The organism is Bacillus sp. MYb209 (genome assembly GCF_002975175.1).
Lineage (GTDB): Bacteria > Bacillota > Bacilli > Bacillales > Bacillaceae_G > Bacillus_A.
The window spans coordinates 106,230-221,572 of the sequence record NZ_PCNZ01000002.1; the positions used below are offsets into that span (position 1 = coordinate 106,230).

Sequence of the window (115,343 nt, forward strand, 5' to 3'; positions counted from 1 at the left end):
AACATGATGCCGATAATGGATAACAATCAAATGCCAAACATGATGCCGATAATGGATAACAATCAAATGCCGAACATGATGCCGATAATGGATAACAATCAAATGCCGAACATGATGCCAATAATGGATAACAATCAAATGCCGAACATGATGCCAATAATGGATAACAACCAACCACCGAATATGATGCCATATCAAATGCCGTATCAACAGCCAATGATGCCGCCATATCCGCATTATCAGCAACAAAATCCATACAATCAAATGCCGCCACAATATACTTCTATGCCAAATCCAAATATGATGCCAATGGATAATAATATGCCACCACTCGTGCAAGGGGAAGAAGATTGTGGATGCGGAGGAGAGAGTAGGTTATATAGTCCGCAACCGGGTGGACCACAATACGCCAATCCTTTATATTATCAACCGACTCAGCCAGCATATGCACCGCAGCCAGGAACGATGTATTATCAGCCAGATCCACCAAATGTATTTGGAGAACCAGTTTCAGAAGAAGAGGATGAAGAGGAAGTTTAAAAAAGGTGGGGTTATTCCCGCCTTTTTTGTATTCGTGATAGTCAGGAATATGGTGAATTTACATTAAGTGCTAGAAAATTCCTAGTGAAATATTAACAGTGTAAAAAACCTCTCTGTTACTCATCATAAGGGGGAGCTTTTCGAAAGAGAAGTTCATTCTAACAAGGGGGGTTTTTGTATTGAATACGAAAGTAAAAGTTATTGCTGCTTCTTTGTTAGTTACCAGTGCATTAGCTGCATGTGGTACACCAAAAGATAATAATGCGATGGATGGACGTAACTATAATTACGAGCGTACATCTTATAATGATACACACCGATATAATGATAATGTAACGCGTAACGATCGTTCTACAGATTATGTAACATATAGAAACGGTCGTAATGACGCAGGATCCAACTATTATCGTGATGTAAATTATAATGGGCAAATTGCTAATCCGCACCCAACTCGTAATATTACAATGAACAATTCATACATTAACAATGATGGTAAAACTGCGGAGAAAATTACGAATCGTGTAAAACGTATGAATAACGTAGATCGAGTTTCTACAGTTGTATATGGAAACGATGTAGCGATTGCGGTAAAGCCACGTAATTCAGCGACAGATGAAACAGCAATGGCAAACGAAATTCGTCAAGCTGTTGCGAATGAAGTTGGAAATAGAAATGTTTATGTTTCTGTAAGAAATGACATGTTTACTCGTGTGGATGCAATGAGTACACGTCTACGTAACGGCACAGTTACAAACGATTTTAATCGTGACATAACAAATATGTTCCGAGATATTCGTTATGGATTAACTGGTACAGTGCGATAGCAAAACAAAAGAGGAGGGGCTTAGCCCTTCCTCTTTATTCTTCTTCATCTTGTAAACGACGTTTTTTGATGAAATAACTAATGGAATAAGAAACTAAAAAGCATATGAAGAAAACACTACCTGTTAGAAGTGCTTCAAACAGAGGTCTTTCTGGACTGAAAATGATATAAATAATAATCATAATAGTTCCTACAATAAGAGAGCGTAAGACAAGCTTGTAATAAGGAGTTAATTTTATTTCCTTTTTGCCTTCTTCCACATCAATTGAAACGCTTAACTGTAAATAAGCAAGTAAAATACTCGTAAGCATAAATAATAGCCACAATGGAGATTTCGTAATTTGATCAATTCCTTCAGTGAATCCGATATAGCCTAAAATTCCAATTACGCCAATGTATTGAAAAATAAAGACAATACGTATATTTTTTAATGTTTGAAGAATGAGACGTTCATCCTTTATTTTTTTCACAATATCCATCTCCTGTTTATATTTATAGCATTAATTGTAATGTATATATTACACTAATCAATTTATAATTTACATAAATTTCGATTGGATGAAAAGAGGAAGAAAAATATGTTTAGAAACATGTTGCGCTTCTATCTTATTAATGTTATATTAGCAAAGCGATGAGCTAATTTACGTAAGTCGAGAGATATGCTTAAGTGCTAAACACGCGAATGTGGTCGCCTGGTTTCTCGCCGTAAACGCATCAAGACGCCTGCTTTGCAGGCGTCTTTCATTTTATATAAAAGTAAATGATACATGCAGATGAGGATTAACCCTTATCTGCATTTTTTATTTTCCTTAGAAATTTAATGCTATTGTTTATATGGATAAAACCCCCATTTCCGGAAAAGCTACAAATGAAAGTATGATTTTGCCTAGAAGAGGTGAACGGAAATGAAATGGATACTAATTGCATTGCAAGCTTTCGTTATGACGTTTTGCTTAGCTTATGGATCCGATGTGAGGGCAGAAGTAACGGAAAAAGAACCTCAAGTTACAATTTTATTAGAGCGTATGTATGTTGATGGCGAAGTAAGTGAAGAAATATTTACAGAAAAAGTAGCGGATTTAGAAAAGTTTTTACAGCAATATAAAGAGTGGCAACTTGTTGATCGTGATGATGTGCAAATCGTATTACAAAAGAAAGTTGATGATATTTCTCCTTTACTGAAAACGAGCGGTTATTTTGGTGTTTCAGAGGAAGGGATATTGCAAATTTTCAAAGGGGTACCGAAAAGTGATAACGCGATCCATTCCTTCTTTCAAATTGATATGAAAAAGCTTGAAAGTTATGAGCGTGCGAAATTGAAACGTGGTATTCGCATAAAATCAAAAGAAGGTTTTGTAAAGACAATCGAAAAAATGAAGCAGTACGCAGTGCAAAATAAGAAAAAAAGCAGCTCAGGGTGAGCTGCTTTTTTTCTTATTTATTCTTAGCTAAAATTTGTTTTGCGATTTCATCAATTAGCATGTCTTTTCCGATTGGATTGAATGCTTTCGTATTGAAGACTTCGTTTGATACTTCATATACGTGATTGTTTTTTACTGCTTTATTATCTTTCCAAACAGCGCTGTTCTTATAGTCTTCGTACGCTTTATCAGCTTCGCCGCCGAAGTTTACAATGAACATTTGATCAGGCTGGAATGCAACAAGCCCTTCTAGTGATACTTGTGCCATCGTTTGTTTTAAATCTGTACCTTTTGTTGCTGGAAGTTTTAAGTCGTTAAAGATGATGTCACCGTATCCGAAGCTACCGTATACACGGAAGTTTTGTGGTGTAACTGCAACGAACATAAAGTTCTCATCTTTTGTTTTCTCTATAATTTTTTTAGATAAAGAATCTGCTTTTTTATCGTAGTCTGCAATCCATTTGTCTGCTTTCTTTTCTTCGTCAAATAGTTTACCTACTTCTTTAAACTTACCGCGCCAGTCTTCTAGATTTGTTTCTAGAACAACTGTCGGTGCAACTTTTTCTAGTTGATCATAAATTTTCAATTGACGATTGTTTAAAATAATTAAGTCTGGTTTTAAAGCAGTAACAGCCTCTAGGTCAACTTTAGGTGCCCAGTACCAGCCGACTGCTTTTACTCCGTCTAGCTTGTCTGTTAAGTGATTTTGGATTTTATCTTTATATGTGTTTGCTGTGCCAACAGGTTTATGTCCAAGGATTAATAATTCCTCTGTTGATCCAGATAAGTCAACAATTCTCTTTGGATTAACTGGAATTGTTGCTTCCCCTTTAGCGTGTTTTACAACTTTCGTTTTCGGTTGTTCTTTTGTTTTTGATTCTTCTTTTTGAGAAGAACAGCCAACAATAGAAAGAACAACTAGCATGATAGTAAATAAAATAGATAATTTGCGTTTCATCCCGATGTAACCCCTTTAATTAGTATTGATAATCATTATCGACTTCTGTATAGTAATGTTCTTTCTGTCTTTATGTCAATAGAAAAAAACGGAAATTCCAAATAGGGAACGTTTGTTGGGGTAGTCTCGCTTTTCTCTTGTTAAATATGTTAAAATGGAATACATGATTTGAGAGGGAGAGATCGTATTTTGTTTGAATATGTTACAGGTTACGTGGAGTATGTAGGACCGGAATATGTCGTAATTGATCATAATGGAATTGGTTATCAAATTTTCACACCAAATCCGTATGTATTTCAAAGAAGTAAGCAAGAAATTCGTGTCTATACATATCATTATGTGAGAGAAGATATTATGGCACTTTACGGATTTAAAACACGTGAAGAGCGTTCATTATTTACAAAATTGTTAGGTGTATCGGGCATTGGACCGAAAGGCGCTCTTGCAATTTTAGCTTCTGGTCAAACAGGACAGGTTGTTCAAGCGATTGAACATGAAGATGAGAAGTTTTTAGTGAAATTCCCAGGTGTCGGAAAGAAAACGGCACGCCAAATGATTTTAGACTTAAAAGGAAAACTGGCAGATGTCGTACCAGATGCATTTGTTGATCTATTCTCAGATGTCGAAAGTTTTGATCAGAAGAAAGGTTCATCAACTGAGCTTGATGAGGCGCTTGAAGCACTAAGAGCACTTGGTTACGCGGAGAGAGAAGTTTCTCGCGTTGTACCAGAATTATTAAAAGAATCACTTACAACGGATCAGTATATTAAAAAGGCACTTAGTCTGTTACTAAATGGTAAGAGGTGAGTATAATGGACGAACGTCTCCTTTCAGGGGAATCTGGATACGAAGATGCGGATTTAGAGTATTCATTACGGCCACAGACGCTCCGTCAGTATATTGGCCAAGATAAAGCGAAACATAATTTAGAAGTGTTTATTGAAGCGGCGAAAATGCGTGAAGAAACGTTAGATCACGTACTTTTATATGGACCACCTGGACTTGGTAAAACGACGCTTGCGAATATTATTGCCAATGAAATGGGTGTTAACATTCGAACAACGTCAGGTCCCGCAATTGAAAGACCAGGAGATTTAGCGGCTGTATTAACAGCACTTCAGCCTGGGGATGTATTATTTATTGATGAAATTCATCGTTTGCATAGATCTATTGAAGAAGTGTTATACCCAGCGATGGAAGACTTTTGCCTTGATATCGTTATTGGGAAAGGACCGTCAGCTCGCTCTGTACGTCTAGACTTACCTCCATTTACGCTAGTTGGGGCAACGACGCGTGCAGGTGCATTATCAGCACCACTTCGTGACCGTTTTGGTGTACTTTCACGATTAGAGTACTATACAGTAGATCAGCTTTCTGCGATTGTAGAACGTACAGCGGAAGTGTTTGAAGTTGAAATAGATTCGTTAGCTGCATTAGAAATTGCAAGACGTGCCCGTGGTACACCTCGTATTGCGAATCGTCTATTACGACGTGTACGTGACTTCGCGCAAGTTCGCAGTGACGGAACGATTGCGATGGAAATTACACAAATGGCGTTAGAACTATTACAAGTAGATAAATTAGGACTTGATCATATCGATCATAAATTACTGCTTGGTATTATTGAAAAGTTCCGCGGTGGTCCAGTTGGATTAGAAACCGTTTCAGCAACGATTGGAGAAGAATCGCATACGATTGAAGATGTGTATGAGCCGTATTTATTACAAATGGGCTTTTTACAAAGAACGCCAAGAGGCCGGATCGTAACACCGCTCGCATATGAGCATTTCGGAATGGAGATGCCAAAAGTATGACGGAGATGCCAAAGCTGCTTATTACAGCGGGTATTTTACTCATTGTTGTTGGATTAGCTTGGAAGTTCATTGGAAGGCTTCCAGGCGATATTTTTGTGAAAAAAGGAAACGTTACCTTTTATTTTCCTATCATTACCTGTATTGTGTTAAGTATTGCATTATCTTTTATTATGTATATAATAAATCGATTCAAATAAGAAATAGGTGGATACAGTTATGGATATTAATCTGTTTGATTTTCATTTACCAGAAGAGCTCATTGCACAAATTCCGCTTGAAGAGCGTGAAACATCAAGATTGATGATGTTAGACCGTGAAACAGGAGATATTGAGCATAAACATTTTACGGACATTCTTTCTTACTTACATGAGGGGGATTGCTTAGTTTTAAATGAAACGAAAGTTATGCCTGCTCGCTTGCACGGTGTGAAAGAAGATACAGGTGCACACATTGAAGTACTTCTTTTGAAACAAGAAGAAGGCGATAAGTGGGAAACGCTTGTAAAGCCAGCGAAGCGTATAAAAGAGGGAACTGTCATCTCTTTTGGTGAAGGAAAGTTAAAAGCAACTTGCATTGGAACAGCAGATCAAGGTGGGCGTCAACTTGAGTTTTCATATGACGGCATCTTTTATGAAATTTTAGACGAACTTGGAGAAATGCCACTTCCTCCATATATTAAAGAGACGCTAGAAGATCGCGATCGTTATCAAACGGTATATGCGAAGGAAATCGGTTCAGCAGCAGCACCAACGGCTGGACTTCACTTTACAGAAGAGTTACTCGAGAAATTGAAGCAAAAAGGCGTTCAATTAGCATTCATTACACTCCATGTAGGACTTGGAACATTTAGACCAGTTTCTGCAGATACGATTGAAGAGCATCATATGCACGCAGAGTATTACCATATGTCTGAAGAGACTGCTGCCCTATTAAATCGTGTGAAAGAGAATGGCGGACGTATTATTACTGTAGGTACGACATCAACTCGTACGTTAGAAACGATTGCGACAGATCATAGTGGTAAGCTTTGCGCCGCTTCTGGCTGGACAGATATTTTTATGTACCCAGGATATGAGTTTAAAGCAATTGATGGTTTAATTACAAACTTCCATTTGCCGAAATCAACATTAATTATGCTTGTAAGTGCATTTTCAAATAGAGATAATGTACTTCATGCTTATAATGAAGCAGTAAAAGAAAAATATCGTTTCTTTAGCTTTGGTGATGCGATGTTCGTTGCATCTCACGCTAAAATGAGAAACAAATAAAAGGAGTAAATTATGACAGCAATTCGGTATGAATTTATTAAAACTTGTAAACAAACGGGTGCGCGTTTAGGTCGAGTGCATACGCCACACGGTTCATTTGATACACCAACATTTATGCCAGTTGGTACACTTGCAACAGTTAAAACGATGTCACCAGAAGAATTAAAAGCGATGGATTCTGGCATTATTTTAAGCAATACGTATCATTTATGGCTACGTCCAGGCCACGAAATTATTCGTGAAGCAGGTGGCTTGCATAAGTTTATGAACTGGGATCGTGCAATCTTAACGGATTCTGGTGGTTTCCAAGTATTTAGCTTAAGTGACTTCCGCCGTATTGAAGAAGAAGGTGTTCATTTCCGTAACCACTTAAATGGAGATAAATTATTCTTATCACCAGAAAAAGCGATGGAAATTCAAAATGCATTAGGTTCAGATATCATGATGGCATTTGATGAGTGTCCACCGTTCCCTGCTACTTTTGAATACATGAAGAAGTCTGTAGAGCGTACAAGCCGCTGGGCAGAGCGTTGCCTAAAGGCGCATGAACGTCCACAAGACCAAGGTTTATTCGGTATTGTGCAGGGCGGGGAGTTTGAAGAGCTTCGTCGCCAAAGTGCGAAAGATCTTGTTTCAATGGACTTCCCTGGCTATGCTATAGGCGGTCTATCTGTTGGTGAGCCGAAGGATATTATGAATCGTGTTCTTGAGTTTACAACACCACTTCTTCCAGATAATAAACCCCGTTACTTAATGGGAGTAGGTTCTCCTGACTCGTTAATTGATGGTGCAATTCGCGGTGTTGATATGTTTGACTGTGTACTTCCAACTCGTATCGCTCGAAATGGTACATGTATGACAAGTGAAGGTCGTTTAGTTGTGAAAAATGCGAAATTTGCTAGAGACTTCGGTCCGCTTGATCCAAACTGTGATTGTTACACATGTAAAAATTACTCTCGTGCGTATATTCGTCACTTAATGAAATGTGATGAAACGTTCGGAATTCGTTTAACGTCTTATCACAACCTTCATTTTCTGTTAAACTTAATGGAGCAGGTGAGACAAGCTATTCGTGAAGACCGTCTTGGCGATTTCCGCGAAGAGTTCTTTGAACAGTATGGCTTTAATAAACCGAATGCTAAAAACTTCTAATACATAATTTAAAAGGAGGAACACAAGATGAATCCAGGTATGATGAATATCGTTATGATTGTTGCGATGTTTGCGATTTTCTATTTCTTATTAATTCGCCCGCAGCAAAAGCGTCAAAAAGCAGTTGCTCAAATGCAAAATGAAATCAAAAAAGGTGATGCTATCGTAACAATCGGTGGCTTACACGGTACAATCGAATCAGTAGATGAAACTTCAATCGTTGTTAAATCTGGTGGTTCACACTTAACTTTCGATCGCAATGCGATTCGTGAAGTTGTGAAAAACTAATGATGAAGGCCCTGCATGAAATGTGCAGGGCCTTTTTTTACGCATTATCCGAAATAAGTCTCCTTCCTCAAGCGTGTGAAGGACGATAGTCCAACGGTAGGTGGGAGATGAATTTCGGTTTGGCGTAGCCAAAAAATTGGTTTTCCTATTTATTTCGCCTCTGCTATAATCAGCCTTATAAGAGGTAAAGTTTGGTATAACAATGAAAGTAGATAATCATGCAGTGTTCATGTTGTGTTATCACCGCCATAGATAAAGTAGAACCGTTTATGGGAAATGAAGGCGAAAGGTGAGATGAACGGATATGACAAAGCATAATAAGGCGTACAAATTTCATCTGTATCCAACAGAAGAACAAGCAAATTTGATACGTAAAACTTTCGGGTGTGTACGCTTTGTGTATAACAAAATGCTGACTGAACGGAAAGAAGTATACGAAAAGTACAAAGAGAACAAGGAAGAACTGAAGAAACAAAAATTCCCTACTCCTGCAAAATACAAAGTGGAGTATGAATGGTTGAAAGAAGTCGATTCATTAGCGTTGGCAAATGCTCAACTAAACTTGCAAACTGCCTATAAGAATTTTTTTAGTGGGCAAAGTGATTTTCCTACATTCAAAAGTAGAAAAAGTAGAAAATCTTATACAACGAATAGAGTCAACGGGAATATTATGTTATTTCATGGTTATATCAAATTACCGAAACTGAAATTAGTGCGACTAAAGCAACATAGGGAGATTCCGCAAAACCATATCATTAAATCATGCACGATTTCGATGACACCAACCGGTAAGTATTATGTGTCTGTTTTGACTGAATATGAAAAGGAAATCATTCAAAAAGAAGTAGAAAGTGTAGTTGGATTAGACTTTGCAATGGCTGAATTGTACGTGAGTAGCGAAGATGAGAAAGCCGGTTATCCTCGCTTTTATCGTCAGATGTTAGACCGATTAGCAAAGGCGCAACGAGTATTAGCAAAACGTGTGAAAGATTCAGCGCGTTGGAATAAACAACGCATCCGTGTAGCTAAATTGCATGAAAAGGTCGCCAATCAACGTAAAAATTTCCTTCATCACAAGTCTAAAGAATTGGCTACTCATTTTGACGTTGTAGCCATAGAAGACTTACATATGAAAGGAATGTCACGAGCACTTCGCTTTGGTAAAAGTGTTGCGGACAACGGTTGGAGGATGTTCACGACATTTTTAGCATATAAGCTACAAGATCAAGGAAAACAGCTTGTAAAAATAGATAAATGGTTTCCTTCTACAAAGATGTGTAGTTGTTGTGGAAACAAAAAAGAAATGTCACTATCTGAAAGAACATATGAGTGCTCGTGTGGACTAACAATAAGTCGTGATTATAATGCAGCTATCAATATCAAAAAAGAAGCCATACGCTTATTAGCGTTGGCATAAATAGCAACAAACCTTTGGAACAAGGGAGTTAGCTCGGCTGTCTTAAGACAAATTCGTTAGCTATCAAAAGTAACGATGAACCGAGAAGCCCCCACTTCAAGTAAGCTCGTAAGAGATACTAAGTGGCGGGTAGTTCACTTATTTTGTTTTGACATATTTACACCGAAAATACCTCCGAGTGTACTCGCACCCATTAATGCTAATTGGTAGAGTAACTGTGAGTTCGATAAAGTTTGAGAGAAGCCTAAATAGTTAACGAGAAAGACGAGAAGAGTGAATGTGAGTCCTGTAGTGAAACCTACTAACCAACCTTTTCCTTGTGCCTTTTTACCAGCAATAAATCCAGACATAAGCATAGATAGAAGTGCTAGTATAAAAATAGTAATTACTAATGTCCCTTCATTAATATTCGTGAATTTTAATAAAAGAGCCATGATCATACTTGTAATAGATGCGAGGATTAATAGGGTAATAATACCGAAGCCGATTGCGCTCGATAATTTTTTCGTTCCATCCATTATGCATTCCCCCTTTTTAATACAAGCATATTTTCATTTTGTTTAAGTTAGACTAGTTTCTTTTTTGTAGGGGAGCCTATAAGTAAAAAAAGGGGATGTAGAAATGGAATGGGTATCAATAATCGGACGAACAATGCTTTTGTATACAATCATTTTAATTATTTTTCGTCTTATGGGTAAACGTGAAATTGGAGAATTAAGTGTATTAGATTTGGTTGTATTCATTATGCTCGGTGAAATGGCTGTAGTGGCAATTGAAAATACAGATAAATCACTTTGGCATCAATTAGTTCCAATGACTTTTCTTATGTGTATACAAATCGTTTTGTCGGTCATTTCTTTAAAGTTTCAGCGTTTTCGGCATTTAATAGAAGGGGAGCCTGCGATTCTTGTGAATGCAGGTAAAATTGATGAAAAAAAGATGCGGAAGCAGCGATATAACATGGATGATCTATTGATGCAACTACGTGAGCAAGGAATCGGAGATGTGCGTGATGTAGAATACGCTATTTTAGAAGCATCTGGAAAGTTATCTGTCTTTCAAAAACAAAAAAGTAAAAAGAGTAAAAATGATACACCAATTTTTACACTCCCACTAATTATTGATGGAGAAATTCAATACAATCATTTGCAAATGATCGAACATACAGATGAATGGCTCGTTGAGAAACTGAATAACTTAGGTTATAAAGATGTGAAACAGATTTTATATTGTAGTTTTCAAAATGGGCAATTTTTTGTTGATTTGAAAGAAAAGTAGAGGCTTACCATTTTGAATGGCAAGCCAGTTTACTTCAAAAATGAAAGTTTTCGAATGATAGGGAGACGACTTAATTCTTCTTTTCGAATGAGTTTGAAAACGAAGAGGAGAACAATATAAACGATTGTTGTTAAGGTGATTTCCCATAATGTTTGTACGCCAAGTGAATGAGAAAAAACGATATGCTTATGAAGATAAAAACCGAAGGTACCAGCAATCCCGATAGTAATTCCACCGAAAATATAGTCTTTTGCGTAAATGGTAAATGCAATTTTCTTTAAAACAGTGGCGTAGTGAAGGAATGTTACGGTTACTATATTTGCTGCGATGGCGAGGGCAACGCCCATCATTTGGAACTCTGGGCGTGAAGCGAGTGCGAAAATAACGATTAATTTTACGATGGCGCCAATAAAGGTGTTCATCATAGCAGCGCGTGCTAAGTTTAAAGCTTGCAACACAGATGTAAGGGGACTTTGGAAATAATGAAATAAAAAGCAAGGTGCAAGAAGCTGAATGAACGCTGTCGCGTTGTCTGAGCCGTACATGAGAGTTAAAACTGGAGAAGCAAATACATATAATATAACGACTGACCATCCGCCGGTTATTAAGGAAATTCGAAGTGCTTGTTGTAATCGGTGTTCCACTAATTTGTGTTGTCTCTTTGCCATTGCCTCGCTAATTGATGGGACGAGTGCTGTAGAAAGAGCATATGTAATAAAGGCTGGCAGTGATAGAAGCGGGAACGCATATCCGTTTAATATACCGTATTGCTGAGTTGCGACAGAAGCAGCAACTCCGGCGATCGCTAAGCTTTGCATAACGACGATAGGTTCAAAGAAATAAGAAACGGAACCAATTAAACGGCTTCCTGTAGTTGGTAAAGCAATGTCCATAAGGGAATAAAATGTATTTTTGCTCTCCTTGACAGTAGTGAAAAATCCAGAGCGTATAGATAAATGTTTTTCGCGTTGGAATAAAGTAAGTAAAAATAATAAAGATGCAACTTCGCCAAGAACAGCTGATAGCATGGCACCGGCTGCGGCATATTCTACGCCGTAAGGTAAAAATAACCGAATGCATACAGCGATAATTGTAATGCGGACAACTTGTTCTATGACTTGAGCATAAGCGCTCGGCTTCATATTTTGTTTCCCTTGGAAATAACCACGTAAAACGGAAGAAACTGCAATAACAGGGACGACAGGTAAAATAGCCATTAATGGATAGTAAGTTCTTTCATCTGTTAATAATGTTTTTGCTAAAATAGGTGTGAGTAGCATAATCCCAATTGTTAAAATGATACTAATAATGGATGTAACGGCTAGCGAGACAGTTAATATTTTTTTAACTCTTTGTTTATCGTTCACCGCTTCCGCTTCTGCTACAAATTTTGCGATTGCAACAGGCAGGCCAATTTGTGTTAGCGTAATTGCTAAAATGAAGGTGGGGACAGCCATCATATAAAGGCCAACGCCTTCTTCGCCTAAAATACGTGCCATTACAATGCGGTTAATAAATCCAAGGATTTTTGTAATAAAGCCAGCTATCATTAAAATAAATGCACCTTTTAAAAAGCTTTGTCTCGTCATACTCTTCTCCTACCTTCTCAAAATCAATGGAATGATTTACAATAATTTATATGCACGTATGAGACAAGAATGACAAGCATTTAAGAGAGTAAAGTGTGAATGGTACTCTTGAAAGAAGTTATTACTGTCCATTAGAGCGGGATTAAAAGCGACTTTTCGTGCTGAAATAAGAAGGAGATGTTTATATATGTTGGATAAAGAGGCTTTGGTAGAATCATACCGCGGACAGTTACAAGTCGTTTTAGAAAGTAAAGTAGAAGAGTTTCAGTTGTTCGGTTACGACCGAGTGACAGATAATGATATTTGGAAGTTTCTCAAGGCGAAAAAGTGGAAAAAGATAGACAGTGATGTTAGGTTATATGAATTAGTAAATGATGTATTAAGAGTAAGTACTAATGAATATATGAATTATTTAACTGTTGAAGCATATCAAGCGCCACTTTGGTCGTTTGATGAATATGAAAATAAATAACCGACTGTAATTGGTTTGTTCTTCCTTTTGCAGTATAATGATAGGTATTGATAAAGAGGAATTAATTATGTCAGAGATTTTAAGTAAAGGAGGTAGTGAAAGGGAAAATAATAATATGTAATCCGATATAGGGTGTGTTTGTACGAATAAAGCACAGAGCTGAAAGTTTACCTATATGGCTAGTAGTGAGCTAGTAAAAAACACTGGAATTTACAGAAAGGAAGTCTACTAACTAGACAGGCGCATAGGTGTGGAATTTGTCTATTGTAAGTGAATCGATTGATTTATTTAAAGTGTTAGTAGCAGAAAGAGGGTACATATGGCAAAGCGTGGTACAAGAATTGCCGCCTTTTTCCTCATCGTTTTATTAATTGGTGGAGTAATTGGTGCGGCAGGAAAAGACATAGCAAAAGGAATTAGTCTAGGACTAGACCTTCGCGGTGGTTTTGAAATTCTGTATGAAGTAAAACCAGCCAAAAAAGGTGATAAAATCGATCGTGATGCACTTGTAAGTACAGTAGGTGCTCTTGAAAATCGTGTCAATGTTCTTGGTGTAAGTGAGCCGAACATTCAAATCGAAGGAGAAGATCGAATTCGTGTACAGCTTGCTGGTGTACAAGATCAGCAAAAAGCACGCGAAATGTTATCAACACAAGCGAAATTAACATTCCGTGATGTGGATGACAACCTTCTTATGGATGGAGCGGATTTAAAAGGCGGCGGAGCAAAGCAAACATTTGACGAGCAAGGCCGTGCGAGCGTAGGTCTTACACTAAAAAGTGCTGATAAATTCCGTGAAGTAACTGAAAAGATTTCAAAAATGCCACCACCAACGAATTTGATGGTAATTTGGCTTGATTTTGAAGAAGGAAAAGATTCGTATAAAGCAGAAGCTGCAAAACAGAATGCAAAACAGAATCCGAAGTATTTATCAGCAGCAACAGTAAGCCAAGTATTTAACCAAGCTGAAGTATCTATCGTAGGTGGAAACTTTACAGTTGAAAGTGCGAAAGAACTTTCATCTTTATTAAATGCAGGTGCACTTCCTGTTGATTTAAAAGAAATGTATTCAACATCTGTTGGAGCGAAATTTGGTCAACAAGCATTAGAGCAAACGATTTTAGCTAGTGCGATCGGTATTGCTATTATCTTCTTATTCATGCTTGTATTCTACCGTTTACCAGGGATTGTAGCGGTTGTTATGTTAGGTTTATACATTTTCGTTACATTACTTGTCTTTAACTGGATGCATGCAGTTCTTACGTTGCCAGGTATTGCGGCATTAGTGCTCGGGGTTGGTATCGCAGTTGATGCGAATATCATTACGTACGAGAGATTGAAGGAAGAGCTTAAAATTGGTAAGTCGATGATGTCAGCATTCCGTGCTGGTAACCATCGTTCATTATCGACAATTTTAGATGCGAACATTACAACTATTGCAGCAGCGGGTGTTTTATTCGCTTACGGTAATAGCTCTGTAAAAGGATTCGCAACAAGTTTAATTGTAAGTATTTTAGTCGGTTTCATTACGAACGTATTCGGTACTCGTTTCTTACTAGGTTTACTTGTAAAGAGTCGTTACTTCGATAAAAAACCATCTTACTTTGGTGTTAAGGAAAAGGATATTATTCCATTAACAAAAGGTGTAGTACATCCACCAACTAAATTTGATCGTATTAACTTCGTAAATATCGGTCATAAATTTTTCTTATTCTCAATTGCAGTCGTAATTGCTGGGGCAATTATATTACCGATTTTCAAAATGAATCTTGGTATTGACTTTGCAAGTGGTACACGTATTGACTTGCAATCAAAACAAGCACTTACTGTGTCTGACGTTCATAAAGACTTCAACGAACTGAAGATTGATGTGAAAGAAGAAAATATTGTACCGACTGGTAATGATAATAAAGGTTTCGCAGTTCGTACATTAGGTGTTCTATCGAAAGATGAAATTGCGAAAACAAAAACATTCTTCCACGATAAATATGGTACAGATCCAAACGTAAGTACAGTTTCGCCGACAATCGGTAAAGAGATTGCACGAAATGCATTTATCGCAGTATTAATTGCTTCTGCAGTAATCGTTTTATACGTAAGTATTCGTTTCCGTCTTACGTACGCAGTATCTGCAGTAATCGCATTATTACATGATGCATTCGTTATGGTTGTTGTATTTAGTCTTTTCCAGATAGAGGTAGACTTAACGTTTATCGCTGCGGTATTAACGATTATTGGTTACTCTATCAATGACTCAATCGTTACGTTTGATAGAAACCGTGAGTTATACAAACAGAAAAAACGAGTTCGCGACATAAAAGACCTAGAAGAAATCGTAAACGCAAGTATTCGTCAAACAATTGGTCGTTCAATTAATACAGTGTTAACAGTGTTATTCCCAGTAATCGCACTACTTATTTTTGGTAGTGAATCACTGCGTAACTTCTCACTTGCATTATTAATTGGATTAGTTGTAGGTACGTACTCTTCTATTTTCGTTGCTTCTCAAATTTGGTTAATGCTTGAAAACCGCCGTTTGAAAAAGGGCAAAAACAAGAAGAAGGTTGAGAAAGAAGTATCTGAACCGCAAGTATAAAAAATAAAACATATAAAAAGATGATGTCTCTATATGAGGCATCTCTTTTTCGTTTGCGGATACAATAAAGTAGCACCTATTTTAAGGGGGGTAAATGGAAGAAAGTGGTGATGTTATCTTTGTTTTTGTTACAATAAAGTGAAACTTTAATCAGTGGGAGTCTTACTGCTTGTTAAAGCGGGATAAAAAGAGAGGTTAAGAAAAGAAGGGATTTTAATTATGGAAAAAGATGAACGTTTTAAACAGGCCGAGTTTGGTGCTATTGTCGGAATCGTTGGTAATATTATATTAGCGATTGTAAAAGCGGTAATTGGTTATATTGGAAACAGTAAGGCACTTTTAGCGGATGCGGTGCATTCTGGATCAGATGTAATTGGCTCGTTAGCTGTACTTTTTGGATTACGAGCAGCAAAGCAACCGCCTGATGAAGATCATCCGTATGGTCATGGTAAAGCGGAATCGATTTCAGCGATTATTGTTGCGGTATTATTATTTATTGTTGGAATAGAGATAGCGATTTCGTCTATAAAAGCTTTTTCACAAGATTTAGAACCACCAAAAGGAATTACAATTTTTGCAGTTATTCTTTCGATTGTAGTGAAAGAAGGGATGTTTCAGTATAAATATCGATTAGGGAAGAGGATAAATAGTGATGCAATTATTGCAAATGCATATGAACATCGTTCGGATGTGTTTTCTTCAATTGCAGCTTTAATCGGCATTTGTGCAGCTATTATCGGCGGTAAGTTAGGTATAGATTGGCTTGTATATGCCGATCCAATTGCGGGATTATTTGTTTCAATTCTCGTTGCTAAGATGGCGTGGAGTATTGGAGCAGAAGCTATTCATGCAACGCTCGATCATGTTCTGCATGAAGAAGATGCTGTTCCGCTTAGGGAAGCAGTTTTTCAAGTGGAAGGTGTGAAAAAGATAGGCTCTTTATATGCAAGGGAACATGGCCACTATGTTATTGTTGATATTAAAATATCTGTAGATCCATATATCACTGTAGAAGAAGGTCACCGCATTGGAAAACATGTAAAAGAAACACTTATGAAACAAGATAACGTACAAAATGTTTTTGTACATATTAATCCGTATTCTCCAAATTAAACATAACGGATATTTAATTATATAGATGTCGAATCGTAGTTTGCATTATATTGTCACCCCTTAATCTGTCTTGTATAATGGATAGGTTAAGGGGTGATTTCGTGTTACAACCGAAGACGCGTTGGAAAGAAAAAGAATATAATGAGGAACTAGTGAGTGAATTAGCAAATAAATTGCAACTATCACCTCTTGTGACTTCATTATTTCTCGGCAGAGGCTTAAATACAGAAGATAAGATTGTAGACTTTTTAAATACAGCAGATCAAGAATTTCACGATCCATTTTTACTTGAAGGGATGGATCGGACTGTAGAACGTGTGAAAAAAGCTATTGGAAATGGAGAACAAATATTAATATTTGGCGATTATGATGCGGACGGAGTAAGTAGTACGACTGTATTATATCTTGCTCTCCAAGAATTAGGTGCAGAAGTAGAGTTTTATATTCCAAATCGTTTTACTGAAGGCTATGGGCCAAATGAAGAAGCGTTTCGTTGGGCGCACAGTGCAGGATTCTCGCTAATTATTACTGTCGATACTGGTATTGCAGCAGTACATGAAGCGAAGGTAGCGAAGGAACTTGGAATAGATCTTATTATTACAGATCACCATGAGCCACCACCAGAATTACCAGAAGCGCTTGCGATTATTCACCCGAAATTAGAGGGCGGTGTTTATCCGTTTCATTATTTAGCGGGTGTTGGTGTTGCATTTAAAGTTGCACATGCACTTTTGGGCCGTGTACCAGAGCATTTATTGGAAATTGCAGTAATTGGTACGGTAGCCGATTTAGTATCGCTTCACGGTGAAAATAGATTGTTAGTACAGCGTGGACTGAAGCATATGCGAATGACGCGAAATATCGGTTTAAAGGCGTTATTTAAAGTTGCTAACGTTTCGCAAAGTGAAATTACTGAAGAAAGCATCGGATTCTTACTCGCACCTCGTATTAATGCAGTTGGTCGTTTGGAAGATGCAGCACCTGCTGTACACCTTCTATTATCAGAAGATCCAGAGGAAGCGAAAGAGCTAGCTGAAGAAATTGATGAGCTTAACACACTTCGAAAAGATATTGTAAAGCAAATTACAGAAGAAGCTATCGCCGAAGTCGAAAATAAATTTCCGCCTGAAGAAAATAAAGTACTAGTACTTGCAAAAGAAGGTTGGAATCCAGGAGTAATTGGAATTGTCGCTTCTAAATTGGTAGAGCGTTATTATCGTCCAACAATTGTGTTAAGTATTGATCCTGATAAGCAAACAGCAAAAGGGTCTGCACGTAGTATTGCAGGATTTGATTTATTTGCAAACCTTTCAGATTGCCGTGAATTGTTACCGCATTTCGGAGGTCATCCGATGGCGGCGGGAATGACGCTGCACATGAACGATGTGGATGAATTAAGACGCAGGTTAAATGAGCAAGCAGATGTAATTTTAACAGAAGAAGATTTTATTCCGATTACAGCAGTGGATGCATTTTGTAAAGTAGAGGATGTAACACTTGCAGCAATTGCGGAGATGCAAAAGTTAGCGCCGTTTGGTGTTGGAAATCCGAAACCGCGTATTGCGGTGAAAGATGCTGATTTAGAAAGCATTCGTGCAATTGGATCAGACGGATCTCATTTAAAAATGGCTCTTCGGGACGGACAAGCAACGCTAGATACAATTGGATTTGGATTTGGTGCATATGCGAAAGAAATTTCACCAGTTGCAAAAGTTTCTGTAGTAGGAGAAGCATCCATTAATGAATGGAATAACTTTAAGAAGCCGCAGTTAATGGTACAAGATATTGCGGTAGAGGCTTGGCAGTTGTTTGACTGGCGTAGTATGCGAAATGCAGAAGCGAATTTAGCGGAACTTCCGAAAGAAAAAATAACGATGGTGTATTTTTCTGAAGAGGTATTGAATAAATTTTCTTTAGAAGACTACAAAGAACAGCTTGTGCATGCATCAGAGGTAACTCATTTAGATGATCAATACATTGTGCTACTTGATTTGCCGAAAGGAACAGATGAATTAGGTGATGTATTTAAGGCTGGCTTCCCAGCTCGAATTTACACGCTATTTTATCAAGAGAATAATCATTTATTTAGTACGGTTCCAACGAGGGAACACTTTAAATGGTACTATTCTTTCTTGAGTCAAAAAGCACCATTTTCGTTAAGACAATATGGGGAACAACTATGTCGTCATAAAGGATGGTCAAAAGATACAGTAAATTTCATGACACAGGTGTTTTTTGAGTTAGAATTTGTTACAATAAAAGACGGTGTCATTTTTATGGCAGAACAAAAACAAAAGCGTGATTTAATTGAATCGAACACATATCGTGAGAAAATGAACCACTTACAATTAGAGAAAGAATTGGTTTATAGCACATATCAGCAACTATATACATGGTTTGAAACGATTCGTAATCATAAATAAGTAGAACAGTTAGGGTAAAGGATTTGTATTTACAAACCTTTTATATCTGAGGAGGATTCAGAAATATGGATTTCAAGCAACATATCGCAATTGTACCGGATTATCCAAAAGAAGGTATTGTGTTTAAAGACATTACCCCTTTAATGAACGACGGTAAAGCATACAAAGCAGCAACAGATGCAATCGTTGAGTATGCCAAAAAAAGAGATATCGACGTTGTAGTAGGGCCAGAAGCACGTGGCTTTATTATCGGTTGCCCTGTTTCTTATGCATTAGAAGTAGGATTTGCACCAGTTCGTAAATTAGGGAAATTACCACGTGAAGTAATTACAGTTGACTACGGTAAAGAATATGGAACGGATGTTTTAACAATTCATAAAGATGCAATTAAACCAGGTCAACGCGTATTAATTACAGATGATCTATTAGCTACAGGCGGAACAATTGAAGCGACAATTAAGCTAGTTGAAGAACTTGGCGGAGTTGTAGCAGGAATTGCATTCTTAGTAGAGCTTACTTACTTAGATGGTCGTAAAATGCTAGATGGTTACGATGTATTAGTATTAGAAAAATACTAATCACTATATAGGTAAAACTACGGTGATAAAAAGTACCCGTGAATCTCTTGGAGAGGAGCGGGTACTTTTGTATAATTACACAAAAAAACATGGTGAAATGTCAGTAAAATCTTTTCCTTTTCACAATTCACAATCATTGGGTTATAATGATAGAATATAATTTATTCTACTTAATAAAGATAAAGTCAATTTTCAATAAAAGGTGATTCGATGGCAAATGAGCAAGTACTAACAGCTGAACAGGTACTCGAGAAAGCAAGTCAATATTTAGCGGATGAAGATATTGAGCTAGTGGCACGTGCCTATGAATATGCGCGTGATGCACATAGCGAACAATATAGAAAATCGGGTGAACCATATATTATTCACCCAATTCAAGTTGCAGGTATTTTAGTTGATTTACACATGGATCCATCTACAGTATCGGCAGGTTTCTTGCATGATGTAGTGGAAGATACAGAAATTACATTAGAAGATATTGAACGGGAATTTAATAAAGAAATCGCTATGCTTGTTGACGGTGTTACAAAGCTTGGAAAGATTAAATATAAATCTCACGAGCAGCAACAAGCCGAAAACCATCGCAAAATGTTTATCGCAATGGCTCAAGATATTCGAGTTATTTTAATTAAACTAGCTGACCGTCTTCATAATATGCGTACATTGAAACATTTGCCTCAAGAGAAGCAGCGTCGCATTGCAAATGAAACGTTAGAAATCTTTGCACCTTTAGCACATAGACTCGGAATTAGTACTATTAAATGGGAGTTAGAGGATACGTCACTTCGCTATTTAAACCCACAGCAATATTATCGTATTGTGAATTTAATGAAGCGTAAACGTGCAGAGCGTGAAGAATATTTAGATGAAGTAATGACTGGTATTCGTGAGAAATTAAAAGAAGTTGCAATTCAACCTGAGATTTCTGGAAGACCAAAGCATATTTACAGTATTTATCGTAAAATGGCATTGCAAAATAAACAATTTAATGAAATTTATGATCTATTAGCTGTACGTGTCGTGGTAAATAGTATTAAAGATTGTTATGCGGTACTTGGAATTATTCATACGTGCTGGAAGCCAATGCCGGGTCGTTTTAAGGATTATATTGCAATGCCGAAAGCAAACCTATATCAATCTCTTCATACGACTGTAATTGGGCCGAAAGGTGATCCGCTTGAAGTGCAAATTCGCACGAAAGAAATGCACGAAATTGCAGAATTCGGGATTGCGGCACATTGGGCGTATAAAGAAGGTAAAGCGGCTGAAACAACGGGTACATTAGAGAAGAAACTAACATGGTTCCGTCAAATATTAGAATGGCAAAATGAAGCTTCTAATGCAGAAGAGTTTATGGAATCATTAAAAATTGATTTGTTCTCTGATATGGTATTTGTCTTTACACCGAAAGGCGATGTAATGGAATTACCTCTTGGCTCTGTCCCAATTGATTTTGCATATCGTGTCCATTCGGAAATTGGAAACAAAACAATTGGTGCAAAAGTAAACGGGAAAATGGTGACACTTGATTATAAGCTGAAAACTGGTGACATCATTGAAATTTTAACATCGAAACATTCGTATGGCCCAAGTCAAGATTGGGTAAAGCTAGCTCAAACATCTCATGCGAAAAATAAAATACGTCAATTCTTTAAGAAGCAACGTAGAGATGAAAATATTGAAAAAGGCCGTGAACTTGTTGAAAAAGAAGTGCGTGGCTTAGAGTATGAGATGAAAGAAGTATTAGCACTTGATAATTTAAAACGTGTTGCTGAGAAGTTTAACTTTGCAAATGAAGAAGATATGTTTGCAGCAGTTGGATACAACGGAATTACAGCTGCACAAATTGTTACGCGACTAACGGACAAGTTCCGTAAACAACGTGAAGAAGAAGAAATCGTTGAAGTTAAAGAAGTTCGTAAACCGATGAAAATTCGAAAATGGGATTCTGGTGTAAAGGTAAGTGGTGCAGATAATTTGTTAATTCGTTTATCAAAATGCTGTAACCCAGTTCCAGGCGATGATATTGTTGGGTATATTACGAAAGGTCGAGGCGTATCAATTCACCGTTGCGATTGCGTCAATGTGCATACAGAAGAAGCGGTAGAGCGTTTACTAGAAGTAGATTGGGAAGGTAGCCCTGAAAAAGAAATTGAATACAATGTTGATATTGAAATTTCAGGCTATGATCGTCGTGGTTTATTAAATGAAGTATTACAAGCTGTTACAGAAACGAAGACGTATATCTCAGCCGTTTCCGGTAGAAGTGATCGTAATAAGATGGCAACGATTAATATGTCGATCTCTATTCGAAACTTACAGCACTTGAAAAAAGTAGTAGAGCGCATTAAACGTGTTCCAGAAATTTATGCCGTACGACGCATGATGCATTAATAGGGAGTGTAGAAAAGATGAGAGTTGTTTTACAACGATCAAAGGAAGCGTCTGTCACAGTAGATGGTGAGATTGTAGGACAAATTCCATTCGGTTTAACATTACTAGTTGGCATTACGCATGAAGATACAGAAAAAGATGCAACGTATATTGCAGAAAAAATTGCAAACCTACGTATTTTTGAAGATGAGAGCGGAAAGATGAACCATTCAGTACTTGATGTAGAAGGACAAGTTCTATCAATTTCGCAATTTACATTATACGGAGATTGCCGTAAAGGAAGACGTCCAAACTTTATGGATGCTGCGAAACCTGATTACGCAGAGCGTTTATATGATTTCTTTAATGAAGAAGTTCGTAAACAAGGACTACATGTGGAGACAGGACAGTTCGGAGCAATGATGGACGTTTCTTTAATCAATGATGGTCCGGTGACCTTAATTGTAGAAAGTAAATAGTGTTGCCCAAGAAGAGAGGATTATATGATCCTCTCTTTTTTATACATTGTTTTATGTTTTGTTCATTTAACATAGGATGATTGTAAAGGGGAATAAAAGGTGTAGTATGCTTCAAGAATTCAATATAGCTTTACGTTTCATGTTAGAGTTATGTGTTCTTGGGGTTGTTGGGTACTGGGGATTTCGGATAGGAACAATAACGGCTATAAAAATTACACTTGCGATTATTCTTCCGATTATTGTTGCTGTCATATGGGCATTATTTGAAGGACCACACGCAGAGTGGGAAGTACAAGGCACCTTACATATATTGTTAGAAATTATCGTTTTTGGATTGGGCGTTGTGTCATTTGAAGCATCCTATGCTTGCGAGTGGATTGGCTATTGTTATTATTGTTAATAGCATTCTTATGTTTATTTGGAATCAATAGCTGTTTCGGATATGTATAACTACCCCATCAATATGGAACAATAAAAAGTAAAACATCCATATTGAATGTGAGGGATATACGTATGCGTATGAATGAAAAAGGACATTCTGTTACAAATGGTGCAAATCAACTGTTTAACGTAAATTTACATGATTTTATTTCAAAAGAACAAAACAATACTTCAATGGAGCTTGCTTCGGAGTTTGGGATTTCACTTCAAGATGTAAAGCGACTAAAGAAGCAAATTGAGCGCTCTTAGAGCACTTGACAATCCTACTCAACAAACGTATAGTAATTTTATATTTACATATGAATATAACCGTTGATAGAGGAGAGTAAATGAGATACACATGGAAAGAGAAGAAATGTCCTAGGCTGAAAACATTTCTACATGATGACTGATTGAATGACACTCTGTAGGTTTCAACTTGAAAGGCGTATACGCTTAGTAGAGATGAACGCAAATTTAAGCGTTATTAAAAAAGTGGAAGCATACGTGCTTCAATTAGGGTGGCACCACGGGTATAATACTCTCGTCCCTACTGTTCAAACAGTAGCGGCGGGAGTTTTTTTATTTTTATTAAGATTAAAACAATTTGAGGAGGAACTGAATATGTCTATTCAAATCCCACGCGGAACGCAAGATATTCTTCCAGGTAATGTAGAGTTATGGCAGTATATCGAAGGGCAAGCGCGCGAAATTTGCCGTCGTTACAATTATAAAGAAATTCGCACACCAATTTTTGAACATACAGAGCTATTTTTACGTGGTGTTGGTGATACGACAGATATCGTACAAAAAGAAATGTATTCATTCCAAGACCGTGGAGAGCGTAGTTTAACATTACGTCCAGAAGGTACTGCACCTGTTGTACGTTCTTACGTTGAAAACAAAATGTTCGGTGATGCAACACAACCAACGAAATTATACTATATCGGTCAAATGTTCCGTTACGAAAGACCACAAGCAGGTCGCTATCGTCAATTCGTACAATTCGGTATTGAAGCAATTGGTAGTAACGATCCAGCAATTGATGCAGAAGTAATTGCACTTGCTGTAGAGTTTTATCGCGGCATGGGCTTAAAAAATATTAAAGTTGTATTAAATAGCTTAGGTGATGCAGCGAGTCGTCAAGCACACCGTGATGCGTTAATTGCTCACTTTGAGCCGCGCATCGGAGAGTTCTGTGCTGATTGCCAATCTCGTTTAGAAAAGAACCCTCTTCGTATTTTAGACTGTAAGAAGGACCGTAATCATGAATTAATGAGCACAGCACCATCTATTACAGAATACTTAAACGAAGATTCAGCAGTATACTACGACAAAGTACAAGAACTACTAACGATGATGGATGTTCCATTTGAAAAAGATCCGAATTTAGTACGTGGTTTAGACTACTACCAACACACTGTTTTTGAAATTATGAGTGAGGCAGAAGGTTTCGGTGCTATCACAACATTAAGTGGCGGTGGCCGTTATAACGGACTTGTACAAGAAATCGGTGGACCGGAAATGCCAGGTATTGGTTTTGCGATGAGTATTGAGCGTTTAATTATGGCGCTGAAGGCTGAAAATATTGAGTTACCAATTGAACATAGTATTGATTGTTACGTTGTAGCACTTGGTGAAAAAGCGAAAGACCGTGCTGCAAAAGTTGCGTTCGATCTTCGTAAAGCTGGATTATCAGTTGAAAAAGATTATTTAGATCGCAAAATGAAAGCACAATTTAAATCAGCAGATCGTTTAAATGCGAAATACGTAGCTGTATTAGGGGAAGATGAGCTAGATAAAGGCATCATTAACTTGAAAGATATGGAAACAGGCGGACAAGAAGAAGTAGCGTTAGATGTATTTGCTTCATATGTAGCAGAGAAATTAATATAGGGGGAACTTAAAGTGGCTGAAAGAACACATGCATGTGGGAAAGTAACAGTAGAAGCGGTTGGACAAACAGTTCAATTAAAAGGTTGGGTACAAAAACGCCGTGATTTAGGTGGATTAATCTTTATCGACTTACGTGACCGTACAGGTATCGTACAAGTTGTATTTAACCCAGAAACATCAAAAGAAGCGTTAGAAGTAGCAGAAATGATTCGTAGCGAATATGTATTACACGTAGAAGGTACAGTTGTTGAACGTGGTGAAGGCGCAATTAATGACAATATGGCAACTGGTCGTATTGAAGTACAAGCAACGAAAGTAAACGTATTAAATGCAGCGAAAACAACGCCAATCATTATTGCTGATGATACAGATGCATCAGAAGATGTGCGTTTAAAATATCGTTACTTAGACTTACGTCGTCCTGTAATGTTCAACACATTCAAAATGCGTCATGACGTAACGAAAACAATTCGTAACTTCTTAGATACAGAAGAGTTCTTAGAAGTTGAAACACCAATTTTAACGAAGAGCACACCAGAAGGAGCTCGCGACTATTTAGTACCAAGTCGTGTGCATGATGGTGAATTTTATGCATTACCTCAATCTCCGCAGCTATTTAAACAGCTTCTTATGGTCGGTGGATTTGAGCGTTACTATCAAGTAGCACGTTGTTTCCGTGACGAAGATTTACGTGCGGACCGTCAACCGGAATTCACGCAAATCGATATCGAGGCATCATTCTTAACACAAGATGAAATTTTAGAAATGATGGAGCGCATGATGACGAAAGTCATGAAGGATGCAAAAGGTGTAGAAGTTAGTGTACCATTCCCTCGTATGAAATATGCTGATGCAATGGCTCGCTTTGGTTCTGATAAGCCAGATACACGCTTTGAAATGGAACTAAAAGACCTATCTGAATTTGCAGTAGGTTGTGGATTTAAAGTATTTACAAGTGCTGTAGAAAACGGCGGACAAGTAAAAGCGATTAACGCAAAAGGTGCAGCGAGCAAATATTCTCGTAAAGACATCGACGCATTAACTGAATTCGCAAAAGTATACGGTGCAAAAGGTCTAGCTTGGCTTAAAGTTGAAGAAGACGGCTTAAAAGGACCGATTGCGAAATTCTTCGGGGAAGAAGATGCAAACGTGTTAATGAGTACATTAGAAGCGGATGCTGGTGACTTATTACTATTCGTAGCAGATAAGAAGAGCGTTGTTGCAGATAGCTTAGGTGCACTTCGTTTACGTCTAGGTAAAGAACTTGAGCTAATTGACGAAAGTAAATTTAATTTCCTATGGGTAACTGATTGGCCACTTCTTGAGTACGATGAAGATGCAGATCGTTACTTCGCAGCTCACCATCCGTTCACAATGCCATTCCGTGAAGATGTTGAACTATTAGAAACAGCACCAGAAAAAGCACGTGCACAAGCATATGACCTTGTATTAAACGGTTATGAGCTTGGTGGTGGATCACTTCGTATTTACGAGCGTGACGTACAAGAAAAAATGTTCAAAGCACTTGGATTCTCACAAGAAGAAGCACAAGAACAATTCGGATTCTTATTAGAAGCATTCGAATACGGTACACCACCACACGGCGGAATCGCATTAGGTTTAGACCGTCTTGTTATGTTACTTGCAGGTCGTACGAACCTTCGTGATACAATTGCATTCCCGAAAACAGCAAGCGCAAGCTGCTTATTAACAGAAGCGCCAAGCCCAGTTGCAGAAGCTCAGCTTGAAGAGCTAAGCTTAAAATTGAGCTTGAAAGAAGAGAAGTAAGAATAGAGTCTAGATGGTTATACTAACCCCATCTAGACTTTTTTTTGAAAGGTTGTTTAAAAAGTCCGGTTTAGATAACCTTCGCATTTCATCGTTACGTATGCTAGTCCGGTGCTCGAGTAGTACGCCTACACTGTGCTCCTCCTAGCATAAGTGCCTCGATCTGCTCGGTCCTCTGAATCCTCCTTTTTAAACGTATATTGAAGAGGAAGTTAAAAAAGTCTGGTTCAGCTAGTGGTCTTATGTTTTATTTTTTCTCTTTGAATATGTATTTTTAGGAATTCTATAACTTTTTCTATACAAATAGTCGGAAAAACGCTAGAATACATGGTAGACCATTTTTGTAATAGGAGTGTAGAGCTGAATGTTACATCAATTTTCACGTAATGAATTAGCCTTTGGAAAAGAAGGCCTTGAAATATTAAAAAATAGTACAGTCGGTATTTTAGGGATTGGCGGAGTAGGGTCATTTTCGGCAGAAGCGTTAGCACGTTCTGGCGTAGGACGTCTTGTATTAGTTGACAAAGATGTTGTAGATATTACAAACGTAAACCGTCAAATTCACGCGTTAGTATCTACTGTAGGACGTTCAAAAGTAGAATTAATGAAAGAGCGTATTGCAGACATTAATCCAGAGTGTGAAGTAATTGGACTAGAGATGTTTTATACAGATGAAACATATGAAGAGTTCTTTAAACACGGTTTAGATTTCGTAGTGGATGCATCCGATACGATTACGTTCAAAATTCATTTAATTAAACAATGTTTACGTCGTAAAATCAAAATTATCTCATGTATGGGTGCGGCAAATAAAATGGACCCAACTCGTTTCCGTATTGCGGACATTTCTAAAACACATACAGATCCAATTGCGAAAGTAATTCGTACGAAGCTTCGTAAAGATGGTATTAAAAAAGGTGTAAAAGTTGTCTTCTCTGACGAAAACCCAATCGTAATTCGTGAGGAAGTACGTAAAGAAATCGTACCAGACGAAAATGCAAAAATTCGTAAAGCGAAATTACCACCTTCTTCAAATGCGTTCGTACCATCTGTGGCGGGCTTAATTATGGCGAGTCACGTTGTACGTGAACGTATTAAAAACGTAGAAGTGAAGCGTGTAGGGCAAGAATAAAAGGGAAGCATATATCGTTTAGGATATATGCTTTTTGTATGTTTTAAAGAAATATGGATATTTGTAATACTACTAGTTCGAACGTAAGTAAAGCTAGTAAGTAATGATCGTATTTGTCTGATTTATAGGCAGACGTCTTTTTTAAACTGTGAATGGTGAAAAGACCTAACGTTAGGACGAGAACACCGAGTGTTATTTTGAAGACTATTAATGAAATAGCAACCGTCTCCCTTCAAACGTATATGTTTATAGTAATATTTAAGTAAAAAATATCCAATTCATTTCAGGAGTTTCCTCCTATTAACGTGAGTGTTATTATTGTGAATTTTTGTCGGTAAAGCGATATTTCTTGTCGAATCGTTGATATATTTCGAATTGCGATAGATATATTCGAAAAATCGTCGATATAATTTCATTTATCTATGCATTGTTCGCCGAATTAAAAAACAGGGATGTCACTTAGGCGAACAAGTGACATCCCTGTTTTTTAATTTTCTGCAGAATATATAATATCTAAATTTCCATTTTGATCGGTTTTGAAAATCGGAGCAATTTGCTCTTCTTGTTCTTCGACCGAAACAAGTTTTCGAGCACGATCCATAATTCTAACAAGCATTGCATAATCTTCTTCGATTGCTTGTTGTTTTTTTGTGAGAACAGCTAATTTTGCTTCAAGTTCATTATTCGTTTTTTTCAGGGAAGTGAGCTGATCTTGTAATACGTCATTTTCAGTTTGTAACTTTGCGAGTGAAGGGTTATTGTGCTCCAAGTTTTGCAAAAATGAGATGACATTTTGCATTGTAAGATCTTGTTTATTTGGGGCAATATCTTCTGAAAACTCGGCATCGATTACGAGTTGCCGAGTTTGTGCGAACTGCTCTTTTTCTATTTTAGCTTCCGAACGCTTTAATTCTTTACGCTGTTTTTTTGCAATTTGTACCGCATCTTCATAATATGGTCTTACTTCAGCATTCCATCTAAAGCCACAAGCTGCTGAAGTTCGGTTTAATGTATCACCAACTTCATCGAATGCTTTTATTTGTGTACTTCCTCTGCGAATATGTCGTAAAACAGTTTCTGCTAAAAGGAGATCGTCTTCTTTTGTCCATGCATCTTGACGTGTTTTCATAAGCGAAGCCTCCGTAATGGTGACGTTTTCGCTTATATTACCCTTTATTCTTCGTTTTATGCGAACTTTGTAATCTTTCATAAACAGTAGAAAGTGCTTGTTCAAATTTTCCTGTCGTTTTCGGTTTATAATATTGCTTGTTTTTAATTTTATCAGGTAAGTATTGTTGTTGTACCCACCCGTTTGGATGATCGTGTGGATATAAGTATCCGATGCCTCTTCCTAACGATTCGGCTCCTTTATAGTGACTATCTTTTAAATGACTTGGAATATCGCCTGTTTGACCATTACGTAAATCGTGTAGTGCGGCATCGAGTGCTTTATAGGCCGAATTTGATTTCGGTGATAGACAAAGTTCAATAACAGCATTTGCAAGTGGTATGCGTGCCTCTGGGAAGCCGACTCGTTCAGCTGATTCAATTGCTGCAAGTGTACGTTGTCCAGCTTGTGGGCTAGCAAGTCCGATATCTTCATATGCCATAATAAGCAGACGTCTACCGATGCTTTGTAAGTCACCTGCTTCAATAAGACGTGCTAAATAATGAAGTGCGGCGTTCACATCACTTCCACGTACTGATTTTTGAAAAGCAGATAAAACGTCATAGTGAGCATCGCCACCTTTGTCGTGAACGAAACTCTTTTTCTGTAAACATTCTTCAGCAATTTCAAGTGTAATTTCCGCGGCTTTGTCGTCAGTTGTAAAGCTAGATAAAACAGCTAGTTCAAGTGCATTATAAGCTGAGCGCATATCACCGCCTGATGCATTTGCAAAGTGATGTAATGCTTCAGCCGTAACAGTTACATCATATTCCCCAAGCCCTTTTTCTTTATCTTCAAGCGCTCGTTTTAAGCCAATTAAAATATCATCTTCTGTTAATGCGTGTAATTCGAAGATTTGACAACGACTTCGAATAGCAGAATTAATAGCATGGAATGGATTGCTTGTCGTTGCACCAATTAAAGTAAGAAGTCCGCTTTCTAAATGGGGTAATAGAAAGTCTTGCTTCGCTTTATCTAGCCTATGAACTTCATCCAAAATTAAAACGAGGTGTCGATGCATCTTCGCTTCTTGTACGACAACTTCCATATCTTTTTTATTATGAGTAACAGCGTTTAAGAGGCGAAACGGGGTTCCAGTACTTCCTGCAATTGCGCTAGCGATTGATGTTTTTCCTGTGCCTGGAGGACCATACAAAATCATTGATTGAAAATGATTTGCTTGGACCATTCGCCATAAAATCTTGCCTTCACCAACTAAATGCTGTTGTCCGATAATTTCTTGAATATTTGTAGGGCGCATTCGATGTGCGAGTGGTTGTTTCATTTGACCCTCTCCCTTAATGTATAATCTCATTCTATCGTATCATTTTTTTTGATGAAATTTGAAATAGGATGCTGTTTTGTGGGAAAAATGAATATGAATATTTTCATTTTTCTTTCAATTGTAATAATTTCCGAGTTTTTCAATGTGATTTTATGTTATCATTTTGATACACAAGTTGAAATTTCTTATAATACTATATTATGCTATAATTTCATAGGATTTTAAATTGTGTTCTTTTATAAATAAGATATAACCAATAGAAGTGAAAATTTGAAATGAGGTGCAAATAGATGAAGATTTCAACGAAAGGCCGCTACGGCTTAACAATTATGATCGACCTTGCAAAAAAATTTGGTGAAGGCCCAATTTCATTAAAATCAATTGCGCAGGCACATGACCTATCTGAGCATTATTTAGAGCAATTAATTTCACCACTTCGTAACGCTCGTCTTGTAAAGAGTACGCGTGGTGCATATGGCGGATATGTATTATCTGATCAGCCAGTCAACATTACAGCTGGAGATGTAATCCGTGTACTAGAGGGTCCAATTAGTGTTGTAGAAATGATAGAAGAAGAAGAACCAGCACAACGCCAATTATGGATGCGTGTTCGTGATGCGGTGCAAGAAGTATTAGATAGTACAACTTTAGAAGATTTAGTACGTTATGAGGAAGAAAATCACGGGGGCTATATGTTTTACATTTAATTCCTTGTGAAACGATTTGGAAAGAAGGAGATTTAATGGAACGCATTTACTTAGATCATGCTGCGACATCTCCGACTCACCCAGAAGTGGTCGAAAAGATGATTCCATATATGACAGAAACATTTGGAAACCCGTCTAGTATTCACTTTTATGGGCGTCAAACGCGCCATGCGGTAGATGAGGCGAGACGTGTGTGTGCACGTAGCATTCACGCGAGTCCAAATGAAATTATATTCACGAGCGGTGGTACAGAAGCTGATAATTTAGCACTTATAGGTGTAGCGCGCGCGAATCGTCATAAAGGTAACCACATTATTACAACGCAAATTGAACATCATGCGATTTTGCATACGTGTGAATTGTTAGCGCGTGAAGGATTTGAAGTGACGTATTTACCTGTTGATGAAACAGGGCGTGTTCAAGTTTCTCACATACAAAAGGCACTAAGGGAAGAGACGATTCTTGTATCTATTATGTTCGGGAATAATGAAGTAGGGACAATGCAACCAATTGCGGAAATAGGAAATTTGCTAAAAGCGCATCAAACTTATTTCCACACAGATGCTGTACAAGCCTACGGTTTATTATCGATTGATGTGAAAGAATTTGGAATTGATTTATTATCAATTTCAGCTCACAAAATTAACGGACCAAAAGGTGTCGGGTTCCTATATGCTGGTGCAAATGTGAAGTTTGAACCGTTATTAATAGGCGGAGAGCAAGAAAGAAAACGTCGTGCTGGTACTGAAAATGTACCTAGTATTGCCGGACTTCAGCAAGCAATCTTGCTAGCGGAACAAACTCGTGAGCAAAAAAATGCCCAATATGAAGAGTTTAAAGATATAATGGTATCTGTCTTCAAAAATGAAGACATTACTTTCGAGGTAAACGGAAACTTGGAATATCGCTTACCCCATGTGTTGAATATAAGTTTTACAGGAATGAATATTGAACCGTTTCTTGTAAACTTAGACTTAGCTGGTATTGCAGTATCAAGTGGTTCTGCTTGTACAGCTGGTTCGATTGATCCATCACATGTATTAGTGGCGATGTTCGGAAAAGACTCCGATCAAATACGTTCATCCGTACGCTTTAGTTTTGGACTTGGAAATACGAAAGAGCAAATTGAAAAAGCGGCGTACGAAACAGTGAAAATCGTGAAGCGATTAACACAAAATTAGCATGGGAGGTGACATGATGAACAAACTACCTCACGAAACACGCGTTGTCATCGGGATGTCCGGTGGCGTCGATTCATCTGTAGCAGCTCTTTTATTAAAAGAGCAGGGTTATGATGTAATCGGAATTTTTATGAAAAACTGGGATGATACAGATGAGAATGGTGTCTGCACAGCAACAGAAGATTATAATGATGTAATTGAAGTGTGTAACCAAATCGGCATTCCGTATTATGCAGTAAACTTTGAAAAACAATACTGGGATAAAGTATTTACGTACTTTTTAGATGAGTACCGAGCTGGTCGTACACCAAACCCAGATGTAATGTGTAACAAAGAAATTAAATTTAAAGCATTTTTAGAGCATGCAATTGCACTTGGTGCTGATTATGTAGCAACAGGTCATTATGCACGCGTTGCTTATATGGACGGCGAATATAAAATGCTTCGCGGCGTTGATGACAATAAAGATCAAACATATTTCTTAAATCAATTAAGCCAAGAGCAATTATCAAAAACAATGTTCCCATTAGGTGAATTAAAGAAACCACAAATTCGCGAGATGGCGACAGAAGCTGGTTTAGCGACAGCGGCGAAGAAAGATAGTACTGGTATTTGCTTCATCGGTGAGCGTAACTTTAAAGATTTCTTAAGTAACTATTTACCAGCGCAACCAGGTGTGATGCAAACATTATCTGGTGAAGTGAAAGGGAAACATGATGGTTTAATGTACTATACAATTGGACAACGTCATGGTCTTGGTATTGGTGGTAATGGTGATCCATGGTTTGCTGTTGGAAAAAACTTGAAAGAAAACATTTTATATGTTGACCAAGGATTCCATAACGAACTTCTATATGGTGATGAAGTTATTGCTACGAATGTAGGCTGGGTAAGTAATAAAGCGAAGGAAAAAGAATTTACGTGTACAGCGAAATTCCGTTATCGTCAAGCAGACAATAAAGTAACGGTTCAAATCGTTGATGGAAATACAGTTCGTATTCTTTGTGATGAGCCAATTCGTGCGATTACGCCAGGCCAAGCAGTTGTTTTCTATGATGGAGATGAGTGCTTAGGCGGCGCTACAATTGATGAAGTATATCATAGTGGTAAGAAATTAGATTATTTAGGATAACACGAGAAGCCTCTGCCGATTAGCGGTTAGAGGTTTCTTTTACATAAAGAAAATTTTCGTTCGCTTGGAAAATACATTCTTTGTTATAATTTGTTGTAGAGGTGAAGGATATGTCAAACAAACTTGAAACAGGTATTAAATATATGCAAGAAGGAAACTGGGAAGAAGCAGCTAAAAATTTCACAGAAGCAATCGAAGAAAATCCGAAAGAAGCGCTTGGATACATTAACTTTGCGAATTTATTAGATGTATTAGGTGATAGTGAGCGAGCAATTTTATTTTATAAACGTGCAGTAGAATTAGATGATAAATCTGCGGCTGCTTATTATGGTTTAGGAAACGTATATTACGGTCAAGAGCAATTTGCAGAGGCGAAGGCTGTATTTGAACAAGCGATGCAAGCGGGATTACAATCAGCTGACGTAACATTTATGTTAGGTATCACACATGTGCAACTTGGAAATGATCGTCTTGCACTTCCATTTTTACAAAGAGCGACGGAATTAGATGAAGACGATGTAGAAGCTGTTTTCCAATGCGGACTTTGCTTCGCACGACTAGAACATATTCAAGAGGCAAAACCTTATTTTGAAAAGGTATTAGAAATGGATGAAGAGCATGCAGATGCGTATTATAATTTAGGTGTTGCGTACGTATTCGAGGAAAATAACGAGAAAGCTCTTACTTTATTTAAGAAAGCGACTGAAATAAGTCCAGACCACTTTTTAGCTGGTAATGGTGTTCGTTTATTAGAGCAAGAAGCTGAATAAAGTGAAATTATAGTTTAATGCGCAGTTACCCCTCATCTAAAGAGTATGAAAGAGGTGGGGGATGTACTGCTCATTAAAGTGAAAAGAACTCGGAAAGGAGAGGAAATATGGGAAATCAACATGCAATGGATTTGTTTGAGGAAGAAAAAAAATTTATAAAAGCGCAAGTTCTTCATACCATTTTCCACAACGAAGAAAACCTCTATTCCGTTGTCAGTATGAAAGTCATTGAAACGAATGAAACATACGACGAAAAAAAAGTAATGATAAACGGCCATTTTCCCCGTATGCATGAAGATGAAGTGTTTACATTAACAGGTCATTTTAAAGACCACCCAAAGTATGGGAAACAATATTTAGTGGAAACGTTTAAAAAAGAATTACCACAAACAAAAGCAGGTATGGTGCAATATTTAGCGAGCGATTTATTTAAAGGGATTGGAAAGCGTACAGCCGAAAAAATCGTTGATCATCTCGGTGAGCATGCGATTTCTAAAATTATGGATGATCCCGATGCGTTAAATGGTGTTGTAAACAAGCAAAAAGCGCAGGAAATATATGAGACGATTATTGAGCATCAAGGGCTAGAGAAAGTGATGAGTTTTTTAAATGGCTACGGTTTTGGAACAAAACTTTCTATTAAAATTTATCAGCAATATAAAGAGATGACATTAGAAGTGATTCGTAATAATCCATATAAGCTTATTGAAGAAGTGGACGGAATTGGATTTGGAAGAGCAGATGATATAGGGCGTGCAATAGGAATAACGGGCAATCACGACGACCGTGTACGTGCGGGATGTTTTTATACATTAGAGAACGTTTCATTACAATTGGGTCACGTGTATATGGAAAAAGGACAACTTGTGAGAGAAACAATGTCACTTTTAAATAATCAAGAAGGCAGAGTGACTGAGGAAGATATTGTAGGCTGCGTTGAAATGATGCAAGGTGAAGGGAAAGTCATTATAGAAGAAGAGCGAGTGTATTTAGCTTCTTTATTCTATTCTGAGAAAGGCGTTGTAAAGTCAATTCGTCGTCTTATGAATCAAGAAGAAACTCCTTCATTCCCTGAAGCGGAAGTGTTAAAGACATTAGGGGAAATTGAAGAACAGTTGAAAGTGCAGTATGCGCCGCTTCAGCAAGAAGCAGTTCGAACTGCACTTCATAAGCCGATGATGTTATTAACAGGTGGACCAGGAACGGGGAAAACAACAGTTATTAAAGGGATTGTTGAAATGTATGCATCACTTCACGGAGTATCATTAAATCCAAATGAATATAGTGATGATAATCCATTTCCGATTTTATTAACGGCTCCAACTGGAAGAGCAGCGAAGCGAATGAGTGAATCGACGGGGCTTCCGGCGTGCACAATTCATCGTCTGCTCGGTTGGACGCCAGAAGGGTCTTTTCAGCGTAATGAAACCGATCCAGTACAAGGAAAGTTACTCATTATTGATGAGTTTTCAATGGTTGACATTTGGCTTGCAAATCAGCTATTCAAGTCACTTCCGACAAATATTCAAGTTATCGTTGTAGGTGATGAAGATCAGTTGCCATCTGTAGGACCTGGACAAGTGTTAAAAGACTTATTGAATGCAGGCGCGGTTCCAACGGTCAAGCTTACAGAAATTTATCGTCAAGCGGAAGGGTCATCTGTTATTCAACTTGCCCATGCGATAAAAGATGGTGCGCTTCCGCCAGATTTAGCCGAAAATAAAAAGGATCGTTCCTTTATTTCTTGTACAGGAGCTCAAATTGTTGAAGTTGTAAAAAAAGTATGTGAAAATGCCAAGACAAAAGGATTTAGTGCAAGAGATGTACAAGTATTAGCGCCGATGTACCGTGGGCCTGCCGGTATTAATGTGCTGAATGAAGCATTGCAAGAAGTGTTTAATCCGAAAAAAGAAAAGAGTAAAGAAATTGCTTACGGTGATGTTGTATACCGCAGAGGTGATAAAGTACTGCAACTCGTTAATCAGCCAGAGAGCCAAGTGTTTAATGGTGATATCGGAGAAATCGTTTCGGTGTTTTATGCGAAAGAAAACGTTGAGCAACAAGATATGATTATCGTTTCATTTGATGGGATTGAAGTAACGTATACAAAGCCAGATTTAAATCAAATTACACATGCATATTGCTGTTCGATTCATAAATCACAAGGTAGTGAATTTTCGATTGTTATTATGCCGATTGTAAAGAGCTACTACCGTATGTTACGTCGTAATTTAATTTACACGGGTATTACAAGGAGTAAGAAATTCCTTATTATTTGCGGGGAGGAAGCAGCTTTTCAATCCGGTGTAAATCGCCTTGATGATGCAATGCGTCAAACGACTTTAGCTGGTCGATTGCAAGAATCACAAGGAGAAGTGCAGATGGTGACGGTTAATGGTGAAGAAATGGACGTGGAAAACATTTCACCGTATGATTTCATGTAACAAGGTGAAATTATATAGTGAAACTTTCAAACGTATAACGTTGAAAGGCTCTAGCGATGTATAAATGAATGCAGTTTGGACATAATGGCGAATAGAATCTGGGAGACTGTAAGGAGATGAAAGCCATATGTTCAGTTGTCCAAATTGCAAAGGGAAAGACATCGGAAAAATAGGTGTCAACCAATTTTATTGCTGGAATTGTTATATCGAATTATCGGTTTCAAAGGGGAAAATCCATACACATCAAGTAGAGGAAGATGGTTCATTAAGCTCTCTTGATGATTTATTTGATGATAATGAAAGAACGATCGGATAACGAAAAGGGGGATTTACTTTGAATCTACGCAATTCATTAATCGCATTAGGTGTTGGAGCTGCAGCATATCAATATGCTCGCAAACAAGATGTATTCTCAAAACGCAATGTGAAAAAAGCACGTAAGATGATTAAGTCTTATTTATAAGGCGGAAAAAACTCCCTTCATGGTAAGGGAGTTTTTTTATGCGCTTGTATGCAAATATAAAAGTCCGATTTCAGAGAAGAGATAAGATAAACCGTAACATCCAACGCCAAGCATTCCATAATGCCATAAGTGCTTCGCTCTTTCTTTTCGTGAGGAACGAATAAAGAAGCCTTTCCAAATACCAAACCCGATACAAAGCCATTCAAGAAGCATAAAAAGTGCGGATAATGCAAGCATAAATAAGACCATTATGAGCCCTCCAGATTATATTTTGACATTTTGTATTTTCAGGGGTGGTTGTCCTTATTATGTTAAATATATGTACGTCTTTAAAAAACAGTATGGTCTGTATAAAAAGATTTTAAAACTTTTGCACATAACCTAACCTATTTATTTTCAAAATAAAGGTGGAGGAGGTTTTTCGTGTGAAGAATCTTAAAATCATTTGGATATATCGTTTAGGGTTATTGTTACTCGTTTTTCTTTGTTTGCTTGTCTTTTTAAAAATTAAGCCACTATGGGCACCGATTATTTTTGTATTTAAAGTGGCGATCACACCGTTTCTTATTGCTTGTTTTATTGCTTATTTATTGCACCCTTTAATTGAAAAAATTCATAAGGAAGGAATGCCACGCACACTTGCTATTTTGCTCATTTATATTCTTTTCTTTGGCGGAATTGGCTATGGAATTTATAAAGGAACGCCAGTTGTTATTAAACAGTTACAAGAAATTAATGAACAATTTCCGCAGTTTACAAAAATGTACGATTCTTGGATGGATGGAGTTACAGAACAAACAGCGAATTTCCCATCATTTATTCATGAAAAGGTAAAGCAAATTTTCGTTGGTGTAGAAATGAAGATACAAACGCTTTTAAATAAAGTTATGAGCACAGCCCGTGGTGTACTGGATTCATTGCTCATTATTTTCTTAATTCCGTTCATTGTATTTTACATATTAAAAGATTACGGTGAGTTTTATCATGTTTTTTGGAAACTAGTTCCGAGTAAGTGGCGTAGTACGGGTCAAATGCTTGCGAAAGAAATTGATAAGTCACTCGGAAGTTATATTCGAGGACAGTTATTTGTTTGCTTAGTATTAGGGGGGGTATCTGTTCTTTCTTTTTGGTTTATCGGTATGAAATATCCGTTATTACTCGGCATTATTATTGGGGTAACGGATATAATCCCGTACTTTGGTCCTATTTTAGGGGCGATTCCGACGTTGATGATTGCGGCAACGGTATCAACGAGTTTACTCATTAAGGCGGGGATTACGATTGTTATTTTACAATTTTTGGAAAGTAACATTTTATCGCCTTACATCGTTGGTAAGTCGCTTCGTATGCATCCCGTTATTATTATGCTTGCATTACTAGTTGGAGGAGAGATAGCCGGGATTGTAGGATTGCTAATATCGGTTCCAATTTTAGCAGTTATTCGTACAGTGGTCGTTCATGTGAGGCCTCTTTGGAAAAGAGAAGATATTTAATGTGAAAGCCCTCTATCTATAGAGATAGAGGGCTAATAATATGGTTATTTAGAGAGTTGTTCTTTTATTTGCTGAACAATCCCGCTCACATCATTTGTTTGAATATGTTTTATTCTTTTCCATTCAGTATCATACATAAATACAATTTGATTACTGAAAAGACGCTTCTGTTCTTTTAGATTAGAAATTTTTGCGAAAGAGTACTCTTCAAATATTAGATTCTTGCTAACATCTGGTCCATAAAAGAAGAGCCTTTTGTTTGTTAAGATTAACAGTCCTGGTCTTGAGACGGGATGATAAAGTGAAACTTTAATCAGTGGGGAGGGCCATCCCCCACTGATTATTAGTTGAACCAATCGGGCTTTTACGAGCAGTTGATCTCCCACCTAACTTCCTCGTATTGACTGGATTTTGAGGTGGGAGTCTTACTGCTCGTTAATGCGGGATATATAAATATATCTAATGAACATGCTGCGTAAAACAATATAGTTTCGTCAGCCGTTAATATGTTTTTAGTTTTATTTAATAAGGTTGTCATTGTAATCGCTCCTTTATTATTAATAATTTAATTATGATAAAAAATGTAATATTCAGAAATTTTTATAAAGTGTTTTTTATGAGGAGATTCCTATTTAGTAATAAACGCATAATATATTGAAAGGCTGTTAAGAATGAATAGTAGAATAACTATGATTAATAAGTAATTGATACAATATAAATGATTATCTACATTGACAAACTTAAGAGAATTCTATTATATTTAGTCATATAATACATTAAATCAATGACGGAACAAGTATGTTACAGTCCATTTATAGAGAGAAGCTTCCACCTGGCTGAAAGAAGCTTTAAATGAAGGGTAACAGAAAGCTAATCCTGAGAGCAGCTAATCACTGCCGTCTTGCCACGTTACGGCACCATGAGGTGATGAATTGATTGTTATAATAATCAATTCATAATTAGGGTGGTATCGCGAGTTAACTCTCGTCCCTTTTATTAGGGGCGGGAGTTTTTTATATTTAAGGAGGAAAATACAATGAAACAACTAACAGGCGCACAAATTCGTCAAATGTTTTTAGACTTTTTCCAAGAAAAAGGACATGCAGTAGAACCAAGTGCATCACTAGTTCCTCATGAGGATCCATCTCTTCTATGGATTAATAGTGGTGTAGCGACATTAAAGAAATATTTTGATGGTCGTGTAATCCCACAAAATCCACGTATTACAAATGCACAAAAATCAATTCGTACAAACGATATTGAAAACGTTGGGAAAACGGCTCGTCACCATACATTCTTTGAAATGTTAGGGAACTTCTCAATCGGTGATTACTTCAAAGAAGAAGCAATTACTTGGGCTTGGGAATTTCTAACGAGCGACAAATGGATCGGATTCGATAAAGAATTACTGTCTGTTACAATTCATCCGGAAGATGAAGAAGCATTCGCAATTTGGAATGAGAAAATGGGTGTTCCAAAAGAACGCATCATCCGTTTAGAAGAAAACTTCTGGGATATCGGTGAAGGACCAAGTGGACCGAATACAGAAATTTTCTATGACCGCGGTGAAGCTTACGGTAATGACTTTAGTGACCCAGAATTATATCCGGGCGGAGAAAACGAGCGTTACTTAGAAGTATGGAACCTTGTATTCTCTCAATTTAACCATAATCCAGACGGTTCATATACGCCGCTTCCTAAGAAAAACATCGATACAGGGATGGGTCTAGAGCGTATGACATCTATCGTTCAAGATGTACCTACGAACTTTGACACAGACCTATTCATGCCGATGATTGGCGTGACAGAATCAATTTCTGGTGAAAAGTATCGTAACGGTGACTTAGAAAAAGATATGGCATTTAAAGTAATTGCTGACCACATTCGTACAGTAACATTTGCGGTTGGTGATGGAGCACTTCCTTCTAACGAAGGCCGTGGTTATGTGTTACGTCGTTTATTACGCCGTGCTGTTCGTTATTCTAAGAAATTAAACATCAACCGTCCATTCATGTTTGAATTAGTACCGGTTGTTGGAGAAGTAATGAAAGACTTCTATCCAGAAGTACTTGAAAAGAAAGATTTCATCGCAAAAGTTGTGAAGAATGAAGAAGAGCGTTTCCATGAAACACTTCATGATGGTGAATCAATTTTAGCTGAAGTAATTGCAAAAGCGAAAGAAGAAAAAACAACTGTTATTTCTGGCGTAGATGCGTTCCGTCTATACGACACGTACGGTTTCCCAATTGAATTAACAGAAGAATATGCGGAAGAAGCTGGTATGACAGTTGATCAAGCGGGCTTTGAGAATGAAATGGAGAAACAACGTGAGCGTGCACGTGCTGCTCGTCAAGACGTTGATTCTATGCAAGTTCAAGGCGGTGTACTTGGTGAAGTTAAAGTAGCGAGCGAATTCGTTGGTTACGGTACAGTTGCAACAGAAAGTAACGTTGTTGCACTTGTAAAAAATGGTGAGTACACAGATAGCTTACAAGCAGGTGAAGAAGGACAATTAATGCTTGATGTAACGCCATTCTACGCTGAGAGCGGTGGGCAAATTGCAGACCGTGGTTATCTTCTTGCTGACGGCGTGAAAGTTGTTGTAAAAGACGTACAAAAAGCACCAAATGGTCAAAACTTACACAAAGTTGTTGTTGAAGAAGGTACGTTAACGAAAGAAGCGGCTGTAAAAGCTCTTATCGATACGAAAAACCGTAGTAGTGTTGTGAAAAACCATACAGCAACTCACTTACTGCACCAAGCATTAAAAGATGTACTTGGAACGCATGTTAACCAAGCGGGTTCTCTTGTAACATCTGAACGTTTACGTTTTGACTTCTCTCACTTCGGTCAAGTACAAGCTGACGAATTAGAAAAAATTGAGCGTATCGTAAACGAAAAAATTTGGGAAAGTATTGATGTTGCGATTTCTCAAAAAGCAATCGAAGAAGCGAAAGAAATGGGCGCAATGGCATTATTCGGTGAAAAATACGGTGATGTTGTACGCGTTGTACAAGTAGGCGATTACAGCTTAGAGCTTTGCGGTGGTTGTCACGTTGATAACACAGCTTCTATCGGTATTTTCAAAATCGTTGCTGAGTCTGGTATCGGTGCAGGAACTCGTCGTATTGAGGCGGTAACTGGTAAGTCTGCATACGAATTAATGAACGATCAAGTAGGTTTATTAAAAGAAGCAGCAGGAAAAATGAAAACAAATCCGAAAGATATTTTAACAAGAGTTGATGGTTTATTTGCTGAAGTAAAACAACTTCAAAAAGAAAACGAATCTCTTGCTGCGAAATTAAGCAATATCGAAGCTGGAAACTTAACTGATTCAGTAATGACAGTTGATGGCGTGAACGTATTAGCGGCGAAAGTAAATGTTGCAGATATGAACAACTTACGTACAATGATGGATGACCTTAAAAATAAATTAGAGTCTGCAGTTGTTGTATTAGCGTCTGTAAATGACGATAAGGTAAACATTTTAGCGGGCGTAACGAAAGATTTAATTAGTCAAGGTTACCATGCAGGTAAACTTGTGAAAGAAGTAGCTTCTCGTTGTGGAGGCGGCGGTGGTGGCCGTCCTGACATGGCTCAAGCAGGTGGTAAAAACCCAGCGCAAGTAGAGGAAGCTTTAGCATTTGTACAAGAGTACGTTAAATCTGTTTCAAAATAAAGAGATAGTAGTGTACAATGGTAGGGAGAGGAGAAGTTCTTCTCCTTATACTTACTACTTACAAGTGAGGTGCTTGAAATGGACGGTTTTGATAAGACAATGAAGTTTAGCATTCAAGATGAAAAACAGAGTGTCCATGTAAATGATGTACTTTTAACTGTGTATGATGCACTTCAAGAAAAAGGCTATAATCCGATTAACCAAATTGTCGGTTATTTATTAAGTGGAGACCCAGCATACATACCTCGCCATAAAGATGCACGAAGCGTCATTCGTAAGCTTGAACGTGATGAGTTAATCGAAGAGCTTGTGAAGTCTTACTTGAAACATCATCGTGAGGAGTAGTTTATGCGGATATTAGGTTTAGATGTTGGTACAAAAACAGTCGGTGCTGCAATGAGCGATGAAATGGGCTGGACAGCACAAGGGCTGGAAACAATCAGGATTAACGAAGAACGAGGCCACTTTGGTTTTGACCGTATTTCTGAGTTAGTAAAACAGTACAATGTGGACAAAATAGTAGTAGGTTTACCTAAAAATATGAATGGTACAATTGGCCCGCGTGGTGAAGCGTGCCAGCAATTTGCAGAAAACCTGCGAAATCTGTTACAATTAGAAGTTGTAATGTGGGACGAGCGTTTGTCGACAATGGCGGCGGAACGTCTGCTCATTTCAGCTGATGTAAGCCGTAAGAAGCGAAAGCAGGTAATCGATAAGATGGCTGCAGTCGTGATCTTACAAGGATTTTTAGATAGTAAATAAGAGGTGACCAAAATGGAAGAAAATCAAATTACAATTGTAGACGAAAAAGGAAACGAACATTTATGTGAAATTATTTTCACTTTTGATGCTGAAAAATTCGGCAAAAAATCTTACGTAGTCTTCTCTCCAATCGGTGAAGTAGACGAAGATGGAGACCAAATCTTCGATGCAATGGCATACGAGCAAAGTGAAGAAGAGGGCGGAACATTACTTTCAATTGAATCTGAAGAAGAGTGGGAAATGGTACAAGAAATGTTTAACACTCTTGCTGATGAGCAAGAAGAAGAATAGTAATGGATAAAAAGGCGAACTGTGTACACAGTTCGCCTTTTTTGTATTCATATGCAAAATGACAGATTTTTTGTCGAAACTACTTAATTGTTTATAGTATAATAAGACGGGTTGTATGAAAAAAGGCTTTAAATGAGTAGCTGTCACCAATTATTTAGAAATGATTGGTTTTGCTTTATGTTTGTAGGGCATTGTATAGAGGAAGTGTATATGGTCTACAATTGAATAAGGAGGAAGAATTTTGGTAGAGAATCAAGTGAAGAAGAAGCGTAGACGCATTTTTTTAATTTCGATTATCGCACTGCTTTTAGTTTGTGGATCAGTCTATGCGTATATTTCATCTGCATTAGGGCCAGTTGATAGTGGAAATAAAAAAGAGATTGAGGTAGAGATTCCAAAGGGGTCATCTACAAGTAAAATCGGTGAGATTTTAGAAGAAAAAGGTGCTGTGAAAAGCGGTACAGTTTTTAGTTTTTATACGAAATTTAAGTCAAAAAGCTTACAAGCAGGTACATATTTATTAAATCCTTCGATGAGTGCTAACGATGTCATTGAACAAATGTCATCTGGCAACGTACATCTTCCGGCTCTTTATAAAGTGACGATTAAAGAAGGGGCGCAAGTAACTGAAATTGCTGAAGTGATTGCGGCAGAATTAAAGTGGAATAAAGATGATGTTGTGCGTCAATTAAACGATAAAGCATTTATTCAAAAAATGCAGCAAAAGTATCCGAAGCTATTAACGGATAAAATTTTTGATAGCAACATTAAATATCCACTAGAAGGATACTTATATCCAGCAACGTATTCTTTCTATAAAAAGGATACAAAATTAGAAGAAATTGTAATCCCGATGCTTGAGAAAACAAATGCAATTATTGTTCAAAATGAGGCGAAAATGAAAGCGAAGAACTGGGATGTTCATCAACTTCTCACGTTGTCTTCACTTATTGAAGAAGAGGCCACTGGCTTTACTGATCGCCAGAAAATTTCTAGTGTTTTCTATAATCGTTTAGCGAAAGGTATGCCGCTTCAAACGGATCCGACGGTATTATACGCGCTTGGAAAACATAAACAACGTGTATTATACGAAGACTTGAAAGTAAACTCACCGTACAATACGTATGTTGTGAAAGGGTTGCCGGTTGGACCAATTGCAAACTCTGGTAAACATTCAGTGGAAGCAGCGTTAGATCCTGCGCAAACAGATTATTATTATTTCTTAGCTGCACCAAGTGGTGAAGTGTATTATGCGAAAACATTAGAAGAACATAATGCATTAAAGCAAAAATACATTACGAAAAAACAGTGAAATGGGGAGGGATAGCGAAAAAGGTCGCACATCCCTCTTTTTTGTGGTAAAATATATCGGGTTAAAAACTGGCAGAAGAATCGTTTTTAATATCAAAACGGGACGTACAAGCTAAGGGTGAAACTGGCTTGTATTTTTATTGCATTCTATGTGTGAAAAGACAAAGGTTGACGCGTCATAGAGGCACTTCTCCATGTAAATAAGGAGGACCAATTATGGAGGATGCAGTTAACGAGTACTTATTATCATTTATTGATCCAAAAGATAAATTAATTCTTGAAATGGAAGAGTATGCAACTGAAAACTATGTGCCGATTATGGATCGACTTGGAATGGAATTTATGCTGCAATTTTTACGTTTAATTGGACCGGAAAGTATTTTAGAACTTGGAACAGCAATCGGTTATTCTAGTATTCGTATGATGCAAGCTATTCCGAACTCTCGTATTGTGACAGTAGAGCGCAATCGTGAACGATATGAAAAGGCACTTGAATATATAGAATGTTCCTCGGTAACAGACCGTATTTCTGTTATTTACGGTGATGCTTTAGAAACGGGCGAACAAGTGAAAGAACATGGAACATTTGATGTTATTTTTATTGATGCAGCGAAAGGGCAGTATCGTCGCTTTTTTGACTTATACGAACCGTTATTAAATCCTGGTGGGGTTATTATTTCAGATAACGTTATGTACCATGGTCTTGTGACGACAAAAGAGAAAATTGAAAATAGACGTACGCGTGGTTTGATTCGTCGTATTAAGACGTACAATGAATGGCTTATGAACCATGAAGGATATGATACAACGATTTTCCCAATTGGCGATGGAGTGGCTGTAAGTAAAAAGAGAGGGTGACAAAAGTATGAAGAAACCTGAATTGTTAGTAACGCCTAGAGCGGTGGCGGATATTGAATCTCTTGTGAAAGCAGGGGCAGATGCAGTAATGGTTGGTGAACAAAAGTTTGGTTTACGTTTGGCAGGAGAGTTTTCACGTGAAGATGTGAAACGAGCTGTAAACATTGCACATGAAAATGGTGTGAAAGTATACGTTGCAATGAATGCGATGTTCCACAATGATAAAGTGGAAGAATTAACGGACTACGTTGCCTTTTTAAATGAGGTAAATGTAGATGCGATTGTTTTCGGAGATCCAGCGGTATTAATGGCTGTTCGTGAAGTTGCACCAAATATGCAACTGCACTGGAATACAGAAACGACAGCAACAAACTGGTTTACTTGTAACTATTGGGGGCAAAGAGGAGCGAAACGCGCTGTATTAGCTCGTGAGCTTAGCTTAGATGAAATTGCTGAATTAAAAGAAAATGCTGAAGTGGAACTTGAAGTACAAGTTCACGGTATGACTTGTATGTTCCAATCGAAGCGTTCACTAGTAGGAAACTACTTTGAGTATCAAGGGCGTAATCTCGACATCGAAAAGAAAAAGTATGAAGAGAATATGTTCTTATACGACCCAGAACGTAATAACAAATATCCAATTTATGAAGATGAAAATGGTACTCACATTATGAGTCCGAATGATATTTGTTTCATCGATGAGTTAGAGGAACTAATCGATGCTGAAGTCGATAGCTTAAAAATTGATGGTGTCCTAAAAAGTTCTGAATACATTATTGAGGTAACGAAGAAATATCGTAAGGCGATTGATTTATGTGTAGAAGATCGTGATGCGTATTATGACGTGAAAGATGATTTATTTAAAGAGATAGAAGAAATACAACCGGTAAATCGTCCGTTAGATACAGGATTCTTCTTTAAAGAAACGGTTTACTAAACGAGGAGGGTGTAGGAAATGACTGTACAAGAAATTTCACGAGTGATCGATGGCAAACGCGTTATTGTGAAAAAACCTGAACTGTTAATCCCTGCGGGTAACTTAGAAAAATTAAAAGTAGCTATCCATTATGGGGCAGATGCTGTATATTTAGGTGGACAAGAATTTGGTCTTCGTTCTAATGCAGGTAACTTTACGCTGGAAGACATGGCAGAAGGCGTTGAATTTGCAAAGAAATATGGAGCAAAAATATACGTAACAACAAATATTTTTGCGCATAATGAAAATATGGATGGGCTAGAGGAATATTTAAAAGGGATTGAAAAAGCCGGCGTAACGGGAATTATCGTTGCCGATCCGCTTATTATTGAGACATGTAAACGTGTAGCGCCTTCTGTTGAGGTGCATTTAAGTACACAACAATCACTATCCAACTGGAAAGCAGCACAGTATTGGAAAGAAGAAGGTTTACATCGTCTTGTATTAGCTCGTGAAGCAAGCTATGAAGAAATGAAAGAAATTAAAGAAAAAGTTGATATTGAAATTGAAGCATTCGTCCATGGTGCAATGTGTATCGCCTATTCAGGGAGATGTACATTAAGTAACCATATGACAGCGCGTGACTCTAACCGTGGTGGTTGTTGTCAATCTTGCCGCTGGGATTATGATTTAGTTCAAACGGTATCACAACATAAAGATGCAAAAGAGCTTCCTCTATTCCAAGAAGAAGATGCTCACTTTGCGATGAGCCCAAAAGATTTAAATTTAATCTTATCAATTCCGAAAATGATTGAAATTGGAATTGACAGCTTAAAAGTTGAAGGACGTATGAAATCTATCCATTACGTAGCGACTGTAGCAACTGTATATCGTAAAGTAATTGATGCGTATTGTGCGGATCCGGATAACTTTGAGTTTAAACAAGAATGGTTAGATGAGCTTGATAAATGTGCAAATCGTGATACAGCTCCTGCATTCTTTGAAGGGGTTCCAGGACATCAAGAGCAAATGTTTGGAAATCATAGTAAGAAAACAACGTATGATTTTGCTGGTTTAGTGTTAGATTATAATGAAGAAACGGGCATCGTAACGCTTGAGCAACGTAATCACTTCAAACCGGGACATGAAGTGGAGTTCTTTGGACCAGAAATAGAAAACTTTACGCAGACGGTGGAGAAAATTTGGGATGAGGATGGAAACGAATTAGATGCAGCGAGACATCCGTTGCAAATCGTGAAATTCAAAGTGGATCAACCAGTGTATGTGAATAATATGATGCGCAAAAACATACTTCAATAAGAAAGAGTGGTAGTCGAATGGGGACGAATAAGCCTGTTGTAATTGGAATCGCTGGTGGTTCAGGATCAGGAAAAACAAGTGTAACGAAAGCGATTTTTGACCATTTTAAAGGTCATTCCATTTTAATCTTGGAGCAAGATTATTATTACAAAGATCAAAGCCATTTACCAATGGAAGAACGTTTAAAAACGAATTATGATCATCCGTTAGCGTTTGATAATGATTTGTTAATTGACCATTTGCAGCAGTTGCTTGCATATGAGCAAGTGGAAAAGCCTATATATGACTATACATTGCATACGCGTTCAGAAAAAATTATTCCAGTTGAGCCGAAAGATGTAATTATTTTAGAAGGAATTCTTATTTTAGAAGACCCACGTCTTTGTGAGCTAATGGATATTAAGTTATTCGTTGATACAGATGCAGACCTTCGTATTTTACGCCGCATGCAGCGCGATATTGAAGAGCGCGGTCGTACAATGGATTCAGTTATTGACCAATACGTAAACGTTGTACGACCAATGCATAATCAATTTATTGAGCCTTCTAAGAAATTCGCGGATATTATTATCCCTGAAGGTGGACAAAATCATGTTGCAATTGATATTATGGTTACAAAAATTGCAACAATTCTTGAACAAAAAGTAAATTTGTAATAGCATAGTAAAAGATATACGATAGGAAGGGATTTTTTCCCTTCTTATCGAATACAATGAAACATGAAACCTCACCTACCAATAGGTGAGGGCATATTTATATCAACTTTCCATACATACCTTCTTTATATAAGGAAGAATTGGAGAATAAGGGGTTGTATGTGACAACTCCACTAGTGCACGTGTGCTAGAAACCTCCGCTATATATAAGCGGAGGAGTTTTCATATGGAACTCCTCTTTTTTTTCGGAGGATTGGTATATAAAAGGAGTGGAAAACATGGCAACAGAAAAAACATACCCTATGACGCAAGAGGGTAAGCAAAAACTAGAGAACGAAGTTGAACAATTAAAAACAGTAAGACGTAAAGAAGTTGTAGAGCGTATTAAGATCGCACGTAGCTTCGGAGATCTTTCTGAGAACTCTGAGTATGATGCAGCGAAAGATGAGCAAGCATTCGTAGAAGGACGTATTACACAACTTGAAAATATGATCCGTAATGCGGTTATCATTGAAGACAATGGTGAAGAGTCTACAGTTGTAACATTAGGTAAAACAGTAACATTTAAAGAGTTACCAGGTGGAGACGAAGAAGCGTACATAATCGTAGGTAGCGCAGAAGCTGATCCATTTGAAGGAAGAATTTCTAACGATTCTCCAATCGCAAAAAGCTTATTAGGTAAGCAAATTGGTGAGAAGGTAGCAATCCAAACACCAGGTGGAGAAATGCAAGTAGAGATTATCTCCGTAAAATAACGTAAAAATCACTCGTGTAAAAACGAGTGATTTTTTATTTGTATAAAAGGTGAAACACCTCGTCTAAACTACAATAGACGAGGTGTTTTTTTATGAAAATGAAACGGAGAATTATAATTGTTTTAATTTGTTTTATGGCTGTGATTTTTTTATTACTTTGTCGTTTAATCCAAATACAGATTATAGATACGGAATCATTTACTGATCGAAATATCAATTTGATTGAAAAAAGTGTTACGCAACGAACACAATCACTTACAGTAGATAATGGAAGAGGGCATTTTACAGATCGAAATGGTAAGGAAATTGGTGAAGAGAAATATCCAGTCTTAATTGTTTTTCCATTTTTACAAATAAAAAATGACATGTTAGAGAAAATTGCGCATATCATTGGTGTGTCGAGACAAGAGATAAGACTGCAAATGAAAAATAAGAATGAAGCATTTATATTACGAAGGGGGAATATCCCATTTCAATTAACGCTCGAGCAGATGAAGAAGGTAAATCAATTAGATATTTTAGGTATTGTAGCAGCAGAAGTTCGACTGAAGCAAATGGGAGAGGCAAATCATTTAATTGGTGATGTGGGAGAGAATGAACAGGAATTTCAAAAGCGTTATGGAGAAATGAAAAAAACTTCGAAACAAACGCCAATTGGTATTTCTGGATTGCAACAATCATTTGATGAATTTTTACTGACTGATGGAGAAGCGAAAGTACTATATCAAGTGGATCGACAAGGAGAACCGATTTTTGGGAAACAGGCGAAATACACTTCACCAGGAAATCCATTTTATCCAGTTACTATTCAAACAACAATACATAAAACGTTGCAACGACGAGCAGAGAAGATTATAGATGAAAACGGAATAAAAAAAGGTGGGTTAGTATTACTAGACATAAAGAATAGTGAAGTTTTAGCAATGGTAAGTAGGCCTTCTTTACAGATGAATGATAGGAGGATATATAAAGCTACACTTGAAAATCAAATGTTAACTCCTCATTTTCCGGGGTCTGTTTTTAAAACAGTAGTTGCAGCAGCAGAAATTGATGAGAATTTGGTGCGGTTTAATCGTACATTTAACTGTAATACGGATTTATACGGTGAAAATCTTCCACAAGTTATGATGGGGTCATTAAACTTTAAGGAAAGCTTTGCTAGAAGCTGTAATCGAACGTTTGCCGTATTAGGTGATGAACTAATGCAAAAGGATAGGGAAGTATTAGAAACGTATTTAGAGGCCTTAGGAGCAAGTAAGAAGGTAGGGTGGAAAGGTTCGGTATTTCATACACCGGAATTTGAGCAATTGCCAGAAGAAAAGAGTGCTATTATTTGGGGGAGCGAAGAAAATAAAGATAGTAGAAAAGCGATTGCTCAAACGATGGTCGGACAAAAAGATGTACGTGTGTCACCTCTAGCTATAGCGAATATGATGGCGACAATTGCTAGAGGTGGAGAGAAGATGGAAGTGAAAGCTGTGAAAAAAATAGTGTATAAAAATGGAACCGACTTTTTTACATTTGAAAATCATAAATTAAATGGGAAACAGCTTTCTTATGAAACGATGAAAAAATTACAACAGTTGTTAAGAGGTGTTGTAACGATGGAGAAAGGAACGGGAACCGCATTCCGTTCGTTGCCACTAACTGTCGCTGGAAAATCTGGGACGGCACAAACAGGAAAAGGAGAGAAGGTGAATCGCTGGTTTGCAGGTTATTTTCCATATGAAAACCCAAGATATGCTTTAGTTGTAGTTGATATAGAAACAGATAACGTAAATGTAGTTACACCAGCTTTTGCAGAAATGGTAGAAGCAATTCATCAATTAGAAATTGAAAAGTAATCTTGCAATTATTTATGAAATGTTTTCATTTCGTGAAAATATTATTGTAAATGTTCAACCTTTCTAGATTTAATGTTACAATAGCAAGTATGAAAAACTGCATGGAGGTTTGAAGAATGGCAGGAGGATCTAGATTTCAACAGAAACAACAAAAACGTCGTCAAAACGGTGTTTTAAATATTGCGATTGCTATTGTATTAGTAGCAGTAGCTATTGTAGCATATCAATTGTTTGTTCCTGACACAAAAGAGCAAGCGTCTTCTAGTGATAATAAAAAAGTAGCTCAGCAAACAACAAAAGAAAATAAAGCTGAGAAAGCTAAAGGTAAAGAAGAGACGAAGAAGAACGAACAAGAGAAGGCAGAGGCTAAGAAGAAGGAAGAAGAAGAGAAGCAAAAGGCTGAAGAAGAAAAGAAAAAGGCTGAAGAAGAAGCAAAAGCAAAAGCTAATGAGAAAGTATCAGCTGAAAAAACACAGCCAAAGGCAACAGATGCTTATACGAAACCTTCTTGGAAGCCAGTAGGTACAGAACAAGGTGCATCACCTGCGATGACGTTTAAAAAAGGTTCAGCAGATTGGAATGAAATGAATCAAGCGATTTCCACTGCAATTGACGTTCCAGTAGAGCAATTAGTTATTCATAGAATCGGAAATAACGGTAAGAATAAAGCGTACGGTAATGTCCAAGATAAGCAATCAGGTAAACAATATTATGTAAATATTGATTGGGTAGACAATGAGGGCTGGAAACCAGTACTTGTTCAAACTCTAAACTAAAAAAGAGAGGCTCTTAAGAGCCTCTCTTTTTTAGTTAGCGTAATTTCTTTAATTTAAAATGAACAACCGCACTATAATAAGGTCTTTTGCTTTCAGGATCCATAACCATTTGATGTGAGATGTGATGTACTTCGAGCATAAGTGCTTTATTATTATCAATTTGCTCGCTAATTTTTTTTTCTAAAGAAGCTAAGTCCGCCGCTTCAAAAAACTCTACTTTATCTTCTAACATTTCAAAGGTAAATGACACGAAGACGACCCCTCTCCTATGTAATTACCTATAGTGTAACAAAGAAAAGAAGGAAATACTACGTACATTTCAATTGACATTTTTAGAAAGAGGGAATATCATACTGATAAAACCGATAAGAAAAAGGGGAATTTTTATGGGTACAGAATTTAATGGTCTATTTGATGAGTGGGCTCATACGTACGACTCATTTGTACAAGGCGAAGATATACAATATAAAGAAGTTTTCGCCCATTATGAGGACATTTTAGAGGATGTAGTTAACAAATCATTTGGTAACGTATTAGAATTTGGTGTAGGTACTGGCAATTTAACAAATAAATTATTACTTGCTGGTCGCACAGTTTACGGTATAGAACCGTCACGCGAAATGCGTACTATTGCAGAAGAGAAATTACCAAAAGAGTTTTCAATTACAGAGGGTGATTTTCTTTCATTTGAAGTCCCAAATTCAATCGATACTATTGTGAGCACTTACGCATTTCATCATTTAACAGATGAAGAAAAAGACGTAGCAATTGCGAAGTATAGTCAATTGCTAAACAAAGGTGGTAAAATAGTGTTTGCTGATACGATATTTGCAGATCAAGATGCATATGATAAAACTGTCGAAGTAGCAAGACAAAGAGGTTTTCATCAGTTAGCAAACGATTTGCAAACAGAATACTATACACGTATTCCTATCATGCAATCTATTTTTGAAAACAATGGCTTCTATGTAACGTTTACGAGATTAAATCATTTCGTTTGGGTAATGGAGGCAACTAAGCAATAGAAAGAGGGATTAGATTGAGAATTGCTGTAATTGGAGCAATGGAAGAAGAAGTACGTATTTTACGTGACAAACTAGAACAAGCAGAAACAGAAACTGTTGCAGGTTCTGAATTTACGAAAGGGCTATTGGCAGGACATGAAGTAATCTTGCTAAAGTCTGGTATTGGTAAAGTAAATGCAGCGATGTCAACGACAATTTTATTAGAAAGATATAAACCTGAAAAAGTAATCAACACTGGTTCAGCTGGTGGATTCCACCATTCTTTAAATGTTGGAGATGTGGTTATTTCAACAGAAGTTCGTCACCATGACGTAGATGTAACAGCATTTAACTACGAATATGGTCAAGTGCCAGGAATGCCACCTGGATTTAAAGCTGATGAGGCATTAGTTGCATTAGCTGAGAAATGTATGCAGGCGGAAGAAAATATTCAAGTTGTAAAAGGTATGATTGCAACAGGTGATTCATTTATGAGTGATCCGAACCGTGTTGCAGCAATTCGTGATAAATTTGAAGATCTTTATGCAGTAGAAATGGAAGCAGCAGCTGTTGCGCAAGTATGCCACCAATATGAAGTTCCATTTGTTATTATTCGTGCACTTTCTGATATTGCTGGTAAAGAATCAAATGTTTCATTTGATCAATTTTTAGATCAAGCAGCTCTTCATTCTACAAACTTTATCGTAAAAGTACTAGAAGAGTTAAAGTAATGTAACAAAAAGGCAACTGTCTCATATAAAGAAAATACATACAGTTGCCTTTTCTTTATTGGCAAATAAGGGGGAGAACACGATGAATGTATATCGTGGAGTTCATGAGTTGATTGGCCATACACCAATCGTAGAAATTACTCGTTTTTCACTTCCGAAAGGAGTCCGTTTATTTGCAAAGCTTGAATTTTACAACCCAGGCGGAAGCGTTAAGGATCGTTTAGGAAGAGAATTAATCGAAGATGCGTTAGAAAAAGGGCTTGTTGCAGAGGGCGGAACAATCATTGAACCGACGGCTGGAAATACCGGCATTGGACTGGCACTTGCAGCGTTAGAACATGATTTACGCGTCATTGTTTGTGTACCAGAGAAATTTAGTATCGAAAAACAAGAATTAATGAAAGCACTAGGTGCCAAGGTCGTGCATACACCGACTGAGCAAGGAATGACCGGCGCAATTGCAAAGGCAAAAGAATTAGTAAAGGAAATACCAAATTCATACTCTCCAAGTCAGTTTGCTAATGAAGCAAACCCTCGTGCTTATTTCAAAACACTAGGTCCTGAACTTTGGGACGCACTGAATGGAGAGATTAACATATTTGTTGCGGGTGCAGGAACTGGCGGGACGTTTATGGGAACTGCGTCTTATTTAAAAGAAAAAAATATTGATATTAAAACGGTTATTGTAGAACCAGAAGGATCCATTTTAAATGGCGGCAAAGCTGGTTCACATGAAACAGAAGGTATTGGTCTTGAATTCATTCCACCATTTTTAAAAACATCTTATTTTGATGAAATTCATACGATTTCTGATCGAAATGCATTTTTACGTGTAAAAGAATTGGCGCAAAAGGAAGGTCTTCTCGTTGGAAGCTCTTCAGGAGCGGCATTCCATGCAAGCTTGCTTGAGGCTGAGAAAGCAAAACCAGACACAAATATTGTAACGATTTTTCCAGATAGTAGTGAGCGTTATTTAAGTAAAGATATATACAAAGGATGGGAATAAAAAATGAGAGCAAAGACAAAGTTAATTCATGGTATTCGCATAGGAGAACCTTCAACTGGATCTGTAAACGTGCCGATATATCAAACGAGTACGTACAAACAAGAAGCAGTTGGTAAGCACCAAGGATATGAATATTCTAGAACTGGTAATCCAACTCGTTCAGCTTTAGAAGAAATGATTGCAGTGTTAGAAAATGGTCATGCAGGATTTGCATTTGGTTCAGGGATGGCAGCTATTACAGCAACTATTATGCTATTCTCAAAAGGAGATCACGTCATTTTAACAGATGATGTTTACGGTGGAACGTATCGTATTATCACGAAAGTATTAAATCGTTTCGGTATTGAGCATACTTTTGTAGACACAACAAACTTGGAGGAAGTTGTAGAAGCAATTCGTCCAAATACGAAAGCGATTTATGTGGAAACACCAACGAATCCATTACTGAAAATTACTGATATTAAGAAAATATCCACTCTTGCTAAAGAAAACGATTTATTAACAATTATTGATAACACATTCATGACGCCATATTGGCAGTCGCCAATTTCCTTAGGAGCAGACATTGTACTTCATAGTGCAACGAAATATTTAGGTGGGCATAGTGATGTAGTTGCAGGCCTAGTAGTTGTAAATAGTCTGCAACTAGCAGAAGACCTTCATTTCGTACAAAACTCAACAGGAGGTATTCTTGGACCACAAGATAGCTTCTTACTACTTCGCGGTTTAAAAACATTAGGAATTCGTATGGAAGAGCATGAAATAAATTCACGCGCAATTGCTGAGTTTTTAAATAACCATCCGAAAGTAAATAAAGTATATTATCCAGGTCTTGAATCACATCAAAATCACGAATTAGCAACAGAACAGGCGAATGGATTTGGTGCAATCATCTCATTCGATGTAGATAGTGAGGAAACATTAAATAGAGTACTTGAGAAGTTACAATACTTCACACTTGCTGAAAGCTTAGGAGCAGTAGAAAGTTTAATTTCTATTCCATCACAAATGACACATGCGTCTATTCCGGCTGATCGCCGTAAAGAATTAGGGATTACAGATACACTAATTCGTATTTCTGTCGGTATTGAAGATGGTGAAGATTTGATTGAAGATTTAGCACAAGCGTTAGCATAATGAGAAAGTACTGCTTATAGAGCAGTGCTTTTTAAAAGGTTTTTTGTGAAAAGTTTCACAAAATGGACATACACAAATAAAATGATTTCATGTATAGTGAAGTCATGAAATATTACTCACGAACAATCTTGTGAAAAGTTTCACAAACAATGAGATTCATGTAGGAAGGCAACTCTATTTTTTTACGCTAATCGGGACTTATTATGACCTATAGGGACTTATAAGGGCCATGATAACAGAATAGGAGGAAATTTACATGGTAGTCAAAGAGAAAGCTGTAAATGAAATGCAAGAGGTAAAAGAGATGATTGATACGTTAGTGAAGAACGGTCAAAAAGCTTTACAAGCATTAGAAGGTTTTACACAAGAGCAAATTGACAACATTGTTCATGAAATGGCGCTTGCAGGTGTTGATCAACATATGCCGCTTGCGAAGTTGGCTGTTGAAGAAACGGGTCGTGGTGTATATGAAGACAAATGTATTAAAAATATTTTTGCTACTGAATATATTTGGCATAGTATAAAGAAAGACAAAACGGTAGGAATTATTCATGAAGATCCTCATGAAGAAATAATAGAAATTGCGGAACCGGTTGGTGTAGTAGCTGGAGTAACGCCAGTAACGAATCCAACGTCGACAACGATGTTTAAAGCATTAATCGCGATAAAAACGAGAAATCCAATTATTTTCGCTTTCCATCCTTCTGCACAAAAATGTTCTATTGCAGCAGCGAAAACAGTATACGATGCTGCATTGAAGGCTGGTGCACCAAAGCACTGCATTCAATGGATTGACAGACCTTCTGTCGAAGCAACGAAACAATTAATGAATCATGAAGGTGTTGCGCTCGTTCTAGCAACTGGAGGAGCTGGTATGGTGAAATCAGCGTATTCTACTGGCAAACCAGCGTTAGGTGTAGGGCCAGGTAATGTACCATGTTACATAGAGAAATCGGCACATGTAAAACGTGCTGTTAATGATTTAATTTTATCGAAAACATTTGATAACGGTATGATTTGTGCATCTGAACAAGCTATCATTGTAGATAAGGAAATCTATGATGATGTTAAAACAGAAATGATAGCAAATAATTGTTACTTTGTAACAGAAGAAGAGAGAAAAGAGTTAGAAAAGCTTGTTATTAATGAAAACACATGTGCAGTAAATAGTGATATTGTTGGGAAATCAGCACAGTATATTGCCGAATTAGTAGGGATCACTGTACCTGAAGATACAAAAATGCTTGTAGCTGAAATTAAAGGGATCGGAGCAGCGTATCCACTATCTCGTGAAAAACTGAGTCCAGTATTAGCTTGTGTAAAAGCAAATTCATTAGAAGAAGGATTTACATATTGCGAAGAAATGTTGAATCTTGGTGGTTTAGGACATTCAGCAGTCATCCATTCTACAAATAAAGAAGTGCAAAAACAATTTGGTTTGCGTATGAAAGCTTGCCGTCTCATTGTAAATGCCCCTTCATCACAAGGTGGAATAGGTGATATATACAATGGGTTTATTCCATCACTTACACTTGGATGTGGTTCCTATGGGAAAAATTCAGTTTCCCAAAACGTAACAGCTACTCATTTATTAAATATAAAAAGGCTGGCAAATAGAAAAAAGAGTATGCAGTGGTTCAAATTACCACCAAAAATTTATTTTGAAAAACATGCTACAGCATATTTAGCAAACATGCCTAATATTTCACGCGCATTTATTGTAACGGATCCAGGAATGGTTGAGCATGGATATGTAGATACGGTCACGCACTATTTACGTAAACATGCAAGTGACGTGAAAGTCGAGGTTTTCTTCGAGGTTGAGCCAGATCCATCAGATGAAACTGTTTTTAAAGGTGCGGACATGATGAAAAGCTTTAAGCCAGATGTAATTATCGCACTTGGTGGTGGTTCAGCTATGGATGCAGCAAAAGGGATGTGGCTTTTCTATGAGCACCCAGAAACAACATTCTATGGAATTAAACAGAAATTTTTAGATATAAGAAAACGTACATGTAAGTATCCGAAATTGGGAAATAAAGCACAATTTGTTGCAATCCCAACAACATCAGGGACTGGATCAGAAGTGACGCCATTTGCAGTTATTACAGATAAGAAAAATAATATAAAATATCCGCTTGCTGATTATGAATTAACACCAGATGTAGCAATTGTTGATCCACAATTTGTCATGACAGTACCACCTCATGTAACAGCAGATACTGGCATGGACGTATTAACACATGCAATTGAAGCGTATGTGTCCGTTATGGCAAATGACTATACAGATGGTTTAGCATTAAAAGCAATTGATCTCGTATTTAAATATTTACCGAGAGCATATAAAGATGGAAATGATGAAGAAGCACGAGAAAAAATGCATAACGCTTCTGCAATCGCAGGGATGGCATTTGCTAATTCTTTCCTTGGTATTAATCATAGTTTAGCACATAAAATTGGACCGGAATTCCATATTCCACACGGACGTGCAAATGCAATCCTTATGCCGCATGTAGTCCGCTATAATGCTATTAAGCCAAGGAAACATGCATTGTTCCCAAAATATGAGCACTTTGTGGCAGATGAACGTTACGCACATATTGCGAGAATGCTCGGGCTTCCAGCAAGCTCAACAGCAGAAGGTGTGGAATCACTTATCCAATCAATTATTGCGCTTGGGAAAAAATTGAATATTAATATGAGTATCGCAGGACAAGGAGTCGCTAAAGAACAATTTGAAGCGGTTGTTGGAATATTAGCAGAAAGAGCGTTTGAAGATCAGTGTACAACAGCTAATCCAAAATTGCCGCTCATTTCAGAGCTACAAGAAGTCTATATGGAAGCGTATAAAGGCGTATAATAGATAAAAAAGAGCCGCATTTAAGCGGCTCTTTTTTACTTTGGAAAACATCTCCCAGTTTGGTTCTATTTACTTGTCTTTAAGCTTAATAGAATGTGATAAAGTGAGGAGGGGAGTGATAAAGAGATGAAAGAATTACAAGAAAAAATAGCAGATTATACTCGTTTCGGACAAGTACTTTTGTCTATAAGTACATTTTTAATGATCGGTTTATTAATTCCAAGTGGAGTCAAAAATATGGTGCAGTCTTTTGTTATGATGGGGAGTATTATTGTATTTTTAGTTCTTGCTTTTTTCTTCTTTAAGCGTGTTAGAACGATGCGTGACCAATTAGAGGAGAGCGAATATGAAGAAAATTGTTAAATAGGGCGCTACGAAAAGAAGAAATCTTTTTGTAGCGTTTTTTTATTTTTGTAGAAAATGTATGCGGTTTATATTGACAATGATAATCCTTATCAATTAAAGTAGAATAGTAGTCAATGATTATCATTATCAATTAGGGGTGAAAGAATGAAAAAATCCATTACGCTGTTCACAGCGATCTTATCTATTTTTTTCTTATTAATAGGTTGCAGTGCAAAGGAAAACGAAAAAGCATCTGCAACAAAAACAGACAAAGGAACAGACAAAATCGAAATTACCGATCTCTCAGACAGAAAGGTAAAATTCAATAAAATTCCTGAAAGTTTTGCGACGTTAAGTATGGGCGATATGAATATTATCCATGCTTTAGGAGGGAAAATTGTCGGTCGTCCAGATGCAAAAATCTCCCTTCCAGAAGATTTGCAAAAAACGCAAGTAATTGGAAATGCACATCAGCCAAACTTTGAACAAATTGCTAGTTTAAAGCCAGATGTACTTGTTGCTAATAATGGGTTCCAAAAAAATATTCCAACGGTTGAAGGGCAAGGTACAAAAGTTATAATTTCTTCAGCTAACTCTGTAAAAGACATTCAAAAGAGTATTGAAATGTATGGAACAGTAATGAAGAAAGACGATAAAGCAAAAGAGCTTAATCAAAAAATTAATGATCAAATGAAGAAATATGAGAAAAAGAGCGATATTAAAGCGTTGCTAGTTTATGGAGCACCAGGCACTTATTTAGCAGCATTACCAACATCTCTATCAGGGGATATTTTAGAAAAGACGGGCGGGAAAAATATCGCAGCTAGTTTTCCAGAAATGAAAGAGTATCCGCAATATGCACAGCTAAGTGTAGAACGTATTATTGAAGCAAATCCAGATGTGATTTATTTAATTACACATGGAGATCCCAATAGCGTGAAAAAAGCATTTGAAGGCGAAATGATGAAAAATGAAGCATGGAAAAATTTAGATGCAGTAAAACAAAATCGTGTTGTTATTTTACCACCAGATTTATTTGGATCAAATCCTGGAACAAAAGTGACAGAAGCGATGGACTTTATGTATAAAAGTATACAAGATGTAAGGAAATGATAGGTATGGAGAGTAGTGAAATAGTAAGAGAAAAGGAACATCCTTTTGCGAAGAAAAGATGGATAATAGCAGTTACTTTAGTCGTATTAACATTTCTAGGTCTTTTTTACGGTCTTTTTGCAGGGAGCTTATCTTTTTCTTTACGAGACATTATAGAGGGTATACAAGATGAAGGTTCGACAGTTCATCGAATTGTGTGGGATCTTCGCATACCGAGAGTGCTCGTTGGGTTTATAGTAGGAACGTGTTTAGCTACATCTGGAGCATTACTGCAAGGGGTTATGAGAAATCCTCTTGCAGACCCTGGAATTATTGGAGTTTCATCAGGAGCAGGCCTTGTAGCAATAATAATCATGATTTTATTTCCACAGCATATGGCATTTTTACCGCTAGGAGCTTTTTTAGGAGCTTTTATTACAGCAATGGTCATTTATGCTTTATCATGGCAAAAGGGGGCACCCGCTTCAAGAATCGTCCTCGTTGGTGTTTCGATAAATGCTTTAATCGGTGCAGCGACTTCAGCATTAATGTTATTACATAGCGACAAAGTGCAATCTGTTTTACCATGGTTAGCTGGTGGTATTGGCGGTGTGAGTTGGGCACATTTAAATATGATTATTTACTATGCGATATTCGCTATTATATTAGCTTTCTTCGGTATTAAACATATTCGAGTATTAATGCTTGGGGATGAAATGGCCAAATTATTAGGGTATAACGTGGAAAGAAGTCGGTTTTATTTAATAGTAGTAAGTACAATGTTAGCTGGAATAGCAGTTAGCGTTTCTGGTCTTATTGGATTTGTCGGTCTTGTTGTACCACATATGCTACGTTTATTAGTCGGAAATGATTATAGATATTTGCTGCCATTATCATGCCTTGGCGGAGGAATATTACTTGTTTTTGCAGATGCGATAGCTAGAAGTTGGTTTGATCCAATCGAATTACCAGTTGGTATTTTATTGTCCTTCTTAGGTGGTCCGTTCTTCTTATATTTAATTCATAGAGGAGGAAAACAACGTGCTTTCCGTTAAAGAAGTTTCTTACGCTCATTCAGAAAGATTTCAAATGAAAAATATGAATATACATATTAAAGCTGGAGAAATCGTTAGTTTAATTGGCCCAAATGGATCGGGGAAATCTACTTTACTTCGCTTAATGGCAAGGCTACTTAATCCAAGTGTAGGAGAAATCGTTTTAGATGGGAAAAATATTTATACGATGAAGAGTGCTGATGTAGCAAAGCAATTAGCAATGTTACCACAAATGCATGATCATCAATTAGATTTAACAGTGAAAGAACTAATAGAGTTTGGAAGAGGGCCCCATAAATCATGGAGCAGTCGCTTAAATAAAGAAGATGAAGAAATTGTTGACTGGGCATTATCTGTTACAAAGCTTGAAGGGTATGAATATCGTCTTTTACAATCCTTATCAGGAGGAGAAAGGCAACGTGCTTGGATTGCAATGACGCTTGCACAACGCACAAATGTCTTACTATTAGATGAACCAACAACCTTTTTAGATATCGTTCATCAGTTAGAAGTAATGGAACTTGTTAAACGATTAAACGAAGAGTTTGGTATGACGATTGTAATGGTTTTACATGATATTAACCAAGCGGCTCAATATAGCAATCGTTTACTCGTATTAAAACAAGGGGAAATACATTATGATGGCGTACCAGAAGAAGTATTATGTCATCAAATGTTTCAGCGTGTATTTGGAATTGAAGTTGATATATTCCAAGGGAGTGACAAGCCATTTTTTACACCGAAACGAATTTGTGAAAAGGGAGAAGAGCGATGCAAACAGAGGAACGTATTACCGCTGAATTAGTAAGAGAATTTGTTATGGCAGCTCACGGAGATTTAGAAATAGTACAGGAGCTTTTGGCCGAATCACCTAGCTTACTTCATGCTTCTTATAATTGGGGCGGCTCAGATTGGGAAAGTGCCTTAGGAGCAGCGGCACATGTAGGTCGTAAAGATATTGCTCTTTATTTACTAGAAAAGGGAGCTCGGATGGATATTTTTGCAGCGGCTATGCTTGGGGAACTTGAAGTCGTACAAGCTATTTTAGTAGTACAACCAGAAGCATTATTTGCACCTGGCCCGCATGGCATCTCGCTACTTCAACATGCCCGCATGGGTGGAGAAAAAGCTCAGCGTGTATTTGAATACTTAACAGTGCTTTCTTAATGACCGCAAAAGTTCTTATGTGCGGTAAACTTTCCACTCAAAAGATTGGAAGGTTTACCGCCCGTTAGAACGGGATAAGTATCTAGTATATATGAAAATCCTACACCCCCTCAATTGTAGTTTTCTTAATACTAGTTATGATATGGATGCAGTAGACACTCTTTTGTCTACTGCTTTTTTTTGATATAATACACCTTTATAAGATTGAATTTTCTTTCTTTTTGAAACCTTTCTTGATATGAATTATTCAACACTTACGAAGTTTGAAATATATAGTTATGTAATGAGGTTCAAAATGATGGGAGTGAATAAAAGGATGTTCCATACAGATCGCTTACAATTTCGCAAATATACAATGGATGATTTACCATTTTATGCTTCTTTATGGGGGGATGAGAAGGTAATGCGCTATATTGGAAATGGAACGTTAAAAACATATATGCAATGTAAAAAAAGTTTGGAGGAGAGGGTACTTCCAAATTATAAAAATGGTCTCGGTTTATTTGTAATGATTGAAAGGGAAACAGGGATACGAATTGGTCATGCAGGGCTTGTCAAGCAGAAGGTAGATGGAAAGGAGGAAATTGAGATTGGCTATTGGCTACTTCCTAAGTATTGGGGGAAAGGGTATGCGAAAGAGGCTGCGGCAGCATTTCGAGACTATGGTTTTCAAGCATTACAGATGAATAAATTAATTTCACTTATTAATCCGAACCACCCAGCTTCAATATTTGTTGCTAGAAAAACAGGGCTTAGTTATGAGAAAACAACCTCATTTCATGAGATGGATGTTCTCGTTTATTCCATTAAGCGGGTTGGATGAAAAAGGTGAATTACATTTTTGGGAGAATGGTATATAAAAAATAAAGGAGGGATTACATGTATATTTATCATAATGGACTAATTATTCGTGAAGGAACGAACGGTGTACCAGCATATGCGATTAAGACATTATTTGAAGATGCTGGCTGGAGTAATGATAATATCCCTTCTTGGCAAATTGAAAAGTTTACGATTGCATTTGAAAATTCAACATGGGCTTTCACAATTTGGGATGAAGAAGAAATGGTCGCGATGGTTAGAGTGATTTCTGATCAAATCATGGTTGCTAACATAGTAAATTTAGTTGTGAAGTGTGAGTATAGGGGAAAAGGGTTAGGTAAGAAACTTGTAGCACTTTGTTTACAAAAGCTTCCGCATGGCGATTGGTTTGCGCATACATCCGCTAACAATTTTGATTTTTATAGAAGTTGTGGTTTTGAAGTAAGAGAGTTATCAAGAAATGGAACATGTGCGTATTATGGGTATCAAGTGGCAAAAAAGGATGGGCATCGATAAAATTATAAGGTAGTGAAGAAAAAGGATCGCTAGTTTAATAATATAAACTGAACTGAGACTTATTTTGTGATAAAATAAAAGAAAATTCAGTTTATTAAACGGGGGATAAAAATGAATGTAAAAGTTGGGGATGTATTTAAATACGAAAGAAGGTTTACCGAGGAAGAAGTTTTTGAATTTGCAAATATTACAGGCGATAAAGGTAGACATCATATGGAATATGATGAGAATGGACGATTAATGGTTCATGGTCTATTGACTGCTAGCATTGGTACGAAAGTAGGAGAAGAGTTACATTACATAGCGAGGGAATTAGTAAGTGAGTTCATTAGACCAGTTTTTACAGGTGATACGATTACTTGTGAATTAACATTAACAAATATTGAGCAAATGGAAGGATATAAAAAAGTTTCAATTGAGTCAGTTTATCGCAATCAACATGAAAAGACCGTACTAGTTGGGACAAGTTATGGAATTATAAGGGAATAAAAAAGAAGCCTGTTACGAAACAGGCTTCTTTTTTATCAATTAGTAAACTCGTTTTCGATTTTCCGCATGACTAGAGATAAGTAATAGCGCAGATTCCTCACCTATATTACGAACAATATGAGGAACGCATGCATTCCAGGAGAAAGAATCACCTTCTTCTACAATTGCAATATCTTCACCATGTTGAACTTCTAGTTTTCCGCGTAATACAAGATGACACTCTTCGCCTTCATGAGCATTTGGCGAGTTTTCTTTCGGGAATCCGGCAGAAATTTCTACGAGATTTAGGCGAAGGCCACCTTGCTCCGCAACATGCTCAATTCTTTGTTCATCTTTTCCATACACACTGTATTTACGCTCTTCTTTTTTTACAATTTTCAAACGATCTTTTTGTTCTAACAATAAATATGGAAGGGGAACATTTAAAAAATTAGCGATCATTTCTAAAGTTGAGATAGATGGTGATGTTTTATTGTTTTCAACCTGACTCATAAAGCCTTTAGAAAGACCTGTTCCTTCACAAATTTGGGCAATCGTAATTCCTCTACGTTGACGAATTTCACGAATCGCAGAACCGATATTCATAAAATCATGCTCCTTTTTGTAAACAACTATTTGTATCATAGCAAAAAAAATATATTTTTTCTCATGAAAAATGAATTGACGAATAAAAATAATTAGTGTATGTTTTGTAATGTGAATAAAAGTTTTGTATAACAAAACTGCAAAGGAGAGAAAGAAATGAATCAACATATTGGTAACTTAATTATTCGTATCGTGTTAGGGGTAACGTTCTTTATGCACGGTTTAACAAAATTCCAATCGGGAATTGACAATATTGCAGGGTGGTTCACAAGCATTGGTTTACCAGGAGGACTTGCATACGGTGTAGCAACAGTGGAATTAGTTGGTGGTCTATTGTTAATTCTAGGTTTAGGTGTAAGATATATTGGATTATTATTTGCACTTGTTATGGTTGGAGCAATTGTAAAAGTGAAATGGTCAGCTGGTTTATTAGGAGATGGAAAAAATCCTGGCTTCGAATTAGAACTTGCATTGTTAGCGATGGGTGCGTACTTATTTGTTGCGAAAGCTGATGGTTTTGTAGATAATTTCTTAAAAGAGAAAATGTCAAAGAAGAACTAATTTAAATGGGGGTATAACAAGATGAGCTTTCAACTTCATCCCGAAACAACACTTGGTGTTGTTCATTTATACGTATCAAATATAAAGAAATCACTAGAGTTTTATACAGAAGTATTAAGTATGAAAGTGCTAAAAGAAGAGGAAACAGTCGTTACATTTGGGAATGAAAATGAAGAACCACTCCTTATCATTGAAGAAAAGAAAGAAGCTTTACCAAAGCAAAGAGGGAGAACAGGGTTATATCATTACGCAATTTTATTACCAAACAGACAGGACTTAGCGAACATTCTTCGTCATCTTGTAGAGATGGTATATCCACTGCACGGCGGAGCCGACCATTACTTTAGTGAAGCTCTTTATTTAGCTGATCCAGATGGAAACGGGATTGAAATTTATCATGATCGCCAAAAAGAAGTTTGGCGTGATGAGAATGGAGAGCTACCATTTGTTAGTAACCCATTAGCTGGTGAAGAATTATTGCAGCAAGGAAGTACATGGAACGGCTTCCCAGTTGGTACTGTGATGGGGCATATTCATTTCCATGCAGCTGACTTAGAAGAAGCGAAACGCTTCTATGTCGATGGTTTAGGTTTTGATGTAACGATCCCAGCTCGTAATGGAGCGTTGTTCGTATCAGCTGGTGGTTATCATCACCATATCGGTTTAAATACATGGCAAGGTGAAGGGATACCACCGCAAATGCCAAATTCCGTTGGCTTAAAATATTTCACAATTATACTAGCAGATGAAAAACAAAAAGAGCAAGTGTGTGAAAGCTTAAAATATATTGGCGTAGTTGCTACGTATAAAGATGGAATATTACAGGCCAAGGATCCGTTTGGACATTGTATACATTTTAAAGTAAAAGGAGAAGCCTAATTAAAGGCTTCTCTTTTTTTACTTTCTTATAATAGCTTTTTCATTTTGTAAAAATAGTTCATCAAATTGTTTTGCAAGATCAAAGTCTAGTTTTGTTAAGCCTTTTGCATTCCATGATGACAAAGTAATAATGACTGCTTTATACTGGATAAGGATAAATGGGTGGTGATTATGATCTTCTGATAGTTTGGCGGCTTCAGAGACAAATTCGACTCCTTTTAAGTAGTCGGAAAACATATATTTTCTTTCAATCCATTTTTCATCTTTCACTACCCATTTATCTAACTTCGCTAATTCCTCATGTACTTCTTCGTCAGTTAATCGTAGCATCATTTTTCACATCCTTTATTGGAAGTAATGCAAGCCCGTTAGTAATAAGGCGTGTTACAGCTTCGTCAGTTGTGAAAGTAGAAAGTTGCTTTAATAAAACTGTTGATGTTTCGTGTCCTTTGTTATGCTCTAAAAGCAATTCTAAAATTTCAAGACGAAGCAACCATTCTTTCGGATAAAATGTATTTAATACTTCTTGAATTGCTATTAATTGATCGACATGTGCGTCGTGTAAAATACCTTCACCTCGAATATCTCGAACTGTTTGATACATATGTTCAAGTTCATTCAGTACAAGTGGAGCAGGAATTTCTTGTACTTCTTCATCCAATGGGAAAAATGCTGCTGCATCTGCGGCACCTGGGAATACGGAAGTAATTGCTGAACCAACAGCCATATCAAATGCGCCCCATGAAGCATCAAATAATAAACGGTCTTTATAAGTAACTGTACAATCTATAAAGGAGATAAGAGCAATTTTCTTATCGCTTTTTACGATATCTGTTACTGTTCCTTTTACATGAATCCCACTTGCAAAAGTAAACTCTGCACTATTTCCAATTATAATGCCTAATGACTGTAACTTTTCTTCTGTACAATCTTCTAATGCGATATTACCATCTAGTAATCCGACCGGTGTACCAAATCCATCTTTGTGTACAGATGTAGAGTGATTCACCAATTGTTTATGATTAATTGCTAATGCAGTTGGTGTATTTGTTCTCATGTAAATGACTTCACCAGTATCATTTTTAATTGTCTCTGTAAATGTACCGGTAATTTGTAATCCGCTACTTAGCTCAGTTGTAGCATGGTTTTCGGAGCGAATTGCTTTTTCTAATCCTTCTGTGCCACCTGTTTTGAATGCCATCGTTTCAGAGAACTTCTCAAGTGCCTCAGTCAACTCTTCAAATGATTCACAAACAAAGAGCTGTGGCTGCATTTTTGTCACGTCATAAGTTGTCCCTGTGCAAGCTTCAATTGAGAATGGAACTTTTTCTACAGCATCTGTTAAGCAATGCTTGCTTTCACCAACAGAAGAAAGGAGACCAGCACCGTAGATTTTTGGATCGTCTATATTTCCAATCAATCCGTATTCCACTGTCCACCAGAAAAGACGTGAAATTTGTTCTGCTTCTGATAAACCAGAAACTAAGTTTTGTTTTTCGATTACAGTATTTTCAGCAACTGCAACTTCTTCAGGTGTAGAAGTCGGGCTTTCTTTTACAATCGTTAATGTACGAACAGCTTCAAAAGCCTCATGTTCTTCTTTTGTTGAGAAAGCTTTCGCTCCAATTTGTCCAAAGCGCTTCACATATTTTGCATATGTAGAATCAAGTAAAATCGGTGCGTGTCCTGCTGCTTCATGAACGATATCAGGAGCAGGTGTATACTCGATATTTTCTACTTTACGAATATCTGTTGCGATTGGTAGTAATCCGTGCCCCTGAAAATCGAAGAATGCTACGCCGGGAATAAGTCCGTCAATCGTTACAGCTCCCCAGCCGCTTGGTGCTAAGCAGTCATTCATTTCTTCTACTTTTGGAATTGCATCTATATTAATACCAGATGATTGTAGTCCGTTAACATAGGATGGATGAGCAACATCTTTTAAAAAGCTATGGTTTTGTCTCATAATATAACGCCAAACAGCGTGATTCACCGGCGTGTATTGATCATAATGCTGTGTGGATACGAATGGTTTTAAATGTGATGGAATTTCTGTTTTCTTTGTCATTTAGACATCCTCCTTTTTCTCTATAAAAATGAATACCGGTTCGTATAGATTGCACCACCTCCTTTTATAATTGTAAGCGCTTATAAAATTTTATCATAAGATTCGGAATTATTTAACATTTGTTTCTGTGAGAAATAGAAAAAGCCCCTATCGGAAAATCCGATAGGGGCGAAAAAATCGCGGTACCACCCTATTTGTAAGCGGAAAATATACTTACATCTCAATTAATGATAACGGAAAAACTCCGTCTTTTCCTTCATGCGTACAAGCACTACGAAAAAGAAGCTCCAGAATTGTAATTCGTACTTATATATGTGCTAATTTCCACCGACCACTAGCTCTCTGTAACAGGGATATAATATACTACTGCGATTCTTTCAACGCGTATATATGAAATTGTATAAAAGGGAAGGACGCAAAAAAGCCCCTATCGGAAAATCCGATAGGGACGATAAAAATCGCGGTACCACCCTAATTGTAAACAGAAAAATTGTTTACCACTCACTTTAAGATAACGGAAAACTCCGTCTTTCTCTTCATGCATTATGTGCACTACGGGAAAGAAGCTCCAGAATTGTAATTCACGCTTGTATGTGTACTGATTCGCACCAACCATCAGTTCTCTGAAACAGGGATATAAGTCGCTACTAGTATTCCTTCAAAGCCGATATATAATTCGTTCAACTAAACTATGTTTTGTATTATAAAACTATATTTAAAAGCTTGTCAACAATAATTTTATTATTTCACTTCTAAATCAACGTTTAAATCAGATTTATTTCCAGCTGCATCAGTTGCTACAATGTGAATTGTATTCTTTCCTTGTTGTAATTGACTACGATCGAAATAAATGTCATAGTTTTTCTCCCATGGGTTCAGGAATGCGTTCTCCCATACGCCATTTCCATTAATTTCATACTGTATCGTTACTGGATGTCCTGGAGCAACCCATCCGGATTCTGTCATCCAATCTAAAAGTATATCATCTACTTTACCTCTAATTACGAGGTTTTCTTGATCAACTTCGTGTGTTAATTTCGGTGCAGTGCGGTCGACAAACACAGCTCCTGTTTGTTTCGTCTCTCCTCCAGAATTAGAAGCAACAGCTTCGATTTGGTATAAGCCATCAGGTAGAGGGGATCCATCAGTTTTTGTACCATTCCATTTGAAAGATTTATAACCAGGTGTTTCGTTTTTACCTTGATACACCATACCTTGATATGTCACTCGGTCTTTCGTAATTAAATTAGCATGAAACGTTACATCTTCAACTGGTGTAACTAAATAGTAATTGATCAGGTTGTCATCTAGTATCCTGTCATTATTTGGACTGAAAGTAGAATTAACGATTTCAAGGCCGTCAATACGTTTGTATTCTTTCGGATCAATGCTAAATGTAAATGGAATACGCATTTCTTCAGTCTTCCCTTGCTCTTTTACATATAGATTTCCTGTATATACACCTTGTGGTAAGGAGCTATCTACAGTAATAGTAAAAGGCTTTTCGATGTTACTATTCGGTTTAATGCTAATAGAAGAAGGGAAAGAAGTCTGGACTTTTGTTTTTGTATCTAGTAATTCAATGCGAGTTGAAAAGTTTTTCTTTTTGTTAGAAAGATTTTGTAGCGTAATATTTTGTGTTAGTTTTACTTTGCCGCTATTCGGTTTAATAAGGCCAAAACTTACATTGTTTGGTTTCACTAGTGCGTCTGCTTGGGCTGCTTTTGGAATGTTAATTAAACCAGATCCTTGTGCCATGACAGGATATGTATTTTCATTGACATCCTTTAATGTTTTTGCAGTATTGGCAAGAGATGCTTTTAATTGTTCTGTCGTCCAATCAGGATGCATTTGACGCAATAGAGCAATCGCTCCTGTTACTTGCGGCGCAGCTATACTTGTCCCATTATGAGATTCATAGCCACCTCTTGGTACTGTACTAGTAATTTGTACTCCAGGTGCAACAATATCAGGCTTTATTAGCCAACTGCCTTGTGATGGTCCTCTTGAACTAAAGTTACCAATAAGTTCGTTTTGCTTTGGTTGTCCAATTTTTATATTTTTCTTTCGTTTTATAATTAAAGTTTTTAACTCTTCGCCATTTGTATTTGATAACTGCATTACTGGAACAGCTAGATTTTCACGTGCAAAATATTCTGGCATAATATTAATTTCTTTTTCGTTAGAAATTAATAACACACCGAGAGCGCCGGCTTGTTTCGCTTGCTCTGCTTTTACTAACGTGCTTGAAGTTCCTTGTAAGACAAGGGCGAACTTACCTTTCACATCTTGTTTAGCATAATCACTCGGATTACCGTAGCCAACATATACAAGCTGAGCATCGTTGCCTACTTGGAAATCGGATTTTGATAACGGTAACCCTTGATAAGATTTATTAGAACCAGCTACTTGGAATGTTGGAAATGGAATAGAAACTGTAGATGCTCCAACAGAGATGACACTACTTGCATTACCAGGAGCATCAACAGACCAAGGTTTTGGCCCGTCATTTCCATTTGAAACGACTGCAGTAACACCAAGTTTCGCTGCACGCTCTAACGTCATTGTTACAGGTTGATCAGGTACATTCAAATCTTGACCGAGAGATAGATTTAAAACATCGGCACCATCTTGAATAGCGCGCTCAATACCTTGAAGAATATCTTCGGTCGTACCAGTACCATCGTCATTCATAACACGATAGGCTAGAATAGAAGCGTTTGGAGCAACGCCTTTAACTTTTCCATTACCAGCAATAATTCCAGCTACATGGGTACCATGTACGTTACCGTCCATTGGATCGTTATCTTCATCGACTGTGTCATATCCACCAATATAATTTGCTTTTAAGTCAGGGTGCGTATAGTCTACACCTGAATCGATAATAGCTACTTTCATCCCTTTTCCATCAAGAGGTTTGCCAGAGGGATCTTTTAAATTCCATGCTTCAGGTGCACCAATTGTCGGTCCGCCGATATTTGGTGCTTCTTCGTTAGTAGCGCTTTTTGATGTTTCATGTAATTTATATGTTAAGTTCGGATAAATTGCTTTTACTTCAGGTAAAGCAGCTAAAGCAGCAATTTGATCTCCTGGGATAGAAATAGAGAATCCAGAAAATAACGTACTATACGTTTCTTTTATCGTTGCCTTCGGTGCTTTTTCTTTAATTTTCTTTGTTGTATCCTCTTGCGCCTTTTTTAGTTGAGCATGGTATGATTGCACATTGCTATTTTTTAGGTCCGGAGCATGCTGCAATTCTACAATGACTGAAATTTCTTTTGATGTTTTTGTTTCAACATTTTGCGCGATTTTGTTTTCTCCCCATTGTTCAATATTCGCTTTTAACTGTGGACTAAATTGCTTCTCTTTTTGCAGTGACTCAGCATGGGCGCTTAAAGCTCCAAAACTCGAAAAGACGAGCGCCATACTTAATAGTGTAGATGTAGTTTTCTTCATTGAAACTCCCTCTAATAAAAAGTGCCAATTTTCTGAAAATAAATATTACATTTTCGTCGTTAATTATAGGAACGAATGTATAGTTTTCACATATTGTAGGTGGAAAGTGAGGAATGCTATGAGAGAAATGGAGGGGTGTTATGAAAAGGCTCATAGTAAGTGGTAACGTATTGTTGTTCATGTTTTTATGTTCAGTTACTATTACTAGCGCAGAAAATAATGGAGTGAAAGTTGCTTTTATTCGTAATCATAATCTATGGATTAAAGTCGGTGAGAAAGAAAAACAAATTACAAAAGGAGAGTACATAACAGGGCCGAAATGGTCACATAATGGAGAATGGCTTGCATATGCAAAAGGAAAGAAGCGGAATCATTTGGAACTGTATCGGCTGAAAGATGGAAAGAAAGTTACACCATCTCAATCAGAAGCATCGAATTATCAATGGTCACCAACAGAGAATATAATTGCCTTTGTATTTGCACGGACATTAAATATATTTGATGCTGAAAAAAAGAAAGCAGATTTTGAAAATGTAGCCAATGGTGTAGGTGATTATGCATGGTATCCTGATGGTAAGAAGTTTCTTGTATCATCAGAAGCGTACTTGCTTCCAACAGGATGGACAGGTGCTCAGTTATATGAAATACAAAAGGATGCAAATATGAATCCTCATAAGATGAAACATTTATATGCACTACCGAATGAGCATGATGACTTTTTAGCATTAGTTGGAAGTGGATTTAAGTGGTCACCAAATCAAAAATGGATTTCGTTTTTGGCAGTACCAACAGCTTCTTTGTCAGCGGATAGTAATACACTTTGCTTAATTCGATCAGATGGCAGTCGTTTTGAAAATGTAGATCAAATGTTATTAAACACACAATGGTTCAAATGGGCGCCATCAAAAAATATATTAGCCTATATTGAAGGAAGCGGGAGAGTTGCTTTAGAGAATAAGCATTTAAAAATAAAAGAATTGCCGGCTCTCCAGCAAAATACATTTACTCCAAAAGGCTATGTTGATTGGGATTTCACATGGAAGAACGATAATATAATTATCGTTTCAGGGGCAAAGGAAGCAGAGCTATCGGTCCCTCTAGAAAAAAGACCACTACCATCTTTATATGAAGTAAATAGTATAAACGATGAACAACATCAAATTACAAAGCCATCAAATAGCCAAGGCGATTATAGCCCTATTTTTATTAAGAAGAGCAACCAATTAATGTGGCTCCGTTCAAATCGTAAGAAAGCTGATGTATGGCTTGCTCATAACGATGGAAAACATGAAAAGAAGTGGATTGAAAATATAGATGTACCAGAGTGGTATTATGAGAAATGGAATTGGGAAGATGTCGTTTCGGTTAAAGACGAGTAAAAAACCCTGCCTAAAATATAATTTTTAGGCAAGGTTTTTAATGTTATTTATGTGTTTTATTTGGCTTTTTTTTCGCAGGGTTTCCGTTCCCTTGGCGCTTTCTATTTTGTTCATCTTTTGCTTGTTTTTCATGTAATGTATCTAAAAAGTCATTTGAGTTACTCATTTTTATATCTCTCCTTTTTTCATTGCGTCCTAGTTACTATAACCATTTAGGAGGATAATCATGAGATAAAAGTTAAGCGCTTAGTTTTCTTCGGTAGTATAAGTAAAATAGTCCATACGTAATGAATAACATAAGTAAAACTTGTAACTCTACATTTTCTTTTAAAATAGTTGCGACAGGATCTGGTAAGTAAGGTGATGTATCGCTCGTTCCTAAACCTAACCATTTGTTTAAGAGGTTAATGATACAAAATATAAAAACACCAGACCAGCTTGCAATAATTGCTTTTTGCTTAATTTTTGTTTCACGCTCATCATCTGTAATCCAAGGATTAGCAGTTTTATCACTATTAAAAAAGCCATTTATGTATCCCCATATGATCATTCCGATAAAGAAGATAATCCATTTCATATTTGTAATCCTCCTCTTCTTGTAAAAAAATTTTACATATATAATTGTAATGTTTTCCAAATGTTGATGGCAAATACTTTTTACATCTTGCTTTTTAAAATAGCAGGAGTAAAGAAAAAAATAGGGAGGAAATATGTGAGACTATTTCCTAGTGAGAGGAAGAGGAGAATGAAACTTGTCTTTGTTCGGCATGGTGAAGGTGAGCATACGAAAGATTTACCATTAAGTTTACAAGCGGTGAATCCGCCATTGACGGGCGTGGGAAAGAAGCAGGCTAAATTGCTTCAGTGCGATGTACCATTACAAGAAAAGGATATATTAATCGCTAGTCCTACACTTCGAACTTTACAAACTGCGACAATATGGAGTGCGGAAGTTACTTGTCAAAAAATTGTTCACCCATATATATCCCCGCGTATTTTTCCTTATCGGGAATCCGCCAAAACATTACCGTGCGATCAATTGTTAGATCGAAAGATAATAGAAAATTTATTTCCACATTTTTCATTAGAAGAAAGTAGAAATGAATTGTTATGGAATGAGGGGATCAATATCATCTCAGAGAAGGAATTTCAGCAAATAGTAGATGAATTTCTGCATTGGTGCTATCAGTTAAAAGCAGAAAAAATTTGTATCGTTTCACATGATGGAACAATTACAGCGTATAGGCAATATTTACAGAAAGTCGCTTTAACTAGAGCTCATTTTTTGAAAGAAACGGGTATATATGAAATGGACTTATAGGAGGGGGAATTTGTAATGGAAGAGTTAGGAGAAGATGTGTACGACTTAAATGAGCCGAGAGGATACTTTGGTGTAGCGGAAATTAAGTAATATGCAAAATTGCATATTACACATATTGTAAATGGTTGGTGTAAGTTTGGGGAGTTGAAACTAGTAGAATCGATTTTACATAATGATGTAAAATCGCATGTTAGATCGATAGATTATGTAGATGGAAATGTAGCACTTATGTTTACAATACGCTTATTTTACAGGCTTATTAACCATGACAAAACGTTAGAAGAAGCTGTTCGAGAATCGAGATTAATCGATGAGGAGACATGTACATTTCGAGTATATAAACAATATGAAACGCATTTATTTTATATTCGAATGAATGCGTTTCATATTTAACTCACAGTTTTTTTACATTTTCTTCAATGAAAATGATTATCAGCTGTGGTATGATATGTTCAAGTTTTTACAGGTAATAAAAGTTACTATATATACGTTAGTATTTAATGTTTTTTACGCATGTCACAAATTATTCATAATTAAAATTTTAAAAGTAAGTAACTAATGTTATTATATTATCTGTAACTGAATTAATTACAACTTTAGGAGGAAGATATGATTATTCAATTTTTAAGAGAAAACAAAGCAGTTTCTTTTGTATTAGCGATAATTCGAGTGTATCTTGGTTACACATGGGTAATGGCTGGAATCGGTAAACTACAAGGAAAAGGCTTCGATGCAACTGGTTATTTACAAGGTGCAATTGAAAAATCTAAAGGAGCACAACCAGCTGTTCAATCTTGGTGGGCATCATTCTTACAAGATTTTGCAATTCCAAACGTTGATCTATTTAATACACTTGTGACGTGGGGAGAAATTTTAGTCGGAATTGGTTTAATTGTGGGCTGTTTAACAAAAACAGCGGTCTTTTTCGGTCTTGTAATGAACTTTTCCTATATGTTTAGTGGGTCAATTGGTGTAAACCCTGAAATGGTTATCTTAGCCATGTTCGTTCTTGTTTCTGGTATGAATGCTGGAAAACTTGGAATTGATGGCTTCGTTATACCGAAAGTATTAGGATCAAAAACTCAAAAACGCCAAAAGCAAGCTGCTTAATATATGAAAACGGGTATCTCAAAATGAGATACCCGTTTATTTTTCAGCACTTATAGGATTTTTCTCGAAGAAATCTTTTACATACCCTACAAATTCTTGTGGCTCTTGACGAAATGGAGCATGATAACCCTTTTCAATAATATGGAAAGTGCTGTTTTTTAAGAATTGATGATAAGTTTCTCCTTCTTTCCAAGAAACGCTACTATCATTTCTTCCCCATATAATTAAAGTTGGTTGCTTGATTTCATTTGCATTGATTTGAAGACGCCTAGGCCATAATTTCATTTTATTATAATGCTCTTCATCATTACGCTTGAATTTAACTTTGCTCTCATCATAATCTGCAATAGAAGAAACGGCACTTAAATCAGTCGACAACTTTGGTTTTGGTGAACCTTGTTTATTAACGAACGTATGAGGGCCGCCTGTAGCATCAGTTAAAATAAGGTGGGTAACTGCTTCAGGGTATAAATATGTTAAATTAAGAGAAATTTCTCCGCCCATGGAGTGACCAAGTATTGCGAATGTATCATAACCTAGTTTTTTCATTAACTTATAATATAAGTTAGCATGAGTTGGAAAGGAATAATAAAAGTCCATCGGTTTAGATGAACGCCCAAATCCTAAAGCATCCACAGAAATAATTGTATGATCTTTTGCTAAATCAGAATAAATCTTTTGGAATCCATCTGATGATCCACCAAATCCATGAATCATAAGTAAAGGTGGTTTCTTGCTGCCAATTTGCTTAAAGTAAATAGTTTGTCCATCTATTTCAACCATTTTTTCTTCTGTAGTTAATTTCGCGGTAATTGTATTTTTTACTTGTTTTACTTGTTCTACGGGCTTTTCTGCTGCACTACATCCTACTAGTAATGTAAGAGTCAGACAGCTCGCCATAAAATAGCTAAGTCGCTTCAATTAGTTGTCCCCTTTCTAACATAACGCTGCATCTATCATAGCAAATAGCATATTACGATTTCCAGGAAGTTGATTACCATTCTTTATCATAAGAGGTGAAAGGAGCGTTTCCTGGAAATCTGCTGTTTGAAGAAATTGGCGGAATATGAATTGTGAGTGCGGAACATCAATGCGTATCGTCCCATTCCACGATTTACAAATCATTTCTAATAACTGAATAGAGTCTTTTTCTTTTTTTGAAATAAGCGGAGTGATACATAGTACATCTCCTTTTTGTATGCATAAAGCAAAAGCATCTATTTGATTATCCCGTTCTATTTTAAAGGAGTAAGTTGCTCTCGATAGTAGTGATGAATAAAGCTTAGAACGATATGCACCAGTCGCATTTTGATCAAGAAAAATGAGAGATTGAAGATCGGATTGCTGAATTTGTTTTATGGGAAAAGAATTTGTACTTATATGAGCTGCTTGTTTTTCAAAACGATGAATTGTTGTTATTGATTGAAATCCATAAGATTCATATAAGGGTTCGCCAGCTTTTGTTGCAATGAGCAGAATAGGAAGCGATGAATGAGCTAGAGTTAAACTGTTGTTTAGCAAAATACGGCCGATTCCTTGTCTTTGAAAATCAGGATGTACGATTAACATACCGATAGAAGAAAATCCACGATCAAATGGAAATACCCCTCCAGCTGCAATAAGTTTATTTTCATGTACATAGCCAAAAATTGTACCAATTGAAAGATACATATGGAATTGTTCTTTCATAAAGGCTTCATGTTGTAACCATCCGATAGATTCGCAAAGAGAGAGTAAATTTGGAATGGTAGATTTGTCTAGTTTTACTGTTTCCATAAAGATTCACCACATTTCTATTCAAATTAGAAAAAAAGTAGAGAACGGAATGTTACAAAATGTAAAGTAATAGATTTACGTTAAAAGAAATCCAATTTGTTTATATTTAGTTTGTAAAGGGCATTATGCTTGATATGAAAGGATAAAGTTATACAAATTATAACTGATATTTACATAAGTTAACAAAAAATTTACATATAACTACTTTTATCTTAATAGTCTTCTATTAGATTGAATAGTGGGAAATGAATAACCTAATTAGGGGGACAAGACAGTGAAAAAGTTTGTAAAAAAAGCATGGCCATTTGCAGTGGTGGCGTCGTTAGCAGTTACTTCGGTAGCGACATGGAATTTTACGCGTTCTAGTGAGGTTAATGCAGATGAGAATGGAAGCAATGCAAAGATTAAAAATGTCATTGTATTAATTGGGGATGGTATGGGACCTTCATATATGACAGCTCATCGCTATATGAAAGATAATCCAAAAACATTTGAGATGGAATCTACAGAGTTTGATAAACATCTTGTAGGGACACAAAAAACATATCCAGAAGATGAACATGAAAATATTACAGACTCTGCATCGGCAGCAACTGCGATGTCAGCAGGTATAAAAACATATAATGCAGCAATTGCAGTTGATAATGATAAAGCTGAAGTGAAAACAGTGTTGGAGCAAGCGAAAGAAAAAGGGAAGTCAACGGGACTCGTTGCAACATCTGAAATTACGCATGCAACACCAGCTGCATTCGGTGCACATGATATTAGTCGTAAAAATATGGATGCAATTGCAAATGATTACTTTGATGAGAAAATTAAAGGTAAGCATAAAATAGATGTTATGCTTGGCGGTGGCGTAAATAACTTTGTTAGAAAAGACCGCAATCTTACAGAAGAGTTTAAGAAGTCTGGTTATAGTTATGTAACAGATCGTAATCAATTATTAAATGATAAAAGCGATCAAGTTCTTGGCTTATTTGCACCAGGTGGTTTAGACAAAATGATTGACCGTAATGACAAAACACCTTCATTAGAAGAGATGACAAATACCGCGATTGAGCGCTTGAACAAAAATAAAAATGGTTTCTTCTTAATGGTCGAAGGTAGTCAAATTGATTGGGCTGGACATGATAATGATATTGTCGGTGCAATGAGTGAAATGGAAGACTTCGAAAAAGCGTTTAAAGCAGCAATTGAGTTTGCGAAAAAAGATAAGAACACATTAGTTGTTGCAACTGCAGACCATGCTACTGGAGGATTATCTTTAGGTGCGAATGGTGAGTATAATTTTAAAGTAGATCCGATTAAAGCTGCGAAACGTACGCCAGACTTTATGGCAAATGAGATTGTAAAAGGTGCAAATGTAGAAGAAACATTGAAAAAGTATATTAATCTACAATTAACACCAGAAGAAATTAAAGCTGTAAATGATATAGCTCCATCAAAAGATGTAACAAAGATTGATAATGCAATTGAAGATATCTTCAATAAGCGTTCGGTTACAGGTTGGACAACGGGTGGACATACAGGTGAAGATGTGAACGTATATGCATTCGGACCAGGTAAATACTTATTCTCTGGCGTTCAAGAGAATACAAATATAGCTAAACGTGTCTTTGACATTGTTGGCGGCGGCGACCCGAATAAAGGAAGACGCTAATTATAAATGAAAGTGAGGCGAAATGCCTCACTTTTCTTTTTAGGAGATGGAAAGATGGGAGTTTTCTTAGGTAAATTAAGATTCCTTCTAGTATTTGTATTATTGCTAGTTGGATGTCAATCTCAAGAGAATAATATAGAACAAAAATCTGCTGAAAAAACTGAGGAAAAGGTACATATAACGAAAGAAGAAGAGAAATCCATTCAAGATGTTATTGAGGCATTTGTACGGACGACGAATGAAAAAAATCTTGCTGAACATATGGAGTTATTTTCAAAGAAGATGCCTAGTGCTGAAGACTTAAAAACACAAAAGGAAGCGGCATTTCAAAAGGGGAATAAGAAAATAGAATTAGAACATATGAATATGAAAGCTCTTAAAGGTGGGCTTGTTATTGTTGAAACGGCGGAAAAAGAAGTAGATGGAGGGGTTACTCTTCAGAAGAAAATCCAGTATGCACTTGGAAAAGAAGAAGATGGGTGGAAGATTGAAGAGGTTCGTACGATAGAGAAGAAATAAAGTGAAACTTTAATCAGTGGGGGTTTTGTCCATCCCCCACTGATTATTGGCCTTCACCAATCGGGCTTTTACGGGCAGCCCGACTCCCTCGCATTCGCAGAATTTTGAGGTGGGAGTTAGGTGAGATAAAAAAGGTTCTCATAGGAGAGAACCTTTTTAAAGTGGTAATAAAATTTGATTTGAACACGCTTCAATGTCATCAATATCTTGACGGATTGTTGCCATCTTATTATCGAGTTCTTCAGCTTTCATAGCAGCGTCATGTAGTTCATCTTTCAAATAGTCAGGTATATTTCCTTCATATTTGTAGTAAAGTTTATGTTCTAAACTTGCCCAAAAGTCCATGGCAAGTGTACGTAATTGAATTTCTGCAAAGACATCTTTCGTACCAGAATTTAGTGACAATGGATATTTAATAATCATATGCAAACTTTTATAGCCATTTCCTTTTGGATTAGCAATATAATCTTTTACTTCTACAATTTCCATGTCTCCACGATTTTCAATAACTTCTTTTAAATGATAAATATCTTCTACAAAGCAACATGTAATACGGATGCCAATAATATCTTGTAATTGTGTTTGAGCATTTTCAACTGTTGGTGATAAGTTTTTACGCTCAAGCTTCCTAATGATACTTTCGGGTTGTTTAAGTCTTGTTTTTATATGTTCAAACGGGTTGTAGTCTTCTAAAAATTGAGCTTCCCGGTTCATAATTTCAAATTTAGTTTTTAACTCTTCTAAAGCAAATGTATAAGGTAATACAAAAGCTTTCCAGTAGTTAACTGTTGATTGGTTATATTCCATTTCTATACACACCTTTTCTTATTTACAAGTGAAGTTGTTATTATACTAAACACCAAATCATGTAGGCACAAGCAGCAAATGATGAGATCATAAAGCGATATTTAGTTTTCATCTTTTCAACCCCTTTCAAATGAAATTATATATGAATAAACGTCATTGTTAGTAATTTCACTATGTACAATTCTTATAGTAATAGATTCATGTGAAATTCGTATGAACTAATTGTTTCAGCTTTTTGTCTTTTTGCTAATGACTTTTGGTTTTGTTTGTTATAATCACCTTAAATTGTAATAAGGGAGAGGGTATGATGAATCCAAAAGATAAAGAAAGAAAAGAGCAAGTGGCTCATATTATTGAAATTCCAGATGAATATAGGCTTGTTGTAGATGATCAAGAAGGAGTGGATGATCCTTATCATTTATTATGGTGGGGGCATAAAGAGGATGAGGAGAAACAGATACAAATTTCATTAAATAGGCATACTGGTAATCTATTTGAATTCAGGATAGATGATGAAAATTATTTTTCGAGTGATAAAGAAGTGATAGAGGAGAATAAGGCAAAAGAAATTGCAAATGCATTTATAAAAAAATATACAAAAGAAGGATTAGAGTTTTATACATATGTAACTGTTAAGGACGACTGGCGTGGTTGGAAAGAAATAAATTATATGCAGGAAGTGAATGGATATCCATTGCCGGATACAGGGTGTGTTGTGCGAGTTCATCCTTCAGGTAATGTTGTGAATTTCCGTTATAACGGAGGGAAAAGTATACAGGAAAAACCGTTATGGCCAATTGAAATTGTTGATGAGAGCACAGTTTTAGATAACCTCAAGGCTAGACAAGATATAAGACTTGTATTTGCTGATTTAACATACTCCTCATGTGAATATGAAAGTGGAGAAGAAGTAAAAGGGTACCATCTTGTGTATGAGCCAGAACCTAGTCATGCGTTTATTGATGCAAGTACAGGTAAAGATTTGTTTGGCCCAGATCATTATAAATTGCCTCCAACTGTAGCTGTTGAAAAACCGAAAAAAGGTAGTCAACAAGATGATATATTCGATTTATTTGACTGGGATAAAGAAAGTTTTACAAAAGTAGCTGAGACGGAAAATGAAGATGGAATAAGGATGAAATTTGTTCCGAAAGAGGAATTACAAAAACAGAAAGAAGAAAAGAATCCATATTTAATGAATGAATTCTTTAAAAAGCATTTACCGATGTTAAAATATAATAATTTAGTTGGCATTAAGATTGATAAATCAACCAATGAATTAATTGGTTTTATAAAACTGACAGACGATAAAGAAGTAAAACAAATACTGTCTAGAGAGGAATGTTTACAAAAAGTACTTCAATTTCTAGAACGAGTTATTCCAGATATCACACAATATCTTCGTCTTTGGGAAGAACGTGAAGAAGCAGAAGATGGGATTGAAAGATTTACCTTTTCCGTATATGTGAATGGTATTCCAGCAGAGTATAACCAATTTAGGGTCAATATCAATACAGAAAATGCTGCTGTGATGCACTATTCAGGAGAATCTGGCAACATTATAAAAGAATTACTTGCATATGAAACAACACCAAAAGTAACAAAAGAAAAAGCGTTAGAAATATATAGAGGGGCCATCCGAGTTAAATTAGAATGGTTTATAGATCATGATGCAGAGGAAACGAAATACGAACTACTGTATAAACAAACGACGGATGAAAATCATAAAGAACCCTTCGACTGTAGTCGAGAAATTCGTTATATTGATGCCCACACTGGGGAAAAGATTTGGAGTAAATAAGTCTTTAAATAGGGAAAAAGGTCTTCGAGAGAAGACCTTTTTTAGAAAGAACGATTATTCTTCGCATGTATCAATTTTGTATAACCACTTCTGTACACTAGCAGGTGGTCCTTCTGTTCTCCACTTTGTTGTACACATGCCGCAAGAACAGTGAACTTTTCCTTTTGCAAAAAAAACGACAATTTCAGGAGTATATCCCCATGCGTGTTTTGCAATATTCATCTTTCGGCGCATTGTACGCTGACGTTGGTGTCTTGTATAAGCACGTGTTCTTTCAAATTTCATATTTGTAATCCCTCCTTGTAGTACAAGCAGCTTGCAAGAGCGTACAAGGAGTTCATCTCTTACAAGCTACTTATGAACAAGAGGGTAATGAAATGTTTCATATTCCATTCTACTATTTTTTGTTTAAGTATACGTATCGAAGCTTTGTGCGACAAATATTATGCTTAAAAACATGTTGGAATGATATCGTACAGACACAAACAACCTCATGCCCACATACACATAGTAAAGACCACTATTTTGGCGGAGGTGAAGGGTTTGAGTCTATTCGCCGCAATTGGATATATGGTTCGAGAAGTGTTTGTATTTGTTTCTTATGTGAAGAACAATGCGTTCCCGCAGCCGTTATCATCAGATGATGAGAGAAAGTACTTAGAGTTAATGGAGCAAGGTGATGCTCAAGCGAGAAATCTTTTAATTGAACATAATTTACGGCTTGTAGCTCATATTGTTAAGAAATTCGAAAACACTGGTGAAGATGCAGAAGATTTAATTTCAATTGGTACCATTGGGCTTATTAAAGCGATTGAAAGCTATTCAGCAGGGAAAGGAACTAAGCTTGCAACATATGCAGCACGCTGTATCGAAAATGAAATTTTGATGCATTTACGTGTGCTGAAGAAAACGAAAAAAGACGTTTCACTTCATGATCCGATCGGGCAAGATAAAGAGGGTAATGAAATATCGCTTATTGATATATTAAAATCAGAATCTGAAGATGTAATTGATATGATTCAGCTTAGTATGGAGTTAGAAAAAATTAAAGAGTATATCGATATTTTAGACGAACGAGAGAAAGAAGTAATTGTGAAGCGTTTTGGACTTGGGCTTGATAAAGAGAAAACACAGAGGGAGATTGCGAAGGCACTCGGTATTTCAAGAAGCTACGTATCGCGAATTGAAAAGCGTGCTTTAATGAAAATGTTCCACGAATTTGTGCGGGCTGAGAAAGAGAAAAAAGCAAAAGAATAATGTATATTGTAGGCAGTTACACTTTAAAAGTGGCTGCTTTTCTTTCGGGAAAACGGAAAGAAAACGAGCTGTTCTAAGAAGAAATACATGTTCACTGTTGAAAATGGCGGGTTCTATCTGTAATATTAGAAGGTGCTAAACAATTTAAGAATAAAAATTATACTTAGTTTTTCGTCGTGTATAACGAGACGGCTCCATTCTATATGTGGGAATAAGAACCAATTTTACATATGATATAGAGAGAAAAGAAGGGGAAACTAAAGTTATAGGCTGATTAGGAGGTTTCGTAATTTGCGACGGACATTATATCGACTTATGATCGAACTTACAAATGGTCGTTTTACTTCTTATATATTACGTAAATTTGCACAATCTCGTTTGAGCTCTATCATTATTCCATCGTATGCGAAAGTTTTTCAAATTAATCAAGATGAGATGGAAAATGGTTTGAAGGAATATCGAACATTGCATGATTTATTTACACGTAGGCTAAAAGAAGGAAAGCGTAGTATTGATACTGATGCATCGAGTATCGTTAGTCCTGTTGATGGTGTTTTTGCTGATCAAGGTCCTATTGAGGATACAAAAACATTCAATATAAAAGGAAAGCGTTATTCAATTGTGGATATGCTAGGTAATGAAGAGCGTGCAAAGCGATATGCAGGCGGTACATATATGGTAATTTATTTGAGTCCAAGTCATTATCATCGTATTCATAGCCCGCTCTCTGGCTCTGTGACTGAAAGATTTGTACTCGGCAGAAAATCATATCCGGTAAATGCAGCGGGTATGGAGTATGGGAAAGAACCATTGTCAAAAAATTATCGCTCTGTTACAGAAGTAAATAGTGAAGGCGAACATATGGCGCTTGTAAAAGTAGGTGCTATGTTTGTTAATAGTATCGAGCTCCTTCATGAAAGAAGTACTGTTCAAAAAGGTGAAGAGATGGCATACTTTACATTTGGCTCAACAGTTGTTTTATTATTTGAAAAAGATATGATTGAAGTAGTGCAGGAATTGACAAGTGGGCAAGAGCTGCGTCTTGGTGAAAAAATTGCAACCCGAGTATCTCATAAGTAAAGAAAAGATTTTATAATATACTTATGAAGCTCTAATTAAGAAATGTGGACAAAGATGCTTAATGAAGAAATCCCCTAGATGGGAGTACTTGTTTATTCGAGAGCCATCGCAGGATGGCTCTTTTTACAGGTCAATCAGCAATCTATATGTACTCAAGAAGATTTGACGAGCTTGTCCTCTAACGAGCGTCTAATAATTTCTTGTTTTATAAGTAAAATGAAGTCGGGATTTAATTTTAGTTCTTTTGCTTTATAATAAGACTCAGTGAGTAAATCAGTAGATAACTGTTCCATATGTTTTGTTTTCAAGGTGAGTCACCTCCTAATAATATAAGGATTGATTCGTTGTTGCATTTAATGTACCAAAAAAATATGACAGTCACAAACAAGAGGTTATCCACATACCTCGGTGGATAAAATGTGCATAGAATGTTAGTAAAATCAGAATTGGCTGAAAAATTAATGTGGAAAGTGTGTACAAGTTTATCCACAGGTTATCTATCGAAAAATGTTGTCGAAAAATTTTATGGAAAATCCTCAAAGAGGTGAAAGAAATTGAAGTTATTTTTACCAAATGAATATGTGAAAAATGTATATCATGTTCAACCAGAAGATTTGAAAAAACGTGGAATTAAAGGAGTTATTACTGATTTAGATAACACTTTAATTGAATGGGATCGTCCAAACGCAACACCACAACTTGAAGAGTGGTTTTTGAAAATGAAAGAAAATGATATTCAAGTAACGGTCGTTTCAAATAATAACGAGCAACGCGTTAAAGACTTCGCTGACCCATTAGGTATTCCGTTTATTCATAGTGCGCGCAAACCGTTTGTTCGCGCATTTAAGCGTGCGATACACGAGATGCATTTACAGCCAGATGAAGTTGTAGTAATTGGAGATCAGTTACTAACGGATGTGCTCGGCGGGAATCGTGTGGGACTTCATACAATTTTAGTTGTACCGGTAGCGCAAACGGACGGATTGGTGACACGCTTTAATCGGAAAATTGAACGAAGAATTATGAGAAACATGAAGAAAAAAGGCTTAATTAATTGGGAGGAATAAAGTTTGATTGAAATAATTAAATGTATTGGTTGCGGTGTAGAAATTCAAACAGAAAATAAAAATGAAATAGGATACGCTCCTGCATCATCTTTAGAGAAGGAACAAGTAATTTGTCAACGTTGTTTTCGTTTGAAACATTATAACGAAATTCAAGATGTATCTTTGACAGACGATGATTTCCTTCGTATTTTAAACGGAATTGGACAATCGGAAGCATTAGTGGTCAAAATCGTAGATATTTTCGATTTCAATGGTAGCTGGTTACCGGGCTTACATCGTTTTGTAGGGAATAATAAAGTATTACTTGTTGGGAATAAAGCTGACTTAATTCCAAAGTCAGTTAAGCATGATAAAGTAAAACATTGGATGCGCTACAGTGCAAAGCAACTTGGTTTAAAACCAGAAGATGTCTTTTTAATTAGTGCAGCTAAAGGACAAGGAATCGCTGAACTTGCTGATGCAATTGAGCATTACCGCGAAGGTAAAGATGTTTATGTTGTTGGATGTACGAATGTTGGTAAATCAACATTTATTAATCGTATGATTAAAGAATTTAGTGATGAGACTGAGAATGTAATTACAACATCACATTTCCCAGGAACAACACTTGATTTAATTGATATTCCATTAGATGAAACATCATCTTTATACGATACACCAGGTATTATTAATCATCATCAAATGGCGCATTATGTTGGGAAACAAAGCTTAAAGCTTATTACACCGACTACAGAGGTTAAGCCGATGGTATTCCAATTAAACGAAGAACAAACATTATTCTTTGGTGGATTAGCACGATTTGATTATGTAAGTGGGGGCCGTCGTGCATTCACTTGTCATTTCTCAAACCGTTTAACAATCCATCGTACAAAGCTTGAAAAGGCTGATGAATTGTACGAAAAACACGCTGGGGAATTATTGAATCCACCGACACCAGAAGAATTAGAAAATATGCCTGAGTTTGTGAAATATGAATTTAATATTCGTGAGCCGAAAACGGACGTTGTATTCTCTGGATTGGGCTGGGTTACTGTAAATGAATCAGGAGCGAAAATTGTTGCTCATGTACCAAAAGGAGTAAGTGTTTCATTACGTAAATCTTTAATTTAATATGGAGAGGGATTTATGAAACAATTATATGGTGTAATCGGAAATCCAATTGGACATTCATTATCACCCGTTATGCATAACGATGCATTTGAACACTTGAATATGGATGCCCATTATCATGCGTTTCTTGTAGAAGAAGAAGCGCTAGGGGAAGCAGTAAAAGGTTTGAAAGCATTAGGTATTTCAGGATTTAATGTAACGACTCCGCATAAAGTTGCAATTATGGAGTACTTGGATGAGGTTGCCCCGCTAGCAAGGCAAATCGGTGCGGTAAATACAGTAGTTCATCGAGATGGAAAATTGATTGGGTATAATACAGATGGAATTGGTTTTGTTCGTGCCCTGCAGTCAATTAGTGAAGATCCACTTCAAGAGAAACGTATTTTATTAATCGGTGCAGGTGGTGCTAGTCGAGCTATTTACTTCTCGCTTGCAGATGTAGGTGTGAAAGAAATTGATATTGCTAATCGTACGAGAGATAAGGCGGAAAATCTTATCGCTGGGTGCATGGCAAATGTTAATTCGCATGCTCTATCGTTAGAATGTGCAGCAGAAAATCAAGGGGAATATGATATCATCATCCAAACAACAACGATAGGTATGCATCCACGTGTTGAGTATACGCCGCTGGAAATTCGTTCATTGAAACAAGGAACGATTGTTTCTGATATTATTTATAATCCATTTGAGACGAAAATTTTAGGCGATGCGAAAGAACAAGGTGCAATAATTCAAAATGGAATCGATATGTTCGTTTATCAAGGTGCACTTGCATTTGAAATGTGGACAGGGTGTGTGCCGAATATTGATAGAATGAAACAATTAGTAATGAGAGAGCTTGGAGGCTAATTATATGTTAACAGGAAAACAAAAAAGATTTTTACGTGCAAAGGCACATCATTTAACACCGATTTTTCAAGTTGGAAAAGGTGGCGTGAATGAAAATATGGTGAAACAAATTGGAGAAGCATTAGAAGTTCGTGAACTATTTAAAGTGAGCGTATTACAAAACTGTGAATTTGATCGTCGTGAAGTTGCAGAAGAGCTTGCACAAGGTGCACGAGCTGAAATCGTTCAAGTAATCGGAAGCACAATTGTTTTATACAAAGAATCAAGAGAAAATAAGCAGATTAAACTTCCACGATAAATTGAAACTTTAATTTGTGTTTTTTAGCCTTCACCAATTGGGCTTTTGTGTGCAGTTAATTTCCCATCTAACCTAGTTATTGTCAGTGACTTTTGAGGTGTTGGCAAATAGCAGGATAAAAAATTACGTAAATTATTTCCATAATTGACGCTTGATAGATAGAGAGTGAAATCAATTGAACTTTTATTAACAGTAGGCTCTCTTCGAATATTTATGGGGAGAGTTGCTGTATGTAAAAGGAAGGGGCGTTTCTTTTGAGAAAAATTGGCATTATTGGTGGCACGTTTGATCCACCTCATAATGGGCATTTGTTAATTGCAAATGAAGTGTATCATGCTTTAGGGTTGGAAGAGGTATGGTTTTTGCCGAATCAGATTCCGCCGCACAAGCAAGGACGTAACATTACGAGTGTGAAAAGTCGATTAAACATGCTGCAAATAGCGACTGAGGAAGAAGCATACTTTTCAATTTGTTTAGAAGAGCTAGACAGAGAAGGCCCATCTTATACGTACGACACTATGGTACAATTAACGGAGAAGTATCCGGATGTGCAGTTTCACTTTATTATTGGCGGAGACATGGTTGAGTACTTGCCGAAGTGGTATAACATTGAAAAGTTACTTAAGCTTGTGACTTTCGTTGGAGTTGCAAGACCAGGTTATACATTACATACGCCTTATGATATCGTAAAAGTGGAGATTCCGGAGTTTGCAGTTTCTTCTTCTCTGTTACGGGAGAGATATATGACGAAGAAAACGTGCAAATATTTACTCCCTGAAAAAGTACAGGTATATATCGAGAGGAATGGGTTGTATGAATCGTGAGGAAGCACTTAGTATTGTCAAACAACAAATGCATGAAAAACGTTATATACACACGATTGGTGTAATGGAAACAGCGATTGAACTTGCTCGGTTATATGGTGTAGATGAGAAAAAGGCAGAGATGGCTGCTATATTTCACGATTATGCAAAATGTAGAGCGATTCCAGAAATGGAAGAGATTATTAAGAGAGAAGTTTTGCCGAAGGATCTACTGCACTATAACAAAGAGTTATGGCATGCACCTGTTGGGGCATACTTAGTAGAAAAAGAAGTAGGCATTACTGATCCTGAAATTCTACAAGCTATTACATATCATACAAGTGGTCATGAAAAAATGACAATGTTAGATAAAGTTATTTATGTAGCAGATTACATTGAACCAGGACGTAAGTTTCCTGGTGTGGAAGAAGCGAGGAAACTCGCATATAAAGATATAAATCAAGCTTTACTGTTTGCTTTAAAGCGAACAATTCAATTTTTAATGGAAAAAGATCAAACGATTTATCCATTAACATTTCAAACATACAATGCAGTTATCAAGGAGGAAATTAATAAATGAAAGATAAAGAGTTATTAGTATTAGCGGCAAAAGCAGCTGATGATAAGAGAGCAGAAGATATGGTTGTACTAAATATGCAAGGTATTTCACCGATTGCAGACTATTTTATTATTTGTCACGGAAATTCAGACAAGCAAGTACAAGCAATTGCACGTGAAATTAAAGCGAAGGCACATGAGTTCGAAATTAACGTACAACGTATGGAAGGCTTTGATGAAGCGCGTTGGGTTTTAGTAGACCTTGGTGATGTGGTTGCTCATGTATTCCATAAAGATGAGCGTAATCACTATAATTTAGAGCGTCTATGGGGCGATGTGCCGCGTGAAGATATTGCAGATGAGCTAGATCAATGAAATACGAACAATTTGCTTTGCTGTATGACGAACTGATGAATGATGTCCCTTATGATAAATGGGTGGAATTCACAGAGGAAAGTTTACAACAGGCATCTATGAAAGAGGCAAAAATTCTTGACGTAGCATGTGGAACTGGTAACGTAACACTTCCGCTTGTGCGAAAAGGTTATGATTTAATTGGTGTAGATCTTTCGGAAGAAATGTTAACTGTCGCACAGCAAAAATTGGGGGGAGAAGGTTATTTTATTCCTTTTTACCAACAAGACATGAGAGAGCTCGATGTTCCTGGTGAATTTGATTGTGTGACAATCTTTTGTGACTCATTAAATTATGTATTGCAAGAAGATGGAGTGCAAGAAACATTTAGAAGAGTTTTCCACCATTTACGTCAGGATGGCTTGTTTTTATTCGATGTACACTCTTTATATAAAATACATCACGTATTTCAAAATGAAACATATACAGTGAACGGCGAAGAAATATCACTTATTTGGAACTGCTTCCCTGGAGAAGAATCAGATAGTGTGGAACATGATTTGACATTCTTTGTACAAGATTCAGAAGAAGATGTGTATCATCGTTTTGACGAATGTCACGTGCAGCGTGCGTATTCGGTTGAAGTGTTAACAAAATGGCTTGAAGAAGCTGGGTTTACAGTACTTCGCGTCACAGGTGACTTTGAACGAATTGAAGTGACAGAACAAACAGAGCGCATCTTTTTTATGGCGAAGAAGAATGGATAAAAAAAGCAACCGATAAGGTTGCTTTTTTTTATAGAAAAGATGTAGTTTTAGTTCTAGAAAAATAAAAAGGTGATATGTGTAAAGTGTAAAAATGCTAGTTTTAGTGAAAATGTAGCATGAAAAAGATAGGTATTAATAAAAAGGATTTGGAATTCGGATGGCGTATTTATTATGTGTGTTTATTGAATTGCTGCTCAACGCACTTTAAATCTTCATCAAATTTCTCATGTGTCCGTTCAATTAATTTATGAAACATATCCCCAACATGCTCTTCTAAAATACGAATACCTTCTCCTGTAACACCGCCTTTGACGCATACCTTTTCTTGTAAAGTAGGTAATGTGAAAATCTCTTTTTCGAGTAATTTCCCCATCCCAATGACCATTTCACTTACTAAAGTAGTGGCTTCTTCATGTGTAATATTTGTTTTATCTACAGCGGCGTTAATGAAACATTGTAATAAATAACTAAAAAAAGCAGGGCCACAGCTTGCTATATCAGATGAAACGCGCGTTATATCTTCTTCTATAACAAGGGGAGTAGAAATGTTTTTGAATAGACGAAGTAGTTGTTGCTGCCATTCTTCAGAGCAGTTATTTCCAAAGGTAAATAGTGATGCGCCTGATAAGGCTCGGTTGGTGATGCTTGGAATGATACGTGCGACATGGCAAGGTACAAGTGTTTCTAATTGTGCTGGAGATATTGGACTTGTGATAGAAACTAAGCACTTTTCATCAGAAAAATGTTCAGCGTATTTTTGTAGGATAGGATATATATCTATCGGTTTTACGCAAATAAAAATAAGCTGCGATTGTTCGATTACCTCTTGGGTTATTTTGGCTATATGAATAGAAGGGTATTTTTCTTTTATATGATATGCTTTGGCAGGCGTCCGATTAATAATAGTAAGGCACGAAGGTTTGACAGCACGGGTTTCTAAAAATGCATCGATTAGTATATTCCCCATGTTCCCTGTCCCTATAATTCCTATGTTCAATGTTTCATCCCTCCTTCGTAACAGCTTTCTCCTAAACAATATGAATGATGTTATAAATTTATGATTAGAGGTGTAAAATGATGTGGGATTTTCAAAAAAAATGGTTGGGATTAGTGGTTATTATTGGCACTTTGATTTTTCTTTTTTTCTGGAAAATGAATCAGCATACAGAGCAAACGCTCATTACAACGGAAGTTCAAGCGAAAGATGTGGAGAAAAAAAGTAAACCGAAAATATTGGATACAAAGGAACAGAAAAAAATAATTATAATTGATGTGAAAGGGGCGGTTTTTAAAGAGGGTGTGTATGAAATGAAGGAAGGGGACCGGGTGAAGGAGGCGGTTGAAAAAGCTGGTGGTTTGTTGCCGGATGCAGATATGAAGAAAGTGAATTTGGCGCAAATGGTCCAAGACCAAATGCTTCTTTATGTTCCTAACAAGAATGAGCTAGTGCAAGAAGGGACTACTTTTTCAAAAAGCGAGGGTAAAGTGCAAATAAATACAGCTTCTAAAGAGCAACTTGAAAAAATAACAGGCATTGGTTCTCGGAAAGCGGAAAGTATTTTGAAATATCGAGAAGAACACGGCCCGTTTCAGAAAATAGATGATTTATTGGAGATTGATGGGATTGGTGCGAAGTCTTTAGAGAAAATAAAAGATCAAATTATTATTCCGTAAAAGATTGACGAAGTTTTTCTTTTTTCGCTACACTACAAGTAGACAAAAAAGAAGGTGAAAAATATGGAACGAATTTCATGGGATCAATATTTTATGACGCAAAGCCATCTACTATCTTTACGTAGTACATGTACAAGGCTTGCGGTAGGAGCGACAATCGTTCGTGATAAACGAATTATTGCTGGTGGATATAACGGCTCAATTAAAGGTGGTGTACATTGCATAGACGATGGTTGCTATGTCATTGATAATCATTGCGTTCGTACAATTCATGCGGAAATGAATGCTTTATTGCAATGTGCGAAGTTTGGTGCAAAAACAGAGGAAGCGGAAATTTATGTCACACATTTTCCTTGTTTGCAGTGCTGTAAGGCGATTATTCAAAGTGGTGTTACAGCAGTTTATTATGCACAGGATTATAAAAATCATCCGTATGCCGTAGAGTTATTTGAACAAGCGAGTGTAACAGTGAAGCACGTTCCGCTAGAATATGATATTACATCGCTAGAGGAACAAGAGCGTCATTTGCAGCTAAAGGAACTATTCGCATCTTTAGAAAAAGATAATTTATCAATGGAAGAATTACAGCGTGTATTCACTAAAGCGAAAATGATGCTATAAGGAGTGAGTATGAGTGACAATGGGGCTATGTTGCAATCTCGTTTATAATGGGGATTGCAATTACCTTTTCCGCATTGCATTTGTTGACTGCTTGTTGTTTCGTTTGTTATGTTTTATTTTGTTTATATCGTACTTCGCGTAAAACCTTCATTTTTTGTATAATAGCGTGTTTTAGTGGCGCTATGTACACCACGTATGTTCAGAGTCGAAATAAGCCGCTAGGGGAGTCCTACGAAGTTACACGAGGGGTCGTGCAAAATACACCTCTAATTAATGGGGATCGTCTCTCTTTTCAAATTGAAGATCAGAATAAAAACTTAGTGCAGTTAAATTATAAAATGCAATCTGCTTCGGAAAAGAAGCGATTGCAACAATTACATGCAGGTATATCATGTACATTTAAAGGGGAGGTGAAAGAACCACAAACTGCCCGGAATTTTCATGTTTTTGATTATCGTAATTATTTATATCAGCAAAAAATACATTTTATATTTGATGTGACATACATTTCTGAATGTCAAAAAACATCGTTGTCACTCGTGCAATGGATTTTTCTGCTCAGGCAACAAACAATCTCGAAAGTTACAGAAATGTTTCCAGAACAATCAGGTGCATTTATGAACGCATTATTATTTGGAGATCGACAACAAATGACGTTTGAAGTAGAAGAACAATATCAACAATTTGGTCTTATACATTTGTTAGCGATTTCAGGATCGCATATCGTATTATTAATGGTTATAATGTATTTTGTTTTACTAAGAAGTGGTGTGACGAAAGAGACAGCAACAGTATGCCTTATAGTTTGTATTCCTCTGTATATGATCATAGCTGGGGCGTCGCCATCTGTTGTGAGGGCTTCTATAACAGGAGTTTTATTGTTGGTAGCTTTCATGTGCTCTGTTCGCTTATCTAGTCTAGACGCCTTAAGTATAACGGCTATATGTATGTTTATATACGATCCGTATCTTATTTTCAATATTGGATTTCAATTCTCATTTGTAGGTAGTTTTGCTTTACTACTATCTGCGCCGATATTATTAGGGCGTAGTAATGGAGTAGTTCGAAATTCTATTTATATTTCTATAATTTCACAGCTCGCTAGTACCCCCATCTTGTTATATCATTTTGGTTATTTTTCTCCTTATAGTATTTTCCTCAATCTTATATATGTTCCTTTTCTATCCATTATTGTATTGCCGTGTAGCATTATTATTCTTATATGTATGCCGATTATTCCATTGTTCGCAAAAGGAATTGCATATGTGCTTTCATTATGTTTAACCATTTCTAATGATTTTCTAAGTTACTGTGAAAGTTTCCCTTTCATCCGACTTACTTTTGGCCAAACTCCTTTATTTCTTGTGGCTATATATTGTTTTAGTATCGTTAGTATATTTGTGATGTGGGAAAGAGTAATAACGAAAAAAAATTTGTGCATAGTCGTGGTTGTGTTTCTTTTTATTAGTACTTGTCATTATGTATATCCATATTTTCGCGAAAGTGGGAGTGTTACATTTCTTGATGTTGGACAGGGAGATGCAATATTAATTCGTCTCCCGTACGATAAAGAGGTTTATCTTATTGATACAGGTGGAGCCCTTCATGTCAAGAAGGAAGCGTGGCGACAGAAAAAGCATGAATTTTCTGTTGGGCATGATATTCTTGTTCCTTTTTTACAAAAAGAAGGTATAAAAACGATTGATAAATTAATTGTAACGCATGGAGATGCGGATCATATAGGTGCTGCGCTGGATTTGCTGTCATCTATTATTGTAAAAGAAGTTGTATTTGGGAGAAAGGAACAAGATGCTGTATTGGAAAAAGCGGTGAAGAAAAAGGCGTTAGAAAAGAGCATGAAGATAAGAGTAGAAGGGGAAGGTTGGAGGGTAAATGAAGCGGAATTTTTCGTATTAGCTCCAAGGGGGAAAGAAAAGGGAGAAAATGACTCTTCGATTGTAATATGGGCCAGACTAGGAGGGCTAACATGGCTATTTACGGGTGATTTAGAAGAAGAAGGAGAGAAGTTTATAGTATCGACATATCCTGATTTGCGGGCGGATATTTTAAAAGTTGCCCACCATGGGAGTAAAACATCGTCTACAGATCCTTTTTTAAGCCTTGTACAGCCTAGTGTAGCGATTATTTCTGTTGGGGAGCGTAATAGGTATGGGCACCCGCATAAGGAAGTTATAGAGCGTTTTAAGAAGATGGGTATTGATATATGGCGTACGGATAAACAAGGTGCTATTTCCTATGTTTTTAATGGAGAAAAAGGAACCCTTCAAAGTAAAATCACATATGATGAAACACATAGAAGATGAAAAAAAGAAGACTGCCATTAAGCAGCAGCCTTTAAGAACCGATGAATTTAATAACAGTTGCAATAATGAAAAGTGTTGCGAAAAAACCAAATGAGACGATAAATCCTACCCCTGAATCAATAGCGTCATTGCGTTTACTTTGAACGTTTTGTTCAAAATCATTCATTTAGAATCCCTCCCCAACATTCCACTTTAGTATAAAATATTGTCAGAAAAAAATCTACAATTTCCATAAGAAGCGAAATAGAGTATTTGTACACTTTTTCTAGTTAGTTAAGTAGCGTGAATTTTTCATTTCCAATCATGTTAACAGTTGGCACTTATACTAAGATTATTATTGTAAATAATAAAGGGAAGGTGATTACCGCACACCAATAAGAAATCCGGGGCTTATTGCGTGGCGTTTTATATAAATAAAGGGGCGGGTTATAAAGCCCGTCCCTTTGTACTTGTAAAACAAAAGCTAGGGCATTAGTATAAATATATATTGCCAAGTTAGGGAGTAGGAAAAAATATGAGTGATATACATAAGAAGATTAAAAAGAAACAGTTTGCTCCGTTGTATGTACTGTATGGAACGGAAGCCTATTTTATAAATGAAACGATAAAACTTATTACAACGGAAGCGCTTGAAGAGGAAGATCGAGAGTTTAATGTTGTGACATACGATTTGGAAGAAGCGTATTTAGAAGATGTAGTTGAGGATGCGCATACGCTTCCTTTTTTTGGAGAGCGTAAAGTTATATTAATAAAATCACCATTATTTTTAACGGCACAAAAAGAAAAATTAGAACAAAATATAAAAATTTTAGAAGAATATATTGGGGAGCCATCTCCTTTTTCTATTCTTGTTTTTGTTGCGCCTTATGAAAAATTAGACGAACGAAAAAAAATTACAAAACTATTAAAGAAAACAGCGGATGTAATAGAAGCAAATGCGATGCAAGTGCAGGATGTTCAGAAGTGGATTGTTTCTCGTGCGGATGAGGTGCATGTGCATATTGATAATGCAGCTGTTAGTTTGTTGTTAGAGCTTGTGGGAAGTAATGTAACAATGTTGGCGAAGGAAATGGACAAGTTAACGTTATACGTCGGTATGGGCGGAGAAATTACGCCAAAACTTGTCACGGAACTTGTGCCGAAATCTGTTGAGCAAAATGTGTTTGCCTTAACAGAAAAAGTGGTGAAAAAAGATATCGCTGGTGCGATGCAAATTTTAGACGGATTATTTACACAGCAGGAAGAACCAATTAAACTGCTCGCGTTATTAGTAAGTCAGTTCCGCTTGCTCCATCAAGTGAAAGAATTACAACAGCGTGGTTACGGACAAAATCAAATCGCGTCACATATTGGTGTGCACCCGTACCGGGTAAAGTTGGCGATGAATCAAACGAAATTTTTCTCTTTTGAAGAATTAAAAAAAGTTATTATAGAATTAGCGGAAGCTGATTATAGTATGAAGACTGGGAAGATGGATAAGAAACTTGTGCTTGAGTTTTTCTTAATGCGGTTAAATCATATGTAGTGATACAAAAAAGTTCACGTATTTATTACGTGAACTTTTTTGTGTATATAAAAAACGATCCGAATGGATCGTTTTTTAAACGCCTTACGCGTTTACTTGTTTCGCTAAGCGAGATTTTTGACGAGCTGCAGCGTTTTGGTGGATAAGACCTTTACGAGCTGCTTTGTCAAGTTTTTTAGAAGCAGTTTTGAAAGCTTCTTTAGCATTTTCAAGATCGTTATTAGTAACTAAAGCTTCTACAGTTTTAACAGCAGTACGCATGTCAGACTTGATAGAAGCGTTATGTGAACGACGCTCTTCGCTAAGTTTAGCGCGTTTGATAGCAGATTTGATGTTTGCCATACTTTTCACCTCCCTGGTGCAATCGAATGACTCGATTCTTACATAGAACAAGTGATATTTTATCAAACGGTGAAGAGAATTGCAATAGTATATCAATGAAATTTCACGTAAAGGAAAGAATGACCTAATATAACTTGGGGAAATCTAACGATATTTACTATGAATTACGGAGGAGATACGATGAAAGAACCATTAGATTTAAGTAAATATAGTGTTAGAACTGACCTTGCTGTAGAGGCGCACCAAATGCTGCAAGAGCGCCAAGAAGAACAAAAAGGGATACAGGGAGTTATTGTAAAAGAGAGGGAAGAAGAGGGGATTACAATTACAAAAGTAACTATTGATGAAATTGCATCTGAGTCGATGGGGAAAAAACCTGGGAATTATTTAACTCTTGAGGTGCAAGGTATACGACAACAAGATACGGAACTTCAGCAAAAAGTAGAGCGTGTTTTTGCAAAAGAGTTTTCTTATTTCTTAGAAGAGGTTGGAGTTTCAAAAGAAGCGAGTTGTTTAATCGTAGGTCTTGGGAATTGGAATGTAACGCCGGATGCACTCGGGCCGATAGTTGTAGAAAATGTGTTGGTGACGAGACATTTGTTTAAACTGCAGCCTGAAAGTGTGGAAGAAGGATTTAGACCTGTTAGTGCAATTCGTCCGGGGGTAATGGGAATTACAGGAATCGAAACGAGCGATGTCATTTACGGAATTATTGAAAAAACAAAACCAGACTTTGTCATCGCAATTGATGCATTAGCTGCGCGTTCTATTGAACGAGTAAATAGTACGATACAAATTTCTGATACAGGAATTCATCCAGGATCTGGTGTTGGGAATAAGCGTAAGGAACTAAGTAAAGAAACATTAGGTATTCCTGTTATCGCAATTGGTGTTCCAACTGTGGTAGATGCCGTTTCGATTACGAGTGATACAATTGATTTTATTTTGAAACATTTTGGACGGGAACTGAAAGAGGGAAACAAACCATCACGCTCTTTATTACCAGCAGGTTTTACATTTGGAGAAAAGAAAAAATTAACAGAAGAAGATATGCCGGATGAAAAGAGTCGAAATATGTTTTTAGGGGCTATTGGTACGTTAGAAGAAGAAGAAAAGAGAAAGTTGATTTATGAAGTGTTATCTCCTCTTGGTCATAATTTAATGGTAACCCCAAAAGAAGTAGATGCGTTTATTGAGGATATGGCAAATGTAATAGCAAGTGGTTTAAATGCAGCGTTGCATCATCAGATTGATCAAGATAATACAGGGGCATATACACATTGATGGAAAGAGGCAGAAATAGTTTGAGTCGATTTACGCTGTTATGTATATGCGGTACAGTCTTATGTGTGCTTATGATGATAGCTGGAGTGGGACTCGCTAATCATGGTCTGAAAAGTATGAAGGGGTATCGTCAGCTGTCATATGAACAAATTGCTCATATGACAGGGACAGAAGGCGCTGGGGTTGAATCAGAAATTTCGGGAGAGACGTTTTCTGCTATTGAAAAACAAAAACAATTAGAAAGTTTAAGAAGTTTTAATGTTGTAGAAGGTATCGGTATGGCGATAGCAAGTGTTGCTCGTGATATGACAAAATTTGGAGCGGATATAGTTGTTGGGAAAATAAAAGAAATTTTTAGTTAAGGATAGCGGGAAGAGCAGTTGTCTTATTGGTTTGTAAGAGAGCTGTTCTTTAATTTGAAAAAGGTTTGTCTCTTATGGTTTGTTCGCATAAGATATAGATAGAGTGATTTGTCTTGTAAGTAGCACGAGTTTTCATTGAATCTTTGCTGCTCTATTGATATAATCAGTGCTAGTGTATATTGGCGAGACTATTAGGAGTTGAGAACATAGATGAATAAAGAAGAAAGAGCAAAAAGACAGTCTAAAATTCGTAACTTCTCCATCATTGCTCACATTGACCACGGGAAATCAACGTTGGCAGACCGTATTTTGGAGAGAACAAACGCGTTGGCACAGCGCGAAATGAAAGCTCAATTGCTTGACTCTATGGAGTTAGAGCGTGAGCGCGGTATTACAATTAAATTAAATGCAGTACAATTAACGTATAAAGCAAAAGACGGTGAAGAGTATATTCTTCACTTAATCGATACACCAGGACACGTCGACTTTACGTACGAAGTATCTCGTAGTTTAGCGGCTTGTGAAGGTGCAATTCTTGTTGTGGATGCAGCGCAAGGGATTGAGGCGCAAACATTAGCGAACGTATATTTAGCGCTTGATAATAATTTAGAAATCTTACCAGTTATTAATAAAATCGACTTACCAAGTGCGGACCCAGAACGCGTACGTCAAGAGGTAGAAGATGTAATTGGTTTAGATGCATCGGAAGCTGTACTTGCTTCAGCGAAAGCTGGCATTGGCATTGAAGATATTTTAGAACAAATCGTTGAAAAGGTACCAGCTCCAACAGGTGATTCAGAAGGGCCGTTACAATGTATGATCTTCGATTCTTTATATGATCCGTACCGCGGTGTAATTGCATATATCCGTGTTGTAAATGGAACGGTAAAAGTTGGCGATAAAGTACGTATGATGGCAACTGGAAAAGAATTTGAAGTAACAGAAGTAGGTGTGTTTACACCGAAAACAACGCAACGTGACGAGTTAACAGTAGGTGATGTAGGTTTCTTAGCAGCATCTATTAAAAACGTAGGAGATACGCGTGTTGGTGATACGATTACACATGCGAAGCGTCCGGCTGCAGAGCCGTTAAAAGGGTATCGTAAATTAAACCCAATGGTATTCTGTGGTTTATATCCAATCGATTCTGCACGTTATAACGACTTACGTGATGCGTTAGAAAAACTAGAATTGAATGATTCTGCTCTTGAATTTGAGCCTGAAACATCACAAGCTTTAGGTTTTGGTTTCCGTTGTGGTTTCTTAGGACTGCTTCACATGGAAATTATTCAAGAACGTATTGAACGTGAATTCAAGATTGACTTAATTACAACAGCGCCAAGTGTTATTTATAAAGTTTATTTAACGAGCGGTGAAGATATTATTGTCGATAATCCATCTAATATGCCAGATCCACAGTCTATCGATCGTGTAGAAGAGCCGTTTGTTAAGGCTGCGATTATGGTTCCAAATGACTATGTTGGGGCTGTAATGGAAATTTGCCAAGGTAAACGTGGAACGTTTATTGATATGCAATATTTGGATGAAACACGTGTTACATTGACATATGAAATCCCGTTATCAGAAATCGTATATGATTTCTTCGATCAATTGAAATCAAATACAAAGGGATATGCATCATTTGACTATGAGTTAATCGGCTACAAACCGTCTAAACTTGTGAAAATGGATATTCTTTTAAATAATGAACAAGTGGATGCTTTATCATTTATTGTACATCGTGATTCAGCGTATGACCGTGGTAAAGTAATTGTAGAGAAATTAAAAAAATTAATTCCAAGACAACAGTTTGAAGTGCCAATTCAGGCGACTATCGGAAATAAAGTTGTATCTCGTTCTACCATTAAGGCGATGCGTAAAAACGTACTTGCAAAATGTTACGGTGGTGACATTTCTCGTAAGCGTAAACTTCTTGATAAGCAAAAAGAAGGTAAAAAACGTATGAAGTCTGTTGGTTCTGTAGAAGTGCCGCAAGAAGCATTCATGGCTGTATTGAAAATGGATGATAACTAATAAAGTGAAACTATAATTAGTGGGGATTTTTCCATCTCCCGCTAATTATTAGCCCACACCAATCGGGATAAAAGTAGAAGCCGTTCGTTCGGCTTCTTTTTTATATGCTAAGTGCTTACTTTTTAGACATCTTAGCATCTCTCATTTACAATAGTGAGAGAGCTTTTTAGTGATTGATATAGAGTTAGGAGACTATTAATGTCCGAAAATATTCGAAAAGATATTCGAGAGAAAATACAAAAGGGTAATTTTAATTGTGAAAAGGAATTGACGCTTTCTATTATTAGTGGGAAGTGGAAAGTTGTGATATTGTGGCACCTCGGTGTGGAAGGACCTCATCGTTTTAGTGAATTGCAGCGACTATTCCCGAGCATTTCTCATAAAGTGTTGTCGAATCAATTAAAAGAGTTGATGGAGGATGGGATTGTTGATCGAACAGTATATCCAGAAATCCCTCCGCGAGTTGAGTACTATATGACGGAATTAGGTATGTCGCTTTTACCAATCGTTGAAATGATGTATGATTGGGGAAAAATGCGAATGGAACAAATTCGTGATACGTTAGAAAAGTAAAGAATCCTCCGGAGCGCGGAGGTTTTCTTTTTAGAAAGGTAGGAGTTATATTTGGTACAAGCTGCATATATTCATATTCCATTTTGTCAGCATATTTGTCACTATTGTGATTTTAATAAAGTATTTATTGAACGCCAACCGGTTGATCAATACTTACAATATTTAGAGAAAGAAATAATAAATACGGTTCAAAAAGTACCGTTTGAAAGTATGAAAACGATTTTTGTTGGCGGAGGAACTCCGACAGCTTTAAATATGGAGCAAACAAAAAAACTACTCGACATCATTAACCGTCGTTTGCGTCCATTTGCGCCGAATTGTGAATTAACATTTGAAGCGAATCCAGGTGATTTACCGAAAGAGAAGTTGAACTTATTGCTAGAAGGTGGAGTAAACCGAATTAGTTTTGGTGTGCAAACGTTTCGTGATGAGCTACTTGAGAAGATTGGACGTCAACATACGAGAGAAGATGCATTTTTAGCAATTCGAGAAGCGCAGGAAGTCGGTTTTACAAATATTAATGTAGATTTAATTTATGCTCTGCCAGGACAGACATTAGAAGATGTAAAGGAAACATTAGACATTGCCTTTACGCTTGGTGTGCAACATTTCTCGGCATATTCCTTAATTGTGGAGCCAAAAACCGTATTTTATAACTTAATGAATAAAGGGAAATTAAGACTTCCAGGTGAAGACCATGAAGCGAAAATGTACGAAATGGTAATGGATGAAATGGAGAAACATGGTTATAACCAGTATGAAATTAGTAATTTTTCAAAAGGTGGCTATGAAAGTAGACATAACCTCACATACTGGAATAATGAAGAGTATTATGGATTTGGAGCTGGAGCGCACAGTTATGTGAATGGAGAACGAATTCAAAATGTAGGTCCGCTTAAGCAATATTTCACTAAAATTGACGAAGTAGGATTTCCGTATTTAGATGTCCATGAAGTGATTGCGAAAGAAAAAATGGAAGAAGAGTTGTTTTTAGGGCTTAGAAAAACAAAAGGTGTTTCTAAGTTAGAATTCCAAAAGAAATTTAATGTGGAGATGGACCATGTTTTTGCAAAGCAGTTACAAAGTAATCAAGAACAAGGATTACTTGAAAACAGAGATGGACATGTTTATTTAACGAGGAAAGGGAAACTATTAGGGAATGAAGTATTCCAGTCATTTTTGATTGATTAATTAAATGTGCCATAAGGGTGAAAAAGTTTCGTTATTTCGTGACGTTTCCGTTGACAATTGAATGTCAATTTTGGTAAGTTATTAATAGATTTAGCACTCGAAGACAAAGAGTGCTAACAGAGGTGATGATGAGATGCTTACGGAACGTCAGCTCTTAATTTTACAAACAATTATTGATGACTTTATTGGATCAGCGCAACCAGTTGGGTCGAGGACGTTGGCTAAGAAAGATGAAATTACGTTTAGTTCAGCTACTATTCGAAATGAAATGGCTGATCTAGAGGAACTAGGATTTATTGAAAAAACGCATAGTTCTTCTGGGCGTGTTCCTTCTGAAAAAGGGTATCGTTTTTATGTAGACCATCTTTTAGCGCCACAAAACTTACCGACCGATGAAATTGTACAAATTAAAGATTTATTTGCTGAAAGAATTTTTGAAGCAGAGAAAATTGCACAACAATCAGCTCAAATTTTATCAGAGCTTACGAATTATACGGCCATTGTTCTTGGTCCGAAATTGAGCACAAATAGACTTAAAAATGTACAAATTGTACCGCTTGATCGTCAAACAGCAGTCGCTATTATTGTAACAGATACAGGGCATGTGCAAAGTAAAACGATTACCGTTCCGGAATCTGTTGATTTATCAGATTTAGAAAAAATGGTTAATATTTTAAATGAAAAGCTATCTGGTATACCTATGGCAGAACTTCATAATAAAATCTTTAAAGAGATTGTTACAGTCTTGCGTGGGTATGTTCATAATTACGATAGTGCAATAAAAATGTTAGATGGTACATTTCAAGTTCCTTTATCGGAAAAGATATACTTTGGAGGAAAAGCAAATATGCTTTCGCAGCCAGAGTTCCATGACATTCAAAAAGTAAGATCCTTGCTGACGATGATTGATAACGAAGCTGAGTTTTATGATATTTTGCGTCATAAACAAGTAGGTATTCAAGTGAAAATTGGCAGGGAAAATTCTTCGATAGCTATGGAAGATTGTAGTTTAATTTCTGCAACGTATTCGATTGGAGAAGAGCAACTTGGAACAATTGCGATTTTAGGTCCAACGAGAATGCAATACTCTCGTGTAATTAGTTTGTTACAGTTATTTACAAGGCAATTTACTGATGGACTTAAAAAATAAATGAGAGTAATACATTCGCTCAAGTGATGGAAATTTCATTGCTGTGTGTAATATATAATGCTTAGGTAATCGTGCTAAGCGGGATACCTAATACCTTTTAAGGAGGTGAAAATTGTGGAAGAGCGTAACGAACAAGTGGTAGAAGAAGTGAAAGAAGCGCAAGTTGAAGAAGCTGTCACGACAGACAACAGTGAAGAAGCTGTAGAAGAAAAAAGTGAAGCTGCTCTTTTACAAGAAAAAGTAGATGAGTTACAAGCGAAACTAACGGAAACGGAAGGTCGCACACTACGTCTACAAGCTGATTTTGAAAATCATAAGCGCCGCGTTCAAATGGATAAACAGGCTGCTGAAAAATATAGAGCACAAAGTCTTGTGTCAGATATTCTGCCAGCTCTTGATAATTTTGAAAGAGCAATGCAAGTGGAAGCAACGGATGAGCAAATGAAGTCCGTATTACAAGGTATGGAAATGGTGCATCGTCAATTGTTAGAAGCGCTGACTAAAGAAGGTGTTGAAGCGATTGAAGCTGTTGGTAAACAGTTCGATCCTCATGAGCACCAAGCTGTTATGCAAGTAGAAGACAGTGAGTTTGAATCAAACGCGGTTGTGGAGGAATTCCAAAAAGGTTATAAACTAAAAGACCGTGTGATTCGCCCATCAATGGTAAAAGTAAATCAATAATTTACATAAATGTAGGAGGATTAGCTATGAGTAAAATTATCGGTATTGACTTAGGTACAACAAACTCTTGTGTAGCTGTTATGGAAGGCGGAGAACCAAAGGTTATCCCAAATCCAGAAGGAAACCGTACAACACCTTCTGTTGTAGCTTTCAAAAATGAAGAACGTCAAGTTGGGGAAGTTGCGAAACGTCAAGCAATTACAAACCCAAATACAATCATGTCTGTTAAACGTCATATGGGTACAGACTATAAAGTAGAAGTTGAAGGTAAAGATTTTACACCTCAAGAAATTTCTGCAATCATTTTACAAAACTTAAAAGCTTCTGCTGAAGCGTACTTAGGTGAAACAGTGACGAAAGCTGTTATTACAGTACCAGCATACTTCAACGATGCAGAACGCCAAGCGACAAAAGATGCTGGGCGTATTGCTGGTTTAGAAGTAGAGCGTATCATTAACGAACCAACAGCAGCAGCACTTGCTTACGGTTTAGAAAAACAAGATGAAGAACAAAAAATTCTAGTATATGACTTAGGTGGCGGTACATTTGACGTATCTATCCTTGAGTTAGCAGATGGAACATTTGAAGTTATTTCAACTGCTGGTGACAATCGTCTTGGTGGAGATGACTTTGACCAAGTTATCATCGATCATTTAGTAGCTGAATTCAAAAAAGAAAATAACATTGATTTAAGCCAAGATAAAATGGCACTTCAACGTCTGAAAGATGCGGCTGAAAAAGCGAAAAAAGATCTTTCTGGTGTAACACAAACACAAATTTCATTACCATTCATTAGTGCTGGAGCTGCTGGGCCATTACACTTAGAATTAACGTTAACAAGAGCTAAATTCGAAGAAATTTCAGCTGGTCTTGTTGAAAGAACATTAGAGCCAACTCGTCGTGCATTAAAAGACGCTGGTTTTTCTCCAAGCGAATTAGATAAAGTTATCCTTGTTGGTGGTTCTACTCGTATCCCAGCTGTACAAGAAGCAATTAAACGTGAAACTGGTAAAGAGCCATACAAAGGTGTAAACCCAGATGAAGTTGTAGCATTAGGTGCTGCAGTTCAAGGTGGCGTACTTACTGGTGATGTAGAGGGCGTTCTATTATTAGACGTAACTCCACTTTCTTTAGGTATCGAAACTATGGGTGGTGTGTTCACGAAATTAATCGAGCGTAACACTACAATTCCAACAAGTAAGTCACAAGTATTCTCAACAGCTGCTGATAACCAACCAGCGGTAGACATTCACGTACTACAAGGTGAGCGTCCAATGTCAGCTGACAACAAAACATTAGGTCGTTTCCAATTAACAGACCTTCCGCCAGCACCACGTGGAATTCCACAAATCGAAGTAACATTCGATATTGATGCGAACGGTATCGTTAACGTACGTGCAAAAGACTTAGGAACAAGCAAAGAGCAAACTATTACAATCCAATCTTCTTCAGGTCTTTCTGATGAAGAAGTAGATCGTATGGTACAAGAAGCTGAAGCAAATGCTGACGCTGACCAAAAACGTAAGGAAGAAGTTGAACTTCGTAACGAAGCTGACCAACTTGTATTCCAAACAGACAAAGTTGTAAAAGATTTAGAAGGTAAAGTAGATGCAGCTGAAGTAGCGAAAGCAACGGAAGCGAAAGAAGCATTACAAGCGGCAATCGAGAAAAACGAACTTGAAGAAATCCGTGTGAAAAAAGATGCTCTTCAAGAAATCGTACAACAATTAACTGTTAAATTATACGAGCAAGCTCAAGCGGCTGCAGGGCAAGCAGAAGGTGCACAAGGAGCACAAGACGCTGGCGCGAAAAAAGATAATGTAGTAGACGCTGAGTTTGAAGAAGTAAAAGAAGACAAATAATACAGTGAAATAAAATAAGTAAGATGACAAAAAGTCAAAGTCAAGCGTGCCTTGGCTTTGGCTTTTTTCACGAATAAGAAGAAATGTGTGAGGATCTTAAGTTTTTTATTTTGCATACTGTAAGTGAGGAAACTTTGTTGCAAAGCACTTTCTTTCGGTGTTAAAATTACGTTTATGTGAAAGATTCGGGGGTTGCAAATTTATGAATAAACGAGACTATTATGAGGTCCTTGGACTTAGCAAGGGCGCTTCTAAAGATGAAATAAAAAAAACGTATCGTCGGTTGGCTAAAAAGTACCATCCAGACGTAAGTAAAGAAGAAAATGCAATTGAAAAGTTTAAAGAAGTACAAGAAGCATACGAAGTATTAAGTGACGATCAAAAACGCGCGCAGTATGATCAATTTGGTCACGCGGGTCCGAATCAAGGTTTCGGTGGAGGCGACTTCGGCGGTGGTTTCGGATTTGAAGATATCTTCAGTTCATTCTTTGGTGGTGGCGGCGGCAGACGTCGTGATCCGAATGCTCCGCGTCAAGGTGCTGATTTACAATATCAAGTTACTTTAGAGTTTGAAGAAGCTATTTTTGGTAAAGAATTAAACGTTGAGATTCCAGTGGAGGATCCATGTGATACTTGTCACGGCAATGGGGCGAAGCCAGGAACTTCAAAAGAAACATGTAAACATTGTTCAGGAACAGGTCAAATAAGTGTAGAGCAAAATACGCCATTTGGTCGTATTGTAAACCGTCAAGCTTGTAGCCATTGTTCAGGAACAGGCCAAATGATTAAAGAGAAATGTACGACATGTCACGGTTCTGGTAAAGTGCGTAAACGCAAAAAAATTAATGTGAAAATTCCAGCTGGTATTGATAATGGCCAACAAATTCGCGTCTCTGGTAAAGGTGAAGCAGGTGTGAATGGTGGACCAGCAGGTGATTTATATGTAGTTGTTCATGTGAGAAATCATGAATTCTTCGAACGTGATGGTGATCATATTATTTGTGAAATGCCATTGACATTCGCACAAGTAGCGCTTGGTGCTGAAGTAGAAGTGCCTACAGTTCATGGAAAAGTGAAGTTGAAAATTCCGGCAGGAACACAAACAGGAACGGAATTCCGTCTAAAAGGAAAAGGTGCTCCGAACGTACGTGGATATGGTCAAGGAGATCAATACGTAGTAGTTCGCGTTGTTGTACCGACGAAATTAACTTCGCATCAAAAAGAATTATTGCGTGAGTTCGCTGGTCAGGAAAATCAAGATGATAGCTTATTCGGAAAGCTTAAACGTGCTTTCAAAGGGGAATAATGGAAATGAAAAATGGAGTTGGTAAATTGTGAAATGGTCAGAAATTAGTATTCATACAACAGAAGAAGCAGTAGAAGCTGTCTCTCATATTTTGCATGAAGCAGGCGCTAGCGGGGTTGCAATTGAGGACCCGGCGGAGTTAACGAAAGAGCGTGAGCAACAATACGGTGAGATTTATGCACTTAACCCTGATGAATACCCAAGTGAAGGTGTTTTAGTGAAAGCATATTTCCCACAAACGGATTCTTTACACGAAACGGTTGCGGGTGTAAAATCATCTATTGATGCACTACCATCTTTCGACATCGAAATTGGTACAGGAAATATTACAATTAATGAAGTCGATGAGGAAGATTGGGCTACTGCTTGGAAGAAGTATTATCATCCAGTTCAAATTTCTGATACATTCACAATTGTGCCGACGTGGGAAGAATATACACCGTCTTCTCCAAATGAAAAAATTATTGAGTTAGATCCAGGTATGGCGTTTGGTACAGGGACACATCCAACAACAACGATGTGTATTCGTGCGTTAGAAAAAACGGTTCAGCTGGGTGACACGGTAATTGATGTAGGAACAGGTTCTGGTGTACTTAGTATTGCAGCAGCGAAATTAGGTGCGGCTTCTGTTCAAGCATATGATTTAGACCCAGTTGCAGTTGAAAGTGCAGAAATGAATGTGCGCTTAAATAAAACAGATGACATCGTCAATGTTGGACAGAATAGTCTATTAGAAGGTATTGAAGGTCCAGTTGATTTAATCGTTGCAAATTTATTAGCGGAAATTATTCTTCTATTCCCTGAAGATGCAGCGAGAGTTGTGAAGCCAGGTGGATTATTTATTACATCTGGTATTATTGGGGCGAAAGAAAAAGTAATTTCTGAAGCATTAGAAAAAGCTGGATTTACAATTGAAGAAGTGCTTCGAATGGAAGATTGGGTAGCAATTATTGCACGAAATGCGTAATATAGATTTTAGTCTATAAAGAACAGGGGAGTCTCTCACCATATAAGGTGAGAGACTTGCCGTTTGTTATATGAAAATGATAACGTTTCGTTCTTTTCGTAAGTGTTGACTTACGAAAAGAACGAAACTCTACTAAGGTGATTATATGCAACGTTATTTTGTAGAAGAGAAATATGTAAATGAGACAAGTATTCGCATAATGGGTGATGATGTCCATCACATCGCAAGAGTGATGCGTATGTCAGCTGGTGACCATATTTATTGCTGTGTGAATGGCAAAACAGCGGAATGTTCAATTGCTGAAATTACCAGTGAATTTGTAGATACCGCTATTGTAGAATGGGTAGAGGCGTCAAGCGAACTTCCTGTGTTCGTGACGATTGCAAGTGGACTGCCGAAAGGAGACAAGCTTGAGTTAATTTTTCAAAAGGGAACTGAGCTTGGGGCAGCTGCATTTTTACCATTTCAAGCATCTCGATCTATTGTAAAGTGGGATGCAAAAAAAGCAGATAAAAAAGTTGAGCGTTTGAAAAAAATTGTGAAAGAAGCCGCAGAACAATCGCATAGAAGTGAAATTCCAGAAGTACACGTTCCCTCATCATTTAAACAATTGCTGTCGATGAGTAGCGAGTATGATGTTTGTCTTGTTGCGTATGAAGAAGAAGCGAAACAAGGTGAGAAATCTAATTTTGCGAAAGCTTTAGCGACGATTAAACCGGGTCAAAAGCTGTTAATTGTATTTGGACCAGAAGGTGGTTTAGCGGAGGAAGAGATAACCGCACTTCGTGAACATAAATTTGTACCATGCAGTTTAGGACCAAGAATTTTAAGAACAGAAACGGCTCCGCTTTATGCGTTAAGTGCCGCTTCTTATCATTTTGAATTGATGGGGTGATAATCAATGGCAACTGTTGCGTTCCACACGTTAGGTTGTAAAGTAAACCACTATGAAACAGAAGCGATTTGGCAATTGTTTAAACAAGGTGGTTATGAAAGAACTGAATATGAAAAAAAATCTGATGTATATGTTATTAACACATGTACAGTAACAAATACTGGAGATAAAAAAAGCCGTCAAGTAATTAGACGTGCTGTACGTCAAAATCCAGATGCGGTAATTTGTGTAACTGGATGTTATGCGCAAACATCTCCAGCAGAAATTATGGCAATTCCAGGTGTAGATATTGTTGTTGGTACGCAAGATCGTGAGAAGATGTTAGGATACATCGAAGAATTCCGTAAAGAGCGTCAACCAATTAATGCTGTCCGCAATATTATGAAAACACGTGTATATGAAGAGTTGGATGTACCATATTTCACGGACCGTACACGTGCATCTTTAAAAATACAAGAAGGTTGCAATAACTTCTGTACATTTTGCATCATTCCTTGGGCGCGTGGTTTAATGCGTTCTCGTGATGGAAAAGAAGTTATTAAACAAGCGCAGCAATTAGTAGATGCGGGCTATAAAGAAATCGTATTAACAGGTATTCATACAGGTGGGTACGGTGAAGATATAAAAGAGTATAACTTAGCGGGATTACTGCGCGATATGGAAGCGGAAGTAGGCGGATTGAAACGTCTTCGTATTTCTTCTATTGAGGCGAGTCAAATTTCTGATGAAGTAATTGAAGTGTTAGATAAATCAGAAGTAGTTGTACGTCACTTGCATATTCCATTACAGTCAGGATCTAATACTGTATTGAAACGTATGCGCCGTAAGTATACGATGGAATTTTTCCAAGAGCGTTTAGATCGTTTGAAAGAAGCGTTACCAGGTCTTGCGATTACATCAGACGTAATTGTTGGATTCCCAGGTGAAACAGAAGAAGAATTCATGGAAACGTACAATTTCATTAAAGAGAATCGTTTCTCTGAATTACACGTTTTCCCTTATTCAAAACGTACAGGTACACCAGCAGCACGTATGGAAGATCAAATTCCTGAAGACGTGAAGAACGATCGTGTTCACCGTTTAATTGAGCTATCAAATCAATTAGCGAAAGAGTATGCTTCTGGATTTGAAGGTGAAGTACTTGAAATCATTCCGGAAGAGACATTTAAAGATGGTGATCGTGAAGGTTTATATGTAGGTTATACAGATAACTATTTAAAAATTGTGTTTGAAGGATCTGAAGAATTGATTGGTAAGCTAGTAAAAGTGAAAATTACAAAAGCTGGTTATCCATATAACGAAGCGCAGTTTGTTCGTGTTCTTGAAGATGATGTAAAAAAAGAATCAGCAAGCGCATAATAAAAAGCATGCAAACGGCAAGGGTTTGCATGCTTTTTTCGTTCATGGAGAAGTTAAGTATTGAAAGAAGATGCAGTGGGTTGTTCGTTAAATGAGTGATTTTTGAGCGTATCCTTGTATAAAAAAGATCCAGTGATAAAAATATATTTATTTTTAGGGGAAGAGATAACGGCTATCAACATAGTTTTTGAAAAAGGAAGAGCATCAATTCTTCTTTTATTCTGCCAAATAGTTGACCTGAAGTGATAAAATGTATTATAATCTTAAAAGACATGCTGAAGAAGTGTTTCTTTTTGCATGCTGAAGTTAGTATGTAAGTGTGATGTTTCGGAGGGAGGGAAAGAGAATGTCAAAAACAGTCGTTCGTAAAAACGAGTCTTTGGAGGATGCACTTCGCCGTTTTAAAAGATCGGTTTCTAAAACTGGTACACTTGCTGAAGCAAGAAAGCGCGAGTTTTATGAAAAGCCAAGTGTAAAACGTAAGAAGAAATCTGAAGCGGCAAGAAAGCGTAAGTTCTAAGAGAGGGTGTAAGTTATGAGTCTTCTCGGTCGTTTAAACGATGATATGAAACAAGCGATGAAGAATAAACAAAAAGAAAAATTAACCGTTATTCGTATGGTTAAGGCTGCTTTACAAAATGAAGGTATTAAACTGCAACATACTCTTACTGAAGAAGAGGAATTAACAGTTTTAGCTCGTGAAGTAAAACAGTATAAGGACTCCCTCCTTGAATTTAAAAAAGCTGGTCGTGAAGACCTTGTTGATAAACTGCAAAGTGAAATTCAGATTTTAAGTGCATATTTGCCGGAGCAATTAACAGAAGAAGAACTAGCGGATATAATTAAGCAAGTTATTTCTGAAGTTGGTGCTACATCTAAAGCAGATATGGGTAAAGTGATGACTGCTGTTATGCCGAAAGTAAAAGGTAAAACAGACGGATCACTTGTGAATAAGCTGGTTATCCAGCTATTAGCATAAAAAAGCGTCTCATTTCGTATGAGACGTTTTTTTATGCTTTTTTCAGTTTGGACGTGATATTACAAGCTCTTTTTTCATACATATGGGATGAGAGGGGGTCTTTTGAGATGAAAAAATTAGAACAAATGAAGAATTGGTTAACGAAGCAAATAGACCTGCCAGTGGATGTGTTAATGGATCTACCTCGGATCACGCTTGTTGGGCAAGTACATATCTATATAGAAAATCATCGAGGATTATTAGTGTTTTCAGATAAAGAGGTAAGATTGTTATTGAAACATGGTCAATTATTAATTAAAGGTCAATCCTTTGTTATTAAAACAATCCTTCCAGAAGAACTGTTGCTTGAAGGGATTATTGAACAAGTGACGTTTCTAGAAAATGAAAAGAAAGAGGAGTGAGGAGGAACTTCCGTTTGTGAAGTTTTTCTTCGTTACCTTATATTAACAGGTGGTAACGTTCTGGCCTCAATATTCGGTTCGTACAAAGAAGATAGGTGGGAATTGAGTTTCACGTAAAAAACTGGCTCGTGAAGGTTAATAATTAGTGAGGATCAAGGAATCTACTAATTAAAATTTTAGTACGAGCTAGTTTGATAATCGAATTGAAAAGTAGTGTATCTACTTTTAGAAAGGTAGTGGAGATAGTCGATGAAAAATAAATGGTTTATAAAATGGCTTGGGTATGTAAAGGTGCGAATTGAAGGTAGAGGAGCGGAACGCTTTGTTAACGAGTGTGTGCGGAGGAAATTACTCGTTTGGGATGTAAAGAAGATAGCTGATGAAACGTTAGTTTTTTGTATGTTATTACGAGATGTGAAAAAGATAAAAACAATTTATAGAAAAAATGAATGTAAATTATATTTTATTGGACGTTACGGTTTTCCGTTTTGGAATAAGCGTGTAATTAAAAATAGTGGATTTTTAATTGGGTTTTTAATATTTTTTTTCGGAATGATCGCATTGTCAAATATGGTGTGGAAAATTGAAATTACAGGAGCGAAACCTGAAACAGAATATATATTGATGAAAGAATTGGACAAAATGGGTATAAAAAAAGGGAAATTACAGTTCCAAATGCCGAGTGTAGAAGATGTTCAACGTCATTTGACAGACAATATTAATGCGATTACTTGGGCGGGATTAGAAATAAGAGGGACAACATATCATTTTAAGATTGTTGAAAAAAATGAACCGAAAAAAGAAAGTGAACAACAGCCACAAAACTTAGTAGCAAAAAAAGAAGGGATTATTACAAAAACATTTGTGGAAGTTGGGAAGCCCGTTGTCATGAAAAATGACCATGTAGAAAAGGGGCAACTTCTCGTATCGGGGATGTATGGTAATGAGGAGAATCCGACAGTTGTTTCGGCTAAAGGGATTGTATATGGAGAAACGTGGTACAAATCTGAGGTGGATGTTCCGTTAAAGACACAGTTTCAAGTGTATACTGGTAATTCATACAATGAATATTTCCTTAAATTTGGGAGTGCTAAAATAAAAATATGGGGATTTCAACAGGATAAGTATAAGCGCTTTCGTACTGAAAGTGTAAAACATGATGTGAAATTATTTGGATTCACATTACCAGTTGCATACGAGAAAGATATTGTACGAGAAGAGGAAGAAGCGAACCGAGAATATACCGAAAAACAAGCAATGAAAGTAGCGAAAGAGATGGCAGAAAAAGAACTGAAGAAAAAATTGGATGAACATGCTATGATTGTAAGTGATAACATTTTGAGTAAAGAGGTTGAGGCGGATCACCTAAAGGTCACATTACATTATACAGTGATTGAAAATATTGCAGAGCCACAACCAATATCTGAATCCGATATTCAAGGAGACTGAGTAATGGCAGAACAATTAGTAGAAATGAACCAACAATTGGAAAATCCCGACGAAGCAATCGCTCTTTTTGGGATAAATGATGCTCATTTAAAAGTAATTGAACGAGAACTTAGTGTATCGATTGTGACTAGAGGAGAATCTGTTCGTGTATCTGGGGCAGATGAAACGGTGGTGCTCGTAGAAAAAATCTTACAACAGTTACTTGTTGTTATCCGTAAAGGTGTATCAATTTCGGAAAGAGATGTTGCGTATGCGATTCAGCTTGGGCAACAAGGGAAAATTGCTCAATTCGAAGAGTTATATGAAGAGGAAATTTTTAAAACGGCAAAAGGTAAATCCATTCGTGTGAAAACGATGGGGCAAAGACGATATATTCATGCAATGAAAAAGAATGATATTGTATTTGGGATAGGACCTGCTGGGACAGGAAAAACATACTTAGCCGTAGTAATGGCTGTGAGAGCTTTAAAGCAAGGGTATGTAAAGAAAATTATTTTAACAAGACCTGCTGTAGAAGCTGGAGAGAGCTTAGGGTTTTTACCAGGTGATTTGAAAGAAAAAGTAGATCCGTATTTACGTCCACTATATGATGCGTTACATGATATTCTTGGACAAGAATATACACAACGTATGATGGAACGTGGTGTAATTGAAATTGCACCTCTTGCTTATATGAGAGGGCGTACTCTTGATGATTCATTTGTTATACTAGATGAGGCGCAAAATACAACTGGTGTTCAAATAAAAATGTTTTTAACGCGATTAGGTTTTAGTTCTAAAATGGTTATTACGGGGGATCCCTCACAGGTAGACTTACCAAAAGGGGTAAAGTCAGGTCTTTCTATTGCTGCTAATATTTTATCTGGTGTATCAGGTCTTTCGTTCATTACATTGGAACAAACGGACGTTGTGAGACACCCGTTAGTGCAACGTATTATTGAGGCATATGATAAAATGGAATGATCCTATTTGTCAGGATCATTTCTTTTTGTATGATAAGGTTGGCGAATGACATATTTTTTACTATCATTAAAGACGAGGGAAATAAACTATAGGTGATGGTCTATAAAAATATGGTCCGAAAAAGCATCGTTGGCTGGAAGAAATGAAAGCTATAAATAGTTTCACTTTATTTCTGGAGAGGAGAAGGTATTGAAATCATGTCAAGATCTCAAGAAATTTCTAAGTGGTTTCGTAATTTACAACATTCGAAAAAACTAAGTTGGATTTCTTACGTTTTATTAGGAGCGGTACTGTTTTTTGCACTTATGAATAATGTGAAACCAGAGCAATTAGATGTTAAAGAGCTCGATATTGCTAAAAAAACAATTCACTCTCCTATTAAAATTGAAGATAAAGCCGCAACAGCGAAAAAGAAAAAAGAAGCCGCTCAAAAGGTTGAGGATAAATATACATATAAAGGCGAATATAAGCAAAATAAAGTGGATATTGTAAATTCCGTCTTTGATGCGGTAAGTGAAGTAGAGGCAGAGGCTAAATCGACTGGCCCAGACGAGTATAAAAAAATTTCTGATGTGGACAAATTGGACAAGTTAAAGAAGAAATTACCAACAGATTTAGCGAAAAGCTTAACAGACTCGATATTGCTGAAATTTATTAATGCTGATTCAAGTCAATTGTCATTGGCGAAGGATGCGGCTGTAACAGCGGTTAATAAAATTATGAGTGAACACATTAAGATGGATCAAGAAGAAGCCGCAAGAGAACGATTTGTTACTGAAATGAGTAGCGTAAGTATAAGCAGTGATTTAAAAGTTGCGGTGAATACACTAGGGAAGTATGCGATTACAGCGAACTATTTTTATGATTCAGCTGCGACGAAAGATAGTCAAAAAATAGCAGAAGATTCAGTTGCATCAGTTTTTATCCTTCAAGGGCAAGTTCTTGTGAAAGAAGGCGATACGATTTCACGAGAAGCATATGAGCAGTTGAAGTTAGCCGGATTGTTAGAGAAGGGCAATACCTTCCAACCTTATGTTGGTCTGGCTGTACTTATTTGTGTGTTATTGTACTTTATGCATAAGCAGTTTGAAGTGTTTTTACAGCGAAAAAGAGAAGATAGGCCGTATGTTTTAGCGTATATCACAATTTTATCTATCACGATTGTTTTAATGAAAATCATTAGTTTGTTTCAAAAGCTTGAATATGCAGGAATCGCGTATGTTGTTCCAGTTGCGATGGGAACAATCCTTGTAAAATTAATGATTGGTGATCGATTTGTATTTTTAACGAGTATGATCTTTTCTGTGTGCGGAAGTATTATGTTTAATGAAGGTGTAACGAGTACACTGAATTATAGTGTGGGGATTTATGTTTTATTAAGTTCATTATCAGTTAGTATTTTCTTGAGAGAAAAAAATCGTCGTACGATGATTTTACAAGCCGGTATACTCGTTTCTGTATTAAATGTAGTCGTATTAGCGG

At 36.8% G+C, this 115,343-nt stretch carries 116 protein-coding genes, 4 pseudogenes and 4 other annotated features (1 of these 124 only partly in view); of the genes and pseudogenes, 97 read left to right on the forward strand and 23 right to left on the reverse strand.

Annotated elements, in window-relative coordinates; genetic code table 11:
* Both exsA and CQZ94_RS04090 read left to right on the forward strand, forming a co-directional pair.
* Positions 1-540: pseudogene (gene exsA / locus CQZ94_RS31620) on the forward strand (spore coat assembly protein ExsA); the annotation flags it as partial.
* A 179-nt stretch (positions 541-719) separates the two neighbouring features.
* Entirely contained in the window at positions 720-1,364 is a 645-nt protein-coding gene (locus CQZ94_RS04090) for a YhcN/YlaJ family sporulation lipoprotein (RefSeq protein WP_016106224.1), read from the forward strand.
* A 34-nt stretch (positions 1,365-1,398) separates the two neighbouring features.
* On the opposite strand, the gene CQZ94_RS04095 is transcribed toward CQZ94_RS04090, so the two are convergent.
* On the reverse strand, positions 1,399-1,842 hold the full coding sequence (locus CQZ94_RS04095; RefSeq protein ID WP_105584390.1) for a branched-chain amino acid ABC transporter substrate-binding protein: 444 nt from the start codon (positions 1,840-1,842) through the stop codon (positions 1,399-1,401).
* Positions 1,843-2,268: 426 nt separating this feature from the next.
* On the opposite strand from CQZ94_RS04095, the gene CQZ94_RS04100 reads away from it, so the two are divergent.
* Positions 2,269-2,784 carry a BofC C-terminal domain-containing protein gene (locus CQZ94_RS04100; protein ID WP_105584391.1) on the forward strand — a complete coding sequence of 172 codons (516 nt, stop codon included), beginning with the start codon at positions 2,269-2,271 and terminating at the stop codon, positions 2,782-2,784.
* Positions 2,785-2,797: 13 nt separating this feature from the next.
* Here the strand turns inward: CQZ94_RS04100 and CQZ94_RS04105 are convergent, their stop codons facing one another.
* Positions 2,798-3,742 (reverse strand): iron-hydroxamate ABC transporter substrate-binding protein, encoded by a 945-nt coding sequence (locus tag CQZ94_RS04105; RefSeq protein ID WP_105584392.1) that lies wholly within the window; start codon positions 3,740-3,742, stop codon positions 2,798-2,800.
* Between the two features lie 189 nt (positions 3,743-3,931).
* On the opposite strand from CQZ94_RS04105, the gene ruvA reads away from it, so the two are divergent.
* The 7 genes from ruvA (at position 3,932) to CQZ94_RS04145 (ending at position 9,682) form a co-directional block, all read left to right on the forward strand.
* Positions 3,932-4,549: a Holliday junction DNA helicase RuvA gene (gene ruvA / locus CQZ94_RS04110; protein WP_105584393.1), complete on the forward strand. Its 618-nt coding sequence runs from the start codon at positions 3,932-3,934 to the stop codon at positions 4,547-4,549.
* 5 nt (positions 4,550-4,554) lie between these two features.
* Positions 4,555-5,556 (forward strand): Holliday junction branch migration DNA helicase RuvB, encoded by a 1,002-nt coding sequence (gene ruvB / locus CQZ94_RS04115; protein ID WP_105584394.1) that lies wholly within the window; start codon positions 4,555-4,557, stop codon positions 5,554-5,556.
* On the forward strand, positions 5,553-5,753 hold the full coding sequence (locus CQZ94_RS04120) for a DUF2905 domain-containing protein (RefSeq protein ID WP_000138161.1): 201 nt from the start codon (positions 5,553-5,555) through the stop codon (positions 5,751-5,753). The genes ruvB and CQZ94_RS04120 overlap by 4 nt, the downstream gene beginning before the upstream one ends.
* Before the next feature lie 19 nt (positions 5,754-5,772).
* Positions 5,773-6,825 carry a tRNA preQ1(34) S-adenosylmethionine ribosyltransferase-isomerase QueA gene (gene queA, locus CQZ94_RS04125; RefSeq protein WP_105584395.1) on the forward strand — a complete coding sequence of 351 codons (1,053 nt, stop codon included), beginning with the start codon at positions 5,773-5,775 and terminating at the stop codon, positions 6,823-6,825.
* Positions 6,826-6,837: 12 nt separating this feature from the next.
* Positions 6,838-7,977: a tRNA guanosine(34) transglycosylase Tgt gene (gene tgt / locus CQZ94_RS04130; protein WP_000125359.1), complete on the forward strand. Its 1,140-nt coding sequence runs from the start codon at positions 6,838-6,840 to the stop codon at positions 7,975-7,977.
* 27 nt (positions 7,978-8,004) lie between these two features.
* Complete coding sequence (gene yajC / locus CQZ94_RS04135) at positions 8,005-8,265, forward strand: preprotein translocase subunit YajC (protein WP_087982119.1); 261 nt, start codon at positions 8,005-8,007, stop codon at positions 8,263-8,265.
* A 304-nt stretch (positions 8,266-8,569) separates the two neighbouring features.
* Positions 8,570-9,682 carry an RNA-guided endonuclease TnpB family protein gene (locus CQZ94_RS04145; RefSeq protein WP_105584396.1) on the forward strand — a complete coding sequence of 371 codons (1,113 nt, stop codon included), beginning with the start codon at positions 8,570-8,572 and terminating at the stop codon, positions 9,680-9,682.
* A gap of 134 nt (positions 9,683-9,816) precedes the next feature.
* Here the strand turns inward: CQZ94_RS04145 and CQZ94_RS04150 are convergent, their stop codons facing one another.
* Positions 9,817-10,200 (reverse strand): TIGR04086 family membrane protein, encoded by a 384-nt coding sequence (locus tag CQZ94_RS04150; RefSeq protein ID WP_105584397.1) that lies wholly within the window; start codon positions 10,198-10,200, stop codon positions 9,817-9,819.
* Positions 10,201-10,303: 103 nt separating this feature from the next.
* On the opposite strand from CQZ94_RS04150, the gene CQZ94_RS04155 reads away from it, so the two are divergent.
* Entirely contained in the window at positions 10,304-10,960 is a 657-nt protein-coding gene (locus CQZ94_RS04155; protein WP_105584398.1) for a DUF421 domain-containing protein, read from the forward strand.
* A 29-nt stretch (positions 10,961-10,989) separates the two neighbouring features.
* Here the strand turns inward: CQZ94_RS04155 and spoVB are convergent, their stop codons facing one another.
* Positions 10,990-12,549 (reverse strand): stage V sporulation protein B, encoded by a 1,560-nt coding sequence (gene spoVB, locus CQZ94_RS04160; RefSeq protein WP_105584399.1) that lies wholly within the window; start codon positions 12,547-12,549, stop codon positions 10,990-10,992.
* 187 nt (positions 12,550-12,736) lie between these two features.
* Here spoVB and CQZ94_RS04165 point away from each other — a divergent pair, with 187 nt between their 5' ends.
* The 12 genes and pseudogenes from CQZ94_RS04165 to CQZ94_RS04220 all read left to right on the forward strand — a co-directional run bounded on the left by CQZ94_RS04165 (position 12,737) and on the right by CQZ94_RS04220 (position 27,819).
* The gene (locus tag CQZ94_RS04165) at positions 12,737-13,021 is read left to right on the forward strand and encodes a post-transcriptional regulator (RefSeq protein WP_002015311.1); all 285 of its coding nucleotides are present in this window, start codon (positions 12,737-12,739) and stop codon (positions 13,019-13,021) included.
* Positions 13,022-13,340: 319 nt separating this feature from the next.
* The gene (gene secDF, locus CQZ94_RS04170; protein WP_105584400.1) at positions 13,341-15,617 is read left to right on the forward strand and encodes a protein translocase subunit SecDF; all 2,277 of its coding nucleotides are present in this window, start codon (positions 13,341-13,343) and stop codon (positions 15,615-15,617) included.
* A gap of 219 nt (positions 15,618-15,836) precedes the next feature.
* Positions 15,837-16,730 (forward strand): cation diffusion facilitator family transporter, encoded by an 894-nt coding sequence (locus CQZ94_RS04175; protein WP_002160383.1) that lies wholly within the window; start codon positions 15,837-15,839, stop codon positions 16,728-16,730.
* Between the two features lie 101 nt (positions 16,731-16,831).
* Entirely contained in the window at positions 16,832-19,153 is a 2,322-nt protein-coding gene (gene recJ / locus CQZ94_RS04180; protein ID WP_105584401.1) for a single-stranded-DNA-specific exonuclease RecJ, read from the forward strand.
* A gap of 65 nt (positions 19,154-19,218) precedes the next feature.
* Entirely contained in the window at positions 19,219-19,731 is a 513-nt protein-coding gene (locus CQZ94_RS04185) for an adenine phosphoribosyltransferase (RefSeq protein ID WP_000346222.1), read from the forward strand.
* 210 nt (positions 19,732-19,941) lie between these two features.
* The gene (gene relA, locus CQZ94_RS04190) at positions 19,942-22,125 is read left to right on the forward strand and encodes a GTP diphosphokinase (protein WP_105584402.1); all 2,184 of its coding nucleotides are present in this window, start codon (positions 19,942-19,944) and stop codon (positions 22,123-22,125) included.
* Positions 22,126-22,142: 17 nt separating this feature from the next.
* Positions 22,143-22,583: a D-tyrosyl-tRNA(Tyr) deacylase gene (locus tag CQZ94_RS04195; RefSeq protein ID WP_098777243.1), complete on the forward strand. Its 441-nt coding sequence runs from the start codon at positions 22,143-22,145 to the stop codon at positions 22,581-22,583.
* A 106-nt stretch (positions 22,584-22,689) separates the two neighbouring features.
* Positions 22,690-23,014: pseudogene (locus tag CQZ94_RS04200) on the forward strand (YrdB family protein).
* Between the two features lie 82 nt (positions 23,015-23,096).
* Entirely contained in the window at positions 23,097-23,273 is a 177-nt protein-coding gene (locus tag CQZ94_RS31100; RefSeq protein WP_002015300.1) for a hypothetical protein, read from the forward strand.
* 54 nt (positions 23,274-23,327) lie between these two features.
* Positions 23,328-23,558, forward strand: a binding site (T-box leader).
* Positions 23,559-23,627: 69 nt separating this feature from the next.
* Positions 23,628-24,899 carry a histidine--tRNA ligase gene (hisS, locus tag CQZ94_RS04210; RefSeq protein WP_105584756.1) on the forward strand — a complete coding sequence of 424 codons (1,272 nt, stop codon included), beginning with the start codon at positions 23,628-23,630 and terminating at the stop codon, positions 24,897-24,899.
* A gap of 12 nt (positions 24,900-24,911) precedes the next feature.
* On the forward strand, positions 24,912-26,687 hold the full coding sequence (gene aspS, locus CQZ94_RS04215) for an aspartate--tRNA ligase (RefSeq protein ID WP_105584403.1): 1,776 nt from the start codon (positions 24,912-24,914) through the stop codon (positions 26,685-26,687).
* A 364-nt stretch (positions 26,688-27,051) separates the two neighbouring features.
* Positions 27,052-27,819 (forward strand): tRNA threonylcarbamoyladenosine dehydratase, encoded by a 768-nt coding sequence (locus tag CQZ94_RS04220; RefSeq protein WP_000903181.1) that lies wholly within the window; start codon positions 27,052-27,054, stop codon positions 27,817-27,819.
* Positions 27,820-28,306: 487 nt separating this feature from the next.
* Here the strand turns inward: CQZ94_RS04220 and CQZ94_RS04235 are convergent, their stop codons facing one another.
* Positions 28,307-28,948, reverse strand: a complete 642-nt coding sequence (locus CQZ94_RS04235) for an RsfA family transcriptional regulator (protein WP_105584404.1) — start codon at positions 28,946-28,948, stop codon at positions 28,307-28,309.
* Between the two features lie 37 nt (positions 28,949-28,985).
* On the reverse strand, positions 28,986-30,272 hold the full coding sequence (locus CQZ94_RS04240) for a replication-associated recombination protein A (RefSeq protein ID WP_105584405.1): 1,287 nt from the start codon (positions 30,270-30,272) through the stop codon (positions 28,986-28,988).
* Between the two features lie 290 nt (positions 30,273-30,562).
* Between CQZ94_RS04240 and cymR the strand changes: the two genes are divergently transcribed.
* From cymR to CQZ94_RS04275, 7 genes are all read left to right on the forward strand, one after another.
* Positions 30,563-30,979 (forward strand): cysteine metabolism transcriptional regulator CymR, encoded by a 417-nt coding sequence (cymR, locus tag CQZ94_RS04245; protein ID WP_000704117.1) that lies wholly within the window; start codon positions 30,563-30,565, stop codon positions 30,977-30,979.
* Positions 30,980-31,014: 35 nt separating this feature from the next.
* Positions 31,015-32,160, forward strand: a complete 1,146-nt coding sequence (locus tag CQZ94_RS04250) for a cysteine desulfurase family protein (RefSeq protein WP_105584406.1) — start codon at positions 31,015-31,017, stop codon at positions 32,158-32,160.
* A gap of 16 nt (positions 32,161-32,176) precedes the next feature.
* Complete coding sequence (mnmA, locus tag CQZ94_RS04255; RefSeq protein ID WP_105584407.1) at positions 32,177-33,292, forward strand: tRNA 2-thiouridine(34) synthase MnmA; 1,116 nt, start codon at positions 32,177-32,179, stop codon at positions 33,290-33,292.
* Positions 33,293-33,402: 110 nt separating this feature from the next.
* Positions 33,403-34,062 carry a tetratricopeptide repeat protein gene (locus tag CQZ94_RS04260; RefSeq protein ID WP_105584408.1) on the forward strand — a complete coding sequence of 220 codons (660 nt, stop codon included), beginning with the start codon at positions 33,403-33,405 and terminating at the stop codon, positions 34,060-34,062.
* A 107-nt stretch (positions 34,063-34,169) separates the two neighbouring features.
* On the forward strand, positions 34,170-36,506 hold the full coding sequence (gene recD2, locus CQZ94_RS04265; RefSeq protein WP_105584409.1) for an SF1B family DNA helicase RecD2: 2,337 nt from the start codon (positions 34,170-34,172) through the stop codon (positions 36,504-36,506).
* 127 nt (positions 36,507-36,633) lie between these two features.
* A complete protein-coding gene (locus tag CQZ94_RS04270) occupies positions 36,634-36,822 on the forward strand; it encodes a hypothetical protein (RefSeq protein ID WP_002015288.1) in 189 nt (62 codons plus the stop codon).
* An 18-nt stretch (positions 36,823-36,840) separates the two neighbouring features.
* A complete protein-coding gene (locus CQZ94_RS04275; protein WP_002015286.1) occupies positions 36,841-36,969 on the forward strand; it encodes a YrzQ family protein in 129 nt (42 codons plus the stop codon).
* Between the two features lie 36 nt (positions 36,970-37,005).
* Here the strand turns inward: CQZ94_RS04275 and CQZ94_RS04280 are convergent, their stop codons facing one another.
* On the reverse strand, positions 37,006-37,218 hold the full coding sequence (locus tag CQZ94_RS04280) for a hypothetical protein (protein ID WP_105584410.1): 213 nt from the start codon (positions 37,216-37,218) through the stop codon (positions 37,006-37,008).
* A gap of 176 nt (positions 37,219-37,394) precedes the next feature.
* On the opposite strand from CQZ94_RS04280, the gene CQZ94_RS04285 reads away from it, so the two are divergent.
* On the forward strand, positions 37,395-38,462 hold the full coding sequence (locus CQZ94_RS04285; RefSeq protein ID WP_105584411.1) for an AI-2E family transporter: 1,068 nt from the start codon (positions 37,395-37,397) through the stop codon (positions 38,460-38,462).
* Between the two features lie 44 nt (positions 38,463-38,506).
* Here the strand turns inward: CQZ94_RS04285 and CQZ94_RS32335 are convergent.
* A pseudogene (locus CQZ94_RS32335) lies at positions 38,507-39,000 on the reverse strand (PH domain-containing protein).
* 237 nt (positions 39,001-39,237) lie between these two features.
* Positions 39,238-39,457, forward strand: a binding site (T-box leader).
* A gap of 41 nt (positions 39,458-39,498) precedes the next feature.
* On the opposite strand from CQZ94_RS32335, the gene alaS reads away from it, so the two are divergent.
* The 12 genes from alaS (at position 39,499) to CQZ94_RS04350 (ending at position 51,630) form a co-directional block, all read left to right on the forward strand.
* Positions 39,499-42,141 carry an alanine--tRNA ligase gene (alaS, locus tag CQZ94_RS04295; protein WP_105584412.1) on the forward strand — a complete coding sequence of 881 codons (2,643 nt, stop codon included), beginning with the start codon at positions 39,499-39,501 and terminating at the stop codon, positions 42,139-42,141.
* Positions 42,142-42,219: 78 nt separating this feature from the next.
* Complete coding sequence (locus CQZ94_RS04300; RefSeq protein WP_105584413.1) at positions 42,220-42,486, forward strand: IreB family regulatory phosphoprotein; 267 nt, start codon at positions 42,220-42,222, stop codon at positions 42,484-42,486.
* A gap of 3 nt (positions 42,487-42,489) precedes the next feature.
* The gene (gene ruvX, locus CQZ94_RS04305) at positions 42,490-42,903 is read left to right on the forward strand and encodes a Holliday junction resolvase RuvX (RefSeq protein WP_105584414.1); all 414 of its coding nucleotides are present in this window, start codon (positions 42,490-42,492) and stop codon (positions 42,901-42,903) included.
* Between the two features lie 12 nt (positions 42,904-42,915).
* Positions 42,916-43,194 carry a DUF1292 domain-containing protein gene (locus CQZ94_RS04310; RefSeq protein ID WP_002034112.1) on the forward strand — a complete coding sequence of 93 codons (279 nt, stop codon included), beginning with the start codon at positions 42,916-42,918 and terminating at the stop codon, positions 43,192-43,194.
* A 241-nt stretch (positions 43,195-43,435) separates the two neighbouring features.
* Complete coding sequence (gene mltG, locus CQZ94_RS04315) at positions 43,436-44,506, forward strand: endolytic transglycosylase MltG (RefSeq protein WP_105584415.1); 1,071 nt, start codon at positions 43,436-43,438, stop codon at positions 44,504-44,506.
* Between the two features lie 215 nt (positions 44,507-44,721).
* A complete protein-coding gene (locus CQZ94_RS04320) occupies positions 44,722-45,363 on the forward strand; it encodes an O-methyltransferase (RefSeq protein WP_105584416.1) in 642 nt (213 codons plus the stop codon).
* 7 nt (positions 45,364-45,370) lie between these two features.
* The gene (locus CQZ94_RS04325) at positions 45,371-46,300 is read left to right on the forward strand and encodes a peptidase U32 family protein (RefSeq protein WP_105584417.1); all 930 of its coding nucleotides are present in this window, start codon (positions 45,371-45,373) and stop codon (positions 46,298-46,300) included.
* 18 nt (positions 46,301-46,318) lie between these two features.
* Positions 46,319-47,599 (forward strand): peptidase U32 family protein, encoded by a 1,281-nt coding sequence (locus CQZ94_RS04330; RefSeq protein ID WP_002111968.1) that lies wholly within the window; start codon positions 46,319-46,321, stop codon positions 47,597-47,599.
* 17 nt (positions 47,600-47,616) lie between these two features.
* Positions 47,617-48,255, forward strand: coding sequence for a uridine kinase (udk, locus tag CQZ94_RS04335; RefSeq protein WP_105584418.1), 639 nt, complete (start codon positions 47,617-47,619; stop codon positions 48,253-48,255).
* Positions 48,256-48,533: 278 nt separating this feature from the next.
* Positions 48,534-49,010: a transcription elongation factor GreA gene (gene greA / locus CQZ94_RS04340; protein ID WP_105584419.1), complete on the forward strand. Its 477-nt coding sequence runs from the start codon at positions 48,534-48,536 to the stop codon at positions 49,008-49,010.
* Positions 49,011-49,102: 92 nt separating this feature from the next.
* Positions 49,103-50,854 (forward strand): peptidoglycan D,D-transpeptidase FtsI family protein, encoded by a 1,752-nt coding sequence (locus tag CQZ94_RS04345; protein WP_105584420.1) that lies wholly within the window; start codon positions 49,103-49,105, stop codon positions 50,852-50,854.
* Between the two features lie 116 nt (positions 50,855-50,970).
* On the forward strand, positions 50,971-51,630 hold the full coding sequence (locus CQZ94_RS04350) for a YrrS family protein (protein WP_105584421.1): 660 nt from the start codon (positions 50,971-50,973) through the stop codon (positions 51,628-51,630).
* A 34-nt stretch (positions 51,631-51,664) separates the two neighbouring features.
* Here CQZ94_RS04350 and CQZ94_RS04355 read toward each other — a convergent pair whose 3' ends face one another.
* Positions 51,665-51,880, reverse strand: a complete 216-nt coding sequence (locus CQZ94_RS04355) for a YrzA family protein (protein WP_016106207.1) — start codon at positions 51,878-51,880, stop codon at positions 51,665-51,667.
* Positions 51,881-52,016: 136 nt separating this feature from the next.
* On the opposite strand from CQZ94_RS04355, the gene CQZ94_RS04360 reads away from it, so the two are divergent.
* From CQZ94_RS04360 to CQZ94_RS04420, 13 genes are all read left to right on the forward strand, one after another.
* The gene (locus CQZ94_RS04360; protein WP_105584422.1) at positions 52,017-52,655 is read left to right on the forward strand and encodes a class I SAM-dependent DNA methyltransferase; all 639 of its coding nucleotides are present in this window, start codon (positions 52,017-52,019) and stop codon (positions 52,653-52,655) included.
* 14 nt (positions 52,656-52,669) lie between these two features.
* Positions 52,670-53,365 (forward strand): 5'-methylthioadenosine/S-adenosylhomocysteine nucleosidase, encoded by a 696-nt coding sequence (gene mtnN, locus CQZ94_RS04365; protein ID WP_105584423.1) that lies wholly within the window; start codon positions 52,670-52,672, stop codon positions 53,363-53,365.
* 82 nt (positions 53,366-53,447) lie between these two features.
* Positions 53,448-54,371, forward strand: coding sequence for an O-acetylserine dependent cystathionine beta-synthase (locus CQZ94_RS04370; RefSeq protein ID WP_105584424.1), 924 nt, complete (start codon positions 53,448-53,450; stop codon positions 54,369-54,371).
* 3 nt (positions 54,372-54,374) lie between these two features.
* Positions 54,375-55,508 (forward strand): bifunctional cystathionine gamma-lyase/homocysteine desulfhydrase, encoded by a 1,134-nt coding sequence (locus CQZ94_RS04375; RefSeq protein WP_105584425.1) that lies wholly within the window; start codon positions 54,375-54,377, stop codon positions 55,506-55,508.
* Between the two features lie 256 nt (positions 55,509-55,764).
* Positions 55,765-58,368, forward strand: coding sequence for a bifunctional acetaldehyde-CoA/alcohol dehydrogenase (gene adhE, locus CQZ94_RS04380; protein WP_105584426.1), 2,604 nt, complete (start codon positions 55,765-55,767; stop codon positions 58,366-58,368).
* Positions 58,369-58,494: 126 nt separating this feature from the next.
* The gene (locus CQZ94_RS04385; protein ID WP_105584427.1) at positions 58,495-58,731 is read left to right on the forward strand and encodes a YrhC family protein; all 237 of its coding nucleotides are present in this window, start codon (positions 58,495-58,497) and stop codon (positions 58,729-58,731) included.
* Between the two features lie 147 nt (positions 58,732-58,878).
* Positions 58,879-59,826, forward strand: a complete 948-nt coding sequence (locus CQZ94_RS04390; RefSeq protein WP_105584428.1) for an ABC transporter substrate-binding protein — start codon at positions 58,879-58,881, stop codon at positions 59,824-59,826.
* 5 nt (positions 59,827-59,831) lie between these two features.
* A complete protein-coding gene (locus tag CQZ94_RS04395) occupies positions 59,832-60,860 on the forward strand; it encodes a FecCD family ABC transporter permease (protein ID WP_142395747.1) in 1,029 nt (342 codons plus the stop codon).
* On the forward strand, positions 60,847-61,665 hold the full coding sequence (locus CQZ94_RS04400; protein WP_105584430.1) for an ABC transporter ATP-binding protein: 819 nt from the start codon (positions 60,847-60,849) through the stop codon (positions 61,663-61,665). Before CQZ94_RS04395 ends, CQZ94_RS04400 begins: the two co-directional genes overlap by 14 nt.
* The gene (locus tag CQZ94_RS04405) at positions 61,632-62,027 is read left to right on the forward strand and encodes an ankyrin repeat domain-containing protein (RefSeq protein WP_105584759.1); all 396 of its coding nucleotides are present in this window, start codon (positions 61,632-61,634) and stop codon (positions 62,025-62,027) included. Before CQZ94_RS04400 ends, CQZ94_RS04405 begins: the two co-directional genes overlap by 34 nt.
* Positions 62,028-62,322: 295 nt before the next feature.
* Entirely contained in the window at positions 62,323-62,850 is a 528-nt protein-coding gene (locus CQZ94_RS04410) for a GNAT family N-acetyltransferase (protein ID WP_105584431.1), read from the forward strand.
* 56 nt (positions 62,851-62,906) lie between these two features.
* Positions 62,907-63,365, forward strand: a complete 459-nt coding sequence (locus CQZ94_RS04415) for a GNAT family N-acetyltransferase (RefSeq protein ID WP_002111948.1) — start codon at positions 62,907-62,909, stop codon at positions 63,363-63,365.
* Between the two features lie 111 nt (positions 63,366-63,476).
* Positions 63,477-63,854, forward strand: a complete 378-nt coding sequence (locus tag CQZ94_RS04420) for a hotdog family protein (protein WP_002160412.1) — start codon at positions 63,477-63,479, stop codon at positions 63,852-63,854.
* Positions 63,855-63,893: 39 nt separating this feature from the next.
* On the opposite strand, the gene CQZ94_RS04425 is transcribed toward CQZ94_RS04420, so the two are convergent.
* Positions 63,894-64,439, reverse strand: coding sequence for a helix-turn-helix domain-containing protein (locus tag CQZ94_RS04425; protein WP_002111946.1), 546 nt, complete (start codon positions 64,437-64,439; stop codon positions 63,894-63,896).
* A 156-nt stretch (positions 64,440-64,595) separates the two neighbouring features.
* On the opposite strand from CQZ94_RS04425, the gene CQZ94_RS04430 reads away from it, so the two are divergent.
* Entirely contained in the window at positions 64,596-65,000 is a 405-nt protein-coding gene (locus CQZ94_RS04430) for a DoxX family protein (protein WP_001071557.1), read from the forward strand.
* 21 nt (positions 65,001-65,021) lie between these two features.
* Entirely contained in the window at positions 65,022-65,879 is an 858-nt protein-coding gene (locus CQZ94_RS04435; RefSeq protein WP_105584432.1) for a VOC family protein, read from the forward strand.
* An 18-nt stretch (positions 65,880-65,897) separates the two neighbouring features.
* On the opposite strand, the gene CQZ94_RS04440 is transcribed toward CQZ94_RS04435, so the two are convergent.
* From CQZ94_RS04440 to CQZ94_RS04455, 3 genes are all read right to left on the reverse strand, one after another.
* Positions 65,898-66,212: a 4a-hydroxytetrahydrobiopterin dehydratase gene (locus CQZ94_RS04440; protein ID WP_105584433.1), complete on the reverse strand. Its 315-nt coding sequence runs from the start codon at positions 66,210-66,212 to the stop codon at positions 65,898-65,900.
* Positions 66,193-67,947, reverse strand: a complete 1,755-nt coding sequence (locus tag CQZ94_RS04445; protein WP_105584434.1) for an aromatic amino acid hydroxylase — start codon at positions 67,945-67,947, stop codon at positions 66,193-66,195. Before CQZ94_RS04445 ends, CQZ94_RS04440 begins: the two co-directional genes overlap by 20 nt.
* Before the next feature lie 161 nt (positions 67,948-68,108).
* Positions 68,109-68,337, reverse strand: a binding site (T-box leader).
* Between the two features lie 51 nt (positions 68,338-68,388).
* Positions 68,389-68,618: a binding site (T-box leader), on the reverse strand.
* Positions 68,619-68,688: 70 nt separating this feature from the next.
* Positions 68,689-71,403 (reverse strand): S8 family peptidase, encoded by a 2,715-nt coding sequence (locus CQZ94_RS04455; RefSeq protein ID WP_105584435.1) that lies wholly within the window; start codon positions 71,401-71,403, stop codon positions 68,689-68,691.
* Between the two features lie 140 nt (positions 71,404-71,543).
* On the opposite strand from CQZ94_RS04455, the gene CQZ94_RS04460 reads away from it, so the two are divergent.
* Entirely contained in the window at positions 71,544-72,782 is a 1,239-nt protein-coding gene (locus tag CQZ94_RS04460; protein WP_105584436.1) for a TolB family protein, read from the forward strand.
* Positions 72,783-72,825: 43 nt separating this feature from the next.
* On the opposite strand, the gene CQZ94_RS04465 is transcribed toward CQZ94_RS04460, so the two are convergent.
* On the reverse strand, positions 72,826-72,948 hold the full coding sequence (locus CQZ94_RS04465; protein WP_000071861.1) for a DUF4023 domain-containing protein: 123 nt from the start codon (positions 72,946-72,948) through the stop codon (positions 72,826-72,828).
* Between the two features lie 72 nt (positions 72,949-73,020).
* On the reverse strand, positions 73,021-73,359 hold the full coding sequence (locus CQZ94_RS04470) for a phosphoglycerate mutase (protein ID WP_105584437.1): 339 nt from the start codon (positions 73,357-73,359) through the stop codon (positions 73,021-73,023).
* Between the two features lie 168 nt (positions 73,360-73,527).
* Here CQZ94_RS04470 and CQZ94_RS04475 point away from each other — a divergent pair, with 168 nt between their 5' ends.
* From CQZ94_RS04475 to CQZ94_RS04485, 3 genes and pseudogenes are all read left to right on the forward strand, one after another.
* The gene (locus CQZ94_RS04475) at positions 73,528-74,103 is read left to right on the forward strand and encodes a histidine phosphatase family protein (protein WP_105584438.1); all 576 of its coding nucleotides are present in this window, start codon (positions 73,528-73,530) and stop codon (positions 74,101-74,103) included.
* Positions 74,104-74,496 (forward strand): annotated as a pseudogene (locus tag CQZ94_RS04480) (hypothetical protein); the annotation flags it as partial. It abuts the gene before it with no gap.
* Between the two features lie 216 nt (positions 74,497-74,712).
* Positions 74,713-75,213, forward strand: coding sequence for a DoxX family protein (locus tag CQZ94_RS04485; protein WP_105584440.1), 501 nt, complete (start codon positions 74,713-74,715; stop codon positions 75,211-75,213).
* 36 nt (positions 75,214-75,249) lie between these two features.
* Here the strand turns inward: CQZ94_RS04485 and CQZ94_RS04490 are convergent, their stop codons facing one another.
* Positions 75,250-76,134 (reverse strand): alpha/beta fold hydrolase, encoded by an 885-nt coding sequence (locus CQZ94_RS04490; protein ID WP_105584441.1) that lies wholly within the window; start codon positions 76,132-76,134, stop codon positions 75,250-75,252.
* 15 nt (positions 76,135-76,149) lie between these two features.
* On the reverse strand, positions 76,150-76,989 hold the full coding sequence (locus tag CQZ94_RS04495) for a GNAT family N-acetyltransferase (protein ID WP_105584442.1): 840 nt from the start codon (positions 76,987-76,989) through the stop codon (positions 76,150-76,152).
* A 274-nt stretch (positions 76,990-77,263) separates the two neighbouring features.
* Between CQZ94_RS04495 and CQZ94_RS04500 the strand changes: the two genes are divergently transcribed.
* Both CQZ94_RS04500 and CQZ94_RS04505 read left to right on the forward strand, forming a co-directional pair.
* On the forward strand, positions 77,264-78,649 hold the full coding sequence (locus CQZ94_RS04500; protein WP_105584443.1) for an alkaline phosphatase: 1,386 nt from the start codon (positions 77,264-77,266) through the stop codon (positions 78,647-78,649).
* A gap of 54 nt (positions 78,650-78,703) precedes the next feature.
* On the forward strand, positions 78,704-79,168 hold the full coding sequence (locus tag CQZ94_RS04505) for a hypothetical protein (RefSeq protein ID WP_105584444.1): 465 nt from the start codon (positions 78,704-78,706) through the stop codon (positions 79,166-79,168).
* Between the two features lie 156 nt (positions 79,169-79,324).
* On the opposite strand, the gene CQZ94_RS04510 is transcribed toward CQZ94_RS04505, so the two are convergent.
* Positions 79,325-79,975, reverse strand: a complete 651-nt coding sequence (locus tag CQZ94_RS04510; RefSeq protein WP_105584445.1) for a GTP pyrophosphokinase — start codon at positions 79,973-79,975, stop codon at positions 79,325-79,327.
* A 304-nt stretch (positions 79,976-80,279) separates the two neighbouring features.
* On the opposite strand from CQZ94_RS04510, the gene CQZ94_RS04515 reads away from it, so the two are divergent.
* Positions 80,280-81,776: a YcdB/YcdC domain-containing protein gene (locus tag CQZ94_RS04515; RefSeq protein WP_105584446.1), complete on the forward strand. Its 1,497-nt coding sequence runs from the start codon at positions 80,280-80,282 to the stop codon at positions 81,774-81,776.
* Positions 81,777-81,830: 54 nt separating this feature from the next.
* Here CQZ94_RS04515 and CQZ94_RS04520 read toward each other — a convergent pair whose 3' ends face one another.
* On the reverse strand, positions 81,831-82,061 hold the full coding sequence (locus CQZ94_RS04520) for a hypothetical protein (protein WP_105584447.1): 231 nt from the start codon (positions 82,059-82,061) through the stop codon (positions 81,831-81,833).
* Positions 82,062-82,319: 258 nt separating this feature from the next.
* Between CQZ94_RS04520 and sigK the strand changes: the two genes are divergently transcribed.
* Entirely contained in the window at positions 82,320-83,033 is a 714-nt protein-coding gene (gene sigK, locus CQZ94_RS04525) for an RNA polymerase sporulation sigma factor SigK (RefSeq protein WP_000051382.1), read from the forward strand.
* A 291-nt stretch (positions 83,034-83,324) separates the two neighbouring features.
* Positions 83,325-84,113: a phosphatidylserine decarboxylase gene (locus CQZ94_RS04530; RefSeq protein WP_105584448.1), complete on the forward strand. Its 789-nt coding sequence runs from the start codon at positions 83,325-83,327 to the stop codon at positions 84,111-84,113.
* A 152-nt stretch (positions 84,114-84,265) separates the two neighbouring features.
* On the opposite strand, the gene sda is transcribed toward CQZ94_RS04530, so the two are convergent.
* Entirely contained in the window at positions 84,266-84,421 is a 156-nt protein-coding gene (sda, locus tag CQZ94_RS04535; protein WP_002015226.1) for a sporulation histidine kinase inhibitor Sda, read from the reverse strand.
* A 246-nt stretch (positions 84,422-84,667) separates the two neighbouring features.
* Between sda and CQZ94_RS04540 the strand changes: the two genes are divergently transcribed.
* The 8 genes from CQZ94_RS04540 (at position 84,668) to CQZ94_RS04575 (ending at position 89,919) form a co-directional block, all read left to right on the forward strand.
* The gene (locus tag CQZ94_RS04540; RefSeq protein ID WP_002145684.1) at positions 84,668-85,180 is read left to right on the forward strand and encodes a YqeG family HAD IIIA-type phosphatase; all 513 of its coding nucleotides are present in this window, start codon (positions 84,668-84,670) and stop codon (positions 85,178-85,180) included.
* A gap of 3 nt (positions 85,181-85,183) precedes the next feature.
* Positions 85,184-86,290 carry a ribosome biogenesis GTPase YqeH gene (gene yqeH / locus CQZ94_RS04545; protein WP_105584449.1) on the forward strand — a complete coding sequence of 369 codons (1,107 nt, stop codon included), beginning with the start codon at positions 85,184-85,186 and terminating at the stop codon, positions 86,288-86,290.
* 15 nt (positions 86,291-86,305) lie between these two features.
* A complete protein-coding gene (gene aroE, locus CQZ94_RS04550) occupies positions 86,306-87,139 on the forward strand; it encodes a shikimate dehydrogenase (RefSeq protein ID WP_105584450.1) in 834 nt (277 codons plus the stop codon).
* Between the two features lie 4 nt (positions 87,140-87,143).
* Positions 87,144-87,437 carry a ribosome assembly RNA-binding protein YhbY gene (yhbY, locus tag CQZ94_RS04555; RefSeq protein ID WP_000955223.1) on the forward strand — a complete coding sequence of 98 codons (294 nt, stop codon included), beginning with the start codon at positions 87,144-87,146 and terminating at the stop codon, positions 87,435-87,437.
* 254 nt (positions 87,438-87,691) lie between these two features.
* A complete protein-coding gene (locus CQZ94_RS04560; RefSeq protein WP_001226028.1) occupies positions 87,692-88,261 on the forward strand; it encodes a nicotinate-nucleotide adenylyltransferase in 570 nt (189 codons plus the stop codon).
* Entirely contained in the window at positions 88,251-88,820 is a 570-nt protein-coding gene (gene yqeK, locus CQZ94_RS04565) for a bis(5'-nucleosyl)-tetraphosphatase (symmetrical) YqeK (RefSeq protein WP_105584451.1), read from the forward strand. The genes CQZ94_RS04560 and yqeK overlap by 11 nt, the downstream gene beginning before the upstream one ends.
* Positions 88,817-89,173: a ribosome silencing factor gene (gene rsfS, locus CQZ94_RS04570; RefSeq protein ID WP_000653209.1), complete on the forward strand. Its 357-nt coding sequence runs from the start codon at positions 88,817-88,819 to the stop codon at positions 89,171-89,173. Before yqeK ends, rsfS begins: the two co-directional genes overlap by 4 nt.
* On the forward strand, positions 89,170-89,919 hold the full coding sequence (locus tag CQZ94_RS04575) for a class I SAM-dependent DNA methyltransferase (protein ID WP_002111917.1): 750 nt from the start codon (positions 89,170-89,172) through the stop codon (positions 89,917-89,919). Before rsfS ends, CQZ94_RS04575 begins: the two co-directional genes overlap by 4 nt.
* A gap of 169 nt (positions 89,920-90,088) precedes the next feature.
* On the opposite strand, the gene comER is transcribed toward CQZ94_RS04575, so the two are convergent.
* Positions 90,089-90,916: a late competence protein ComER gene (comER, locus tag CQZ94_RS04580; protein WP_105584452.1), complete on the reverse strand. Its 828-nt coding sequence runs from the start codon at positions 90,914-90,916 to the stop codon at positions 90,089-90,091.
* Positions 90,917-90,993: 77 nt separating this feature from the next.
* Between comER and CQZ94_RS04585 the strand changes: the two genes are divergently transcribed.
* The 3 genes from CQZ94_RS04585 to CQZ94_RS04595 all read left to right on the forward strand — a co-directional run bounded on the left by CQZ94_RS04585 (position 90,994) and on the right by CQZ94_RS04595 (position 94,538).
* A complete protein-coding gene (locus tag CQZ94_RS04585) occupies positions 90,994-91,593 on the forward strand; it encodes a helix-hairpin-helix domain-containing protein (protein ID WP_105584453.1) in 600 nt (199 codons plus the stop codon).
* Between the two features lie 63 nt (positions 91,594-91,656).
* On the forward strand, positions 91,657-92,214 hold the full coding sequence (locus CQZ94_RS04590) for a ComE operon protein 2 (protein WP_105584454.1): 558 nt from the start codon (positions 91,657-91,659) through the stop codon (positions 92,212-92,214).
* A gap of 47 nt (positions 92,215-92,261) precedes the next feature.
* On the forward strand, positions 92,262-94,538 hold the full coding sequence (locus CQZ94_RS04595) for a DNA internalization-related competence protein ComEC/Rec2 (RefSeq protein ID WP_105584455.1): 2,277 nt from the start codon (positions 92,262-92,264) through the stop codon (positions 94,536-94,538).
* A 31-nt stretch (positions 94,539-94,569) separates the two neighbouring features.
* On the opposite strand, the gene CQZ94_RS04600 is transcribed toward CQZ94_RS04595, so the two are convergent.
* The gene (locus CQZ94_RS04600) at positions 94,570-94,704 is read right to left on the reverse strand and encodes a YqzM family protein (RefSeq protein ID WP_000997609.1); all 135 of its coding nucleotides are present in this window, start codon (positions 94,702-94,704) and stop codon (positions 94,570-94,572) included.
* Positions 94,705-95,052: 348 nt separating this feature from the next.
* On the opposite strand from CQZ94_RS04600, the gene holA reads away from it, so the two are divergent.
* The gene (gene holA / locus CQZ94_RS04605; RefSeq protein ID WP_002034073.1) at positions 95,053-96,063 is read left to right on the forward strand and encodes a DNA polymerase III subunit delta; all 1,011 of its coding nucleotides are present in this window, start codon (positions 95,053-95,055) and stop codon (positions 96,061-96,063) included.
* An 84-nt stretch (positions 96,064-96,147) separates the two neighbouring features.
* Here holA and rpsT read toward each other — a convergent pair whose 3' ends face one another.
* A complete protein-coding gene (rpsT, locus tag CQZ94_RS04610) occupies positions 96,148-96,405 on the reverse strand; it encodes a 30S ribosomal protein S20 (protein ID WP_002122607.1) in 258 nt (85 codons plus the stop codon).
* 180 nt (positions 96,406-96,585) lie between these two features.
* On the opposite strand from rpsT, the gene gpr reads away from it, so the two are divergent.
* The 18 genes from gpr to CQZ94_RS04700 all read left to right on the forward strand — a co-directional run.
* Positions 96,586-97,689 carry a GPR endopeptidase gene (gene gpr / locus CQZ94_RS04615; protein ID WP_105584456.1) on the forward strand — a complete coding sequence of 368 codons (1,104 nt, stop codon included), beginning with the start codon at positions 96,586-96,588 and terminating at the stop codon, positions 97,687-97,689.
* The gene (locus CQZ94_RS04620; protein WP_181149433.1) at positions 97,689-98,051 is read left to right on the forward strand and encodes a DUF3679 domain-containing protein; all 363 of its coding nucleotides are present in this window, start codon (positions 97,689-97,691) and stop codon (positions 98,049-98,051) included. Before gpr ends, CQZ94_RS04620 begins: the two co-directional genes overlap by 1 nt.
* Positions 98,052-98,261: 210 nt before the next feature.
* Positions 98,262-100,085: an elongation factor 4 gene (lepA, locus tag CQZ94_RS04625; protein WP_105584457.1), complete on the forward strand. Its 1,824-nt coding sequence runs from the start codon at positions 98,262-98,264 to the stop codon at positions 100,083-100,085.
* A gap of 198 nt (positions 100,086-100,283) precedes the next feature.
* On the forward strand, positions 100,284-100,658 hold the full coding sequence (locus CQZ94_RS04630) for a winged helix-turn-helix transcriptional regulator (RefSeq protein WP_105584458.1): 375 nt from the start codon (positions 100,284-100,286) through the stop codon (positions 100,656-100,658).
* A 51-nt stretch (positions 100,659-100,709) separates the two neighbouring features.
* Positions 100,710-101,849, forward strand: a complete 1,140-nt coding sequence (gene hemW / locus CQZ94_RS04635) for a radical SAM family heme chaperone HemW (RefSeq protein ID WP_105584459.1) — start codon at positions 100,710-100,712, stop codon at positions 101,847-101,849.
* A gap of 133 nt (positions 101,850-101,982) precedes the next feature.
* Positions 101,983-102,999, forward strand: a complete 1,017-nt coding sequence (hrcA, locus tag CQZ94_RS04640) for a heat-inducible transcriptional repressor HrcA (protein ID WP_105584460.1) — start codon at positions 101,983-101,985, stop codon at positions 102,997-102,999.
* Positions 103,000-103,113: 114 nt separating this feature from the next.
* Positions 103,114-103,680 carry a nucleotide exchange factor GrpE gene (gene grpE / locus CQZ94_RS04645; RefSeq protein WP_105584461.1) on the forward strand — a complete coding sequence of 189 codons (567 nt, stop codon included), beginning with the start codon at positions 103,114-103,116 and terminating at the stop codon, positions 103,678-103,680.
* A 26-nt stretch (positions 103,681-103,706) separates the two neighbouring features.
* Positions 103,707-105,542: a chaperone protein DnaK gene (dnaK, locus tag CQZ94_RS04650; protein ID WP_105584462.1), complete on the forward strand. Its 1,836-nt coding sequence runs from the start codon at positions 103,707-103,709 to the stop codon at positions 105,540-105,542.
* Positions 105,543-105,744: 202 nt separating this feature from the next.
* Complete coding sequence (dnaJ, locus tag CQZ94_RS04655; protein WP_105584463.1) at positions 105,745-106,848, forward strand: chaperone protein DnaJ; 1,104 nt, start codon at positions 105,745-105,747, stop codon at positions 106,846-106,848.
* Positions 106,849-106,876: 28 nt separating this feature from the next.
* Positions 106,877-107,815 (forward strand): 50S ribosomal protein L11 methyltransferase, encoded by a 939-nt coding sequence (gene prmA, locus CQZ94_RS04660; RefSeq protein ID WP_105584464.1) that lies wholly within the window; start codon positions 106,877-106,879, stop codon positions 107,813-107,815.
* A gap of 145 nt (positions 107,816-107,960) precedes the next feature.
* A complete protein-coding gene (locus CQZ94_RS04665; protein WP_002190700.1) occupies positions 107,961-108,710 on the forward strand; it encodes a 16S rRNA (uracil(1498)-N(3))-methyltransferase in 750 nt (249 codons plus the stop codon).
* 6 nt (positions 108,711-108,716) lie between these two features.
* A complete protein-coding gene (gene mtaB / locus CQZ94_RS04670) occupies positions 108,717-110,069 on the forward strand; it encodes a tRNA (N(6)-L-threonylcarbamoyladenosine(37)-C(2))-methylthiotransferase MtaB (protein ID WP_105584465.1) in 1,353 nt (450 codons plus the stop codon).
* A gap of 346 nt (positions 110,070-110,415) precedes the next feature.
* On the forward strand, positions 110,416-110,589 hold the full coding sequence (rpsU, locus tag CQZ94_RS04675; protein WP_000048061.1) for a 30S ribosomal protein S21: 174 nt from the start codon (positions 110,416-110,418) through the stop codon (positions 110,587-110,589).
* Positions 110,590-110,604: 15 nt separating this feature from the next.
* The gene (locus CQZ94_RS04680; protein WP_000054578.1) at positions 110,605-111,048 is read left to right on the forward strand and encodes a GatB/YqeY domain-containing protein; all 444 of its coding nucleotides are present in this window, start codon (positions 110,605-110,607) and stop codon (positions 111,046-111,048) included.
* A 107-nt stretch (positions 111,049-111,155) separates the two neighbouring features.
* Positions 111,156-111,449, forward strand: coding sequence for a sporulation protein YqfC (gene yqfC, locus CQZ94_RS04685; protein ID WP_002088680.1), 294 nt, complete (start codon positions 111,156-111,158; stop codon positions 111,447-111,449).
* 249 nt (positions 111,450-111,698) lie between these two features.
* Positions 111,699-112,898, forward strand: a complete 1,200-nt coding sequence (gene yqfD, locus CQZ94_RS04690; protein WP_105584466.1) for a sporulation protein YqfD — start codon at positions 111,699-111,701, stop codon at positions 112,896-112,898.
* 3 nt (positions 112,899-112,901) lie between these two features.
* Positions 112,902-113,861, forward strand: a complete 960-nt coding sequence (locus CQZ94_RS04695; protein ID WP_105584467.1) for a PhoH family protein — start codon at positions 112,902-112,904, stop codon at positions 113,859-113,861.
* Between the two features lie 197 nt (positions 113,862-114,058).
* Positions 114,059-115,343 carry the 5' portion of an HD family phosphohydrolase gene (locus tag CQZ94_RS04700; protein ID WP_105584468.1) on the forward strand. The gene runs 860 nt beyond the window's last position, so only the first 1,285 of its 2,145 coding nucleotides appear in the window; its start codon is at positions 114,059-114,061; its stop codon lies off the right edge, out of view.

Bases quoted from the DNA above. Each gene is read 5' to 3' on its own strand.
- CQZ94_RS04600 (WP_000997609.1), bottom strand. From the start codon at position 94,704: ATGAATGATTTTGAACAAAACGTTCAAAGTAAACGCAATGACGCTATT.
- CQZ94_RS04105 (WP_105584392.1), bottom strand. From the start codon at position 3,742: ATGAAACGCAAATTATCTATTTTATTTACTATCATGCTAGTTGTTCTT.
- CQZ94_RS04220 (WP_000903181.1), top strand. From the start codon at position 27,052: ATGTTACATCAATTTTCACGTAATGAATTAGCCTTTGGAAAAGAAGGC.
- CQZ94_RS04435 (WP_105584432.1), top strand. From the start codon at position 65,022: ATGAGCTTTCAACTTCATCCCGAAACAACACTTGGTGTTGTTCATTTA.
- CQZ94_RS31100 (WP_002015300.1), top strand. From the start codon at position 23,097: ATGCGTATGAATGAAAAAGGACATTCTGTTACAAATGGTGCAAATCAA.
- CQZ94_RS04395 (WP_142395747.1), top strand. From the start codon at position 59,832: ATGGAGAGTAGTGAAATAGTAAGAGAAAAGGAACATCCTTTTGCGAAG.
- CQZ94_RS04345 (WP_105584420.1), top strand. From the start codon at position 49,103: ATGAAAATGAAACGGAGAATTATAATTGTTTTAATTTGTTTTATGGCT.
- CQZ94_RS04460 (WP_105584436.1), top strand. From the start codon at position 71,544: ATGAAAAGGCTCATAGTAAGTGGTAACGTATTGTTGTTCATGTTTTTA.
- alaS (WP_105584412.1), top strand. From the start codon at position 39,499: ATGAAACAACTAACAGGCGCACAAATTCGTCAAATGTTTTTAGACTTT.
- CQZ94_RS04330 (WP_002111968.1), top strand. From the start codon at position 46,319: ATGACTGTACAAGAAATTTCACGAGTGATCGATGGCAAACGCGTTATT.
- CQZ94_RS04585 (WP_105584453.1), top strand. From the start codon at position 90,994: ATGATGTGGGATTTTCAAAAAAAATGGTTGGGATTAGTGGTTATTATT.
- hisS (WP_105584756.1), top strand. From the start codon at position 23,628: ATGTCTATTCAAATCCCACGCGGAACGCAAGATATTCTTCCAGGTAAT.
- CQZ94_RS04665 (WP_002190700.1), top strand. From the start codon at position 107,961: ATGCAACGTTATTTTGTAGAAGAGAAATATGTAAATGAGACAAGTATT.
- CQZ94_RS04470 (WP_105584437.1), bottom strand. From the start codon at position 73,359: ATGAAATGGATTATCTTCTTTATCGGAATGATCATATGGGGATACATA.
- CQZ94_RS04310 (WP_002034112.1), top strand. From the start codon at position 42,916: ATGGAAGAAAATCAAATTACAATTGTAGACGAAAAAGGAAACGAACAT.
- CQZ94_RS04145 (WP_105584396.1), top strand. From the start codon at position 8,570: ATGACAAAGCATAATAAGGCGTACAAATTTCATCTGTATCCAACAGAA.
- CQZ94_RS04175 (WP_002160383.1), top strand. From the start codon at position 15,837: ATGGAAAAAGATGAACGTTTTAAACAGGCCGAGTTTGGTGCTATTGTC.
- dnaJ (WP_105584463.1), top strand. From the start codon at position 105,745: ATGAATAAACGAGACTATTATGAGGTCCTTGGACTTAGCAAGGGCGCT.
- CQZ94_RS04575 (WP_002111917.1), top strand. From the start codon at position 89,170: ATGAAATACGAACAATTTGCTTTGCTGTATGACGAACTGATGAATGAT.
- udk (WP_105584418.1), top strand. From the start codon at position 47,617: ATGGGGACGAATAAGCCTGTTGTAATTGGAATCGCTGGTGGTTCAGGA.
- yqeK (WP_105584451.1), top strand. From the start codon at position 88,251: ATGAATCGTGAGGAAGCACTTAGTATTGTCAAACAACAAATGCATGAA.
- CQZ94_RS04320 (WP_105584416.1), top strand. From the start codon at position 44,722: ATGGAGGATGCAGTTAACGAGTACTTATTATCATTTATTGATCCAAAA.
- CQZ94_RS04150 (WP_105584397.1), bottom strand. From the start codon at position 10,200: ATGGATGGAACGAAAAAATTATCGAGCGCAATCGGCTTCGGTATTATT.
- CQZ94_RS04300 (WP_105584413.1), top strand. From the start codon at position 42,220: ATGGACGGTTTTGATAAGACAATGAAGTTTAGCATTCAAGATGAAAAA.
- CQZ94_RS04240 (WP_105584405.1), bottom strand. From the start codon at position 30,272: ATGAAACAACCACTCGCACATCGAATGCGCCCTACAAATATTCAAGAA.
- CQZ94_RS04505 (WP_105584444.1), top strand. From the start codon at position 78,704: ATGGGAGTTTTCTTAGGTAAATTAAGATTCCTTCTAGTATTTGTATTA.
- CQZ94_RS04595 (WP_105584455.1), top strand. From the start codon at position 92,262: ATGGGGATTGCAATTACCTTTTCCGCATTGCATTTGTTGACTGCTTGT.
- lepA (WP_105584457.1), top strand. From the start codon at position 98,262: ATGAATAAAGAAGAAAGAGCAAAAAGACAGTCTAAAATTCGTAACTTC.
- CQZ94_RS04475 (WP_105584438.1), top strand. From the start codon at position 73,528: ATGAAACTTGTCTTTGTTCGGCATGGTGAAGGTGAGCATACGAAAGAT.
- CQZ94_RS04425 (WP_002111946.1), bottom strand. From the start codon at position 64,439: ATGAATATCGGTTCTGCGATTCGTGAAATTCGTCAACGTAGAGGAATT.
- CQZ94_RS04165 (WP_002015311.1), top strand. From the start codon at position 12,737: ATGTTGGATAAAGAGGCTTTGGTAGAATCATACCGCGGACAGTTACAA.
- CQZ94_RS04235 (WP_105584404.1), bottom strand. From the start codon at position 28,948: ATGAAAACACGTCAAGATGCATGGACAAAAGAAGACGATCTCCTTTTA.
- CQZ94_RS04440 (WP_105584433.1), bottom strand. From the start codon at position 66,212: ATGATGCTACGATTAACTGACGAAGAAGTACATGAGGAATTAGCGAAG.
- CQZ94_RS04405 (WP_105584759.1), top strand. From the start codon at position 61,632: ATGCAAACAGAGGAACGTATTACCGCTGAATTAGTAAGAGAATTTGTT.
- CQZ94_RS04515 (WP_105584446.1), top strand. From the start codon at position 80,280: ATGATGAATCCAAAAGATAAAGAAAGAAAAGAGCAAGTGGCTCATATT.
- CQZ94_RS04100 (WP_105584391.1), top strand. From the start codon at position 2,269: ATGAAATGGATACTAATTGCATTGCAAGCTTTCGTTATGACGTTTTGC.
- CQZ94_RS04590 (WP_105584454.1), top strand. From the start codon at position 91,657: ATGGAACGAATTTCATGGGATCAATATTTTATGACGCAAAGCCATCTA.
- CQZ94_RS04370 (WP_105584424.1), top strand. From the start codon at position 53,448: ATGAATGTATATCGTGGAGTTCATGAGTTGATTGGCCATACACCAATC.
- aroE (WP_105584450.1), top strand. From the start codon at position 86,306: ATGAAACAATTATATGGTGTAATCGGAAATCCAATTGGACATTCATTA.
- rpsU (WP_000048061.1), top strand. From the start codon at position 110,416: ATGTCAAAAACAGTCGTTCGTAAAAACGAGTCTTTGGAGGATGCACTT.
- yqfD (WP_105584466.1), top strand. From the start codon at position 111,699: ATGAAAAATAAATGGTTTATAAAATGGCTTGGGTATGTAAAGGTGCGA.
- CQZ94_RS04455 (WP_105584435.1), bottom strand. From the start codon at position 71,403: ATGAAGAAAACTACATCTACACTATTAAGTATGGCGCTCGTCTTTTCG.
- CQZ94_RS04350 (WP_105584421.1), top strand. From the start codon at position 50,971: ATGGCAGGAGGATCTAGATTTCAACAGAAACAACAAAAACGTCGTCAA.
- CQZ94_RS04630 (WP_105584458.1), top strand. From the start codon at position 100,284: ATGTCCGAAAATATTCGAAAAGATATTCGAGAGAAAATACAAAAGGGT.
- CQZ94_RS04375 (WP_105584425.1), top strand. From the start codon at position 54,375: ATGAGAGCAAAGACAAAGTTAATTCATGGTATTCGCATAGGAGAACCT.
- CQZ94_RS04185 (WP_000346222.1), top strand. From the start codon at position 19,219: ATGGATTTCAAGCAACATATCGCAATTGTACCGGATTATCCAAAAGAA.
- CQZ94_RS04430 (WP_001071557.1), top strand. From the start codon at position 64,596: ATGAATCAACATATTGGTAACTTAATTATTCGTATCGTGTTAGGGGTA.
- CQZ94_RS04195 (WP_098777243.1), top strand. From the start codon at position 22,143: ATGAGAGTTGTTTTACAACGATCAAAGGAAGCGTCTGTCACAGTAGAT.
- CQZ94_RS04155 (WP_105584398.1), top strand. From the start codon at position 10,304: ATGGAATGGGTATCAATAATCGGACGAACAATGCTTTTGTATACAATC.
- yhbY (WP_000955223.1), top strand. From the start codon at position 87,144: ATGTTAACAGGAAAACAAAAAAGATTTTTACGTGCAAAGGCACATCAT.
- yajC (WP_087982119.1), top strand. From the start codon at position 8,005: ATGAATCCAGGTATGATGAATATCGTTATGATTGTTGCGATGTTTGCG.
- CQZ94_RS04325 (WP_105584417.1), top strand. From the start codon at position 45,371: ATGAAGAAACCTGAATTGTTAGTAACGCCTAGAGCGGTGGCGGATATT.
- adhE (WP_105584426.1), top strand. From the start codon at position 55,765: ATGGTAGTCAAAGAGAAAGCTGTAAATGAAATGCAAGAGGTAAAAGAG.
- CQZ94_RS04360 (WP_105584422.1), top strand. From the start codon at position 52,017: ATGGGTACAGAATTTAATGGTCTATTTGATGAGTGGGCTCATACGTAC.
- CQZ94_RS04260 (WP_105584408.1), top strand. From the start codon at position 33,403: ATGTCAAACAAACTTGAAACAGGTATTAAATATATGCAAGAAGGAAAC.
- relA (WP_105584402.1), top strand. From the start codon at position 19,942: ATGGCAAATGAGCAAGTACTAACAGCTGAACAGGTACTCGAGAAAGCA.
- gpr (WP_105584456.1), top strand. From the start codon at position 96,586: ATGAAAGAACCATTAGATTTAAGTAAATATAGTGTTAGAACTGACCTT.
- CQZ94_RS04520 (WP_105584447.1), bottom strand. From the start codon at position 82,061: ATGAAATTTGAAAGAACACGTGCTTATACAAGACACCAACGTCAGCGT.
- ruvX (WP_105584414.1), top strand. From the start codon at position 42,490: ATGCGGATATTAGGTTTAGATGTTGGTACAAAAACAGTCGGTGCTGCA.
- CQZ94_RS04620 (WP_181149433.1), top strand. From the start codon at position 97,689: ATGGAAAGAGGCAGAAATAGTTTGAGTCGATTTACGCTGTTATGTATA.
- dnaK (WP_105584462.1), top strand. From the start codon at position 103,707: ATGAGTAAAATTATCGGTATTGACTTAGGTACAACAAACTCTTGTGTA.
- mtaB (WP_105584465.1), top strand. From the start codon at position 108,717: ATGGCAACTGTTGCGTTCCACACGTTAGGTTGTAAAGTAAACCACTAT.
- queA (WP_105584395.1), top strand. From the start codon at position 5,773: ATGGATATTAATCTGTTTGATTTTCATTTACCAGAAGAGCTCATTGCA.
- CQZ94_RS04390 (WP_105584428.1), top strand. From the start codon at position 58,879: ATGAAAAAATCCATTACGCTGTTCACAGCGATCTTATCTATTTTTTTC.
- CQZ94_RS04280 (WP_105584410.1), bottom strand. From the start codon at position 37,218: ATGGTCTTATTTATGCTTGCATTATCCGCACTTTTTATGCTTCTTGAA.
- CQZ94_RS04485 (WP_105584440.1), top strand. From the start codon at position 74,713: ATGATTATTCAATTTTTAAGAGAAAACAAAGCAGTTTCTTTTGTATTA.
- recD2 (WP_105584409.1), top strand. From the start codon at position 34,170: ATGGGAAATCAACATGCAATGGATTTGTTTGAGGAAGAAAAAAAATTT.
- mnmA (WP_105584407.1), top strand. From the start codon at position 32,177: ATGAACAAACTACCTCACGAAACACGCGTTGTCATCGGGATGTCCGGT.
- secDF (WP_105584400.1), top strand. From the start codon at position 13,341: ATGGCAAAGCGTGGTACAAGAATTGCCGCCTTTTTCCTCATCGTTTTA.
- CQZ94_RS04415 (WP_002111948.1), top strand. From the start codon at position 62,907: ATGTATATTTATCATAATGGACTAATTATTCGTGAAGGAACGAACGGT.
- CQZ94_RS04270 (WP_002015288.1), top strand. From the start codon at position 36,634: ATGTTCAGTTGTCCAAATTGCAAAGGGAAAGACATCGGAAAAATAGGT.
- holA (WP_002034073.1), top strand. From the start codon at position 95,053: ATGAGTGATATACATAAGAAGATTAAAAAGAAACAGTTTGCTCCGTTG.
- CQZ94_RS04095 (WP_105584390.1), bottom strand. From the start codon at position 1,842: ATGGATATTGTGAAAAAAATAAAGGATGAACGTCTCATTCTTCAAACA.
- hrcA (WP_105584460.1), top strand. From the start codon at position 101,983: ATGCTTACGGAACGTCAGCTCTTAATTTTACAAACAATTATTGATGAC.
- CQZ94_RS04445 (WP_105584434.1), bottom strand. From the start codon at position 67,947: ATGACAAAGAAAACAGAAATTCCATCACATTTAAAACCATTCGTATCC.
- CQZ94_RS04410 (WP_105584431.1), top strand. From the start codon at position 62,323: ATGATGGGAGTGAATAAAAGGATGTTCCATACAGATCGCTTACAATTT.
- tgt (WP_000125359.1), top strand. From the start codon at position 6,838: ATGACAGCAATTCGGTATGAATTTATTAAAACTTGTAAACAAACGGGT.
- greA (WP_105584419.1), top strand. From the start codon at position 48,534: ATGGCAACAGAAAAAACATACCCTATGACGCAAGAGGGTAAGCAAAAA.
- cymR (WP_000704117.1), top strand. From the start codon at position 30,563: ATGAAGATTTCAACGAAAGGCCGCTACGGCTTAACAATTATGATCGAC.
- CQZ94_RS04385 (WP_105584427.1), top strand. From the start codon at position 58,495: ATGAAAGAATTACAAGAAAAAATAGCAGATTATACTCGTTTCGGACAA.
- ruvB (WP_105584394.1), top strand. From the start codon at position 4,555: ATGGACGAACGTCTCCTTTCAGGGGAATCTGGATACGAAGATGCGGAT.
- CQZ94_RS04510 (WP_105584445.1), bottom strand. From the start codon at position 79,975: ATGGAATATAACCAATCAACAGTTAACTACTGGAAAGCTTTTGTATTA.
- CQZ94_RS04250 (WP_105584406.1), top strand. From the start codon at position 31,015: ATGGAACGCATTTACTTAGATCATGCTGCGACATCTCCGACTCACCCA.
- CQZ94_RS04680 (WP_000054578.1), top strand. From the start codon at position 110,605: ATGAGTCTTCTCGGTCGTTTAAACGATGATATGAAACAAGCGATGAAG.
- CQZ94_RS04120 (WP_000138161.1), top strand. From the start codon at position 5,553: ATGACGGAGATGCCAAAGCTGCTTATTACAGCGGGTATTTTACTCATT.
- rpsT (WP_002122607.1), bottom strand. From the start codon at position 96,405: ATGGCAAACATCAAATCTGCTATCAAACGCGCTAAACTTAGCGAAGAG.
- CQZ94_RS04695 (WP_105584467.1), top strand. From the start codon at position 112,902: ATGGCAGAACAATTAGTAGAAATGAACCAACAATTGGAAAATCCCGAC.
- CQZ94_RS04495 (WP_105584442.1), bottom strand. From the start codon at position 76,989: ATGGAAACAGTAAAACTAGACAAATCTACCATTCCAAATTTACTCTCT.
- rsfS (WP_000653209.1), top strand. From the start codon at position 88,817: ATGAAAGATAAAGAGTTATTAGTATTAGCGGCAAAAGCAGCTGATGAT.
- CQZ94_RS04465 (WP_000071861.1), bottom strand. From the start codon at position 72,948: ATGAGTAACTCAAATGACTTTTTAGATACATTACATGAAAAACAAGCA.
- CQZ94_RS04420 (WP_002160412.1), top strand. From the start codon at position 63,477: ATGAATGTAAAAGTTGGGGATGTATTTAAATACGAAAGAAGGTTTACC.
- yqfC (WP_002088680.1), top strand. From the start codon at position 111,156: ATGAAAAAATTAGAACAAATGAAGAATTGGTTAACGAAGCAAATAGAC.
- spoVB (WP_105584399.1), bottom strand. From the start codon at position 12,549: ATGACGAGACAAAGCTTTTTAAAAGGTGCATTTATTTTAATGATAGCT.